The sequence below is a fragment of the Bacteroides sp. RCH18 genome, from assembly GCF_058231005.1.
Genome location: NZ_JBIPTC010000001.1, coordinates 115,343 through 230,685 on the forward strand (window position 1 = coordinate 115,343; position 115,343 = coordinate 230,685).

Genomic DNA, 115,343 nt, shown 5'->3' on the forward strand with positions numbered 1-115,343 from the left:
GCGAAACTCGATTTGTTCTTTCACTATGTTTCTGCGGAACTCGTAATATTCGTTCATGAATCTGATGACTTTGAAGATCTTCGGTTCCTGGGACTCCTCTTCTGCCTGATCCGTCTTCGAGGTGTATTGGTAGGCATTGCGCAGGGGCGCTTCGAAGTCGAAGTCGGGAAGGTTGCCGAAATAGCTGTGTGTCAGGCTGACGGCTTCCGCTTCCATGATGTGGCGGCGGTAGCACTGGTTGCCGAGGCAGTAGAAGAAGTTGTCGCGGTTGCCGGTTTCGAGGCGCTCTTTCCGCTTGGTGTATTCCACTGCTTTGCGGAAGTCGAGCTGTACTTGCAGGTCGAGGGGGGCCGTATTCTCCTGTGTGGGGAGGAGCGGAGGGAGTGAAAGAGGTTTCTTGCGTTTCTTCTTTTTGCATTCTTCTTCGGTCGGCAGTGTCACGGTTATGGTCAGCGGTTTCACATTCTCCAGTCGTTCGAGGGAGAGAAAGGCATCCGGATCGTGCGAAACGAAGACTCCGCGACTCAGGTCGCTTCCGCTTGTATCGACCTTCGTGTTGAGCAGTTTCTGGTACTTGTCGGCTGCCAGGGTGAACATGCGGTGGTGATATCGCTCTAAGGTGGGAAGGTCGATGGTTCCCAGTGCGTTCAGTTCGGCGCGTAGTGCTTCCGGCTCTTCGCCGGTGAGGTAGACGAAGATTTTGAGTCCGTGCTCGCGGGGGCTGATGAAATTTCCCAGCGTATCGGGGCAGTCGTTCGCCAACTGGCGGTATTCCGGGATCTTTTCTACCTCCATATCATCAAAGTCGAGGGTGATGATATCCTGATATGCCTTGAGACTGTAAGCGAGTCTTTCCTTGGTGTAGGTGGCTGTGGCGGTGTGGTAAGGCAGTTGCTTCTTCATCCGGTCTGCTTTTCCGGTGTCCCCCGATTTTAGTGTTTCCCGGATTCTCCGGACTCTGTCCCGGTAAATATCTCCCCGAATATATTCGAATAACTCCAGGATACTTATACTTCCTGACACGAGCGATAATCCCCTGTATGTGGTTATTGCAATCTTTTCCATTTTTCTTGATGATTTTTAATTGTTTCCGTTATTAATATTTTGCAAAGGAATAGCTTTTGGATGTAATAAAAAAACTGTTTTTAGGAGCCTAAAAACAGTTTTTTAACGTAATCTGTGAAGTGTTAATCGTTGGACAGGAGTCTTTTCATCTTTTGTATCTCATAATCAATCTCTTCTATACTCAAAGACTCATTAGGGTGGTCGTGCTTCCAGAAGTTTACTGTCAGAAACAGCAACTGTGCAAAGAATTTAGGCCCTTTAATGTTAAAAGGAGAGGAGGGATCGTAACAGAGGTGGACGATGGGGCTAAGAAACCTCTTTCTGTCAGAAGGCTTTACCTCTATCCGATTGATGTACATGCTGTTGACATTGTCCAGCAGTTGAGTGATAAACGGCGAGATGGCGGGGAATTCTCCCTTTTCGAGTGTTATAGCCTGCTTGTTTTGATAGACAAAGCCTTCGGAGAAAATGTCTTTTTACTCATAAAATTAATGGTTGATGTTGGTTGTTAAAAAATGTTGTGTTTAAAAATGACGCAAAGGTACAACTTATTTTTTGTGTCTTCCTAATCTCTGTTGTTTATTCTCTATATATAATATATTTGATAAAAAAAGCGTGTCACCGAGGGTAAGGTCCTTACCCTCGGTGACACGCTTTTTTCCGTATAAAATAGAATATTCTATCGCGCCTGCGCGTATATAATAATGTAGAAATCTCCGGAAAGGGAGAAGGCGGTGCCTATGGAGCTTCCAGATACCTCACTATAATAGCCACTTGTCTTTTGCTGTATGCCTGTTCGTTTTTCCCTTCCGTGCCTGCATACAGTTCGCGGTAGAGGTCGGGGTTCCGGTGAATCCATTTTCGCATCTTTCTCAATGCGGCTTCGGGGTCTAAGTGGGGTGCGTACAGTTGTGCCAGTTCTGTCTTCAGGTATACCCGGATTTGAAATTCTTCTTGTGCAGTTTCCATCATTGGTATTCTTTATATCGGCTATCCGCCTGATTGATTATACGGTAAAGATATGTATTTATTCTGACAAATCAAAGTCGTTTGGCAGAATAATGTTCCTTTGATGGAAAGATAATGATACGGGTATGGATAAGTAGGTAACAGTAGCATTCATTTCGTCAAACTACGTCTCGATACTTACTTGTAGAGACCGGTATGTACATATACGTACCCCCGTGGATAGCCTGTTCACTACCTTTGTCGTGTTCCTGAGAGGAGAGTCCGGAAGACGTCACCGCAACCTTCATCCGGGGAACGAAGAGAAAATAACAAGAAATTCATTCATTAAAAAGAGAAGAAGAAACAATGTCTGTAACATTTAAAAAGATTTTACGAAAGTCTCCATTTGACAAAGAGGGTACAGGCAAGTATTATCCGCAGCTGATCACCTGGGGAAAACCTGCCACACTGAATACCATTGCCAAGCAGATGAAGGAGAAGAGTTCGCTCACCCTGGGCGACATCAAGAGTGTACTGACCAACTTCGTGGAAGTGACACGAAGCGAGTTGTACAACGGTCATGCCGTGAATATTGAGAATTTCGGGGTATTCAGCCTGTCTGCCACCACGGTGGGTACTGATACGAAGAAGGCTTGTCTGCCGGAGAACATCCGCTGGGTTCGCATCAATTTCCGTGCATCCGCCAGTGTACGTCCCAATCTTGCCGCCACCCGTGCGGAAGACCGTCTGGATTTTGTAGACTTGGAACAGCAACTGAAGGCGCTGAACGGTGGTGAAGGCGGTTCCGGCGACGGTGGCGAAGTTCCTGATCCGAATCCGGGCGGTGGAGACGGAGGCGATGAGGAAGCTCCGGACCCGACTGTGTAAGAAGTAGAGAGTTGGTAATCAATGTACAAGGGTTTGATAGTTAGAATTAATGACTTTATGAGGAAGATTCATTTAATCGTGATTCATTGTTCCGCTACGCGGGCAGACAAGGAGTTGACGGCTTTTGATCTGGATACGATGCATCGCCGACGGGGTTTCAACGGGACAGGTTATCATTATTATATCCGCAAGGATGGAACAACGCTTATTACCCGTCCGGTGGAACGGATCGGGGCACATGCGAAAGGTTTTAATGCGGAGAGTATCGGAATTTGCTACGAAGGCGGTCTGGACTGCCGGGGACGCCCGGCGGACACACGGACACCGGAACAGCGGGCAGCGCTCCGGCTGCTGGTGCATCAGTTGCAAGAGAGATTTCCCGGTTGCCGGGTGTGCGGTCATCGCGACTTGTCGCCGGATCGCAACGGGAACGGGGAGATTGAGCCGGAGGAGTGGATCAAGGCGTGCCCGTGCTTTGAGGTAAAGGAGGAAAGTTATGCCTTGTAATCATTCATTCGGTAATGATTCACTTAGTAATCAATCATGTAAAGAGTCGGAAAGGAGGTGTGTAAAGTTATGGCAGTCAAGAGATCCCTTTGGGATACCATTTTGAAAGTAGTCATCGCAGTGGCTTCGGCAGTGCTGGGAGCGTTGGGCGGTAATGCGATGAATCTGTAAGACAGAGAAATGAAGAGGCAGAGGTGAATAGCTTCTGCCTCATTTTTTATAACTATAAAAAACGAAAACATGAATAATGTATTTTTTAAATATAAAAGGTGTTTATTGCTAGTCATCTTAGTCGCTTGTTATGGCGACATCTTTGCGCAGTCGATACTCAGCTATGATTCCAGTTCACCGGAAGTCGGCTCACTATTAAGAGTACAGGATGCCTCTGTTAATATGTATACAGGGCGTCCGGATATATCTATTCCCTTATATTCTATAGCTCTCAAAGATTTTACTTATGACATAGAGTTACTTTACAATGCGGAAGGAAATAAGCCGGATATGCCCGTAGGCAATGTTGGGTTAGGATGGTCTGTCACGAATGGGCAGATATATAGGATTGCAAATGGATATCCGGACGAGATTTATACTTTTTCTCAATATATGGACAGAACCGGGATGCAGGACTGGGATCAAGAATCGAATCTGTATAAGTATTATGACCAGTCAGGTTCAAATGAAGACTTACTTAAAGAACCGGACTTGGATGAGTTTATTATCAATATCGGCAAGATTAATGCTTCATTTTACATGTATAAAGATAGAGAAGGGAAGATTATAACGAAAATTTCTTCTCAGAATAGCCCCTATTTTGAAGTGAAAAGTGTAGAAATTGGAACATTTCCGGAAGTTCCTTTTGCGGAAGCGGATATTTATAATCCTTATTTGAATCGGACTTTTTATCCTAAAGTTTCAATTGAACCCAGACCCGTATTAATTAAGGAAATTACCATCGTTGATGCGAATGGAGTCATTTATGTGTTTGGAGGTGATATAAGTTCTGTTGATCTTTCATGTCAACATAATGAAGATCCCAATTATTCTGATGATTTTGACCAATATGGGAGAAGAAAGATTAAAGGAACAGACTCATGGGGATTTCCAATATATTCAGATAAAAATTGGGAGGATTTTCATTCTACTTTGTTTGGGACTCCTTCTACATGGCATATCAAACAAATCATATTGCCGAATGGAGAATACATGAAATTTGATTATTTAAAAAGTAGTGTGAATATTATAGAAAGACTTGATTTGCATAGTAGTACATCATCAAACTATTTTTTTCAGAAAGTCAATTCTTCTACTGTTCCCACAGCAATGATTCCTGATGACGTGAATCCCCAATATTATTTATTGGAAGATAAGACATACGATATTGTCTATCCTTCATTACTCAATAGTATTCATGCTAGCAATGGAGATTTTGTAAATTTCACTTCATCAAAAAGGAATGATATGGTAACGTATGGGTACTATGGAGAGTGGGAACTATTTTTAAAGGATAATTATGGGGGAACTATCGGAGTCATTGTAGATGATAAATGTTACTCGTTTAAGTTGGATGAGATGAAAACTAAAAGAAGTACGGTGAATTTCTTTTATACGGATCAATCAGATCGGAGACTTAAACTGGATTCATTAAAAATCAACTGTGATGAGATATACAAATTCCAATACAATCCGCTTCTTCTTCCAGCCTATGGACAGACACTTACGGATAACTGGGGATATTATAATGGAAAACAATATTATCCTAAAAGCAATATTTTGAATTTTGAAGGACTCTACGATGTCAGACAGCCAGACTCTACTTATGTTAAAGCAGAGATTCTTGAGAAGATAATACATCCTACCGGAGGAGAAACTTGTTTTCAATATGAACTGCATTCTTATTCTAAAGTAGCAACACAATACCCTTTTGAAATGAAAGCGGAAAATGGATTTGCAGGTGGAGTACGAATAAAAAAAATAACCTATTTTGATAAGGAAAGCCCGCTTATGAACAAAACGAAGGAGTATCTATATTTGAATGATGATGGAACTTCCAGTGGAATTTTGTCCGTTGTCCCCCAGTATGTTGCCAGTGGAGAAGGTAGAATTGATTACGATCGTAATAATATGAATATGCATGGGACTTATTCATATATTGTGAGATCTGATACCCACATAAATTGGATAGATCAATTTCATATGGGATATTCCCAGGTTACAGAACTGCTCTCCGACGGTTCAAAAACCGTTTATTCTTTTATCAATTATGATCAAGTCAAAGACGAACCATCAGCCGGAGACATGGCTTTTGGAATGACCGATGCCTTGTATCATAAATATACGTCTAGGAAACTCGGCAGGGGCTTATTGGAGTCTGTCAAGTATTACGATGCGTTTAATAAGTCGCTAAAGCAAGAACGTTTTGAGTATCATATTGATTTGTCGGATAATCTAAAATCAATAAATCGTTTCGCTGTTATGGGACTACAACCTATACGAGTCAGTGCAAACAAGATATACACCTATTTCCCTTTCCTGCAAAAGAAAGAAACGATTCTCTATACCGATTATGGCAATATAAACGAGACGGAAGAATATGAATACAATAAATATCGCTTGCTGACGGCTACGAAAAAGTATACTAACAATCCGAATGATAACAGCATACTGGAAACAAGATCCAAATATCTTTCTGATTTGATGGAAGAGTATGATAGTAGCAATTCCGGTTCTATCTCCTCTGGTTCTCCATTAAAAATTTATGATACAATGAGAACGCAAGGATTGTTGTCTTATCCTGTAGAAACGGTTGTTAAGCGGAATGGGAAAGTCACTTCGGCAGAAGTGATGACATACAAACAGTCTGATAAGTTCGCTGTTCAGGATAAGCAGTATAAGTTGGAGAGCGATGTGCCGTTAAGTAATTACTCTTCCTTTAAACTGTTGAACTCAACTCAATATTCTATGGACAACCGATGTGCGCTTGAGATGGAATATCTTGATTATGACTCGTATGGTAATCCGACTAATGTAGTGGATAAGACTGGCATAAATACAGCCTATATCTGGGGATACAATGGACAATATCCAGTAGCTAAAGTTGTAAATGCCCGGAATACTTTCAAGTCTGTTCCTCAATATAGAGATGAGAGAACAACTAAGTATGTAAAGCTGAAATACAACTCATTGTCGTCTAATGTAGAATCATATAATTTTTATACATCAAAAGCAGGGGATGTTGAAATAGTCCTTTCCGGAGCATTGGGATTTAACTGGTATGTGTCAGGACATCTTGACAATAAGGCTTTCAATCTGGTCCAGGTGAGAAGCTCTGATCAGATGGGCAGGCCCTGGACTGACTATCAAAATGCCTATACGTACAGTGCTACATTTTATGTCTCGGCCGGTTATCATACATTTAGTATTCTCAGCACTGATGCGTGTAAAGAATCTTCGACAAGTGTATATGATGGGGATATTCATTTCTCCTATTGGACAAGAAAAAGTATTGCCCCCGAAACAAGTGGTGCAGATGATGTATTCTATGAAAACTTTGAAACCACTCATTTACGTCCTGCTTCTTTCGGATATCATAGTAGTAATAGTTGTATCGGTCCTTATACGGTTTCTTTAGCAACTAATCCGGAAAGGGAATATGTGATAGATTATCAGGTTTTTAAGAATGGAAAGTGGGAATATATGAAGCATGATTTTGTTAACGGTCGGGATTCAATAAATGAAGGAGTATATCCTATAGATGATGTCCGTGTATATCCTAAGGATGCTTCGATAACTACATATGGCTATTATCCCCTTGTAGGATTAAGAAGTATGACAAATGAAAGGGGCGTAACGGAGTCTTATAGGTATGATGACTTTAGCAGGCTGGTATCTGTGATGGATAATGATATGAATGTCATTAAAAAATATGATTATTTTTATCAGAATCAATCCGTAGAACCTGAAGTGACTTATTATAATAAGGAAATCAGAGAAACTTTTACCCGGAATACTTGTGACGCATCTTTAGGAGAAAGAGGAGAATCTATTGATTATGTAGTGCCTGCAAAGAAATATAGCTCAACTTTATCACAGGAAGACGCTAATCAGAAAGCCTATATCGATATGCAAAATAATGGGCAACAATATGCTAACGAACATGCGGAATGTAATTCTAACATAATCATATCTGTTTATAATCCATTTGAAAAAGATTATTTCCTGACCTTTGATTGGGGAGTTCAAGGAAGTATTGTTACTGATTATTATGAAATACCACCCAGTCGCAAGATTGCGGATACAGGAGATGTCCTTAACGATTATGAACCGGTTAAAGTTTATATTCCTAGAAGATATTATCGAAACGCTCGTGTTGCACCTCAAGATAATCACTGGGCCAACGAAGTACCTTCTATAAAATCCACTCCTTATGATTTTGATATAAATTATAACATGGGAGATTATATGGGTTATGAGGATACTTATGTTATAGGTGGATATCCGTTTACTTATTAATTTTAAAATACAATTAGATATGAAGAAGATTTTATATTGTATGTTTATTGGCGCATTACTCTCCGGCGAAAGTAATGCCCAGACAAATAATTCATGGATGGAATTATTATCTGCTGACAAGAACCATATAGCTACACGTACATACACTCAAGAGACGGGAGCTGCATGGCAGGATAAGATAGACTATTATGATGGTTTGGGACGTTTGGAGCAATCTGTCTTGAGATACTCTCATCATAATAATAACATGGTGATGTATCAGGAATATGATCCCCAAGGGCGTATCTCCAGAGAATGGTTGCCTGTTACATTTCCAAATAACGGAGGAAAGTTCATTCTTCCTGATGTGGTAAAAAGTAAGGCGACAGCCACGTATGCTGATAATGCACCTTATTCCCGTCCGGTATATGAAGCCTCTCCGCTGGATCGTACTCTGGAACAATACGGTCCCGGGCAAGACTGGCAGGATAATCATCATAGTGTGAAAAGTGACTACCTGACCAATATAGCAGGTACGGATACATTAAACTGCATTCATTTCACTGCAACGAATGCAAGTGATACTGTTATACAAATCAGTCGCATCGGTAATTATGCAACGGGACAACTTTATGTTACCCGTATGGCAGACGAAGATGGGAATCCGTCTTTCGAGTTCAAAGACAAACTGGGACAGATTGTCTTGACTCGTCAGATCATGCGGACCGGAGGGAACAAGGAACTGTATGATACTTATTATATATATGATGATTTTGGCAATCGGGTAGCTGTGCTTCCTCCGGCTGCTGCTACCATATTCGGTAGTGGCAGCACTACAAGCTGGAAAAGTAATACGGATGCAACGCTTCTGCAATATGCCTTTTTGTACAAATATGATAGCCGTAAACTTCAGATAGCCAAGAAACTTCCGGGCTGCAACTGGTCTTTTTATATCTATGACAAGGGAAGGCGGCTGATTTTTTCTCAGGACGGCAATCAGCATGGCCGTGGTGAATGGTCGTTCAGCATTCCGGATATGTTTGGACGTGAGTGTTTCTCAGGCGTTTGCAGGAATGTACTGGATCCTTTTTCCGATCCGTTATTTTCTTCCGTCGTCAATGCCTCCTGGTATTCCGGTTCTACTGCTGCCATTGGCAGTGGTCCGTATAAAGGTTATAGCCTGTCGGGGCTTACTTTGACTTCTCCCGGCTTGCTTTCAGTCAAGTATTATGATGATTACTCTTTCTTGGGTAGAAACGGTTTTCCGATTTCCACAGATGCCGGCGTTTGTTATGATGCCGGTGCAGAGACGGAAGGCTTTGGCAAGCGTTATTCGGCAAGTTCTCAAGATATACTTACGGGGAGTCTGACAGCGTGTCTTGATGAGAAAGGGCAGTCTTATCTTTATACCGTGATGTATTATGATGATCACGACAGGGTAATACAAAGCAAGTCAGTCAGTCACCTGAATGGTGGAGTCGAAAAAGACTATATGGCTTATAACTTTATCGGTCAGCCGACAAGGCATAAACATATCCATTCGGCTACCGGCAAAACGACCCAGACCGAACTCTACTCATATACCTATGATTATGCGGATCGGCTGCAAACCACTACGCACCGTTTGAATAATGGACCGGTAATGACTCTTGTCAATAATGAATATGATGAACTGGGGCGTCTGCAACGTAACAGGCGTAATGGTCAAGCCAATCTTCATACGAGTTATACTTATAATCTCCGTTCATGGACTGAATCGATCAGCTGTCCTCTGTTCTGTGAGACATTATATTATAATGACGCGCGTCCCAACCAAACAAATACTCATTATTATAATGGTAATATCTCCGGTATGGATTGGAATGTAAATGGCGATAAAAAGCGTGGTTATGATTTTTCTTATGACAATCTTTCCCGTTTGCTCCATGCGGACTATCTTGAGAATAATATTCGCAATCATAACTTCAACACTTCTTATAGTTATGACAAGCAGGGTAATATAGTCTCTCTGATGCGTTCCGGGAATCAGAATGCTGCCTATGGAGTAATTGATAACTTAACTCTAAATTACCGTGGTAATCAGTTAATAAAGGTTGAAGATACTGCGTCAGATTCAAATCTTCCGGCATCATCTATGGATTTCAGGAATGGCACAAATCAGGATGTGGAATACCTCTATGATGAAAATGGTAATCTGATTAAAGATTTAAATAAAAGTATAGCTGATATTCAATACAATTTATTAAATTTGCCAAAACGGATTACTTTCAATGACACAAACAAATCTACTCATGAGTATGTTTATTCTGCCGATGGAAAGAAGCTATCCGTCATTCATAAATCTTCCGCAGAGAATCGTACTGATTATGTCGGTAATATGATTTATGAGAATGGTTCTTTAAAGCGTATATTGGTGGATGGTGGTTACATTGAGAATGGTACTTACTATTTCTATTTGCAGGACCATTTGGGCAATAATCGTGTGGTGGCTAAGTCGGACGGGACGGTAATTCAAACAAATCATTATTATCCTTTCGGCATGTCGTTTACAGAGAGTACTCACGGAGATAAACAACCTTATAAATATAATAATAAGGAATTGGATATGAATAATGGTTTGAACTGGTATGATTATGATGCCCGACAGATGGAAGCTGTCTCCGGACGCTTTACAAGTATTGATCCGATGGCAGAGAAGTATTATAGCTGGTCGCCTTATAGTTATTGTTTGGGAAATCCGATAAAGTTTGTAGACCCAACAGGTACTTTGACTTCTCCTTACTATACAGAAGACGGTACTTTCCTGGGCGTAGACGAGAAAGGATTTACCGGTGCGATTTACATTACTAACAAAGCTACTTTTGATAAATACTCAAATAAGGGAGTTGCTGACTCAAAGAAGATACAGGGAGATAAGAATACTGTTCCGTTGAAAACAAGCGTTATAGAACTTGCTTCTCAGGCTCATATATATACAGATGTATTGAAGAAAAGTACAGATGCTAAGCTTGATATGTCTGGGCTTTATAAAGGTGAAGTGTCAATTGTGGATGATGTGGTCAGAGTAGGTCTTAATGAATATATGGGAAAAGGTTATAATGACCCATATGGACATAAAGAGAAGCCTAAATATTCTACGACATATGTAAAAGGGAAAATTCGGGTGACAGTAGAATCTGGCTATAATCAACATGATTTATATACAGTGGAGAGTATTCAGAATTATTTAGGTGTTCATGAGTATTATGGGCATGGAATAATGAACTGGAGTAAAACAAGTACTCACTGGAAATGCTATAATGCTCAATTGAATCATCCCACTTTTAAAAAATTACCTAAATATCAACAAGATGAAATTAAAGAAAGGTATAATCTTTATTACAGCAAACGTGGTAAATAAAAGAATATTATGTGTGTTTAGTATTATATTATTTATAATGAGTTCACATGCTCAAGTAAAAGAACTTTCAATGGAACTTGAATTGTTAAATGTATCGAGAAGTAATATCCATCCAAGTCCTCAAGGAGGAATTATAGGGGACACTGTTCCTGTGAGTCTGACTTTTGAGTTTTTGATGTATAACCATACCCATAAACCGGTTTTGTTTGGTTCTAATACCAAACATTATTATCGCCCTGCTTGGGATAGTTCAGACTATGGAGAAATAGGTCGTTTTTTAATGATAAACAAATCCGATACTATTGCATTATTTACCTATTATGGTTCTTTGATTCCTAATAATAGAAAAGATACTATTGCATATTGGGCAACAATTGAAGGTGTGGAAGATTCCGAGGATCATCCTGTATTTAGACCTTTCTTACATCATTGGAGTAGTGTAGGAAAAGACTGGGTCAGACAACTTTATAATTATTTAAAGGAATGCCGTTTTGTGTATGTCCCGATACAAGCGGATTATCAACGTAGACTTGATGAGTTTGAAGATAAGTCAATGATTGATAGTATTGTTTATCCTCGTGATATTATTGAGATAAAAAAGAAAGATCCTTTTGATATAATTATTAGTGATTCGGAAGAGGAGTATTATATTTATCCTCCGATATCCATAAAACAGGAAGAATAAATCCATCTGATACCGTATTTCTTAATTATGCCCTGAGATAATTAACTCGTGGTGGTTATTTTATCTTGGGGCATATAAAAAAATAAACATACTGTTTATGATATGGAGATGAAGAGGGCTACTGAAATAAATCGTAATCCAAATGCGTTTAAAAAGATGAATGATGGTATAGATGGAATTTTGTATATTAATAAAAAGAGAAAAGACGATGAGAGGTATTGATTATTTTGGCACTCTGATTATGTGGTTGGTAGTACTGATTGGTTGGTTGATAAAAGGGTGCAAAACCAATCTTTTTGAAGAGATTGCGAAAATAAATAATTCCGTAAAAAGGAATGTGGAAATAATTTTTGTAATTTTCTTTTTGGGGCCCATATTCTTAGGCGAATGTAGGGGCAATTAGGTTCTCTTTTTCTCTAACTTCGATATGAACGGGAATTTAATTCGTTGATCATGTCGAAGTTAGTATGATTTTAATAGGAATTTATTGATAATAATATATGAAATAAATTATGAAGGTAATAATTTTAGTTTTAGGCTTTCTTTTTGGAGCTTGCTCATCTCAGGTACATCCTGATAAAAGGCAGATACGATATTATCAAGAAATAATAGGCTTGTATCCTCCCGACCTTGTTTTAGAATTTCCGAATAAGATAGATAAACGAGCAGATGTAATAACACATTTTCAATTCCCACGAGGAAAATATCTGAATTACATTCATTTAGGATTGTCTTTGGATGATAATGAAACGCAATCATTAAAAACAGAATTAGTAGCAAAAGCCAAAGCTGTTTATCATTTAACTGATTCTTGTTTAATGACTATACCGTATGATTATAATAATTTTACAGTTGTGTTTTCTGATTCACTACATAATTGTAATGCTGCTCACATACTACCTATCCCCCATTTTAAACGTTGGGGCATAGATTTTTCACCTGATTTTTATAAAGATGCAACTAGTTATGTTCTTGATGCTAAGCAAGGGCGCTTTTTAGCAGATGATAATCTTTCTAGATCCGGTGTAGGTCTTCCTAAAGAGTGGTTACATGGCTATACGAAAGGCGTTACCCTCTTTAAGAATTATGCTATATATTGGCTAGAAGTTTGGTAGTTTGTCTATTTTATTATGCCTTGGGATAATTAACTCATGATAGCTGTTTTATCTCAGGGCATATTGTATTTGCAGGACCATTTGGGTAATAATCGTGTGGTGGCTAAATCGGACGGGACAGTAATTCAAACAAATCATTATTATCCTTTCGGCATATCGTTTACAGAGAGTACTCACGGAGATAAACAACCTTATAAATATAATAATAAGGAGTTGGATATGAATAATGGCTTGAACTGGTATGATTATGATGCCCGACAGATGGAAGCTGTCTCCGGACGCTTTACAAGCATTGATCCGATGGCGGAGAACTATTGTGTAATAAGTCCGTATATTTATTGTAATAACAATCCTGTAAAATATCATTGATCAGACAGGTATGTTTTTTACAGGTTATACAGTTAATCAAAATGGATATATATCAAAGGTGAACGATGAAGGAGGCCAAGACTTTTATGTATTCCAAACCGGGTTTTCGAGTAATCAGAGCAGATCATATTCACCCAATAGTTGGACATAATACTCCATCAACAGATGGGGGGATATAGATAAAGCAAAAGGAATACTAAAAAAATCTCCGAATGCTACTTTTAGAATTTTAAACAATGGAATATATTATGACTATACAAATAAGGTTAGAAAGTAATAAACTGAGAAATTATGAAGAAATTCGTTTATTTGTTGCTAATACTATTATCAACAGTTATGTTTGCCAGATGTATGTCTAGTGAAAAAAGTGTAAAGTTTAAACCTTATAAGACGAGGGACTATATTAGAAAAGAAATAAGGGTATATGAGGTAAAGGAATGGCTACATCCTACTCTTGATTCAATTCTCGTAGAAACAGAAGAGTGTCTTGAAGGTAAAGGGTACAAAGATAAAGTTGTATTCACTTTCAATATAGTAGGAGAACTCACTTCTTCAGGGAAATTTGCTGATTTTGCAGTCGAAGGTTTTTATTCTTCTGAAAGTATAAATCATGTGATAGAGACGGAAGCTGTATTCTACTATAAAGGATATACATTCTATTGTGGAGGTACTTTCCTTGATCTTTTCTTTAGAGAAACTGGTAAAACCATAACTCTCACCTGTATAGATCCTGAAAAATTTAGACATATAGTTGACTTTGAGAATACTACGCTAATGGAATGGCTCTATATGCAACATATAGAGTAATTAAAAATGAAATAACTACCTTGACTGCAAATTCTACTGTTTTTACGTTAGGGTAGTTTTTTTATATACACCTTTTCTCGTCGCCACTGTTAATTATGGCGAAAATGATATTTTAAATAATAGAGCTGAAGTTAGTAATGGATGATCCTCAATTTGCAATGTTGCAACTTGAATATGAGTCTCAGGCCATAGAAATAGACAAAGGCCTAGGAGAAATAGATATTAAAGAATAAATCCGATCATATTATATATGATATAGCATCTACACTTTTAACGGGAGGAAAAGAAACCCATTATATTGAAAGGAACTATATCACCTATAAAGAATCTAAATTTGATGATAAGTTTTATAATGCAGTTGGAGCTCTTTATGAAGTGGCAAATACAGTTACAGTAGGTAAACATGATTATCGAAATGTTCACATTTATAATAATTGGAACGATTACTCCCAATCAACTAAAGGACAAGGAGGTCTTCTGAAATATAAAAAATAGTTATGAGAATAATAGTTGTGGTTTTTAGTTTTTTGTTTTCTATGCAGTCGACATGTTTGTCGCAGATGCGTCCTGAAAAAAGAGAGATACAAGATTATCAAAAAATCATAAGTTTGTACCCATCAGATTTAGTTGCAGGATTTCCAAAAACAATAAAAAATAGAATGTATCTATTTATGGATCTCATTTTTCCGCGCGGGAAGTATATGAGTTATATTCATCTTGGTTTGTCTTTAGATGACAAAGAGATTAGGTCGCTAGAGATGAGACTGATGACAGAAGCAAAGGGTATCTATGCTATAACAGACTCTTGTTTGATGGTTATACCATATAATTATGAAAATTTTAAAATTATTGAATCTGACACTTTAAAGAACTGTATAGCTCCTCGTACACTGCCAGTCTCTAATTTCAAGAATTGGGATGTCTATTTCCCACCTGAGTTCTTGAAAGATGCTAAAATTTATCTTCTTGATGCAAAACAAGGGCGCTTTTTAGAAGATGACAACCTTCCCATATCCGGTGTAGGCTTACCTAAAGAATGGCTGCATGGTTATACAAAAGGCGTTGCTATCTTAAAAAATGATGCTATGTATTGGCTGGAAGTTTGGTAAATTGTCTTTGTTATTATGCCCTGAGATAATTAACTCATAACAGTTATTTTATCTTAGGGCATATTCTATTTCAATTCATTTTTATTTCTTATAAATCAACTTGCTCGGCACCCCGTTTCCGAAGAGTTCATCGCCCAGCGTTGTAATCTTATCACCTGTAGCAAGCACATAGCGAAGATTATCGCATCCCATGAACGCTCCGAACTCGATAGCCGTCACGCTGGCAGGCAGCTCAAGTGTTCCGGCAAGCCGTCCGCAGTTGCTGAATACCCGTTGGCCGATGGTCTTGAGGTTATGTGGCAGCTTGATCTTCAGGAGATACTTCTTTTGTGCGAAAGTGAAGTCGGGGATAGTCGTCGCATTTGTTTTAGAAATATCCAGAGATACGAGATTCGGCATATAGTCGCGGATCAGTTTGAAGTCGGCGTTATCCAGTTTCCCTTCGATGGTCAGGAAGTTGATGTCCCTGGGTTGCAGACCTGCTTTCATAATCTCGTCTTCCAGTTTGCCCATTGCGCCTACCTGTATGGTTGTTTCCAGCGGTTCACCTTCTATAAATGCAAAGTGCTCCCATCTGTTCTTAAAACGATAGGCATCACTGCTGCCCAGCGGGATGAAGATGGCGGTCACACTGTCCGCCAGCGCTTCCGGCAGCAGGTTAGGAGCTGTCTTCTTGCGTATCTGACAGATTTTCAAGTTGTCACATCCTTTGAAGGCGGCATCCTCGATATTCTTTATCTTTTCGGAAAGGATCACTTTCTCCAGCGTCTGTTTACCTTTGGTTACTCCGTTCACCACATTCGAGAAAGCGTAGGCAGGGACAAAATTGGCCATATAGATGTAGAACTTTCCGTTAGGATACGTGCCGGCTTTTCCGCTGTACATCTTAATTTCGGCGTTGGAGATATCGAGCACTTTCAGGCTGGGAAACTCGTCGCGGAGATGTCTGAAGTCTTCTGCGTTCAGTTTTCCTGTCAGTGTCAGGTGAGTGATGCTGTTAGCTTCTTCTTCCGTCATCATCGAGATCAGTGTGCCGGGCTTGCTGACATAATACGTTTTGCTTACTTGTGCGGTTGCTCCCAATGTGCTGGCAGCCAATAAAAAACTTATCAGTAGTTGTCTTATTTTCATAATTATACAGATTTGTTCAGACAAATATAGGAAAAATAGGTAAGACACGATGTTTTTTTATGTTTTATATCTAATTTTGTAGCGTGATTAACAAAAAGTAAAAATGGAGACAGAAGAAATCAGAGAAAAGAAAGAACCGAAGAGACTTCCCGTATGGGCGTGCATCCTGTTGTTTGCACTGGGGCTTTTCGTCACCTTTGGGTTATATAGTACGATAGGCTTCGGAGTTTTATCTCTGATTCTTGGTGATGAAGCACGGCATCCCGGACTGTTGAGAGATATTGTGGCAGAAGCCGGCATGCTGCTGGCCGTGCTGACTTCGGCAGTGATTCTGCTCTTTTTTGAACGCCGCCCTTTCTCTGACCTGGGACTAACACTGAAAGGTCATGCACGGGGATTGTGGTACGGACTGCTGGCAGCCATCCTTCTCTACTTGATCGGTTTTGGACTGTCTTTGGTTTTGGGTGAGGTGGAAGTAACCGGTTTTCAGTTCGATCCTCTGAATCTGCTTGCTACCTTTGTGTTCTGCCTGTTGGTGGCTCTAGCCGAAGAAATCATGGTGCGTGGCTATATACTCGGCCGTCTGCTGCATACCCGGATGAATAAATTCCTGTCTCTTTTTGTCTCCGCACTGCTGTTCGCATTGCTGCACCTCTTCAACCCGAATCTTGCCTTCCTGCCTATGCTGAATCTGTTACTTGCAGGTATGTTTATCGGCGCTTCCTATTTATATACGCGCAATCTTTGTTTCCCTATTTCCCTTCATCTTTTCTGGAACTGGATTCAGGGCCCGATACTGGGCTATCAGGTAAGTGGAAATGACTTGGGAACCTCCCTGCTGACGCTGCATCTGCCCGAAGAGAACGTACTGAATGGCGGAGCCTTCGGGTTTGAAGGCTCGCTCATTTGTACAGTACTGATGATTATCTTTACGATTTTAATTGTCTGGTGGGGAGAAAAACGGGAGGCGATCAGTCTTGCTGTACCCCGATCATGCTAAGCTGAATCCGTTTCCGGTCGGTATCCACGTTCATCACTCTGACCATGACATGCTGGTGGATGGACACGATTTCTGTAGGATCGGAGATGTATCGTTCGGCTAGTTGGGAGAGGTGTACAAGCCCGTTCTCCTTGATGCCTATATCGACGAAAACTCCGAAATTGGTAATATTGCCTACGATGCCCGGCAGAATCATGCCTTCGCGCAAGTCTGCGATGGTGCGCACGTTCTTGTCGAATTCAAATACCTTGATCGCTTTACGCGGGTCGCGTCCCGGCTTGTCGAGTTCCTGCATGATGTCTTGCAGGGTAGGCAGGCCCACAGTCGGCGTGATGTAGTCCGATATCTTGATTTTTTGGCGGAGTTCCTTATTCGCGATCAGTTCGTCTACGCTACATTTCAAGTCCTTTGCCATTTGCTCTACGATGTGGTAGCTTTCCGGATGCACGGCTGTGTTGTCCAACGGGTTCTTTGCTCCGGGAATGCGGAGGAAGCCGGCACACTGTTCGAAGGCTTTGGCACCCATGCGGGGGACTTTCATCAGCTCCTTGCGTGAACTGAAAGCTCCGTTCTCGGCACGGAAGTTGACAATGTTTTGTGCCAGTTGCGGACCCAGACCGGAGATGTACGTCAGCAGATGGCTGCTGGCGGTATTCAGGTTCACGCCTACCAGGTTCACGCAGTTTTCCACTGTCTGGTCAAGGGCTTTCTTCAGTTTCGTCTGGTCTACATCGTGCTGGTATTGTCCTACACCGATAGATTTGGGATCGATCTTTACCAGTTCCGCCAGAGGGTCCATCAGTCGGCGACCGATGGAGACTGCTCCACGCACCGTTACGTCATAATCGGGAAACTCGTCACGGGCGATCTTGGATGCCGAATAAATGGAAGCTCCCTGCTCGCTGACCACGAAGACAGGAATCTGCCGGTCGAAGGTCTGATGATTGATAAAGTCTTCCGTTTCGCGGCTGGCTGTTCCGTTGCCGATGGAGATGGCTTCAATTTCATAGGCTTCTATCATCTTGCGGAGTTTGGAGGCCGCTTCACCGGTTTTATTGACCGGAGGATGTGGGTAGATATTCTCATTGTGCAGCAAGTTGCCTTGCGCATCGAGGCAGACGACTTTGCAGCCGGTACGGAATCCGGGGTCGATGGCGAGCACCCGTTTCTGTCCGAGAGGGGGAGAGAGAAGCAGTTGGCGGAGATTCTCCGTAAATACGCGGATGGCTTCGTCGTCGGCCTTTTCTTTGGACTGGGCGGCAAATTCTGTTTCGATGGAAGGTTTGAGCAGACGTTTGTAGGCGTCGGCGGTGGCTTCCCTTACTTGATGGCTGCATTCATTGTTGCCATGTACGAACTGGCGGTCAAGGCGTTCCAGACAGGCTTCGTCATCCGGACTGATGGATACTTTCAGCAAGCCTTCGGATTCTGCCCGGCGGATGGCAAGCAGGCGGTGGGAAGTGCAGCGTTTCAGTGATTCGGAGAAGTCGAAATAATCCCGGTACTTGGCGGCCTCTTCCTCTTTTCCTTTCACTACCTTGGCGGTGATTTCCGCCTGACGGGTGAACTGGTTACGTATGGCGTTGCGGGCACGCTCGTCCTCGTTCACTTGCTCCGCGATGATGTCACGGGCGCCTTTCAGTGCGTCTTCCGCATCCTTGACGTCGCCTTTGACGAAGGTGGCGGCTTTGGCGGTGAGGTTGGGCTCCCTTTGCAGCATCATGATCATGGCCAGCGGTTCCAATCCTTTCTGGCGGGCCGCTTCGGCACGGGTCTTCCGTTTGGGTTTGTAGGGGAGGTAGATGTCCTCCAGTTCCGTAGGATTCCAGGTGGCGTTGATGCGCTTTTCGAGCTCCGGAGTGAGTTTCCCTTGCTCGTTGATGGTACTGAGGATGGTTTCCTTCCGTCTGGCTATGTCGCACAACTTGTCATGTTGCTCCTTGATGTTCTCTATCTGTACTTCGTCCAGTCCGCCGGTAGCTTCCTTACGGTAACGGCTGATGAAAGGGATGGTGGCACCTTCGTCCAACAAGTGGAGGGTACTGCTGATTTGTCTTTCCGGTATCCCCAGTAATCCGGAAATCATTTGGTGAAATAGTTCCATAAACAATTTTTTTGCGAATGAATGAGCGACAAAAATACACATAAATCTGTTATAGCCGACAAGTTTTAGTATATTTGCAAGCTAAAATGAGATAGTAACACTTCAAAACTTACGAGTATGATGAGATATATAGGGTTCCTGTTTATCTGTTTGCTATGGCTTTTTCGGGCCACAGCGTTATTTGCTGTCTCTAACGATCAGAAACCTATCCTGATTATCTGCTCCTACAATCCCGCCGCTCATCAAACTTCGGTCACTATCTCCGACTATATGGAAGAATATAGCAAATTGGGAGGGAAACGCGATATTATCATTGAAAACATGAACTGCAAAAGTTTCTCCGAAGCCCCGCTTTGGAGCGGTATGATGACGCAGATTCTTTCTAAATATCAAGGGGAGAAGCATCCGGCGCAAATTATTCTGTTGGGACAGGAAGCATGGGCGGCGTATCTGTCGCAACGGGATTCGATACAGGTGAAGGTGCCGGTGATGTGCAGCCTCGTCAGCAGCAATATCGTCATACTGCCCGAGGATACGGTTGCCGGACTGGACACATGGATGCCGGAATCGGTCGATCTCTTTACCGACCACATGAATATACCGGAATTGAAGTCGGGATTTATCAATCAGTACAATATAGAAGATAATGTCCGGATGATCAAGGCGTTTTATCCGAAGACGGAACACATCGCTTTTATTTCGGACAATACTTACGGCGGCGTCACCATGCAGGCACTGGTGCGGAAAGAAATGAAAAAGTTTCCCGAAATCGACCTGATCCTGATGGACGGCCGGCGGCATACTATCTATACAATTGTAGAAGAGTTGCGTCATTTGCCGGAGAATACGGTGATCATGGTAGGCACGTGGCGTGTGGATATGAACGAAGGTTATTTCATGCGGAATGCTACCTATGCCATGATGGAGGTTACTCCGACCATTCCGACTTTTACTCCCTCATCGGTGAGTCTGGGGTATTGGGCGATCGGCGGAGTGCTGCCCGATTACCGGAAACTGGGGATGGACATGGCATTGGCATCCGTACAGATTGATCAATATCCGGCGGATGAGCAGCAGCACCTTTCCGTGATTGGCAGCAAGGCCGTACTGGACAGCCGGAAGGTGAAGGAGTGGGGACTGGACCCGGACATCCTTCCTTTTGATGTGCAGATTATTAATCAGACCGTATCATTCTATCAGCAATATACTTATCAGATTTGGTCGGCATGTGCGCTGGTTGTCATCCTTGTGCTGGGCTTGTGTATCTCGCTCTTCTACTATTTCCGGACCAAACGTTTGAAGGACGATCTGCTGAAGTCGGAAAAAGACCTGCGGGTGGCAAAAGACCGTGCAGAAGAATCGAACCGCCTGAAAAGTGCTTTCCTCGCCAATATGAGCCATGAGATACGTACGCCTTTAAATTCGATTGTAGGTTTCTCGGATGTGCTCGCTGTGGGTGGCAATACGGAAGAAGAACAGCAGACCTATTATCAGATTATCAAGACAAACTCGGATTTGTTGCTTCGCCTGATCAATGATATTCTCGATCTCTCACGCTTGGAAGCGAACAGGGTCACGTTGACTTGGGAAGAGTGTGACGTGGTGCAGCTATGCAGGCAGGTGGTGGCATCTGTCAGCGTTTCACGGCAGTCCGGCAATCAGTTCCTGTTTGTCAGCGATTATGAGTCGTTTCGGATGACGACAGACATACAGCGTATGCAGCAGGTGATTATCAATCTGATGTCTAATGCGGATAAGTTCACTAGGAAAGGGCAGATAATACTGGAATTTTCGGTGAATGAAGAGACGGAGATGGCTGTATTCTCCGTGACGGATACGGGGTGCGGCATCCCGAAAGAGAAACAGAAACAGGTATTCGAGCGCTTCGAGAAGCTGAACGAATATGCCCAGGGAACAGGTTTGGGATTATCTATCTGTAAATTGATTGTGCATAAATGGAAAGGGGATATATGGATCGACTCCGAATATACAGGAGGTGCACGGTTCATGTTCTCACATCCGCTTAAAATAGAAAAAGAATGAAACGATTTGCATGTGTTTACGTATGGCTTCTTTGCCTCGTGCTCTCAGTTGCGGCACAGGAAAAAGTAGTGAAGCTGAAAATTGTACAGACAAGTGATGTACATGGTAATTATTATCCTTATAATTTTATTACCCGTAAGGATTGGCAGGGCAGTCTGGCACGAATATACGCTTTTGTGGAGAAAGAACGCGAACAATATAAGGAGAATCTTATTTTACTCGACAACGGCGACATATTGCAGGGGCAACCGACTGCCTATTACTATAATTATATAGATACAGTATCACCCCACCTCTGCGCGGAAATGATGAACTACATGAAATATGATGCCGGAAATATGGGTAATCATGATGTGGAGACGGGCCGAGCCGTGTTCGACCGCTGGATCAATACCTGTGACTTTCCTGTATTAGGAGCTAATATCATCGATACATCGACCGGAGAACCTCATCTTCCTCCTTATAAGGTCATGGAACGTGACGGAGTGAAAATCGTAATCCTTGGAATGATCACTCCTGCCATCCCCGCATGGCTCTCGGAGAATCTGTGGAAGGGACTGCGTTTCGACGACATGGAGGAGACTGCACGCAAATGGATGAAGATCATCCGTGAAAAAGAAAATCCGGACTTGATGATCGGCTTGTTCCATGCAGGACAGGAGGCTTTCAAAATGTCCGGCAAGTATAACGAAAACGCTTCTCTGAGTGTGGCAAAGAATGTCCCCGGTTTTGACATTGTACTGATGGGGCACGATCATGCGCGCGAATGTAAGAAAGTGATGAATGTGGCAGGTGATTCGGTGCTGGTCATCGATCCGGCAAGCAACGGAATTGTTCTGTCCAACATCGATGTGACCTTGAAACTGAAAGATGGAAAGGTGCGCAGCAAAGATATAAAAGGAGTATTGACCGAAACGAAAGATTATGGAATCAGCGAGGACTTTATGAAGCATTTTGCTCCTCAATATGACACTGTCCGTAACTTTGTCTCTAAAAAGATCGGTACATTCACCGAGAGTATCTCAACGCGTCCTTCTTTCTTCGGACCGTCTGCTTTTATCGACTTGATCCATACCTTGCAGCTTGACATCACTGGTGCGGAGATATCCTTTGCGGCACCGCTTTCATTTGATGCGAAAATTAATAAAGGAGATGTGTTTGTCAGCGATATGTTCAATCTGTATAAGTATGAGAATATGCTATATATGATGACTTTATCCGGAAAAGAAATCAAGGATTATCTGGAAATGTCTTATTTCATGTGGACCAACCGGATGAAGTCTCCGGACGATCATCTGCTCTGGTTTAAGGAGAAACGTCGCGAAGGTGCGGAGGACAGAGCTTCTTTCCAAAATTTCAGCTTCAATTTTGATTCGGCATCGGGAATTATTTATACCGTAGACGTCACCAAGCCGCAAGGGGAGAAGATAACGATTGTCAGCATGGCAGACGGCAGTCCTTTCTTCATGGATAAGATTTATAAGGTGGCTTTGAACTCTTATCGGGGGAATGGCGGTGGAGAACTGCTGACGAAAGGATCAGGCATCCCTCAGGAGAAATTGAAAGAGCGTATCATCTTCTCTACGGATAAGGACCTTCGTTTCTATCTGATGAATTATATAGAAAAGAAAGGTACTATGGACCCGAAGGCATTGAACCAATGGAAATTCGTTCCTGAAAAGTGGACTGTTCCGGCTGCCGAACGTGATTATAAGTTTTTATTCGGAGATAGTCAATAAGTAGGCAAAAGTGTTCTTTTTGGCAGATAATCTCTCGCCTTAGGTTGAATATCTCATTATTACTGGTATCTTTGTCGCAACCAAAAGAGAGAGTGTATGGATATTCAAGTTGTTCCTAAGATAGGTATTTCTTCGGTAGTTCATTCTAAACATATAGATCCGGATAGTATTGATGTGGTTGGCAATGATATAGCGCTCTTCGACACGGAGAGCGTTATTTCCCTTTATAATGGCCCCAGTAAACTGGAAGTGGTGAGCATCGGACTTTGTCTGGAAGGCTCTACTCGTTTTAATATCAGTCTGCGTGAGTTTGAACTGATTCCGGGAAGAATGGTTATTGCGTTGCCCAATCAGATTATCGAACATCGTCAGTTCAGTTCCAATTTCAGAGGGATTTTCTTTGCTGTATCAAAAAGTCTGTTGGAATCATTGCCCAAAGTAGGTAATGTGCTTTCCTTCTTTTTCTTTCTGAAAGATTACCCTTGCTTTGATCTCAACTTGCACGAGCAGGAAATGATTAAAGAGTATCACGCTTTTATCAGAAAGAGATTGAAAAACAAAGACGATAGGTACCGTAGGGAGGTAGTAATGGGATTGATGCAGGGCTTCTTCTTTGAGCTTTGCAATATCTTCAACAGTTATGCTCCGGATGCTTCTGCCGTTGTCAAAAGTAAAAGTCGTAAAGAATATATATTTGAGCGCTTCTATGAATCTTTGGTTCAGTCTTATCAGTCGGAGCGTAGCGTGAAGTTTTATGCGGATCAGTTGTGTCTTACGCCGAAACATCTGTCCGGAGTTGTCAAGGAAGTCAGCGGGAAGACGGTAGGGGAGTGGATTGACGAATTAGTGATTCTGGAAGCGAAGGCACTCTTGAATTCTTCGAGCATGAACATACAGGAGATAGCCGACCGTTTAAACTTTGCCAACCAGTCATTCTTTGGTAAATACTTTAAGCATTATACCGGTATGTCTCCCAAAGAATACCGGAAAAGCAGATAGCTCCCAAAATTACAAAACTACAGAACGCCTGAACGTACTCGGCTCAATGTTTCCGGTGTCATCAGCAGGTAAGAAGCGATGTGTGCCAAAGGTGCCCGTTTGATGATTTCCGGATGAGTTTCGAGCAATAGATTATAACGTTCGCGGGCGGATTCGAAACGCCAGGAATCGGCTTTGGTTTGCGATACAATCAGGGAATATTCAAGTATCTTCCGATAGAACATATTGATTTCCCAGTTTTGCTTTGTCAGCTGCATCATTTTGTCATAAGGGAACAGGTATATGACAGCAGGCTCCAGTGTCTCTATGATCAATCGGGTAGGGACTTGTTTCAGCAGACTTTCGATACACATCAGGATACAGCCTTCGTATGAGAAGTGTTCGGTAACGTCTTTTCCGTTTTTATAATAATATTGCCGGAGCATCCCTTTCCCGACAAAAACTAATTCATGGGCTACTTCTCCTTCATTAAGTGCGATCACTCCTTTAGGATATTCTTCACGTATCAGGATGCTTTCTATCTGCCGGCGTCCCTCTATACTCATTTCGGGAAAGCGGGAATTTACGACGGCATTTACAGTTTCTCTTAGTAGTGTATCCATGTCATTATAGTCTTGTTATGTGCAAAAGTACTAAAAACGGTTGATATAAATCAAGTTGATTCAAAAAAGATGTATCTTTGTCTCCAAAATAAGGATGTATATGATAATGAATAAGATAGTAGGAATGGCAGCTTTACTGCTTTGTCTGACAGGGTGTGTCAGAGATAATGATGCAATATATTACCCTGTAGGCGATGTGGATATTGAAAGAGGAGGTCCGGCGTTGGAAGTCGGAGAGGGGGATGTATTGGTAGGGCGGAGTTTTAATGAAGAAGATTATGTGCTGGATACGATAGCCCAATATCCGAATGATCCGACTTTGGGTAAACTGACGTTTATGATTGACTTGAAAAATCAACAGAAAGATCAGAACGTCGCAGATTTCAACGGAGTGGGTAAATCAAAACTGACTATGAGTCTTGGTTATAAGGATGGTAATTACCCGTCGGAGAGTCAGGTTCCTATTTATACTTCTCAGGACGTCACAGCTAAATATGCAGTCAAACTTCGTCTGAAAGGAGAATTGCTTGTGTCCGGTGATGAATGGATGATCGATTATGTGTATGCGCAGCTGGCCAGCTTGTTTCAGCCTTATCCGCCTGCGAATTTCCCCGAAGTCTTTATGTGCAAGGGAGGTATGAAGTTGGGGACTTTCGATTCGTTCCGAAGAACCTGTACTTTCGATATCACTTATGATCGTTCCGACCTCTCTTTTAGTCAATTATACTTCAATTTATTTATCAATCTGGCCGGTCAGAAGCGGGAAAACAGAGTCCGACTGCGGATTGATAAAGAGTCTTACTTTGAATTGTACGAGCAGAGTGAAGAAATGTAAGTAAGCAGCGTTTTTCTTCATTTATTGACGGGTATCCATGTGAAAGACAATCGTTTTACATGGATATAACATTCTTTTACAGAAAAAACTTTGAATGCTCAAATAATTATTAAATCTTTTAACATCTTAATACAATACCAATAAGCATATTCTTCTTTTTTTAATTATGCTTATTTTACCTCTTCTACTTTATATTCATCCTTAACTTTCCTGCATTTAAAGACGCAGTAATCCGGATTATTTAAAGCATTATCAAGGCTTTGTGGCAAAACGATCTCTTTCGTCTGTTTGTTGATTGCTATCAATGCGTAATAAATACCTTCTTCTTTGCATTGTTCAATCAATACCTTTTTTAATTCTTTTACGTTATATTCCATTTCTTGAGATATGAACCCAATAAAAAAGCCTCTTACTTCAATGTAAGAGGCTAACTAAAATAAGAGTAGTGGGTACGAGAATCGAACTCGTATTACATGCGTGAGAGGCATGTGTCCTAACCGTTAGACGAACCCACCGGCTTTTGATAGATTTAAAAAGAGCCAAGTCTATAAAACTTAGCTCTTTTTATCTAGAGAATCTTGCGGAAGCTGGGGGATTCGAACCCCCGGTACGGTTACCCGTACGTCAGTTTAGCAAACTGGTGGTTTCAGCCACTCACCCAAACTTCCTTGAACCCGCATTCTCTCTCAAATGCGGTGCAAATATAGGGGGAACTTTTGGACTACGCAAATCTTTTAGCAAGATTTTTTTTACTTGTTTTTTGATGAAAGAGATAACTTGCTATGTTTCAAATGTTAAACGGATTATTTTTTTTGAGAATATTTTTTCTCACTATTCATGGGAGAAAACGATTACCTTATTAATTATTATAGAAGCCTGTGGTGTCATCAGATTTTTTACATCAGTATTTGCCATTTTACGTTTGTCTCCATGGCTTCTTGAGAAGTTTATTAAAAAAAAGAGCATAAAAAAAGGCTATCTATCCCAGACAGCCAATCTTTTTGTTAACCTTAAATCTAATACTATGAAAAACACATTGCAAATATACGGAGTTTTGTGATATCTGCAAATAAATCGGGCTAAATGGCTTGATTTATAACATTGATTAAATAATTGAATATTTGATTCAATGTTTATTAAGGTTTTAGAGGGCTGGGAGCGTGTCTTCTTGGCTATCTGGGAATCTGTAAGGTATCCAGTACGTTGGGGGGATTTACCTCTTCCATTAGGTGAATTCCCCTAAACAAGTAGGAATTTTCAATTTCATAAGGAGAATTCATTCTCTACTTTTGTGATATCGAAAGATAAATGATAGGATTAATAAAGGAACCATTAAAAATAAAGGAATATGAAAACGAACGCATTTAGATACTTAGGACTGGCTTTAATGGCTGTGTTAACGTTGAGTCTGACTTCTTGTGAAGTAGAAATCGATAGTTTTTATGATGATGATAATATTGGTGGTGGTTACTACAATCGTTCTTCTGATTTATGTAGTCGTACATGGGTAAGTTTTTATCGGGATGTGGACGGTAACCGTTGCCGTCAGGAACTCGACTTTTATTTGGACCGGACAGGTGTTGATTTTATTCGGGTGGAATATCCTAATGGACATGTGGAGACATTCGAATACCATTTCCGCTGGAACTGGGAGAATTATGCACAGACTTCCATTCGAATGGATTACGGTCGCAATGATGTATCTTATCTGGATGATGTATACATCGGAGGAAATCGGTTGAGCGGTTATCTGGATGGTCGGAATAATTTCGTAGAATATACAGGTAGGTGAGATAACAGCCGGCAGATGGAAAGTGCCGGCAAATGAAAAGAAAATGATGATTACACAAAAGATGACAGGTAGAGAGATTTCGGATAACGACAGGTAGAAAGATACCACATGGAATAGGTTGAAAAGGTAAAAAGCGATAGGTGGAGGTGACAGGTAAAAAGATTGCGGATAACAGACAGATAATTTAAAGGATAACATATAAGATTTCAGGATATTAAGAATTTAGAGAAGAGATAGGGCGCGAAATGAAAGCTTAAAAGTTTTGAATGGGACTAAATAGTTTTTATCTTTGCGCCCTATTAGTATGTTTAATTCATGGAGTGGTTATATAATCTGTTTCTCGAACATTCTGCCTTACAGGCAGTTGTGGTGCTTTCACTGATTTCTGCGATTGGGCTGGGGCTGGGAAGAGTGCATTTCTGGGGAGTATCTCTGGGAGTCACTTTTGTTTTTTTTGCAGGTATCCTTGCCGGACATTTCGGGCTTTCGGTTGACCCACAGATGCTGAATTATGCAGAAAGTTTCGGATTGGTTATTTTCGTATATTCACTGGGGCTTCAGGTAGGGCCCGGTTTCTTCAGTTCTTTCCGGAAAGGAGGGGTGACGCTGAATATGTTGGCGTTGGCCGTAGTTCTGTTGGGTACTTTGCTGACTGTTGTTGCCAGTTATGCGACAGGTGTGTCGCTTCCTGATATGGTGGGTATCCTTTGCGGAGCCACTACTAATACTCCTGCCTTGGGAGCTGCGCAGCAGACACTTAAACAAATGGGCATAGAAAGCAGTACTCCGGCTTTGGGGTGTGCGGTAGCCTATCCGATGGGAGTGATCGGTGTGATTCTTGCCGTACTGCTGATTCGTAAATTCCTGGTTCATAAAGAAGACTTGGAGATCAAAGAAAAGGACGATGCTAACAAAACCTTTATTGCAGCGTTTCAAGTGCATAATCCCGCTATTTTTAATAAAAGTATCAAGGATATAGCTCAGATGAGTTATCCGAAATTTGTGATTTCCCGTTTGTGGCGTGACGGTCATGTCAGTATTCCTACCTCCGACAAGGTATTGAAGGAAGGCGACCGCCTGTTGGTGATCACAGCGGAAAAGAATGTCCTGGCTCTGACAGTACTTTTCGGCGAACAGGAAGAAAATACGGACTGGAACAAGGAAGATATAGACTGGAATGCAATTGACAGCGAATTGATCTCGCAGCGTATCGTCGTAACCCGCCCCGAACTGAATGGAAAGAAACTTGGCTCATTGAGACTAAGAAACCATTATGGAATCAATATCAGCCGTGTGTACCGTTCGGGTGTGCAACTGCTTGCTACTCCGGAACTGATTCTCCAGCTGGGCGACCGCCTGACGGTAGTAGGTGAGGCAGCAGCCATTCAGAATGTAGAAAAAGTATTGGGAAATGCAGTGAAAAGTCTGAAAGAACCTAATCTTGTTGTCATATTTATAGGCATCGTATTAGGATTGGCATTGGGAGCGATCCCGTTCTCCATACCGGGAATCAGTACCCCCGTGAAGCTGGGGCTGGCAGGCGGACCGATTATCGTGGGTATCCTGCTGGGAACTTTCGGCCCACGGATACACATGATCACTTACACTACCCGCAGCGCCAATCTGATGCTGCGCGCCTTGGGGCTTTCCATGTATCTAGCCTGTCTTGGTCTGGATGCCGGCGCCCATTTCTTCGATACCGTCTTCCGTCCGGAAGGATTACTTTGGATAGCTTTGGGAGCCGGGCTGACAATTATCCCGACAGTTATGGTCGGCTTTGTCGCTTTCAAGATTATGAAGATAGATTTCGGCAGTGTATCCGGTATGTTGTGCGGCAGTATGGCGAATCCGATGGCACTGAATTATGCCAACGATACGATACCGGATGACAATCCTTCCGTCGCTTATGCTACGGTATATCCGTTGTGTATGTTTCTGCGTGTGATCATTGCGCAGGTGCTGTTGATGTTTTTATTGGGCTGACGATGAACATTAAAGGCTGGAATTTGTAATAAGTAGATGATAAATCGTTATATTTATAGCGATAAACGATAAGTCGATAAATAGCATATTGTAAATAGTAAAATAGTACATATAATGACTGCTCAAAGTAATATAACTCCTGAAAGCATAGTTGGCGATCTCCGCTACTTGCAGTTGCTTTCCCGGAGTTTTCCTACTATTGCCGATGCAAGTACGGAAATAATTAATCTGGAGGCTATCCTGAATCTGCCTAAAGGAACGGAGCATTTCTTGACAGACATACACGGTGAATACGAAGCCTTCCAACATGTATTAAAGAATGCTTCGGGTGCGGTAAAACGCAAAGTGAACGAGATTTTCGGCAATACCCTGCGCGAAGCGGAGAAGAAAGAACTCTGCACGTTGATCTATTATCCGGAAGAGAAAATTCAGCTGGTAAAAGCCCGCGAGAAGGATCTGGACGACTGGTATCTGATCACTCTGAACCAGTTGGTGAAGGTTTGTCAGAATGTATCTTCCAAATACACCCGTTCCAAAGTTCGAAAATCCCTGCCTGCAGAGTTCTCTTACATCATTCAGGAATTACTGCACGAAACGTCTGTCGAGCCGAATAAGCACGCATATATCAATGTCATCATCAGCACCATAATTTCTACCAAGCGGGCGGATGACTTTATTATAGCTATGTGTAATCTGATTCAGCGTCTGACCATTGACTCTCTTCATATTGTGGGTGATATATATGACCGTGGTCCCGGAGCACACATCATCATGGATACTTTGTGCAATTACCACAACTTCGACATTCAATGGGGCAACCACGATATCCTGTGGATGGGAGCCGCTTCCGGCAATGACAGTTGCATAGCCAACGTAATCCGTATGTCCATGCGCTACGGCAATCTGGGTACTCTTGAAGACGGTTATGGAATCAATCTGCTTCCTTTGGCAACTTTCGCCATGGATACTTATGCCGATGATCCGTGTACCATCTTTATGCCGAAGATGAATTTTGCCGATGGCAATTACAATGAGAAGACTTTGCGTCTGATCACTCAGATGCATAAGGCGATTACGATTATCCAGTTTAAGCTGGAAGCTGAAATAATAGACCGTCGTCCGGAGTTCGGGATGAGTAACCGGAAGCTGTTGGAGAAGATCGATTTTGAGCGTGGAGTCTTTGTGTACGAAGGCAAAGAATATGCCCTGCGTGACACAAACTTCCCGACCGTAGACCCTGCCGATCCTTATCGACTGACCGACGAAGAACGGGAACTTGTGGAAAAGATTCACTATTCGTTTATGAATAGTGAGAAGTTGAAGAAGCATATGCGTTGCCTGTTTACGTATGGCGGAATGTATTTGGTTTCCAATTCCAATCTTCTTTATCATGCTTCGGTACCTTTGAATGAGGATGGCAGTTTCAAGCATGTTAAGATACGTGGCAAGGAGTATTGGGGACGTAAGTTGCTCGATAAGGCCGATCAGCTGATTCGTACCGCATACTTTGACGAAGAAGGAGAGGATGATAAAGAATTTGCGATGGACTATATCTGGTATATGTGGTGTGGTCCGGAAGCTCCTCTGTTTGATAAAGATAAGATGGCGACTTTCGAACGCTATTTTCTGGAAGACAAGGAGATACAAAAGGAAAAGAAGGGATATTACTACACGCTTCGCAATCGTGAAGATATCTGCGATCAGATATTAGATGAGTTCGGGGCATTGGGACCTCATTCTCATATCATCAATGGTCATGTGCCTGTAAAGACAATTCAAGGTGAACAGCCGATGAAGGCAAATGGCAAACTGTTCGTTATTGACGGAGGATTCTCCAAAGCCTATCAGCCGGAGACGGGAATTGCGGGCTATACGCTTGTCTACCATTCTCACGGGATGCAGTTGGTGCAGCATGAGCCGTTCCAGTCTAGGCAGAAAGCTATTGAAGAAGGATTGGATATCAAGTCAACCAACTTTGTGCTGGAGTTCAATTCGCAACGGATGATGGTGAAAGACACCGATAAAGGGAAGGAACTTGTGACGCAGATTCAGGATTTGAAGAAGTTGCTTGTGGCTTATCGCATCGGGTTGATTAAAGAGAAAGTATAAATAAGTAATAATAGGTAGGGGCTGACTAAAAAGTCGGTACTATCTTCATTGGGGATGACCCAAAAGTCGGTAGTATCTCCATTCTCCTCCTTCTGGAAGGAGGAGTGGTCGAAGACCGAGGTGGTAGGAAAAATGATGTGTATTTCTATTCTGATGTAAATGATAGAGTTATGTATTTATCTACCACCTCCCCCTACGGGTACTCCTCCTTCCTGAAGGAGGAGATTAGAGATACTACTGACTTTTTAGTCCCCCCTAATTAGTTTTAGAAGAGGACAATGCCCGCTTCTATGATCGCTCCTTTATCGAAATTACCGGATTTGTTGTAATACCGTGTCAGTCCGTAACCACCGGTGGCAAAGATGCCGAATTTCTTGCTGATCTGATATTCCAGATTCGCTCGTGCCTGCAATCCATAAAGCCGTCGGGGAATCACTTCATCCTTGTTGGAACACGTTTCTATATGCTGGAATCCGAGATCACCGCTAATGGACAAACCTTTGTAAACAGGCACCGCCAGTCCGGCACGGTAAGACGTGCTGATAGAAAACTTATCGTTCAGATTCTGATCGAATGCACCCACTCCCAAGATCGTATAAAACAGTTGGTTCTTGAAGCGCACTCCTATGTTGGCGGGCGTGACGTTACCGCCATATACCATCATTTGTATCCTTGTATCGGGATTCGCGTTCACGAGGCCGAGCTGCAATCCCTTCATATCTTCCCTGTAGTAATTGACCAGACCGATCTGAAAGCCATGAGCCTTCGTCGCATAGTTGCATAACCCGATCTGTGCGCCATTCAGGTCTTTAGCGGTGATGTTGGCGATACCGGCAATCTGCAGACCGTTCATGTTTTCGCCTACCACATTCAAGAGTCCGGAAGTCATCATACCGTTGAAACTCTGTCCCGTGATATTTGACACGCCGGAAAACTGAAATCCCGAAGCCATGTTTCCCGTCACATTCATCAGACCACTTATCATTACTCCCGAGTTGTTGTCCCCACCGATGCCGGTAAGTCCCGAAATAATGACGCCCTTTGAGCCGTCACCCGTGATATTCACCAGTCCGGCGGCGGAAAGCCCTACGGTGTTGTCTCCGCTGATATTGCTGACACCCGCTATCTGAACACCCCGCATCGTACCACCGGCAAGATTGGCTAATCCTGTGATCTGTACTCCGTTCATATCTCCATGAATGACGCTTCCCAGCGCATTGATGCCAACGCCGTTGAGACGGTTCAGCGTAGACAGCAGACCGAGGTTTACATAAGTCGTCTGAGTGCTGTCATACGGCTGTGTGCAGATATCTTTCCAGAAGGAAAGGTTGATGCCCGCACTCTTGTTCTGTGCCGGCAAACAAACGGCAGCCATCAGAACAGCTGCCGTGAATATTGTTTTTATTATCTTCATCTTTATTATAACTCTTTTTTTCAGTTTAGGTTCACAGAGTATTCCTTTAATCCTAGACTTCCTTTATCCTTTCGCTTCTTGATACAGATAGCGTTTGATACTCTTCTTCGGAGTCTTTTCAAACTCTTCGGGGTATATCTTCATTTTTAGTATTTGGCTGTATGCCGGTAACATGGCGTTCAGTGCTACGCGGTTTTCTTCCATTACCCGTTCGATATCCTCATTCTTCAAGCCGTGGGCAAATGCTTCGTCAAAGTCCGGATAAACCAGTCCGACGAGTTTCTCGTTCTGCTGTACGATGATGCTTTCCGATACGTATGGCAGGTTGTTCAGCTTGTCTTCGATTTCTTCCGGATAGATGTTCTGTCCGCTGGCGCTGAGCAACATATTCTTGCTGCGTCCCTTGATGGTGATATTGCCTTCGGCGTCCATCAAGGCGAGGTCGCCCGTGTGCAGCCAGCCGTCTTTGTCGATCACTGCTTCTGTCGCTTCGCTGTTCTTGTAATATCCCAACATTACGTTAGGGCCTTTGCAGACGATTTCGCCAACGATATTCTCCGGATCGGAAGACAGCACCCGTACGTCCATACGCGGCGCGGCTTTTCCGCACGAACCCGGCTTGAATCTTGTCCAGTCTTCGTAGCAGATGATCGGACCGCATTCTGTCATGCCGTAGCCTACCGTATAAGGGAAGTCTATCATTTTAAGGAATTGTTCCACCTCCTGGTTGAAGGCTGCTCCACCTACGATGATTTCTCTGAAGTTTCCACCGAACGCTTTGATCATTTCTTCGCGTATGGTTGCTTTTATCTTGTCGTTGATGATAGGTACTTTGAGTAAGATTTTCATGGTCGGCGTTTCCAGTTTCGGGAGTACGCTCTTCTTGATAATCTTTTCGATGATGAGCGGAACGGCGACGATGAGATTCGGTTTTACTTCTTCGAATGCCTGGAAGATAATCTTCGGACTCGGCATACGGGTGAGGAAGTAGATGTGGCAGCCGACGGAGAACTCATAGAGGAACTCGAAGGCCAGTCCGTACATATGTGCCATAGGAAGCATGGAGACGATCTTGTCTCCGGCTTTCAGTTCGAGCACTTCATACGCGAACTTGGTGTTCGACCAGAGGCTGCGGTAGGGGAGCATGACTCCTTTTGAGTAGCTCGTTGTACCGGACGTGTAGTTGATTACTGCCAGTTCTTCGGGTTCATCCTTGTGGTATTCGATGTGTTCTTTGCGGAAGTTCTTCGGATATTTCTTGCCGAACATTTCATTCAGATGTTCGCGTGCGTGCGTCAGTCGTTCGCTGCGTGATACCAGTAAGGTGAAGTCATTCATCATCAGGATACCTTCCAGCAGGGGCATTGCCGATTCGTTGAGGTTTTCCCACACCATGTCTCCCACGAATAGTAATTTGGCTTCGGAGTGGTTGACGATGTTGTGCACATTGTCTGCCTTGAACTCGTGAAGGATGGGGACGATGACTGCTCCATACGTCAGCGTGGCGAGGAAAGTGACTCCCCAATGGGAACTGTTTCGGCCGCAAACGGCGATTTTGTCTCCCTTGCGGATTCCGCTTTCTTCGAAGATGATATGGAGTTTTTCGATTTTTCGAGCAACGTCTTTATACTGAAGGGTGGCTCCCTTGTAATCTGTCAGGGCGTCTAAGTCCCAATTGTTCTTGATACTATTTTCAATGTAAGCTATAAAACTCTTTTCCATTGTTTTTGCACATTTGGTATTAAATTGTGCAAATATAGTAATTAAATTAAGAATGAAGAATTAAGAATGAAGATTTTTTGGAAATGAGGAGTCTTGGGGTAATAAGGGACTAAGATGTGGAAGTAAGGGGAAGGTGTGGGGAAGTTATCAATGCTTGTTAGGGTCGATAAGAATGCATGGTAATGTCATTAACAATGCTTGTTAAGACAGTTCACAATGCATGTCGCAGTCATTAACATGGATTAATCCGAAAAAACGGTTTGTTTCTTTTTGATTTTGGAAATGAGCTGAATTAGAGCTGATAATATTTTTATTGGGGTGATTAACAAGTCGATTCTATCTCTATTCTCCTCCTTCGGGAAGGAGGAGTGGTCGCAGACCGAGGTGGTAGGAGAAATAATGTTTGTTCCTATTTCTTTGTAAATGATAGGGTTATGTATTCACCTACCACCTCCCCCTACGGGTACTCCTCCTTCCCGAAGGAGGAGATTTAAGATACTATTGACTTTTTAGTCAGCCCCTCGATGTGGATAGAATCGACTTTTAGTTACCCTAATCCGTGCGGATAGTTATTTCAAGTACCATTCGTACATTCTCCGTACTCCTTCCTCGATTTCTATTTTGTGATGCCATCCCAAAGAGTGTAGTTTGGACGGATCGGTCAGTTTGCGCATAGTGCCGTCCGGTTTGCTGCTGTCGAAGGTTAGTTTGCCTTGATAGCCTACCGTTTCTACAATTCGTTCGGCGAGTTGGCGGATGGTGATTTCCTTTCCCGTTCCGATGTTGATATGGCAGTTGCGTATATCCTTGTCACCTTCTTTGTAGGTATTTTTGAAGTCCACGTGTTCCATTACGAATACACTGGCGTCGGCCATTTCTTCACTCCAGAGAAACTCGCGCAGGGGAGTTCCCGTGCCCCACAGAGTCACTTCCGTTTCGCTGATACCGTATTTGCGGAGGATATTCAGAATGTCCGCCTTGGGGCTGTCGCCATTGACACCTTCTACGGGACGTTGATTCAGGTCCTTGCGGACAGCTTCCCACTCTCCTTCCTTCAGACAGTGCGCAAGATGAATCTTACGAATCATGGCAGGCAGGACATGGCTGCGTTCCAAGTCAAAATTATCATTCGGACCGTATAAGTTGGTCGGCATCACGGCGATGTAATTCGTGCCGTATTGCAGGTTGAAGCTTTCGCACATTTTCAGTCCGGCGATCTTGGCGATGGCGTATGGCTCATTCGTGTATTCCAACGGTGAAGTCAGCAGGACTTCCTCTTTCATCGGCTGTTCGGCGTCACGCGGATAGATGCAGGTGCTGCCCAGAAACAGCAGTTTCCGGACGTTATGTCGAAAACTTTCACCGATGACGTTCTGCTGTATTTGCAGGTTCTTATAAATGAAGTCGGCACGATAAATACTGTTTGCCATGATGCCGCCTACGAATGCAGCAGCCAGAAACACATACTCCGGTTGCTCTTCGTCGAAAAAACGGCGGACAGCTACACCGTCGAGCAAATCCAGTTCTTGATGCGTACGCCCGATCAGATTGGTATATCCCTTATCCTGTAAATTCTTCCAAATAGCAGAACCCACCAAACCGTGATGCCCTGCTACATAGATTTTAGCATTCTTTTCCATGATTAAGTATCATATATGAACACGGATTACTCCGGTTATGCGCATCTTCTGTAAAAAAAAGAAGAACGTTCAATCGGCGTAATCCGCGTTCGGTTTGAGGTCTGTTAGTGCTTGGTGGCAATCATTCTTCTTACTTTCTCCATGTCATGGCGCACCATGATGCTTACCAGTTCTCCGAACGATGTCTTCCTTGGGTTCCATCCCAACAATGTCCGGGCTTTGGTAGGATCTCCTAACAGTTGTTCCACTTCTGCCGGACGGAAATATTTGGGATCAACCTCTACCAATACTTTTCCGGTAGCCACGTCGATACCCTTTTCGTCCACGCCTTCGCCTTCCCAACGAAGTTCGATGCCTGCCTCCTTGAATGCCAGTGCGGCAAATTCGCGTACGGTGTGCATCTCTCCGGTGGCGATTACGAAATCTTCCGGAACGTCATGCTGAAGAATCAGCCACATACATTCCACGTAATCTTTCGCATATCCCCAGTCACGGCGGGCATCCAGATTACCTAAATACAGCTTGTCCTGCTCGCCTTGCGCGATACGTGCGGCAGCGAGAGAAATCTTGCGGGTAACGAATGTTTCGCCACGACGTTCACTTTCGTGATTGAACAAGATGCCGTTAACGGCAAACATGCCATAGCTTTCGCGGTAGTTCTTGGTGATCCAGAAACCGTACTGCTTTGCCACTCCGTAGGGAGAACGGGGATAGAACGGAGTCGTCTCCTTCTGCGGAACTTCCTGCACCTTACCGAAAAGCTCGGAGGTGGAAGCCTGATATATCCTTGTTTTCGTTTCCAGTCCCAGGATACGTACGGCTTCGAGCATACGCAGTGTGCCGATAGCGTCCGCTTCGGCAGTATATTCGGGCACGTCGAACGATACCTTCACATGACTCTGTGCTGCCAGATTGTAGATTTCATCCGGTTGCACCTGCTGTATGATGCGGATCAGTGAGCTGGAGTCCGTCATATCGCCGTAGTGCAGGTTGATGGTACGTTTTTGTTTCATGTCGCGTACCCATTCGTCAAAGTACAAATGTTCGATACGTCCGGTATTGAATGAGGAAGAACGACGGAGGATACCGTGTACTTTGTAACCTTTTTGCAAGAGAAATTCGGCAAGATAAGAACCATCCTGTCCGGTGATGCCTGATATAAGGGCTGTTTTCATATTCCTTTATTTTTTATTTGAAAATATGGGGGACAAATTTCGTTATTTTATGCTGTATATGCAAACCAAGTCAGTTTTATTTTCCCGTTCCTTTTCCCATCACTTTGTCTATGATCAGTGCGATGGCTCCGTCGCCCGTCACGTTGCAGGCAGTCCCGAAACTGTCCATGGCGATGTAGAGTGCGATCATCAGCGCCTGTGCCGACTCGTCGAAGCCAAGCATCGATTGCAGGATACCGAGTGCTGCCATGATGGCTCCTCCCGGAACGCCCGGTGCGGCTACCATCGTGATGCCCAGCATAAAGATGAATCCGGCAAACAGCGGGAAGTCGAACGGCATTCCCTGCATCATCATCAGTGCCAGTGCGCAGGCCACGATTTTCAGCGTGCTGCCGGACAGGTGAATGGTGGCGCAGAGCGGAATCACGAATCCTGCAATGTCAGCGGATACTCCGTTCTTCTTCGTCTGCTCCAGCGTCACCGGAATGGTGGCGGCGGACGATTGCGTGCCCAATGCGGTGAAATAGGCCGGCATCATCCTGCCCAACAACCGGAACGGATTCTTACGGACAAAGAGTGCCGCAATGGAATACTGAAAGACGAGCAGGAAGATATGCAACAGAAAGATAACTCCGATGATTTTGATAAAGACCATCAGAATGGCATATACTTGTCCGGAATGAGTCATATTCAGGAAAATGCCGAAGATGTAAAGCGGCAGTAAAGGCAGGATGATCGCACTGATCATGCGTACGATGATTTCCTGAAAATCCCGTGCTACACTCTTTAGAGCATCGCTGTGCAGTGCCGCCAGTCCCAATCCCAGTGTGAAGGCAAGGATCAATGCCGTCATGACATTCATCAGCGGAGGGATGGATACGGAGAAGTAGGGGAGAATGCCGTGCGCTTCGCTGACTTCTTCGAGCGGCGCGCCCACTTCGATGAGCGAGGGGAACACGGTGACACCGGTGAAGTAGGACAGGAAGCCGGAGAAGAGCGTCGCACCGTAAGCGATGAGGGCGGTGACAAGCAGCATCTTTCCCGCACCTTTGCCGATGTCGGCAATGGCTACAGTGACCAGTCCGACGATAATGAGCGGAATGGAGAAGTTAAGAAATTCACTGAAAATTCCGTTGAACGTAACGAATATTCGCACCAGCGGAGCCGGAAAAATAGTACCAATGGCAATACCCAAGATGATAGCAATAATGATGCGTGGCAGCAGGTCGATCTTGATTTTCTTCATTCTGATAGTTATTTGTTGACTACAAAAATAGTATTTTAATCTAAAACTAGCGAACAAATGTGCTTTTCAAGTGTTTCTTACATAAACAATATTTTAAAATATATAAGATATGGCAAATCAGAATAAAACAGATATCGGGTTGATCGGTCTGGCAGTGATGGGTGAGAACCTTGCTTTGAATATGGAAAGCAAGGGCTGGCACGTCTCTGTTTATAATCGTACCGTCCCCGGAGTGGAAGAAGGAGTAGTAGACCGCTTTATGAATGGTCGTGCTAAAGGTAAAAACATTGAAGGTTTTACAGATATAAAGGCTTTTGTGGAATCAATTGCCACCCCTCGCAAGATTATGATGATGGTACGTGCCGGCAGTCCGGTAGACGAACTGATGGATCAGCTTTTCCCTTTACTTTCTCCCGGAGATATTCTGATTGACGGTGGTAATTCTAATTACGAAGATACTAATCGCCGTGTAAAATTAGCTGAATCGAAAGGTTTCTTGTTTGTAGGAAGCGGAGTGTCGGGCGGTGAGGAAGGTGCGTTGAACGGTGCTTCCATCATGCCCGGAGGATCGGAGAAAGCGTGGCCGGAAGTGAAGCCTGTCTTGCAGAGCATCGCGGCGAAAGCGCCGGACGGAACTCCTTGTTGCCAGTGGGTAGGCCCTGCCGGATCGGGACATTTTGTGAAGATGATTCACAACGGTATCGAATACGGTGATATGCAGTTGATTGCCGAGGCTTACTGGGTGATGAAGAATCTCATTGATCTGACGAATGAGGAGATGGCGGACGTTTTTGCCCGTTGGAATGAAGGGAAGTTGCGCAGTTATCTGATTGAGATTACTTCTAATATTTTGCGTCACAAGGATAAATCCGGTGGGTATCTGATCGATAAGATTCTCGATGCTGCCGGACAGAAGGGGACGGGAAAATGGTCTGTCATCAATGCGATGGAGTTGGGCATGCCGTTGGGCCTGATTGCCACGGCGGTGTTCGAACGCAGTCTGTCGGCTCAGAAGGAGTTGCGTCATCTGGCTTCCAAGCAGTTCTTGTGCAAGCATACATTACCTATATATAATAAGGCGGAATTGGTGAAGGAGATATTTTCTGCGCTTTACGCTTCCAAGCTGGTGTCGTATGCGCAGGGTTTTGCTGTGTTGCAGCAGGCTTCTGATTCTTTCGGATGGAATCTGGATTTGGCTTCCATTGCCCGTATGTGGCGTGGGGGATGTATCATCCGCAGTATTTTCCTGAATGATATAGCTGCTGCTTTTGAGGCGGCGGATAAGCCGAAGCATTTGTTGCTGGCTCCTTACTTCCGTGAGGAAATCAAGTCTTTGCTCCCCGGATGGAAGAATCTGGTGGCGGAGGCGATGAAGGAGGAATTGCCTGTTCCGGCTTTCTCTTCGGCTTTGAATTATTTTTATTCGCTGACTTCTGACAATTTACCTGCCAATCTGGTGCAGGCGCAACGTGATTATTTCGGTGCGCATACGTTTGAGAGGAAGGATGAGCTGCGCGGACAGTTCTTTCATGAGAATTGGACGGGGCACGGAGGGGAGACGAAGTCGGGGACTTATAATGTGTGAGTACTTTTCTTTTGCCTTGATGCAAAAGAAAGGTACCAAAAGAAAAAATCAAGGCTGCACCTACGGAGCTACTCCGGCCGCATCTCCGGCTAAAGGGCAGGAACTCGCTCCGCTCAAACAGCCTGCCCTTCTTCACGCCGGAGATACAGCCTCCGCTTGACGCTCCTTCGGTGAGGCCGGGAGACCGTTCGGATGGAAAGTTGTAGGTGGGTTTTAGTAGTGGGTGGGTGATTATGCGTTAGGGCGGTTGGTTTAGGTGCGGTGATGGATGGATAAAAGGTAGAAAGTTAAAAATACGACGATGGATAAATTTGCAATGATTATTTTTGGTGCTTCGGGCGACTTGACTAAACGTAAGTTGATGCCCGCATTGTACTCTCTGTATCGGGATAAACGGCTGACGGGGAGTTTTACTGTTCTGGGAATTGGGCGTACTGTCTATTCTGATGAAGATTACCGTTCATATATACTTGGGGAGTTGCAGCAGTTTGTAAAGGCTGAAGAGCAGAATTTGGAGCTGATGTCTTCTTTTGTTTCTCATTTGTATTATTTGCCGATGGACCCTGCGAAAGTGGAGGGATATTCGCAGTTGCGGGAGCGTTTGGTAGAGCTTACGAAGGAGGTCGATCCGGATAATTTGTTGTTCTATCTGGCTACTCCGCCTTCGCTGTATGGGGTGGTGCCTTTGCATTTGAAGGCGGCCGGGCTGAATACTCCTCATTCTCGTATTATTGTTGAGAAGCCGTTCGGGTATGATCTGGAGTCGGCGCTTGAGTTGAATAAGATTTACTCTTCTGTGTTTGATGAGCATCAGATTTATCGTATCGATCATTTTCTAGGTAAGGAGACGGCGCAGAATGTGCTTGCTTTCCGTTTCGCCAATGGTATTTTTGAGCCGTTATGGAATCGTAATTATATAGATTATGTGGAGATTACTGCTGTAGAGAATCTGGGCATTGAGCAGCGTGGAGGTTTTTACGAGACGGCGGGGGCTTTGCGGGATATGGTGCAGAATCACCTGATTCAGCTCGTAGCTCTTACGGCTATGGAGCCGCCGGCGGTATTCAATGCGGATAATTTCCGGAATGAGGTAGTGAAGGTTTATGAGTCACTGACTCCGCTTACGGAGACGGACTTGAATGAACATATCGTTCGCGGACAATATACGGCTTCGGGCAATAAGAAGGGGTATCGTGAGGAAAAGGGAGTGGCTCCCGACTCGCGTACGGAGACTTATATTGCGATGAAGTTGGGCATCAGTAACTGGCGTTGGAGCGGGGTACCGTTCTACATCCGTACCGGTAAGCAGATGCCGACGAAGGTGACGGAGATTGTCGTTCATTTCCGCGAGACGCCCCATCAGATGTTCCGTTGTTCCGGCGGTAACTGTCCGAGGGCTAATAAGTTGATCCTTCGTTTGCAACCAAACGAGGGTATTGTGCTGAAGATCGGAATGAAGGTTCCGGGTGCAGGTTTCGAAGTCCGTCAGGTGACGATGGATTTCAGTTACGCACAGTTGGGCGGCGTGCCGAGTGGTGACGCTTATGCCCGTCTGATTGACGACTGCATTCAGGGAGATCCGACCTTATTTACTCGAAGTGATGCTGTAGAGGCTTCCTGGAACTTCTTTGATCCGGTCTTACGTTATTGGAAAGATAATCCGGACGCACCTTTGTACGGCTATCCGGCAGGTACGTGGGGACCTCTCGAAAGTGAAGCTATGATGCACGAGCATGGGGCAGACTGGACCAACCCGTGTAAGAACTTAACAAATACAGACCAATATTGCGAACTATGAAACTATCTGTTTTCCCGTCGTCTATGGAGACAGCCCGTTCGTTGATATTCCACCTGGTGGATATCATGAATGCTGAACCGGACAAAACGTTCAACATAGCAGTGAGTGGTGGCAGCACTCCCGCCTTGATGTTTGATTTATGGGCAAATGAATACGCTGATATTACTCCTTGGAAGCGTATGAAACTTTATTGGGTAGACGAACGTTGCGTTCCTCCCGAAGATTCTGATAGTAATTATGGAATGATGCGTTCCCTGCTTTTGGGGATAGTGCCCATTCCTTACGAAAATGTATACCGCATCCGCGGAGAAGTAAAACCGGCAAAAGAAGCAGCCCGCTATTCCGAACTTGTCAGCCGGCAGGTACCCAAGAAAAATGGCTGGCCCGAATTTGACATTGTGCTGTTGGGAGCGGGAGATGACGGACATACTTCCTCTATCTTCCCTGGACAGGAGGCTTTGCTCTCTTCCGACCAGATTTATGTGACCAGCACTCATCCCCGCAACGGACAGAAACGTATTGCGATGACCGGATTCCCGATTCTGACCGCCCGCCTTGTTATTTTTCTGATTACCGGAAAAGCGAAGGCGGAAGTGGTGGAAGAAATCTGCCACTCGGGAGATACGGGACCGGCGGCTTATATAGCGCATCATGCGGAGAATGTCGAACTCTTTATGGATGCCGGAGCCGCGATGTATGTGCGGAATGACTGAAGAGAGAAGTTACAGGAGAGAGAGACAATATAAAGACAAAGTATATTATATATAAGAAGAGAGAGTAACATCACCGGATATATCTTATGGGCGAAACTAAAAAACTAAAATTAAAGGAATATGAATCTATTTCAAAATTCGTTTGGCGGTCATATCCCACAGGATGTGGCCGGAAAACAGGGAGAGAATGTAATATTTATAGTTTATAACCTGACAGATTCCCCCGATACCGTTGATAAAGTAAAGGATGTATGTGCCAATTTCTCGGCAATGATCCGTAGTATGCGCAATCGTTTTCCTGATATGCAATTCAGTTGCACGATGGGATTCGGGGCTGATGCGTGGACGCGGCTTTTCCCCGATAAGGGTAAACCGAAAGAACTGAGTACTTTCTCCGAGATAAAAGGGGAGAAGTATACGGCTGTTTCTACTCTCGGTGATTTGTTGTTCCATATTCGGGCGAAGCAGATGGGGCTGTGTTTCGAGTTTGCTTCTATTCTTGATGAGAAACTCAAAGGGGCTGTGGTGTCTGTTGATGAGACGCATGGATTCCGCTATATGGATGGTAAGGCGATTATCGGCTTTGTGGACGGTACGGAGAATCCTGCTGTCGATGAGAATCCCTATCATTTTGCGGTGATAGGCGAGGAGGATGCGGATTTTGCAGGAGGCAGTTATGTATTTGTGCAGAAGTACATTCATGATATGGTTGCGTGGAATGCGCTTCCGGTGGAACAGCAGGAGAAGGTGATCGGACGTCATAAGTTCAATGATGTGGAGCTGTCGGACGAAGAGAAGCCGGAGAATGCACATAATGCTGTGACCAATATCGGTGATGATCTGAAGATTGTACGTGCCAATATGCCGTTTGCCAATACTTCGAAAGGGGAGTATGGTACGTATTTTATTGGGTATGCTAGTACGTTCAGCACGACTCGCCGGATGTTGGAGAATATGTTTATCGGCAGTCCGGTGGGCAATACCGACCGCTTGCTCGATTTCAGTACGGCAATAACGGGGACGCTTTTCTTTGCGCCGTCGTATGATTTGCTGGGCGAGTTGGGTGAGTAAATCACCGGACGGTGCGAACTAGATAAAACGTGGTGGGAAGTTCGGAAAAGATGGTTATGTTTTCCGGATTTCCCACCACGTTTTGTTCTTTGAACTCTGTTTCTTTTGGCACTTTCTTCCAAATTTCATGAAATAAAGGGGAAAAAGTGAGAGGAGTGAGAGAGGATTTCTAACATTCGTATTTTTTTTAGTTGAAAATTAGATAGTAGAAACAGTGAAATAAAAATATAAAAGTTGCAATTCCTCTCTCACTTCCCTCACTTTTGCAGAATAAAAGACTTATTTTCCGATAACATACTTCGATGAAGTGTACACAGAAAACGTTCACTAAAGTGTAAATAGGAAACGTTCTTTCAGCAATTCAATTATTTGTGACTGCAGTTTTTTCGGCTGAATAGGTTTGGTGGTATAGGCATCAAACCCGTTTTCGATTATGCGTTGCTCATCTTCTGCATAAGCAAAGGCAGTTACTGCAATAATGGGAGTTTGCGGAGCTATCTCATGAATAAGCCTGGCGGCTTCATAACCGTCCATTTTCGGCATATTGATATCCATCAAAATGAGATGTGGATTCTTTTCTTTGAACAGTTGTACAGCTTCCTCGCCATTCCATGCGTGAATTAGCGTATAGTGCTTTTTGAGCATGGACTCAAACAGTTTATAATTGCTTTCATTATCTTCCGCCACCATGATTACAAATTTTTCCTTTTTGCTGATAAGTCTTGCGTTTTCGATATCTTTAGTTGCATGCACAGTTTTGCAGGTTGGGGCATAGGGGAGTGTAAACCAAAAAGTTGTTCCTTCGTCCAGTTTAGAACTGACTCCGATTTCTCCTCCCATTGTTTTGACGATGGTTTCACAGATGGATAGCCCTAATCCGGTTCCTTGGGCAAAGTTGTTGAGCTTCACGAAACGGCCGAACACATTGTGTAGTTTATCTTCGGGGATACCGCATCCTGTATCTGTTACATAAAAATAAAGAAAATCGTTATTTTTCGGATAATACCCGAATTCAATGCTGCCCTCTTGGGTGAATTTCATTGCATTGTTGATCATGTTAGTAACGACCTGTGTCAGACGGTTTTTATCGGTATTGATACAGCATTCGGGCATCTGCTGATTATAGAATATACGAACATTCTCATTGGTGTTTTTCAACTTGCTCGAATCTTCGATACTAAAGAACAGTTCGTTAACATCCACACTACTGTAAATAAAGTCCAATGTCCCTGCTTCTATTTTTGAAATGTCTAGGATATCATTGATAAGCTGTAGAAGCAAGTTGTTGTTATTTTCTATAATCTGTACATATTCTTTTCTTTCTTGTTCTTCCTCTTCGCTGGTTGAAGCCAGAATGCCGGAAAATCCTACGATTGCATTTAATGGAGTACGAATCTCATGGCTCATATTGGCAAGGAAGGCCGATTTAAGTTTGTTCGATTCTTCTGCTTTTTCTTTGGCTTGCACCAATGCCTCTTCCATTGCTTTTCGTTGGGTGATGACTAGTGAAGAGCCTACAAGATTTTTGGCTTTGCCATCTTTATCTTTCTCGTCTACTGTGGCTTGTACTTCCACCCATTCGTAATGTGAGGAATCATTTTTTTTAATGATCCGGAACTCTTCTTTGATTTTTGAAACTTCTCCATTGATCAGCTTGGTATAGGCCGCTTCTATGCGCTCTCTGTCCTGCTTGCAAATCTTGGAGAAGTAAGCCGAATCGGGAACAGATAATTGTTGTTCACTGACGTTTCCAATGCTTTCGAGTAGTTCTACCGGTCGATTGACATCGCAGAGTATGACTTTCTTTTCCAAATCCCACTTCCAAGGGGTTATATCCGCTACTTCTAGTGCTGCTGAAAGTTTATGATTGGCGGAGTGCAGCATTTGTTGAGTGATGGATAACTCAGTATTGTCCACACAGAAAACGTCCAGATGGTTTTTCTGACTGGAATGCACAACAATTACCGTATAGTACTTTTGAGTCTTTTCGTAGTAGTACTGAAAAGTGAATTCTTTTTTATGGATTAATGTATTGTATAGTTTAAAGAGTTCTACGCTGGCATTCTTTTTAAGATCAGTTTGTCTTTTCCCTAAGGTCTGTTCTTTGGTAGCGATATGTTTTTCAAATGTCGGATTTACTTCTCTGTAGATGAAGTCTATAATCTGTCCGTTTTCATCATAAATCAATTCTTCCTTGGCGTATAGAATAGGCATATTTTGTATCAGACTGCTATAGCCTGTCAGGGCATTAATCTTTTTCCCCCGTTCATCGGCAATTTTTCTGTTCCACCATGCATACAGGCAACCCAGAAAGAAAAGGAAGACGAGAATAATCTGATAGTTTTGTTCTAAGAAAGTCGGCGGCTTTGCGTAAAAGATAGTATTGGACGGGCATTTGTTGATATTCAGTCCAAGATTCGTGAAGTCTACATAGTTTATTACAGGGGCCGGTGTTCCCATCTGCACGAATCTGTACTTTGGGGATGTCGAGTTGGCAAGTATTTCTTTTACTGTTTGTAAGAATTTGCTTTTTATGACGTTTTCTTCCCAAAAACATCCTCCTACTAAGCCGTTTGTAGCTATGGCGTCTCTGTTTAACGTGAATACGGGAGATTTTGAGTAGCTGCCTAATAGTCTGGATAGACTGGATGTTAAGATTGCATTCCCTTGCTGGTATTTCGTCTTAAACCAAGAGAGATATAATACGAGTGTATTGGAATCGAGAGTTTTCAGATAACTGATCAGTTTGTCATTAGCAATGTCGCCTGCTATCAAGTGTTCTACCTGAATATTCGGATGGCTGTTTGCTATTATACTGTCGACCTCATCCCGACATTGCGCACTGATACATCTTTTGTCTGACAAAAAGATAAGTTTACTCATCTGAGGGGTAATGGTTGTCATCAGTTCTATTGTCTCTTTTATATAGAAGTGTGCGTCAAAGACGGTCAAGTGGATATTACCTTGGTAGTCTTTCAATGTTTTGCGGTCACTCACGGGGATGAGTTCTTTAGTTAAATAAGTGCTTGGATTACCTATATAATCTTTCTCCGAACACAAGAGTACCGGTACACCTTTCCAGTCCTTTTCAATTTCTTTGTTCATCAATGCCCAAGCGGAGTTGCCTAATAGAATAATCAGTTTGGGAGTTATATTACCGTATCTTTGATGCAAGTTCTTTTTATATTCTTCCAAAACTTCTTCAGTGTCGATGGTGAGCATGTTCATGTGCTCAATATATATATCTGTCTGATTATTTATGCCATATTGATCGTATATCGGATTGATAAATTCATTACTCCATTGCGAAGACTCTGTATAGGAGTTGATGATTAATATACTGTTATCTGATAAGTTCTGTTGTGCTTCTTGGGCATAGCAATAGGATAGGAAAATACTTTGTGTGAGAATAATGAATAGTAATAGATGTGATGTTTTGCTGATAAAAATGTGCATAATTAGTTGTTCTGTTTGATTTATAATTAGTCTTTCAAAATTAGTATAAATTACCAATAATGGCTGGATTTGAATTAAAATAATAAGTTTTTTTAATATAGAATGGTGTTTTATTTCGTTTTAAGTAATAATCCCCATTCCAGTCACGAAAAGGGGATTATTACCGTTTTTTTAAGATATATGTGAAGTCGTCTTTTTCCTATGCCCTTTGTACTATTGTCGGATCATTGGGAGATTTCTTTAAGAAATCGTTTCTGATAACGTATGCATCCATCTTCTCTGTATCGAAGGGGTTCAGTAAAGAAGCTATTTCGGCTTTGCTCAATGAGGGATTGAGCCATTTTACTTCTTCCTCTTGGGTGAGTATGGCGGGCATCCGGTGCTTGGTGTTATCGATGTAATCGGTCAGCGAATTGGTGTCAGTGGTGATGATGGAGAAAGTTTCGTGTTCCTCTCCCGTATCCTTGTCCAGCCAACGGTCGTAGATGCCGGCCATCGAGAAGATAGGTTCATCTTTCACATATATATAATAAGGTATCTTGTTTGCTCCTTCATGCCTCCATTCAAAGTAGCCGGTACTGGGCACTATACACCGTTTCTTCATGATCGGTTCGCGGAAAGACGGTTTCTCGAAAATGGTATCCACACGAGCGTTGAGTGTCATCTTTCTTATTTCTGTCGCATCCTCTTCGCTTCTTACCCAAAAAGGGATGAGCCCCCAGTTGAAAACCTGTACTTCGTCCGATGAAGTAATGATGGGATATTTGGGGAAAGTGAACGCATTCACATGATACTGTTCGTCAAGAATGCTTTGGTATATCTCGACTACATCCGATTGGCGTCCGTAGCGGGCGGCAACTTTGATGGCTTTGGCTGACATGGAGTTATGGAAACACATATTATCTGCAATTAATGTTTATAATTTGGTTGATATCAGTAGTATAACGTCCGGAGAGCTGTTCTTGTTTGAGCATCCATTCTCTTCCGTTTCCTTGCACGGCCAGTTTGATGCGTTGACCGTGTTCACCGTTGATCTTGTCTACGATTTGCATGAGTTTATTATGCTTCTCACGGTCGACGGAATCAAAAAGTCCGAGTTGCGCATCTTCTGTTATTTCGGTGATGATGACGCCTGCCTTCTTGTATTGATAGCCTTGCATGAAGATGTTTTTCAGTCCGATAAGTGCGTAATGGATAATCTCTTGCGTGTCATTGCTCGGTACGGGAAGATGGATGACGGTGTTCTTCCAGTATTGCGGAAGGTCTTCCCGGAAGTTATTGGTGTGGATAAATACCATGAGAGAATGGGCATACGCTTTCTGCTTCCGGAGCTTTCGGGCACAGGTCGATGCGTGTGTGGCGATAGCTTCTATCAAGGTATCGATGTCGGAGATCATCTTTCCGAAAGACCTGGATGTACAAATCTGTTTCTTTGCCGGAGGAATGGATTCCATGCGGATGCAGGAAATGCCACGAAGTTCCTTCCAGGTGCGTTCGCCTGTCACGGTCATTTCTTTGCGTACCCATGCTTCGGGAAGTTGGATGAAGTCATAGGCCGTCTTTATCCCTTGCTTTCCAAGTTTAATGGCTTGCTTGTGTCCGATTCCCCATACCTCTCTTATCTCTGTCTGTTGCAGGGCTTTGAGATGCTTTTCTTCTGTATCGATGATACACACCCGATTGTATGCAGGATACTTTTTCGCAAATTTATTCGCTATTTTGGCGAGCGTCTTTGTGGAGGCTATTCCCAGACTCATGGGGATGCCGGTACCACGGGTCACTCTGTTTACGATGTTTGTCCCCAGCGATTGCAGTTCCTTTATGCCGTCCAGATTCAGAAACGCTTCGTCTATCGAGTAGACTTCGATTTCCGGAGCCAGCTCGGTAAGTATCGACATTACTCGTCCGGACATATCGCCATATAGGGTATAGTTTGACGAAAAGACAGCGATTCCGTGACTGTCTATCAGACTTTTAATCTGATAGGCAGGGACGCCCATCTTAATTCCCAGTTCCTTGGCTTCGTTGCTGCGTGCTATCACGCAACCGTCATTGTTGGAAAGCACAACGACCGGCCTTCCGTTGAGAGCCGGATTGAATACCCGTTCGCAGGAAGCATAAAAGTTATTGCAATCTATTAGTCCGAACATTATCTTTTCCTCCGATTCTTTTTGATTGTAAATGTAACGATTCCCCAGATCATAAAGTCATTCTCCTTGGTTACTTTTATCAGTGGATAATCCGGATTGGAAGGGACCAGCCAGATAGCTTCCGGCTCCAGTCTTACTCTTTTGACGGTAAACTCACCATCGATAAAGCATACCGCCAAATCATCATCCATCAGCTCCAATGACTTGTCGATGACCAGTATGTCACCTTCTTCTATTCCTTCGTCTCTCATCGAGTCTCCCGTCACACGTCCGTAGAACGTTGACGCCGGATGACGGATCAGTTCTTTGTTCAAGTCAATCGCCTGTTCCATATAGTCCTGAGCAGGAGAGGGGAAGCCAGCCTTTATTCCTTCATCGGCAAATTGCAACGGAAGGCTGCTGGATATATCTATCTTATGTATCTCTATTTGTTTGTTCATAACTTGTTTGTTTAGTACCGATGTGTATTCCCTAATAAACAAACGGAGTCAAGTCTTTGCTCGCTCAAAGAAATGCATTAAGATTTAATAGAATATAAAAGAGCTTTATGTATAATCAAACTTTATGTTATTTTTCTTTGATTTAGTGCTATCGTTCAGCTTGTTCTATAAATAGATAAATAAAAAGTGCTTCCTAGATCGTCCGCCGACGAGGAAGCACTCAACACAAAAACTAAACTAGACTTAACTAAACTATTCTATTCTTGGAATTTCACAATCCCTTTCTGTTCGTTGCAAAGTTACATATAAAACCGATTTCTGACAAACTATAATCGACAAAATTCACTTTTTTGCCGATAAATTCGACAATCATCAGCTTCTTTCATCCAAAAATGCCTGAAAAACCTGCTTGTAACTATCACTAATGGGGATATACGTTTTGTCAAAGACGATACGTCCACGGTCGATCACCCGTATTTTGTCCTTTTGGACGATGAATGAACGGTGTACACGTATGAACCGGCTGGAAGGCAAAAGCTCTTCCATGGCTTTCATGCTCATGAGTGACAAGATGGGTTTGGCATCATCTTCCGTATAGATTTTGATGTAATCTTTCAGTCCTTCGATGTACATGATCTTTTTCAGTTCTACCTGTACCAGCTTATAGTCGCTCTTGACAAAGATGCTGTCTATCTCTTCCGGCTTCTGCACCAGCTCGAACCATTGCAGGGCTTTATTGGCCGCTTGCAGGAAATCGACATACGAGATCGGTTTCAGCAGATAATCGAGTGCATTGACACGATAACCGTCGATAGCGTATTGACCGAATGCGGTGGTAAATACGATACGCGTACGGGAATCTACCATTTGTGAGAACTCCAGTCCGTTAAGTTCCGGCATCTGAATGTCAAGGAAAAGAAGATCGACTTCTTCGCCCGGCAACTCCTTCATTGCCTGAACTGCACTGGAATACTTTCCTGTAAGTTGCAGAAACGGAGTCTTATTCACATAACTTTCCAGTAGGCCCAGAGCCAATGGCTCATCATCTACAATGGCACAACGTAATATCATAATTCTCTATATTTTATTTAATTACCTAAACCGAATATACTCTCAATTATTGCCTATTACTTAATACTTATTACTTATTAATACTCTCCCTCACACGGATGCTCAACCTAGATCTGTACTCTTTGCCATCTTCTGAGATTCCTTTCTGCCAGGTATACTGGCCGGGATAAAGAATCTCCAGTCGTCGGTTCACCTGTTCCAGTCCTATCCCCGAACCACTCTTGTCCATTATGTTCTTCGGGTGGTTGCTGTTGCTTATTTCGCAGATCACTTCCGTCTCATTTTCCGCAAGATGGATATGGATAAAACTCCGTTCCGTAGGCGATATACCGTGCTTGAAGGCATTCTCGATCAGCGAGATAAAGATAAGCGGTGCGATAAGAGTCTGGCTGTCCGGCAGGATATCAATCTGCGTAGTCATTTGTACATTGGAGGACAGGCGGATGCGCATCAGTTCGATATAGTTGCGGATAAAGTCAGTCTCTTTGCCCAGCGGGACATAGGTCTGCTGATTATCATACAACACATAGCGTAGGAGCTTGCTTAGTTCCTGCACAGCTTGTTGCGCCTTGTCCGTATCAAAAGCAATTAAGGCATAGATATTGTTCAGCGTATTGAGCAGAAAATGCGGGTTCAGTTGATTGCGCAGATTCTTCAGTTCCGCTTCCGAACGGTTCCGTTCCGCTTCCTTACGGGCAGCTTCCGCTTGTGTCCATCGGGCACTCATACGTATGGCGGCACTCAGTCCGATGGTGAAGACGAGACTCAGCATATCTCTGACAAAGAACAACCATCCCGGAGGAGCTCCCGACCGGTGAGGTTTGGGAACAAAGGAAGGATCGAATGTCAGACTCCGCCAAAGGTGCAGCATCAGACCGATGACACACAACAGGAGAATATTGTAAGTAATATACCTCTTGGTCTGGCTCTGGAAAAGATATCGGGGAACCAGCAAGAAGTAGTTGACGTAGAACGCGATCATGAAAGACAACGGTACGGCAGAATGGCGTACGTATGCCATCCAATTGATGTTTCCGTTTTCACGCTCTACAAAGAAGAACGGAAAACCGAACATAATCCCCCAGCCGATAATATGTATCAGTGCTTCCAGGGGACGACGTGCGGATGTTAGGCTTTGTTTCATAAAGACAAAGATAGTTTTTTATTCGTATCTGATAGCCTCTATCGGGTCTAAATCTGCTGCTTTCTTTGCAGGATACCATCCGAAGAAGACTCCGGTGACGGTGCAGACAGCGAAAGAAAGGAAGACACTCCAAGGTTGGATGAAGATAGGCCAGTGTGCCACGCTCTTCACGATCCAGCTGGCTCCGCAGCCTATGATGACTCCGATAAGACCTCCCGTAATACTGATCATGATAGCCTCGATGAGGAACTGGCTCAGAATATCAACGCCACGTGCGCCGACGGACATACGCAGACCGATTTCACGGGTACGTTCGGTGACGGATACGTACATGATATTCATGATACCGATACCGCCCACTACCAGAGATATTCCGGCAATACAGGCGAGCAGGGTGGTCATCAGATCGGTGGTAGAGTTTAGCATCGTACTCAATTCTTGTTGGGTACGGATGGTGAAATCGTCTTCGTCCGAAGCTTTCAACTTATGGTTGCGCCGCAGGATTTCCGTGATTTCATCGGTAGCATACTCGGTCATGTCTTCCGATAGGGCAGAAGCAAAGACACCCTGAAGATAGGTGACGGCAAGCAATCGTTTCATGACGGTGGTGTAAGGAGCCAGTACAATATTGTCCTGATCCTGTCCCATAGAGTTGTACCCTTTGGCTTTGAGCACACCGACCACCCGGAACGGTATCTTGTTGAAGCGGATGATTTTCCCTATCGGATCGCTTCCGTCCGGAAAGAGGTTATCCACAATCGTCTTACCGATCACGCAGACCTTAGCCGAACTCTGTATGTCGGCTTCCGTAAACATATCTCCGCTTTCTACACTCAACTGACGGATGTCGAGATACTCCAGCCCGACACCGCTGACGGATGACGGGTAGTTGTTGTTACCCGCGATAAGCTGTCCCGACGAAGACACATTGGGGCTGATGGCGGATAGGAAATTGGTCTCATCGCGCAAGGCCTCATAGTCGGTCAGCTTCAACGTCTGCATGGCCGAAGGGTCTTGCCGGACACCACCCCGTCTGTCGGCTCCCGGATGGATCATGATCATGTTCGATCCCATCTCCGATATCTGTTGCTGGATGCTTCGCTTCGATCCCTGACCGATAGCGAGCATCGTGATGACGGAAGCGACACCGATGATGATACCAAGCATGGTGAGGAAAGCACGCAGCTTGTTGTTCGCCAATGCCCGGAGAGCTATCTTAAATAAGTTAGTTCCATTCATAAACTACTGTTACTTATTACTTAATACTTGATATCTGATACTTAATACCTGATACCTAATACTTATTACCTATTACTTATCTTCAATCCTCGTCGCTTTTTGGCAATGCGGCCAGTGCTTCGGCGGCGGACAGGACATGAGAGTTGACTGTATCTTCAATGACATGACCGTCGCGCAGGCGGATGTTCCGGCTGCTGTATTGCGCGATTTCGGGATTGTGCGTTACGAATATAATGGTACGTCCTTCCGCATGAAGTTTCTGGAACAGGACAAGTATATCAAAAGACGTACGTGTGTCGAGGTTTCCGGTTGCTTCGTCGGCAAGGATGACCGCAGGGTTGTTTACCAGTGCACGGGCGATGGCTACGCGCTGCATCTGTCCTCCGGACATCTGGTTGGACTTATGCTCCAACCGGTCGCCCAAACCTACAGCCTGTAACGCTTCGACGGCACGCCGGCGACGTTCGGAAGCGCTCACTGATGAGTTGTACATCAGCGGTAACTCTACGTTTTCCACAGCCGTCGTCTTGGGCAGCAAGTTGTAGCTTTGGAAGACGAAGCCGATTTTCCGGTTTCTCAGTACGGCACGCTGAGGCTTGCTCATGGTGCGCACGGAGATGTCATCGAGCAGATACTCCCCGCTGGTAGGAGTGTCCAGACAGCCCAACGTGTTGAGCAGTGTGGACTTTCCCGAACCGGAAGTACCCATGATGGTCACAAACTCACCTTCGTTGATGGTGAATGAAACGCCCCGTAACGCATGGACGGTTTCTTCTCCCACCTGAAAGTCTCGTTTGATATTTTGAAGTTCAATTACTTTTTTCATACTTGGCTACTTGTTGCTTTTCTTTTTGTTGTTTCCCGGAGGGCCTGGCATGAACGGGCTTCTTTCTCCGTTTCCCTGACCCGGTTCTCCATCCATACTCTCGCCCGGCATAGCACCGATAGTGGCTTCCGTGACGACTTTGGTTCCTTCGGCAACACCACTGATGATCTCTGTGGAAATACCGTTACTGATTCCGATTTCTACCGGATGGGCCGTAAAGGTGGTTCCTTCGCGCGTCCATACCTTATGTTCGCCTTCGCAATCTTTCACGATATCATTCTTACCGATCAACGGTGCTTCGGGGGTGAAACGCAAAGCTCTGTTGGGGACAGACAATACATCTTTCTTATCAAGGATAAAGATAGTCACATTGGCTGTCAGACGCGGTTTCAGCTTCAAGTCCGGATTCGGAGCAGAGATCACCACTTCATAAGTGACTACCGTGCTGGTACTTGAACTGGCGCTGCTGCTACTGCTTGCATCTCCCAGACGAATCTGTGTCACGACTCCGTCAAACACATCATTCGGATAAGCATCGACAGTAAAGCTGGCACGCTGGCCTTCTTCGATACCGCCTATATCAGCTTCATCCACGTCTGCCACTACCTGCATCTGTGTCAGGTCGGCTGCAATGGTGAAGAGGGTAGGAGTTTCGAATCCGGAAGCTACGGTCTGTCCGGCTTCTACATCGCGGCTGATGACTACTCCGTCTATCGGAGAAGTAATCGTAGCGTATGACAGATTACGTTCTGCCTTTGCCAGAGATGCCTTGCTGCTGTCGAAAGCGCTCTTGGCCTTCTGATAATTATAGAGAGCCTGTTCGTAGTCGGTATCGCTGATCAATGACTTATCGTGCAATCCTTTGCTACGTTCGTAGTTCTTCTTCTGATATTCAAATTCGGCTTTGGCACCATCGTAAGTTGCCTGCTGGGATGCCAGTTCACTCTGTAAAGTGACACGGTCCATTTCGGCAATCAGCTGTCCTTTGGTTACTACCGAGTTGTAATCTGCATAAATCTTGTCGATGATACCGGATACCTGCGTACCGACTTCTACTTCTATCACCGGTTCGATTGTTCCGGTGGCAGTCACCGAATTGGAGATATCGCCTTTACTGACAGTCGCACTGGCATACGTCACCTTGTGCTTTGCCGGAGAACCTGTAAAGAACCAGATTCCTCCGCCCACTACTACGGCAACTGCCACAGCGATCAGGATAATCTTTTTCGTTTTCATTCTATATTCTGTTTTACTTATTTATATTCCGCTTTTAGTAAGGAAGAAGGCTTATAATGCCAGTTTGTCTCCTTGGTAGAACTTCAGCAACTGAGTGTTCAGTATCGCCATGTATTTGGCTTGAAGCTGCTCCTGCTGTGCTTGTAGCAAGTTGTTCTTTTCCGTCAGCAACTCTACTGTATTCTTCATGCCCAGATTGAACTGTTCGCTGATCAGGTCGTAGCTGATCTGTGTACTTCTCAGCTTCTCGTTCGCTGCCGCATAACGTTGCTGTGCACTGTTCGCATCCAGCCAAAGTCCTTCGATGGTCTTATACAGCGTTTTCTGTTCGTCGAGCAGCGACAGCAGACTCGTTTCGCGCTGTAACTTCGCTTTCTGCACGGCACTCTTGGTCTGACGGTTGTTGAAGATAGGAACGCTGACGGAAACACCGATGGAGTTGTTCCATCCGTTCTTTACCTGTTCTCCGAAGGTGAAGTCACTGCCACTGGTGTGGTTCGTTCCGATACCTGCACTCAGACTGATGGTGGGGAGATATCCCGCTTTGGCGATATCGATACCCAGTTCCGAAGCCTCTACGCTCAGTTTGCTCGCCTCGATCTCCGGACGGAGGGTAAGCGCGCTCATATACACATCCTTCTTGGTGGGCAATGGTAAAAGTACATTTTCGTCGGACAGGGCGGGGAGATAGACGTTCATTTCATTTTCTCCATCCAATTCGAGCAGTTGTTTCAGTTGTAATTTGTAGTCCTGCAGAGTGGCTTGCGCTGTTACTAATTGATAACGGTCGGTGCTGACCTGAGCTTCCAGCTGTGCCAGATCACTTTTGGCTATGCTTCCGGCATTCAGAAGTTCCTGTCCGCGGTCGCGTTGCGCAATGGAAACTTGCAGCGTATTTTCATTGACTTTGACGGACTCCGCTGCATAGAGAATCTGAATGTAAATCTGAGCAATAGATTCCTGAATACTATTCTCGGACGTTTCTACATCCAGATTGGCTGCCTGATTGTTCAGCTTCTCCTGTTTGATGGTGTTCAGTCGCTTGCTACCATTATAAATGGTCCACGAAGCATTCAGACCGTAATTGCCATTGTAACTGGTCTTGCTGGTTGTCTCGATCACCTCGCTTCCGCTGATCGTCTTGCTTGATTCCTGATACGGACGGTTCACCATGTTCTGGCTCGTAGAGAACGACAGACTGGGGAACAGGGCAGCTTTGGCTGTCTTCACGTCGATCTGTGTACTTTCCGCATTCACCCGGTTTTTGCGAATCGTAATGTTCTGTTGCAACGCATAGTCGATGCACGACTGTAAATCCCATTGGGCGGGGAGATTCATCTCACTCTGGGCGACTGTCTGCACAGAAGATTCTTGGGCGGATATACCGGGCAGCAGACCCGCTCCAAGAAATGCTATCACTGTCAATCTTCTTACATTTATCATATTTTTATATGTCTATTGATTTACTGGAACGAAGGTACGTACATATTATATTAGCTGCAAAAGCGATAGACAGATGGCACTTTTTCGCCGTTAAATGTTTTTTTTCTGTCGATAGGCAGGTTTTTTGAGAAAAACCATACAAATCATGCAACATTTTGCCTTACTTGTTTGTTTTAATTATAAAAATTGTATATTTGTACTCATTACAAATTCTAAGGTCAGCTTATGAAGAATACACTGCTTGCAATATGGAACTTTTATTTGGAGGGTTTCCGTAGTATGACGTTAGGTCGTACTTTGTGGCTTATTATCTTAGTGAAATTATTCATTATGTTCTTCATCCTCAAAATATTCTTCTTTCCCGACTTTCTTGGCGATCATCCTACAGATGCCGACAAGGGTACGTATGTGGGAAATGAGCTGATACAGCGTGCACTTCCGGAGAAAACCACTGATTTTTAACTCTTAAACTACATAAGATTATGATTGAAAGTATTGACACCTCGCTGATCGATTGGTCGAGAGCCCAATTTGCGATGACAGCCATGTACCACTGGATTTTCGTTCCGCTCACCCTCGGACTGGCTGTGGTGATGGGAATAATGGAGACGTTGTATTATAAAACAGGCAATGAATTTTGGAAGCGGACAGCCAAGTTCTGGATGAAACTTTTCGGTATTAACTTCGCCATCGGTGTGGCGACAGGCTTGATTCTGGAGTTTGAGTTTGGTACGAACTGGAGTAATTATTCTTGGTTTGTAGGTGATATTTTCGGTGCGCCGCTTGCCATCGAAGGTATTCTGGCGTTCTTTATGGAAGCCACGTTTATCGCTGTCATGTTCTTCGGATGGGATAAGGTGAGCAAACGCTTCCACCTTGCTTCTACCTGGCTGACTGGTCTGGGGGCTACGATCTCCGCTTGGTGGATTCTCGTAGCAAACGCATGGATGCAGCATCCGGTAGGTATGGAGTTCAATCCCGATACAGTGCGTAATGAGATGGTGGATTTCTGGGCGGTGGCAACTTCGCCTGTGGCGGTCAACAAGTTCTTTCATACAGTATTGTCCGGATGGGTACTTGGTGGCGTGTTCGTTGTAGGAATCAGTTGTTGGTTTCTCTTGAAGAAGCGTAATCGTGAGTTTGCGCTTGCAAGTATAAAGATCGGTGCCATCTTCGGACTGGTTGCTTCGCTTCTGGCTGTATGGACGGGCGATGGTTCCGGCTATCAGATTGCACAGACCCAACCGATGAAACTGGCGGCTGTAGAAGGACTTTATGAAGGAGGAACCAACGTAGGTCTGGTGGGAATCGGAATGCTGAACCCCGAAAAGAAGACTTATAATGATGGGAGAGACCCTTTCCTGTTCCGGATTGAGATACCCAGTATGCTTTCGTTCCTTGCCGAGCGGGATGTGGACGGATATGTCCCCGGAATTACCAATATTATCGAAGGCGGTTATCAGCTGAAAGACGGTACGACTGCTTTGTCGGCAGCCGAAAAGATAGAGCGGGGTAAGACCGCTATCGGAGCGCTGGCTGCTTATCGTGCAGCGAAGAGCGCCGGACATGAGGAAGATGCCGCTGTTGCCTATCAGGTTTTGCAGGAGAATATGCCATACTTCGGATACGGATATATTAAAGATGTGAATCAGCTGGTTCCGAATGTTCCTCTGAACTTCTACGCTTTCCGTATAATGGTCATTCTGGGCGGATATTTTATCCTTTTCTTCATCGTTGTGCTCTTCTTTATATATAAGAAAGATTTGAGTAAGATGCGCTGGATGCATTGGATCGCTCTGTTGACTATTCCTTTGGCTTACATTGCCGGACAGGCAGGCTGGGTGGTTGCCGAATGCGGTCGCCAGCCTTGGGCTATCCGCGATATGCTTCCTACATCGGCGGCTATCTCTAAATTGGATGTAGGCTCCGTTCAGGCTACTTTCTTTATCTTCCTGATCTTGTTTACCGTAATGCTGATTGCAGAGATAGGGATTATGGTGAAGGCAATTAAGAAAGGACCGGAAGAAGAGATAAGTAATAGGTAATAGGTATTAAGTAATAAGTATTAAGTATTAATCGTAGCTGCTGCCTGATTTGTCATTATGGTTGACGTTATTACTTATTATCTATTACTTATTACTTGATACTATATATTGCTTATTACTTGAGCTAATACTTAATACTTAAAACTTAATACTTACATATTATGTATATATTTCTACAACAATATTGGTGGCTGGTCGTTTCCTTGCTGGGGGCCATACTTGTATTTTTATTATTTGTGCAGGGAGGAAATTCTTTGTTGTTCTGTTTGGGTAAGACAGAGGAACATCGTAAGATGATGGTGAACTCTACCGGACGTAAGTGGGAGTTTACGTTTACTACGCTGGTGACGTTCGGAGGTGCTTTCTTTGCTTCGTTCCCGTTGTTTTACAGTACCAGTTTCGGTGGGGCTTATTGGCTTTGGATGATTATTCTTTTCAGTTTTGTGTTGCAGGCTGTGAGTTACGAGTTCCAGAGCAAGGCAGGGAATTTGCTGGGGAAAAAGACCTATCAGACTTTCTTGGTAATTAATGGGGTAGTAGGACCTCTGTTGCTGGGTGGAGCAGTTGCTACTTTCTTCACCGGTTCTGATTTCTATATCAATAAGGCGAATATGACGGATACGATTATGCCGGTTATCAGTCATTGGGGAAATGGATGGCACGGGCTGGACGCGTTGACTAATATATGGAATGTTATTCTCGGATTGGCTGTTTTCTTTTTGGCGCGTGTATTGGGTTCGCTATATTTCATTAATAATATAGCGGATAAGGAACTGACTGATAAGTGTCGCCGTGCAGTATTGAATAATACTATTTTCTTCCTTGTATTCTTTTTGGCATTTGTAATCCGTACATTGGTTTCTGACGGATTTGCTGTCAATCCGGATACATTGGAGGTTTATATGCAGCCTTATAAGTACTTTATCAACTTTATAGAAATGCCGGTAGTTCTGATCATCTTCCTGATAGGTGTAGTATTGGTACTTTTTGGAATCGGCAAGACGGTTCTGAAAAAGACTTTCGACAAAGGAATCTGGTTTGCAGGGATAGGTACGGTGCTGACAGTTCTGGCTTTGTTACTCGTAGCCGGATATAATAACACTGCTTATTATCCTTCATATACGGACTTGCAAAGTTCGCTGACATTGGCTAACAGCTGTTCGAGTGAATTTACGCTGAAGACTATGGCATATGTTTCTATTCTTGTTCCGTTTGTGATAGCTTACATATTCTATGCATGGCGTAGTATCGACCGCCATAAGATTACGGAGAAGGAGATGGATGAAGGAGGACATTCCTATTAAATATAGCTTTTCCCGAATAGAATAACAGATTGAATCTTTTATTGGGATTTACTGGAAAGAGACTGTCTCAAAATGCGATTGGCATATTATTAACTTTGTTCTAAATGACAGAGTTAAATGATAGCAGAATCTATTTTGAGGCAGTCTCTTCTTTTGATTATAATATCCTCTATAATAGCTTTTTTTTTATGTAATTAAGAAGTCTTGTTTCAGGCAGAAATGTTTTCTTGGGTATTATCAGTACTCTTGACAAATGATAGGTATGCCAATAAGAAGATATTTGCTATTGGAACGATTAATACCAATAGCCATAGACTGGATAACGAAATATCGCGCAATCTCTTTATGCATTGTGCCAGGAAATACCATAATGTTATGAGAATCATAACCGTGGTTGTAAATAGTATAATTCCTCCCCAAAAACTTAATGAAGGTGTTGTTCCCGGTTTATAGTCAACTCCAAAGTGTATAAATAGATCAATTATAGATATTGCCAAACATACAATGAAGTTTATAATTGATAGGATCATGGATAGCAGAAACTCTTTTCTATTGATTGTGCCTTTCAGATTGAAGAACTTTGATTCGAACATATTCGTGAGATTTGATGATTAGTATAAGATTTAATTTCCTTTTAAGGAATGGAAGGATCGGTTAGAAAATAAAGGCTGTTTCATTTTTGTTTTGAAACAGCCCTTTCTGTATAATTCAAATATATATTTACTTATTCACTACATTTTCCGGTGTTCCGGAGATATAAGCCTGTAGATTGCTAATGGCAATATTCATCAGACGTTCACGAGCTTCTGTGCTTGCCCATGCGATATGCGGAGTAATGTAGCAGTTCCTTGCAGTCAGCAACGGATTGTCTGCACGAGGAGGTTCCGAAGAAAGTACATCTACTCCGGCAGCATAAATCTTACCACTATTCAAAGCATCCGCAAGGTCTTGTTCGTTGATCAATGGGCCACGACCCGTGTTAATCAAGATAGCATTCGGCTTCATCATGGCAAGACGGCGTGCGTTCACCAATTCGTGAGTTTCCGGAGTGAGCGGGCAGTGCAGACTGATAATATCACACTCGCTGAACAACTGATCCAAATCCATCTTCTTGATTTCCGGTGGCAACTGGAAGTGAGACTTTGAAGTCAAAGCATATACCTGCATACCGAAACCGATGGCAACGCGAGCAGTAGTATATCCTGTATTTCCCAATCCGACAAGACCGATTTTCTTATCCCGCAGCTCTATCAACGGAGTATCCCAAAAACAGAAATCCTTGTTATTGGTCCAACGACCTTTGTGGACTTCTTCCGAATGATGCTGTACCTGCTGACAGATATTAAGAATGTGCGCAAATACCATTTGTGCAACGGAAGCTGTGCTATATGCAGGGATATTAGTTACAATAATACCACGTTCTTTGGCTGCTGCCGTATCCACTACGTTGTATCCCGTAGCAAGCACACCGATATACTTCAGTTCGGGCAAGGCAGCCATGTGATCGGTGTTGATGATTACTTTATTCGTCAGAATCACTTCAGCTCCGGCTGCGCGTTCCAATACTTCTTCGGGGGCAGTACGGTCATAGATGGTACATTCTCCGAGAGCTTTCAAACCTTCCCATGATAAATCACCGGGATTGGCGGCAAAGCCGTCTAAAACTACTATTTTCATAATAAGTAATAAGTAATAAGTAATAAATATTATGGGGCGTTCCCATTGTTTTTTAGTCTTACAATTGTGGCTGTCAGTAATTTAAGTATTTCCAGACAGTCTGTATTAATTGATTCATATTCTTCATCGCTTATATATTCTGTTTGTTGAAGTAAATATAGCCAATATTCTGTTTCAGAACATTCTTTTAGAGAAATGGAATATTTGTGTATAAAGTCAAGATGAGACTCAGCATAGACAGCCTCTCTTATATTAGCTCCTATCGAAGTCCCGCTACGTAATAATTGTTTTGAAAGAATCGTTTCCTTTTTGCAATCCCTTAAATATTTATATAGATTAATTATTCGAATTGCAAACCTTGTTGATTTCTCTTTCATCAAGTTTTCTTTCACAGCTACGATTATTACTTATTACCTATAACTTATTACTTATTTGAACCTTTCTCCCCATAACTGCTGCATCCGTTCTGCATGTTTCTGTTCGGCGGCATTGTTCTGAGGTTGCCATATTCGTTTTTCTTTCAGCTCGTCCGGCAAGAATTGTTGCTTCACGAAGTTGCCTTCGTAGCTGTGGGCGTACTTGTATTCCTGTCCATATCCGAGTTGTTTCATCAGCTTGGTGGGAGCATTGCGCAAATGCAGAGGCACAGGCAAGTTTCCGGTGGAACGCACCAACTCCAATGCATCGTTAATGGCACTGTATGCCGAATTGCTTTTAGGACTCGTTGCCAGATAGATCGTTGTTTCCGCCAAAGGGATGCGCCCTTCGGGCCAACCTATTTTCATCAGAGTTTCAAAGCAGGCATTCGCCAGCAGCAATGCATTCGGATTGGCCAAACCTATATCTTCGGCGGCAGAGATAACGAGTCTTCGCGCAATGAAAGCAGGGTCTTCACCACCTTCTACCATGCGGGCGAGCCAGTAAATAGCCCCATCCGGATCACTGCCACGGATAGACTTGATAAAAGCGGAAATGATGTCATAATGCATTTCCCCGTCCTTGTCGTAAGCCAACGGATTCTGTTGCAGACGTTCGGTCACCATATCATCGGTGATGACAACCGTTTCCTCTGTGTCCGATTCCACTACAAGTTCAAGTATATTGAGCAGTTTACGGGCGTCTCCGCCGGAGAAGCGCAGCATGGCTGTCGTTTCTTTGAGTTCGATTTTCCGTTCTTTCAGTATGGTGTCGGTAGTGATGGCACGTTGCAGAAGTTCGAGCAAATCTTCCTTTTCCAAAGATTTGAGCACATAAAGCTGGCAACGGGAGAGGAGAGGGCGGATCACTTCGAATGACGGATTCTCGGTCGTTGCGCCTATCAGCGTCACCGTACCGTTTTCCACAGCTCCCAACAAAGAATCCTGTTGCGACTTGCTGAAACGATGGATTTCATCAATAAACAAGATCGGACTGGATTGCGAGAAAAAGCGGTTGCTCTTGGCGCGCTCTATCACTTCGCGCACATCCTTGACGCCCGAAGTCACGGCACTCAGCGTATAAAACGGAGTTTCCAGTTTATTGGCGATAATCTGTGCCAATGTGGTTTTTCCCACTCCGGGAGGTCCCCAGAGGATAAACGAAGAAATGCGTCCCGCATCAATCATCTTGCGCAGGATAGCCCCCGGTCCAACTAAATGTTTCTGACCGATATAATCATCCAATGTCTTTGGTCGTAACCGTTCTGCTAAAGGTTGCATAGTTTTAGAATACCATTAATACCATGAAACGAATACCGTTCTTGTTGATACCCGGATTGTCACGGTAGGTGAAACGATGTACATATTCAACGTGCAGCAACTTGAAAATGTTGTAGATACCTATACTTCCCTCGATATACGGCACCTTCGGGTCCATCACGAAACTGGTGAACTTGCCGTCGCGTGTCGGGAAACGGAAGAGGTCGGGGTTGCTGCTCTTGAATGGATTGTTCTTGTCGGTCAATGTCCCCCACAATGCGCGGATACGGAACATTTCTCTCCATTTCAGATTCTTGATCAGCGGGATGCGGTTGAACAACTTTCCGTTCATGTCGTAAGAGAGGGACATGGACGCATAACGGTCGTTCAGGAATTCCATATTGTTGATCAGGGAGAATGTCTCACGTTGAGTGATATATGACAAGTTGGCTTCCGGCAGAATCAATAGCGGGAAAGGTACGACATTCCATTCTGCTCCTGCTTTTACGCTACAGTCTATCTTTCCCCACGAAGCAGGAAGCCAGAAACGTTTCCAGATGCTTGCTTCCGTGCGGTTGAAGTTGTATTCTCCTCCCAGCACGCCTTTGAAGCCCATGGCATGAGTCAGCGTGAAGATAGGAGCGTCCAGCGACACCGGAACACGGCGTTGCTTGGAGTTGACGAAAGATTCTCCCGGAGCATAACGCAGGGTCACACTCGCTTCGGAAGTCGTGACGTCATGTACACGGGTTTGTGCGGCGTCATTCCGCAGATATTCCAGTTTTCCGGTAGGCTCGTCATTTCGATGGCGGAGCATGGCTTTCACTCCGAATCCCGTCAGCGTTTCGAGTTCGTAGTTGATGGTAGCGTCACGCATGTATGACATCTGGTCTACCGTTGTCGTCTTCATTGAAAGGAAGATGTTGTCTTTGTCCGTAAACAGGAACTTGTCCATCGGCGACATTACATCATAACTGTACGTTGCAGATATAAAATGTTTGGGAAACTCCCATACTACATAATCCCGTTTGTTGAAAGAATAAGTCAGCGTTCCGCTATATTTCCACTTTTCGTCTTTCAGACCATAAGCTCCGTATCCGCTCAGGAACCAATGCTTGTCAAAGTGAGCAGTAGTCATACCGCTCAGGCGGAAACGGGTTCCGTCGATGTAGTTGCTTGAAATCATGGTGTTGATAGGACCAATATCCACTTTGCTCTTATGCTCTTTGCTGCCTGTTTCCACAAAGTTCTCGATCAATGCTTTCGCACCGAAGATGATATATTTGAATCCCGGAATCTGTTCCAGACGGTTGACGAATACATCCATATTGCTTTCCTTTCTGGTCAACGGTACCTGGCGTACACTTGCCCAGTATTCGTCACTCTTCGAAAGCATGTCGGCCTCCTTGATCACAGGACCTTTCAAACGGAACAACCGCTGTTCTATCGGATCAAACTTATAATTGCTGTATTTAGTCGTTCGTTCCACCTGTAGCCCTCCCGAGGTTTTGTTGGAACTCCATGAAAGGTCTACCGTCATGTCGTCATCCGCCAATACCCAGTTCCCGTTGGGAAGCTGCTCGTACTGCTGCACGATGTCCATGCGGTTGACAAAGTTGACACCACTCTTTTTAGGCAGGTTCATCGTACACTTCTGAACGGCATAGGTCGAATCTTTCAGCACATAAAGATGGCCTGTAAATCCGAAATCCTGTGAGTTCTGCGGTACGAACGTCAGATGTACGCATTCGCGCTTGTTCACCATCAGCGTATCCATCAGGTAGTATTTATAGAATGAGATGGCATTGTTGCCGATAGGGCTTACGAATCGCTGTTGGAGCAGCCGGATGTCATCATCATAGATGTTGATATCGGCAAAAACATCCTTCAGAACAGTCCCCAGCATGTCTCCTGTGGAGAAAAACTCTTCGATACCGTTGGAGTTCTTTCCTTTGATAATGGTCTTTTTGCTTTCGGGGTCTTTCCGGAAAATGGTCTGTGAGGCCGTTTCCTGTACGGAGATAGGGAGAATCAGTTTGTTGGTCGTCTCCGACACTTCCACCTGATCTTTGAGGAATGAGTATTTCTTGTAGATACCCTTTTCCAGTTTCTCCGGAGTCAGGTCGTTGATAGACATTTTCATTTTCTCGTACTTGTCGTACTGGTAGTAATCGTTCACTTCGAGCACTTGTGCTTTTTTGTGTTCGATCACTTTCTTCATGAATTCGACTGCCGGATTATTCTTGCGGGAGTATTTTTCTTTCTGTGGTTTTACGACTACTTCGGTGAGCATTACATCGTCCGGAGAGAGTTTGACATTGACGGTCTGATTTCCGGAGCCTACTTTGACGGTTTTGGTGACATATCCGATAGAAGAGAAAACGAGCGTTCCTCCGTTTCTCCGTGCGTCGAGCTTATATTCTCCGTCAATATTGGTGACAGTACCCATTTCTCTCTTGTCTTGATAATAGACAGAGATATACATTAGTGGTTCATGAGTGACTGAATCAGTTACAACCCCCTTTATTTGCTGCGCAAAAGCATTTGAAACTGCAAATACGACTAAGAGCAGTATTATTATTTTGTTATATCGTTGTATCATAACGTTCGTAGTAGGGCTGCAAAGTTAACAAATAAGTCTGAGTAAAATAGAGTATATAACTTTTTTTACCCATCGTTTTTTGTTATTTACAAGCTTATATTATTCAACAATGGAAGGAGGCAGATTGTTTTGGTCCTTTTTGTCCTTCCCTTTTCAACGTATGTCACATCATGCGAACCGACTTGCTCCGATTGTCCTCCGTAGTTCCAAAATCAGTTTCAACCGTTGAAACCAAAAGTTTCACGCCTTGAAACAATGTGTTTCAAGCAATGAAACAAAGTGTTTCCCGGCATGAAACTAAAAGTTTCAAGCGCTTGAAACTTTTTGAAACACTTAATGAATCTGACAATGACCGGCTTCTTCTGTCTGGCTATCGAGCCGGACTCGTTGATTATCAAGCCCGGTCAACCACTCCGGTCATTTACTTGTTAAAATTTGTACGATTCGTTCGGCTGTTCGTCCGTCCCAGCGTTCGGGGAGCTCGCCTTTCTTCCATTCACCTTTCATCAGCGTATCCATAGCCTGAGCGAGTGCCGCCGGATCTTCGCCGACCAGTTCATTCGTTCCCACGCGCCACGTTTCCGGATGTTCGGCATATGTGTTGAGCGTGATACAGGGGATGCCGAGGAACGTAGCTTCTTCGGCTACATTGCCGGAGTCCGTGATGATTCCTTTGGCTTTATTGATCAGATATCCGAAGAAAAGATAATTCTGCGGGGGCATGATATGAAGATTCGGGGCTTCTATGCCGAGGTCTTTGATTGCATTGCGCACATATGTGTGCATGGGCGCTACGATAGGCATACCAGCAGCTTTTTCGATCATCGTTTGCATCAACTTCCGCAGGTTCTCTTTGTTGTTGAGCAGTACACGTCGGTTGAGGGTGAGCAGGAGATAGTTGCCCTCCTGAAGTCCCAGTACGGAGAACCATACCGGTTTGAGCAGCCGGTTCCGGTTGAAACGAACGGTATCTACCAAAATGTTGCCGACATAATATACGTTTTCGCTTTCCGTGCCTGTCTGATTCAGATTTCGGTTGGCCACCATGCCGGCGGTAAACAGATAATCGGATACTCCGTCGGTAATCATCCGGTTTACTTCCTTCGGCATCTTCATGTCGAACGAGCGTGTGCCGGCTACCAGATGGGCTACCTTGATTCCTTGTTTCTTGGCTACGATGGCGCAACTCATGGTTGCTGTCAGATCGTCCACTACCAGGACGACGTGTGCCGGATTCTCCGTCAGCTCCTGTTCGAAGGCGATCATGATTCCGGCTGCCAGACTGGTGGGGTTACTGCTTTCCACTCCAAGGTAGACATCGGGAGCTTTCATGTCGAGATCCGAAAACAGGGAAGCATCCAGACTTGTATCGTCCCGTCTGCCTGTGTACACCAAACGGTAGGAGATGCTTTTACCCAGCCCTCTTGCGGCTTCGATGGCGCGTGCGATAGGGGCTATTTTCATGAAATTGGGGCGTGCCCCGGCAACAATTGTTATTTTCATATTGTTTCTATCTAATTCGTGTAGCAAAAGTACATTTTCTTACGGAATTTATTCGTTACTTTGCATACAAAATAACAAATATATGCCGACATTCGTTCAAATTCTTGATTTTATAGGCACATTTGCCTTTGCTATTAGTGGTATCCGGCTGGCTTCGGCAAAGCGTTTCGACTGGTTCGGAGCCTATGTCGTAGGTCTTGCTACCGCTATCGGTGGCGGTACCATCCGTGATGTACTGCTGGATGTGACACCCGGATGGATGACGAACCCTATCTATTTGATCTGTACGGGACTTGCCTTGATCTGGGTGATCTGCTTCGGTCGCTGGCTGATCCGTCTGAATAATACCTTTTTTATATTCGATACCATCGGACTGGCTTTGTTTACGGTGGTCGGTGTGGGGAAAAGTATCGCTTTAGGCTATCCTTTTTGGGTAGCCATCATCATGGGTAGTATCACAGGTGCCGCAGGAGGTGTGATTCGTGATGTCTTTATCAATGAGATCCCCTTGATTTTCCGAAAAGAAATCTATGCGATGGCGTGTGTAGTAGGCGGCATCGCTTACTGGCTGTGCGATGCCGCAGGGATGGAATCTTATGTCTGTCAGCTCGTTGGCGGATCGGCGGTATTTGTTACACGCATCCTTGCCGTGAAATATCACATTTGCCTTCCTATATTAAAAGGTAGTGAAGAGACTGACGGTGATTCTTGAAGATTTTATTTCTTGTCCAGATCCACTTCTCCCCGGTAGCTGATTGCCTGACGGTTCTGCATCGTGACATCGATGCTGGTGGTGCCGTCGGGGAACACTTTCGCCCTGAACTCAAAGAAGTCTTCCGGACTTCGTGCGGAGAATTTGATAACGGCGTTTCCCTTCTTATCCATATCCATTGTGTATTCTTTGAGGGGAGCGTTGAATATCAGCCCGCTTCCTCCGCCATAAGGAACGCTGTAAGCACGTCCGTAATAGGGGAGATAAGAGAATACCGAATCATTTCTGATTTGCAGTGAGTATTGTGAAGTCAGAGGTATAGAACGTCCGCGCATGGGCATAGCAGTGTTGACGTCTATCTTGTAGTCTTCTGATACGATCAGCTGTTTGACAGCTTCTTTCTTCTGTTCCTTCTTCTCCTTCTTGGTCTGTGCCGAAAGAGTCGGGATTCCTACTAGCATAGCCAGCAGTAGCATAAGGATTTGTTTTCTTGTTTTCATATCAGTTACAGTTTAGTGTATATATGTATAACACTCAAATATACTAAAAATAAGGAGTCCTCCTGCTTTCTTTAATGAAAATTAAACAGAAATCCCTAGAACTGTTCCAGAATGGAGATTCGTTTCTCGATAGGGGGATGCGTGGCAAAGAGTCCGCTAAGTCCGCTGAGGGCACTTTTCGACTGGTCGCCCGGATTCTGAATGAATAATTGCGCTACATCGCCACGTTTTACTGCTTCTATATCCGGATCATCGGAAATTTTGCGCAGGGCACTTGCCAATGCCAACGGATTCTTTGTCATCTCCGCCGAACCGGCATCCGCCATATATTCACGCTTCCGTGAAATGGCGAAGCGCATCAGACTGGCAAAGAAGTAACCGACAGCCGCTATTACTAAGGCAATCAGTATGATGAGGATAGCTCCTCCACCGTTTTTTCCGTTGCTACGTATGCGCGTGTGCGTAATAGTATAGAAAGTGATTTGCGTCAGCATCGAGAAGATTCCGACAAATACAATCGAGACGATCAGGAGGCGCACATCCCTGTTGCGGATGTGAGTCAGTTCGTGGGCGATGACTGCTTCCAGTTCTTCGTCGTTCAACTTCTGAATAATCCCTTTCGAGAGAGTGACCGTATAAGTGCGGTCGTTGATACCGCTGGCAAAAGCGTTCAATGAATCGTCGTCGATGATATTGATTTTCGGAGCCTTCATTCCGTTTGCCATGCAGAGGTTCTCGACCAGATTGTAGACACGTTTGTTTTCTCTGCGATCGAGAGGTTTGGCACCTGTGGCGGCTTTGATGATACTCGTATTCGCCCAGAAAGCAATCAGGAACCAAATCAATACGATCCCCATCGTATAGGGGAGGGCATTGATGAAAAGAGGATTAGCCAATTCCAGGATACTTACTTCCATGCTTTCACCGTGCCCAAAGGCGACCAACAGATAACAGGCCAGATAAAGCAATGCTGCTACCAGGCAGGGAAATAGAAATAACAGAAGAACAGAGCGCCGGTTGTTCCGGCTCTGCTGTGTTTGGATTCCGACGTACTGCATACGTGCTCGTTTTTAGAAACTGATCTTCGGTGCCTGTTCCAGATTCGCACGTTCGTTGGTACCCAGGTCGAACATGATTTCTCTGCGGAAACCTGCCATGCCTGCTATGATATTGGACGGGAATGTCTGAACCGCATTATTATATTCCTTCGTGGCCGAGTTAAAGTAACGGCGTACAGCAGCCAATTTATTCTCTACATCGGATACTTCTTCTTGCAGTTGCAGGAAATTCTGGTTTGCTTTCAGGTCCGGATAAGCCTCCAACGTGATTTTCAATCCCGATAAAGCGGAAGATAATTGATTCTCTGCTGCTATCTTTTCGTCGATTGTCTTGGCGCTGACTGCACCGTTACGTGCCTGAATCACCCGTTCGAGGGTATCTTTTTCGTGTGCGGCATATCCTTTCACGGTATCCACCAGTTGCGGGATAAGGTCGTGGCGCTGTTTCAGCTGCACGTCGATGTCTGCAAAAGCATTTTCACGGTTATTTCTCAGTCTCACCAATGAGTTGTACATAGAAGCAAAAATGATTCCCAACAGTACGATTATTCCTACGATAATAAGTATAGTCATGTCTTTTACTTTAAGTTAATAATACTACCCAAAAGTAAGTTATTTTGTATTGCCAAGCAAGAAGAAGAGAATAAAAAACGTCCTAAACCACCTAAAAACTATCAAAAAGCACCTAAAATCTATCATTTGACAGTTTCACCCCCTAAGAAATGACGAATTTCCCCCTGTTCGACTCATAAAATACCTTTAAACTTGCAAACGTCAAGAAAGAAACGAAATATTAACCGTAAAACCCTTAAAGTATGAAAAGTTTAAGTTTCAGAAAAGATTTAATTGGAGTTCAGGAAGAGTTGCTTCGTTTTGCTTATAAATTAACTGCCAATCGTGAAGAAGCAAATGATTTATTGCAAGAAACATCATTAAAGGCCTTGGATAACGAGGAAAAATATGTTCCCGATACAAATTTTAAAGGATGGATGTACACGATTATGCGTAACATCTTTATTAATAACTACCGTAAAATAGTACGTGACCAGACATTCGTAGATCAGACTGACAATCTGTATCATTTGAATCTCCCCCAAGATTCAGGATTTGAAAGTACGGAAGGCGCTTATGACTTGAAAGAGATGCACCGCATCGTCAACGCGCTGCCGAAGGAATATAAAGTACCATTTTCAATGCACGTATCCGGTTTTAAATACCGTGAGATCGCTGAGAAGCTGGACCTGCCCCTCGGAACGGTGAAGAGCCGCATATTCTTCACACGCCAACGTTTGCAACAAGAGTTGAAAGATTTTGTATAAATAGGGATAACACATTAGTCAAACAATTAATTCAGGTAAGGAGCAACGAGTAAAAACTCGCTTGCTCCTTTGATTTTGTGACAATATGATATTAAACATATCTTTATACCCCAACTTATTCTCTCTATATTTGTTATTATGTCAGGAAACTCAATATATTTGTATCAACTAGTTAACCTAAGTAATATAAATCTCATCTATTTACGGCAATGAAAAAGGAAATCAAATTCAGTCTCGTTTATCGGGATATGTGGCAGTCGTCCGGCAAGTATCAACCGCGTGCCGATCAGTTAGTAAGAATTGCTCCGTTAATTATCGAAATGGGTTGTTTCTCCCGTGTAGAAACCAACGGAGGCGCGTTCGAACAAGTCAACCTACTGTATGGCGAGAACCCGAACAAAGCCGTCCGGGCTTTCACGAAACCTTTCCACGAAGCCGGCATACAAACTCATATGCTCGACCGTGGTCTGAATGGTCTTCGAATGTATCCCGTTCCGGCAGATGTGCGCCGGTTAATGTATAAAGTGAAACATGCGCAGGGAGTGGACATTACCCGTATCTTTTGCGGCTTGAATGAAGTCAGAAATATTATTCCTTCCATTCATTATGCCCTTGAAGCGGGGATGATTCCGCAGGCAACGTTATGCATTACGTTCTCGCCCGTGCATACCGTAGAATATTATACTGCCATCGCCGAGCGTCTGATAGAGGCCGGTGCACCGGAAATCTGTCTGAAAGATATGGCAGGTGTCGGTCGCCCCGAAATGCTGGGACGTCTGACGAAAGCAATCAAGGAACGGCATCCCGAAATCATCATCCAGTATCACGGACATAGCGGACCGGGGCTTTCGATGGCTTCTATCCTCGAAGTTTGTGAGAATGGCGCGGATATTATTGATGTCGCAATGGAACCGATTTCGTGGGGGAAAGTTCATCCGGACGTTATCTCCGTGCAGGCTATGCTGAAAGACGCGGGATTTCAGGTGCCGGAGATTAATATGAAAGCCTACATGAAAGCCCGTGCCATGACACAGGAGTTCATTGATGATTTTCTGGGTTATTTTATGGACCCTACCAACAAGCATATGTCTTCTTTGCTCTTGAAATGCGGACTTCCCGGAGGCATGATGGGGTCTATGATGGCCGATCTGAAAGGAGTACATTCCGGCATCAATCTGATATTGAGAGGTAAGAACGAACCGGAACTGAGTATCGACGATTTGCTCGTGATGCTGTTTGACGAAGTGGAATATGTGTGGCCGAAACTCGGCTATCCTCCATTGGTGACTCCGTTCAGCCAATATGTGAAGAATGTGGCATTGATGAATGTGATGTCTCTGATCAAGGGAGAGGAGCGTTGGACGATGATCGACAACCATACCTGGGATATGATTCTGGGTAAGAGTGGTCGTTTGCCCGGTGCACTTGCTCCGGAGATTATCGCATTGGCAAAAGAAAAAGGATACGAATTTACGGACGAAGACCCGCAGAAGAACTATCCGGATCAACTGGACGAGTATCGTAAGGAAATGACAGAAAACAGCTGGGATTTCGGACAGGATGATGAAGAACTTTTCGAACTGGCAATGCACGACCGCCAATATCGGGATTATAAATCGGGTATTGCCAAGAAACGTTTCGAAGATGATTTGCAGCGTGCCAAAGATGCCGCATTGGCAAAACAGGGATTCTCCGAAGAAGAAGTGAAACGGATGAAACGTGCCAAAGCCGAACCGGTGACGGCAATGGAGAAAGGGCAGATCATTTGGGAGATCGATGTGGAATCGCCTTCTATGCCGCCCGAAGTGGGACATAAATATGATCCGGACGATGTGTTTTGCTATATTGCTACTCCTTGGCATACATATGATAAGGTGTTGGCGAATTTTAGCGGTCGTGTGATCGAGGTATGTGCCAAGCAGGGAGCATTGGTAGATAAAGGCGAACCATTGGCGTATATCGAGAGGTGTGAGGAACCGGCATAGTCTGTATCTCAAATAATAACAGAAAAAAGTAATCCCTTTATCCTTGTCTTGTTTCTTGATGAAATAGACTGTGATAAAGGGATTGCTTTATTTCTTTTTCTTCTTCCTGGTGTCTTTCTTATCGACCGCCTTTTTCTCTACAGGCGGAAACTTAGGAACCAGATTCATTAATCGCAATATCTGTTTTTGTCGTTTCAATAGGTAAGCCGAAGGCTTCGCTGAGTTAAACCGTATTGGGTTAGGGAGCGTAGCGGCAATCAGTGCGCACTGTCCTGAGTTCAACTTGGCAGCTGTTGTGTTGAATTTATACTTTGCGGCAGCCTGTGCGCCATAAATCCCTTTTCCCATTTCGATGGAGTTAAGATATACCTCCATAATCCGTTCTTTCGACCAGAACAACTCTATCAGAAAGGTGAAATAAACTTCGAAACCTTTGCGTACCCAAGACGATTGCGGCCATAGGAACACATTCTTGGCTGTCTGCTGACTGATGGTACTTGCTCCGCGCTTCCGTTTCCGTTTCTCGTTTTCCTTCATCGCTTTCTCTATCTCGATGAAGTCAAATCCATTGTGTTCGGCAAAGCGGTTGTCTTCGGAGGCGATGACCGCCATCGGCAGGTGAGGAGATATCTTATCAAAAGAAACCCACGTGTGTTTCCACGTGGGTTTATCTCCTGACGCAAGCTGCTGTACACTTCGGATGACCATCAGCGGAGTGACATACACCGGCATAAAGCGGTAGACGATCACAGCCAGAATGGTAGATGCAAAGAAGAAAATCAGCAGGTTGCGCGCATAACGCAATATTTTTTTAATTGGAAGCGGCCTGTGCATCTTTAATCATCTGCTCACTTGCGTACATGTAAACTTCTACACGACGATTCTGTTCTCTTCCGGCAGCTGTGTCGTTGCTGGCGATAGGATCGCTTTCGCCCATTCCCTGCACACCTTTAATCTGGTTGGAAGAAACGCCGCAGTTTAACAGGTAGCTGGCTACACTCTGTGCGCGTTCCTGTGACAAGTTCAGATTCTTCTGACGGCTTTGTTCGGCAGTACTGTTTCTCCAGCCCTGATTGTCGGTATATCCGTAGATGGATACGTCCATGTCTCTGTTCTGGTTGAGTACGTTGTTGGCGAACTTGCTCAATGCAGACTTGGCAGCAGCACTCAGAGTTGCATTACCGGTAGTGAAAAGAATACCTGAATCGAATGTAACTTTTACTGCCTGCAATCCGTTGTTGTCAGTTATCTGCTCTACTTGTGCGCCTTCAATTTGTTTTGCTTCTGCTGCCGCTTTATCCATCTTCTTTCCGATAAGGGCACCTGTTCCTGCACCTACTGCAGTACCGATAGCCGCACCGATGGCAGCACCCTTGCCTTTACCGATAACACCGCCGAGGATAGCACCCAATGCAGCACCCGAACCACCGCCGATTGCGGCACCTTTGCCCGTATTGTTCATGCTTGCGCAGCCACTGAATATCATGGTTATACTCATGAAGAGAACCATCCATTTCATTTTGTTCATAATGCAATGTTTTTTAAATAGGTTTATAAAATAATACTTTAATAAATTAACAACGCAAAGATACATATTATTTGCCAAGGTCATACTTTTTAAGTTAAAATAACTCCGGATGATCTTTGTATATGTAAAATAACAAACGACACGACTACCTTGTTGACACGGAAGGCAGATTTAAGCATTTTTTCTTGATCATGGTGAACCATCCCAGGAGAATCAGCCCTTTGGCAATCGTTGTGACGCATACTGCCCACCAGATACCTTCTACTCCCATGCCCATCCGTACAAACAGGATGGCAAGCGGAATACGCATATAGTTGCATACGATGCTGACAATGGCGGGAGGCACGGTACGCCCGATGCCGTAGAACACTCCCTGCATCGTGATTTCGAGCATCATAAACAGCTGAGAATATCCGTCGATACGCAGAAATACACCTCCGGCTTCGTAAGCCGCCTGTTCGGGGACAAAGATCGAAAAGACCTCATTGCCGTAAAAGACAAACAGCAGCGTGCAGAAAGTTCCGAAGATTCCTGTCATCCATAGGGTGGTGTGCCAGGCTTTCAGTACCCGTTCTATTCGTCCGGCAGCGAAGTTTTGGGCAATAAAGGCGCTGAGTGCGGTGGAGAAACCTTGGGAGGTATTCCAGGTGATGGCTTCTATCTGTCCGCCGGTGGTGAAAGTCATCAGTCCGATGTGTCCGCCCTGTTCGGATGCGGTACGGCAGAGGAACATATTGACGAAGGCGAACAGTGTGTTTAGGGTAGCTACGGGCAGGCCTAGTTTCAGAATACGCCGCGTGTACTTTTTCTTCAGTCGGGAGAAGAAGGGGAAACCGCCGAGCAGGGCGTCTTTGCGGAAACGCAGCTGATAGATGAAGATGGCGAAAACCGTTGCCTGCGAGAGCCATGTAGCGTAGGCGGCACCGTTTGTTCCCAGTCCGAAGCCGAAGATAAACAGAGGGTCGAGAATGATATTCATAATCAGTCCCGTCCCACTGATATAGAATGGAATTTTGCTTCGTCCCGCTGCATTATAGATACCTGTGAAGGCAGCGGACAGGAATATGAACGGCAATGCGGTGGAAATAATCCGCAGGTATTCGATGGCATTGGCTGTGATGTGTTCTTCTAGTTCATAGATGCGGATAATGGGGCTTGCGAACATGAACAGCAGTCCGCCCCAGCAGATCGAAATGATCAGAGCAATCGTGATATTGTGTGAAGCGAACTGGCGTGCATCTTCCTGATTCTGCGCGCCGATGGATTGGCCTACGCTGACTTCGGACCCTACCTTATTTAATAAGGAGATAGAACCGGACATCCACGTCAGGATTCCTACCGAACCGATGGCGGCGACTGCCTCACTGCCCAGTCGTCCTACCCATGCCATGTCTGTAAGGCTGTATGCCATCTGTATAAACGACGTTGCCATGATAGGCATCGCCAGATTGAAAAGTTGGCGGTTGATAGGGCCGTGTGTCAGATTCTTAATTCCTTGCATATCACTTTTTCTATTTAAAAGGAGGCGCAAAGATACATAAAATTACTATCTTCGCACATCAAATATTCATTAATCAAAGTATACAGATACTATGAAACAGAAATTCTCTTCTCTTTTTGTATTGCTGGTCCTGCTATTGACAGGACTGCAAGTCTCGGCACAAAGTACGCCAAAACCATTTGATATTGAACAGCCTTCTCTTCGTGTTTTCCTGCCGGCACCGGAACTGGCGACAGGTCGTGCTGTGGTAGCCTGTCCGGGTGGGGGATACTCCGGTTTGGCGGTCAATCACGAAGGGTATGACTGGGCGCCGTATTTCAACAAACAAGGAATTGCATTGATTGTTCTCAAATACCGGATGCCGAAAGGCGACCGCACCCTCCCGATCTCCGACGCCGAAGCAGCCATGAAAATGGTACGTGACAGTGCTGACGTATGGAATCTGAATCCGAATGATATTGGTATCATGGGGTCTTCTGCCGGAGGCCATCTGGCTTCGACCATCGCTACACATGCGCCTGAAGCACTTCGTCCCAACTTCCAGATTCTCTTCTATCCGGTGATCACGATGGACAAATCTTTCACTCACATGGGGTCTCATGACAATCTGTTGGGTAAGGATGCTTCTGCCGAACTGGAAAAAGAATTTTCTAACGAGAAGCAGGTGACCAAAGAGACTCCCCGTGCTTTCATTGTTTATAGCGATGATGACAAGGTAGTTCCTCCTGCCAACGGAGTCAACTATTATCTGGCTTTAAATAAGAAAGGTGTTCCTTCCGTTCTCCATATTTATCCTACAGGCGGACACGGTTGGGGAATCCGTGAAGATTTCCTCTACAAGAGTGAAATGCAGAACGAACTGACTTCTTGGTTGCGTAGTTTCAAGGCTCCTCGCAAAGATGCCGTCCGTGTGGCTTGCATCGGCAACAGTATTACGTTCGGAGCAGGAATAAGAAATCGCAGCCGCGACAGCTATCCTTCCGTACTGGCCCGTATGCTGGGCGACAGCTACTGGGTGAAAAACTTCGGAGTGAGCGCCCGTACCATGCTGAACAAAGGAGATCATCCTTATATGAACGAACCTGCTTATAAGAATGCGTTAGCTTTTAATCCTAACATCGTCGTTATCAAACTTGGTACAAACGACAGCAAATCATTCAACTGGAAATACAAAGCAGACTTCATGAAAGATGCGCAGACCATGATCGACGCTTTCAAAGATCTTCCTTCACAGCCGAAGATTTATCTCTGCTATCCTTCCAAAGCTTATCTGACAGGTGACGGCATCAACGATGATATTATCTCTAAAGAAATCATTCCGATGATCAAGAAGCTCGCCAAGAAAAACGACCTGTCTGTTATAGACCTCCATACTGCTATGGACGGAATGCCCGAACTCTTTCCGGACCGTATTCATCCGAACGAAAAGGGAGCGCAGGTAATGGCAAAAGCTGTCTATCAATCTATCTCTGCTTTAAAATAAAAAAGATGTTACCGATCATTGAGCTTTTAACCGGATAATTGTATTAATAATATAGCCCCTGATAAAAGAAAGGAGAATATTATGATTAGAACAGTTACTGTCTTTGTTTTTGTGTCTTTTGCTTGTGTTGCTACTGCCTTTTCTCAAACTATAGAAAAGGAGAATAAAATAGATGTGCAAAAGAAAAATAGCTCCGCGGAAGTGAGCGGACGGCAGTTGCCCGAAGCAAAAAACATAGAACCGAAGTTACCGGATATAGAGGCTAAAAAGCTCGCAACAGATGATAAGTCCATGCAGACATACGGTCTGACACCTTCAAGTCCTGCATCGGGCTTATCTCCCTATTCTTACGATTTTCCGGCATTGCTGGAAAGTAATCCGACATTGACGGATTTTTATAATTTTCGTCAGCATTCTATGAATGGACAACTTTCCTTTATTGGGAGTGCAGAACAAAAGACTTATCTGGGATTGGGGCAATATGTAGCGGTAAATGCCGGAATACGCTGGATTCCTTCTCAAAGATTTTTCGTTGAAGCGGGAGGAACCTTAAGCCGGCAATTCTATTTGGCTTTGCCTATAGCGAGGCAAGATATAGCGGGAATATATACGAGAATGCATTATTCTTTAGCCAGAAATGTCCGGTTAAATGTCTGGGGACAATATTTTATGGGGGGAAATACACCTCCTCCGGCTTATAATCCGTTATTTCCACATACAGGGGTAGGAGCCTCTATCTCGGTCGATGTGAAAAAGAATACGGAAGTAAGTGTCGGTGCGGAATACCAGTACGACAAAAAATCAAGAGAATGGAAAATGGAAACGTCAGGCCGCGTATCCATTGGCTTTTGACACATATTTCATCATTCATTTGGCTCTGTTATTTATTTCTCATATCTTTGACGCATTAAAATTATAATGTTTCATTAAAACTAGTGGATGTTTAACTCATCATTTATTACATCGGATTTGGTCTGATAAGAATCTGTTCACTTTAACAGATTCGAACTTCCATACTTTCGGATAATCTTTCCGGAAGTGATTCTCCTATATTATATAACTTTAGTTTTTATACCCGCATACAATAGCGAAAGCATTGTTGTGCTTTCACGTGTATGCTATATATATTAAGATAATGAGTAACGAAAATAATAATCTGTCATTATATGGTTGGAGTGATAATCTATTCCGGCAAAAACAAATCTCACAATATAAAGATATGTCTCATGGACGAATCATCGTGACACATAAAACCTGTTATGAAGTAGTTGCAGAGGATGGTGTATATTTGTGCGAGTTAACAGGAAATATGATTTATGGCAGAATGCCTGATGAATATCCTTGTACGGGCGATTGGGTGATTTTTCAGCCATTCGATGCAAACAAAGGGATTATAGTTGATATATTGCCCCGTGAACGGGCGTTGTATCGAAAGAAGAACGGAAGGGTAGCCGACCGGCAGGCCATTGCTTCTTACGTCGATAAGGCATTTATTGTGCAAAGCCTTGATGATAATTTCAATGTTCGCAGGGCGGAACGTTTCATAGCCCAGGTAATGGAAGAAAATATCAAACCGGTATTAGTGCTCAATAAAGCCGATTTAGGTTGTGACAGACAGAAAATAGATGAAGCGATCAAACACATTGCCCGTCAGTTTCCTGTATTTATCACAAGTATTCGTCAACCTCAAACGATTCTTCGGTTGCGGGAATCCATAACAAAAGGCGAAACAGTTGTGTTTGTCGGCTCTTCGGGTGTCGGCAAGAGTTCTTTGGTGAATGCCCTTTGCGGGAAATCGGTATTGAATACTTCTGATATAAGCCTGTCTACAGGGAAGGGGCGGCATACTTCGACTCGTCGGGAAATGGTATTGATGGATGGCTCAGGTGTTTTAATCGACACTCCGGGTGTTCGGGAATTTGGTTTGGCGATTGACAATCCCGATTCGCTCACCGAAATGTTTGAAATATCCGACTATGCGGAATCATGCCGTTTCAGCGATTGTAAACATATCGACGAGCCGGGTTGTGCTGTTTTAGAGGCGGTACATAATGGTACGTTAGATTATAAGGTATATGAGAGTTATCTGAAACTCAGACGAGAAGCATGGCATTTCTCCGCTTCCGAACATGAAAAACGTAAAAAGGAGAAATCCTTTACGAAACTCGTAGAAGAAGTGAAGAAACGCAAGGCTAATTTCTAAAGAACTATTGAAGCAGGGGATGCCGGTACTTTATCAGACAAGGTGATACTGTATGACGGCTTCTCTGCTTCTTATTGTTTGGTAAGAGTTTACGGCAACTATTCTCTTGCTTTTAGAGTAAAGGCATTTCAACTCTTGTGACATGTTCCTCTTCGGGTACATCCGGATTGCTGTAATAATACTCTATTGATGTTCCCGAAGCCTTATATCCATTTGTTTTTATCCATTCGGTCATCTCATTGTACAACTGTGCCAGTTCATTGTAATTTCCTCTGTGCAGACATACGACTATTCTTCTGGCGGGGAGGATGACAGATTGTATTTTTTCGTCACCTTGTAAAGGTTTCGAAGATTTCAGTCCGATAATCATTTTTATACGATCTTCGGTCAGACTTTCGAAGTCGGGGTACTCTACGAAGGGGATATCCGTGGTTACTTCTCCCTGTTGCTTGAATAAAGAGTCTATTCTTACAAAATTCTCTCCGATAGCCTGTGACATACCTTTCATGTCGGTTTGTACTTCAATAGCCAAAGCGGACTGTTCCGGCTGCTGTAAAAGCATGATTTCTGATATTTTTGCCATAGATTCTGTTTTAATGGTGATTATTTCCGTATGACCGGTATATATATTTCTGTTAGTAATTCTGACGTTTCCGTGGTAGACGGATGATTCATATACATCTCAAAGCTGAATGTGCTTTGGGGATGGTATTTACTTTTCGGAAACCATTCCTCATAAATGCTCCTGTACACCTTGTGTAAGGAAGAATAGCTCCCCGTATGCCTGAACACGGCATATCGCCCTCCGGGAATCTGCATGATTCCTGGTGCCGGTCTCGCTTTAGTATTATCGTGAAGGGTGATGCCCAGATAGAACCGGCACTTCTCCGTAGGCGTAATTGACGGATCGTCCATACTAAGGCTGATAAACTTGTCATATCGTGGGTCTGCTTCATACTGTTCGGCATGATGCAGTAGTTTATTCCAAAGTAATCTGTATTTTAGTTTGTTTTTATACGCTTCACCCACTTCGATGCAGAATATCTTTATCGGGCTGATCACTTTTATCTCCGGTTTTATGTCTGTTGCCGGATTTTCACCGTTCGGTCTGTGCTTCTCTCTGTATTGAGAAGTTGATATACCAAAATGTTTCTTAAAAGCTTTGGCGATACTGTATTTAGTCTGATAACTCGTTTGTTCTATGATTTGCTTTAGCGTATAGTCCGTAGAGATCAGCAGATGTGCAACGTGTTCTATGCGTAAACGCTGTATGTAACTGCCGATATTCTCTCCGGTAGCGGTGCGGAACACTCTTCTGAAATGAAATTTGGACAGTCCGCTCATCGAGCTCAGCGTGTCGGTATCCAGTGCTTCCATCAGATGGCCGTTGATGTACACTATTATGTTCTGAATCATCTTATGATGAAGGCTGCTTGTCTCTTGCTTTTGCCGCCACCTGTTCAGCGTGGGAAGACGTTTGTCCAGTATCTCCCTCAGCTCTTTCGGAGAATAGTCTGTGTCTGCGTATTCATTATATTTATCTGTATATTTTATCCAGATGTCGATCATTTCCCACATGGATATATCGACAATGTATTTCCCATCCTTCAGGCAGTAATAACAAAACTCATCACTCCTCGAACCGTCGGAGTTGGTGCCTAAATATTCCTCCACGTCGAAGCGGAGCGGCATTCCGCAGCTTTGGCAATATCTTTTATTTATTTCTGATTCAACCATTTGACTAATCTTGCATTCTTTGCAAAAATAAGCTATTTTTTCAGTAAACAGTTGTCCGGAATAGCCATCTTTTTATTAACAAATGTTCATTTTCGCTATTTCTTAAAGTTGTATCTTTGCCGCGTTTTTATAATATATAAGGTAAAGATGGAAACAATAACTGGAAAAAGAAGTTTATCATTATATGAGCTGATTGTTTGGTGTAGGTCTGTTTGTCATCGATTCGATATCGGATCTGTTTTTGGCTTTATGTAGAGGCTTATATCTATGTTCTGTGTATATTAGTAAAAAAAATCTCTGATAATCATTGATTATCAGAGATTTTTTACTCCGTGATCCAGCTGGGGCTCGAACCCAGGACCCCAACATTAAAAGTGTTGTGCTCTACCTGCTGAGCTACTGAATCAATCCATCTTGCTTTCTTTCGAATTGCGGGTGCAAAGGTAGAACATTTTTTTAGAACTCCAAAGCATTTCAAACATTTTTCTTATCTTTGTGCCATTATCAACAATATACAATCATTAATATATGGCTGACGATAAAAAAATCATCTTCTCAATGGTGGGAGTGAGCAAAGCTTTCCAACCAAATAAAAATGTACTGAAAGACATTTACCTGTCGTTCTTCTATGGAGCGAAGATTGGTATTATCGGTCTGAACGGTTCCGGTAAATCTACCTTATTGAAGATTATCGCGGGTCTGGAGAAATCCTATCAGGGAGAAGTGGTCTTCTCTCCGGGATATTCTGTAGGCTATCTGGCACAGGAACCTTATCTGGACGACACAAAGACAGTAAAAGAAGTAGTAATGGAAGGTGTGCAACCGATCGTTGACGCACTGGCAGAATACGAAGAAATCAATCAGAAATTCGGTTTGCCCGAGTATTATGAAGATCAGGACAAGATGGATATACTTTTCGCCCGTCAGGGAGAATTGCAGGATATCATCGACGCAACCGATGCATGGAATCTGGACAGCAAACTGGAACGTGCGATGGACGCACTCCGTTGTCCGCCCGAAGATCAGCCGGTGGTGAATCTCTCCGGAGGTGAACGCCGTCGTGTCGCTCTTTGCCGTTTGTTGTTGCAGAAACCGGACATCCTGTTGCTCGATGAGCCTACCAACCACTTGGATGCTGAATCTATCGACTGGCTGGAACAACATTTGCAACAGTACGAAGGTACGGTTATCGCCGTAACTCACGACCGTTACTTCCTCGACCACGTTGCCGGATGGATTCTCGAACTCGACCGTGGCGAAGGTATCCCTTGGAAGGGAAACTACTCATCCTGGCTGGAACAGAAGACCAAACGGATGGAAATGGAAGAAAAGACCGCCAGCAAGCGTCGTAAAACACTGGAGCGTGAGTTGGAATGGGTACGCATGGCTCCGAAAGCTCGTCAGGCGAAAGGAAAGGCCCGTCTTAATTCATACGACAAGTTGCTGAATGAAGACTTGAAGGAGAAAGAAGAGAAGCTGGAAATCTTTATCCCGAACGGTCCCCGTCTGGGTAATAAGGTAATCGAGGCAAAACACGTAGCGAAGGCATACGGCGACAAACTGCTGTTCGATGATCTGAACTTTATGCTTCCTCCTAACGGCATTGTCGGTGTCATCGGTCCTAACGGTGCAGGAAAAACGACTCTTTTCCGTCTGATTATGGGGTTGGAAACGGTGGATAAAGGTGAGTTTGAAGTAGGAGAGACCGTAAAGGTATCCTATGTAGATCAGCAGCATAAAGACATTGACCCGAACAAGAGCGTCTATCAGGTAATCTCCGGTGGTAATGATCTGATCCGTATGGGCGGACGTGATATCAATGCACGTGCGTACCTGTCCCGTTTCAACTTTGCCGGTGCCGATCAGGAAAAACTTTGCGGTGTTCTTTCCGGTGGTGAAAGAAACCGTCTGCATCTGGCGATCGCTTTGAAAGAAGAAGGTAACGTTCTGCTGCTCGATGAGCCGACCAATGACATTGACGTGAACACCCTTCGTGCTTTGGAGGAAGGTTTGGAAGACTTTGCAGGGTGTGCGGTAGTCATCTCTCACGACCGTTGGTTCCTCGACCGTATCTGTACGCATATCCTTGCTTTTGAAGGAGACTCTAATGTATTCTACTTTGAAGGTTCCTATTCAGAATATGAGGAAAATAAATTGAAGCGTCTGGGCAATGAAGAGCCGAAGCGTGTTCGTTATAGAAACCTAATGACTGACTAGTATTTACTGACAGATTACAAGTTAAATCTCGCTTAATATACGAAAGTGAAAGGCTCTGCAAACATTGCAGGGCCTTTATTGTTTTCGAAAGCAATAAAATGTTTATCTCTCTTAAAAGAATGTAGCATAATTGTCATCTAAGTCTAAATAATATTAATTATCTTTGTGCACAGTTTCAATGAAACAAACAATTAGTATTAACTAATAAATTACATTATGTTGAAGAGAATGCGGTCTTTTTTAGTGGTCGTAATGTTACTGATTACTGCTACGATGAGTGCGCAGGTTACCACAGCAAGTATGAGTGGTAAAGTAACAGCACAAGATGAACCTATTATTGGAGCAACAATCGTTGCTATTCACGAGCCCTCCGGTACCCGTTATGGTACAGTGACCAATGTCAGTGGGCAATTCAATCTGCAAGGTATGCGTACGGGCGGCCCTTACAAAGTCGAAATCACCTATGTTGGCTATCAGTCAGCCATTTACAAGGGTATCCAATTGTCATTAGGAGAAAACTACGTATTGAATGTTTCTTTGAAAGAAAGTTCAGAGTTGTTGGATGAAGTAGTAGTAACAGCACCAAAAACTATCGAAAAAATAGGTACTGTTACTAATGTAAGTGAACGTCAGATGAACACTTTACCTACTATTAACAGAAGTATAACAGATTTCACAAAGCTCTCTCCTTATGCAGGTGGAAGCAGTTCTTTTGCGGGACGTGATGGACGTTATAACAATATAACGATTGATGGTGCTTCGTTTAATAATAGTTTTGGACTAAGTTCTAATAATTTACCTGGAGGAGATTCTCAACCCATATCTTTAGATGCAATCGATGAGATTACTGTAAATGTCTCTCCTTACGATGTTAAATATTCCAACTTCACAGGTGCTTCTATTAATGCTGTAACAAAAAGTGGAACAAACTCATTTTCGGGTACTGCATATACTTATCATAAACCAAGAGGATTTGCAGGGAGTTCTATTGACGGTGAGGATATTCTTAAAGCAAAAGAATACAACTCTCATTCATATGGTGTAACTTTTGGAGGTCCAATCATTAAGAACAAGCTTTTCTTCTTCTTGAATGCTGAAATTGAAAATAAGGAAACTCCGGGGGTAACTTGGCTTCCTAATCAAGATCAAAATGGAACAGGGGATAGTGGAAAACGTATCTCACGTACTTGGGTGGGTGATATGCGTACTATCAGTGACTTTGTTAAAACTAAATATGATTATGACCCTGGACAGTATGAGAACTTCAATAATTTCCAAAGTGATAATTGGAAGTTAATGGCTCGTATTGATTGGAATATACATCAGAATCATAAATTGACAGTACGTTTTAATTCTGTTTCCTCAGAAGATGACAGAGAAGTAAGCGCTAAGTCCACTATTATAACTAGTACTAATTCTAATCGTTATGGTTTGGATGCCTTTTCTTTTGGTAATTCAAACTATAAGATGAAAAACGTAGTAACATCGATAACAGGTGAGTTAAATAGTCGTTTCTCGAATAATGTTCAGAATAAACTGTTAGCCACATATACTCATATTAGTGATACACGTGAGCAGAAAGGCTCTGATTTTCCTTTTGTCGATATCTATAAGGATGGAAAGCAATATATAACTTTAGGTACAGAAGTGTTTACTCCTAATAATCAGGTTATCAATAATGTATTTAGTCTTGTTGATAATGTGAGTATATCATTAGGAAAACATGAATTGCTTGCTGGTGTTTCTTTTGAACGCCAATATTTTAAAAATTCTTATTTGAGAGGCCCTTACGGATATTATCGTTATGATTCAATGGATGATTTTATGCAGGGAAAAGTACCTACCATTTATGGTATCACATATGGTTATAATGGTAATGATGCTCCAGGTTCTGAGTTGACATTCGGAATGGCTGGTGTGTATGTCCAAGACGTATGGTCTCTTACTCCTAATTTTCGTTTGACTTATGGCTTACGTCTGGATATGCCAATATATATGAATTCATTGGATTCTAACAAGTCAATAGAGGAATTAGCTTTTGTAAATAATACTCATGTCGATATTTCTAAGTGGCCGAAGACGCAAGTCTTGTTTTCGCCAAGAGTCGGTTTTAATTGGGATGTAAAAGGTGATCGCTCCGTAATTGTATCAGGAGGCACAGGAATCTTTACTGGATTGTTACCTTTTGTATGGTTTACTAATCAACCAAGTAATTCAGGTTTATACCAAAATATGGTAGAGTATAATACACAAAAAAATCCGGGCTCTTTACCTGCTGACTTTGGTTTTAATCCTAATTATAGAGAAACTCTGCAGAAATATCCCAGTTTATTTCCTTCTACACCTTCAGAACAAGCACCTGATGTTATAGCGTATGTAGATCCTAAGTTTAAGATGCCGCAAGTTTGGCGTAGTAATTTGAATGTGGATATTCAACTGCCGTATGATTTTATGTTATCTGTTGGAGCAATGTATACAAGAGATATTTATAATGTTGCGCAGATCAATATGAATGAGGCTGAGCCTACGGGTGTGTATAATGAACAACCGGATCGTATTTATTGGGCTTCAAAAAAATACGAGTATAATGATTATACTAATGGTAAGAATGTAGTAGTAAAACTTTCTAATGGAGAAGATAAAGGATATCAATATTCTTTTAATGCTATTTTGACAAAGAAATACGATTTTGGTTTTACAGGGTCTATCGGCTATACTTATACAATGGCTAAAGATCTGACTGCAAATCCTGGGTCAGCACCTAATTCAGCATGGCAAAATAATGTGGCAGTAAATTCATTGAATGATCCTGGAGTATCTTATTCTTTATTTTCTACGCCCCATCGTATTATTGCTAATGCCTCTTACGAAATTAATTATGCTAAATGCTTAAAGACAACGTTCTCGTTATTTTATTCAGGATATCATACTGGACGTTATTCCTATACATATTATAATGATATGAATGGTGATGGCAATTATTCGGATTTAATATACGTGCCTAACTCTCAGGATGAAATGACCTTTGTTGATATTACAGATAAAAGTGGTGCTATTACTTATTCTGCTGTAGATCAAGCTAAAGATTTTTGGGATTTTGTGAACAATGATTCTTATCTTAAAGATCGTAAGGGAAAATATGTGGAACGTAATGGATCTTTGACACCTTGGATTAATCGCTTTGATTTTAAAATTGCTCAGGATTTTTATGCAACTTTAGGTGGGCGTAAATATGGAATACAGGTTAGCCTTGATATGCTGAATGTAGGAAATATGATTAATTCAAAATGGGGAGCATATCAATCTTGTGGTCTCAAGAGTTATGACAATGTACAGTTATTAAAAACTGCTAGCAAAGTTGGTGAACCCTTGACTTACCAGATAAATGCTAATTCACGTGAAGCTTTTAAAGAAAGATCATCATGGCAATATACCAATACCATTGGTAGTGCATGGTCTATGCAATTAGGAGTAAAAGTTACTTTCTAATACAAGTTTTAAAGTTAAAAAGAAGGATTTTATTTTAATGGGAAGCCAGTTAATTCATAATGAGTTAACTGGCTTTTTTGTAGCCTTACTATATAGTGATATACAGCGTAAAGCTTATAACCTCATCCTCATCACCACCGGATTATGATCACTATACTCCAAATCCGGAGAGAAGTAATCCACCCCTTGAAACTCAGACGAATGGAGGATATAGTCGATTCTCAGCAGATGCTTGAAATATCGGAAGGTGTACATATACCCATGTCCGCAGGTCTGAAAACCATCATTCATCTTTTCTCCTTTTACCGTTTGGTATACATATGAAGAAGGAAGAGAGTTGAAGTCACCGCATACCAGGGTGGGATAGGGAGAATCGGAAATCAATTGATTGATATGTTCAGCTTGTGCGGCACGTTTCTTGAAGTTCTCATGCAAACCACCGGCAAGGGTGAGAGCGGCACGTTCCGCACGGTTGGTATCGTCTGCACGAAGTTCTTTTTCCAGTTTACGCTTGTTGCGGCTGACTTCCGTAGTCTGCAGATGATTGTTGAACAGACGGATTGTTTGGCCGTTGATGTCGATATCACACCACAGGCTGCAGTTGTTGGAATTTGAGTAGGTGACGAGCTGCTTCTCCTTGATAGGATAACGGCTGAACACAGCCAGTTGCAAAAGACTCTCCCCGGCAGGAGAAGAAGGTACATAATAATACGGCCATTCGGAAAGAACGGTGCGAAGACTGTCAATACCAAATTCATGATTGATCCCAAACTCTTGAAAACAGAAGATATCTACACCGAGCTCCTTCATATAAGCAGCGATTTCCTTGCATGAGAAACCTGTGTGCTCGTGATTAAAGCTGTTAACGTTATAGGTGGCAATAGTCAGTGCTGATTCGGTGCCCCTTTCGTTTTTCTTCAGAGACGAAGATTCATTCGGTTGGGAAGCCGAATCGAAAAGCGGGGACTGGAGGACACGGGTCAGATACCCCCAATTTCCCAGTATGGCGATTAAAGGAATGAAAACCCAGCATCGCCAGCGAACCGTCCAATAGATGGCAGAGGCGACATTAGCCAGCAAAAGCATCGGCAGAACCAATCCGATAAAGGGCATCAGCTTAAAGCCGCCCGGCGAAGCATCTCCGGCGAAGGCTCCGGCTAATGTGAAACCTGCCAGAATGCTCGTCAGCAGGATAGACAGGTAGTAAAGTAATCTATATAAGGCTTTCATTTTATGGTAACCATTTATTAATCATATCCTTGAGCTTCGCTTGAGAGATCGGCTTGGCGATGAAGTCGCTGCATCCGGCATCCATTGCAGCTATCTGATCCTGTTGATAAGCATAAGCACTTTGTGCGATAATGGGCAAAGTAGGAGAAAGCTCACGAATGATCTTCGTAGCCTCCAGACCGTCGAGATTAGGCATTTTGATATCCATCAGAATAAGGTCCGGCTTCGCTTCATCGTATGAGGTAACGGCCTCCATACCGTCTCGTGCACGTATAAGCCTGTACTTTCTTCCAAGAATAGCTTTTAGCAAGTCGAAGTTACTGTCCTCATCTTCCGCTATCAGAATAGTCCGCTGGCTTGGAGAGGCATTGGCGGAAATACTACCGGAACTATCATCGTCCGTACTTCTGGAAGTCTTTTCAGAATCCTCCTTGACAGACGTTTCTGCTGGCGTCTCCGTAGAAGCCATGTCAATCATCATCGAACCCGTGCCGGTCGGATTTCCATTTGCATTCCCTTCCTGCCGTTTTTCCTCCTTCGTATTTCCGGTTGATTGATCCGACTCGTAAGGTAGGGTGAATGTAAAAGTCGTCCCTTGACCTACCACCGAAGAAACGGAGATTTCACCTCCCAGCCGTTCGACAATTGTTTTACAGATAGACAGTCCGAGCCCCGTTCCCTGTGCATAGTTGTTCAACTTGGCAAAACGTTCGAACACACGTCCTATCTTCTCCGGTTCGATGCCCGTACCGGTATCAGTCACGTGGAAAACGATCTGATTCCCCACCAGTTTATATCCGTAACTGATGCTGCCCGCCTTCGTGAATTTGAATGCGTTACCTATCAGATTCGAGAACACCTGGAACACCCGGTTCTTGTCAGTCTCTATCACCAGTCCGTTTTCGGATGGCTCGTAGATCAGTTGTACCCCTTGCGGTGTGCGAAATACGTGAGCGTCATGTACTTCTTTACACAGACTGTTGATATTTACCGGTGCGCTGGTGAACTCGATAATGCCCGATTCGATCTTCGAAAGATCAAGAATCTCGTTGATCAGTTGCAGCAGACGTTCGTTGTTGGCTTCGACGATCTCATAAAATGTTTTACGTTCTTCCTTATTTTCACTTTTGGCTATCAGATGCGAGAAGCCGACGATGGCATTCAGCGGTGTGCGTATCTCATGACTCATATTGGCGAGGAAAGCAGACTTCAGTTTGTCCGACATTTCGGCCTTCTCTTTGGATGTCTGAAGTTCCCGTTTGATCTTTTCCAGCTCCGTGATGTCCCATTCGATGCTGACGATGATGGGGGAGGAAAGTTCGTCTCCGTCCACCCGTATTTTCCGTTTGTCGAGGATGATCTCGTTTCCGTTTTTGTCTTTCCCTTCGGTTGTCCAGTGCAGTCCCTGTCCGGTGGTGGCAACTAGTGTATCTTCCTCCCTTTTCTTTTCTGCCACTTCGGGGGGATAGTAGTCGAAGTCATTCTTGCCGATAGACTCGCCGATGCACAGATTCCGGTTGTACGATTCCCGGTTGCGGTAGATATATCGGAAATCGTTGTTGATCTCCTTGACGACAATTCCGGCGGGGAGGTTGTCGATGGTAGTATCCATGATCAGGTTGAGCCGTTTGATTTGCGCTTCGTAGTGCAGTCGCTCGGATATGTCGTGGGAGAATGACCAGTAACTTTCTTCACCGGAGTCGTTGGTGACGTTATACATGATTCCCTCGTAAGCCAGTATATTCTTGCTGACTTTCGAAGGATGATGGGCGACGAAACTTCTGCTTCCTCCGTGCAGGATATCCTTGCAGCGTTCATGCCAGTCTTTCTGCGTGTTCATATCGCCGGCGATTTCATAGATTTTCAGTTTGCCGATCTCCTCACTTTCCGGGATGCCGTGGTTGTGGAGGAACTGGCGGTTGGCGAAGATCAGCGTACCGTCCTCTTTGGCGGCGAAGATGCTCTCCTTTGCGTTGTTGATGGCGTGCGTCAGCGTGTTGATGTCGTTTCTGCGACGCTGTATGTCGGTGATGTTCTGTATGTAGCCTTCGATGTTGCAGCTGCCGTTCGGTAGTTCGTCGCGCAGATAAGCCTGAAGGCGCATATAGTAAATCTCTCCGGCGACACGGACCCGATAGCTGATGCTATCTTCGTTGAGTCCTTCCTCATTTTTCCGGCACCAGTTGGTGAAGCTCAGGCGGTCTTCTTCGACGATAAATTCCTGATATTTCTCCAGAGAGATGCTTCTGGAAGATTCCTCGCACAATACTCCGGTGTAGCCCATGTAATAGAAGACATTGTCGCGGGTGTTGTACATCCACTGTCCGATCTGAGCCACTTTCTGTATCTCCCTCAGATTTCGGTTCACCTGTTCCAGCTGGCGTTTCACGTTGCTTCGCTGTGTGATGTCTCGATATTGGCAGAGCACCATGTCATCGTAAGGATACATGATACACTTGAAATAATAGGTATTATCCTCCAGTTCCAGCTTGTAGTTCTTGCTGATGCTTCGCTGTTCCCGAAGCACGGTCTGGAAGGTGCTGTAAACCTTCTCACGGGTGTGCTCGGGCATCCGTTCGAATATATTTTTTCCTAAGAGCCTCTCTTCTTGTAAAAACCATAAATTGCTATGAATATCAATATCAATGCAAATGCCATTTCTATCGACTAATAGCATGGTGTCGGCGGTCAACTTCAGTATTCTCTGCGCATTATCTGCCTCATGTAATGTTCTGTTCATGCTTGTCCGATTAGATTTATAAGATTCTGTTTCATGCAAAGATAGCAAAATATTTGATTCTCTGTTCTTATTTTTCGGCACGTTTTGCTTTTTCCCAGGCACCGCTTCCTTTTTTTCTTTTCAGATAGCCGATTCCTTTGAGCACATTTACGTTCATGAATAAGAAATAATAGGGAATAAACAGTACTTTATTCTTTATTTGTCTGGTAGAGAGGTAGTATCCCCAGTATCCCATTCCGTAGAAAAGAATCTGCAACCCCAGCAGGATGCCGTAAAACAGGGGAGATCCGCCCAGTAGCAAAACGACTATATTCAGCGGCAACAGCGCAAACAGCAGGAAGGGAGTGACGGACCAGCGCAATACCCGGTGTGACGTGTACTGAAAACTCAGGATTCCGTAACGGAAAGGATTCAGCAACGGGCGCAGACGCCAGATCGACTGTAACCCTCCGGCAGCGATGCGCACTTTTCGTTTTTCCTCTTCACCCATATCTGCCGATCCGCTTTCGATGGCGTAGGCATTGGTGCAGTAGGCGATGGTGTATCCTTTCATGGCGATGCGGAGAGAGAGGATGAAGTCGTCGAGCAGCGTATCCGGTTCCATCGGTTCGAAGAGTTCGCGGCGGACGGCAAACAGTTCTCCGGCAGCGCCTACAGCCGAGTAGAGGCGGGAGTCGAGCGCTTTCAGTGTCGATTCGTATTTCCAGTAGATGCCTTCGCCTCCGGCGGCTGCTCCGTCTTTCGTCTGTACGGCTATGCGTTTTTCTCCTGCCACGCAGCCCACTTTCGGGTTTTGAAAAGCTAGTACGATTTCACGGATTGCCTCGCTGTTGACCATCGTGTTGGCGTCCGTAAAGACGACAAGCGGGGTCCGGACGAGTGTCATTCCTCGTGTCATGGCGGCTGTCTTTCCCTGCCGTTTCGGCTGGAAGTAGACGGTTGCTTTTCCGTTCCAGCGGGTTTGGAGACGGTCGTTTGTGCCGTCATCGCTTCCGTCCGTCACCCAGACAATGCGGAGTTTGTCCGCAGGGTAGTCCAGGGCGAGGCTGTTCTCCATCTTTTCGTCCACCACGTCTTCTTCGTTGAAGGCGGTGATGAAGAGGGTTACTTCCGGCAGGTCACTGTCCGGTGGCAGCACCCGTTTCACGGGTTTCACGAAAAGCTCTTTCAGCTTGACAAGGGCGTAGAGAACGATGCCGTAGCCCAGATAGGTGTAGAACACCATGAACAGGGCGAACCAGAAGATGATTTCGAGGATGAGGGTTGTGTTCATGACAGTATCTTTAATTTAGTTATTTTTATATATGGCAGAATGTATTTCTTTATTTGAATGCCTATTATGAGAGAACCTATGATTCCCCCAATGGTAATACAAATTCCATCGAGAACAGTAGCTTCATCTGCTGGTGGAAATTTGAATAAACATCTGGCAAGTTCCAAACATAATAGATGCATTGAAAATATAAGAAGTGTATTTTGCCCAAGATAGTTTAAAACCGTGTTGATCAATGAAATTTTGTTATGTTCTTTTAAAAGGTAACTAAGATAAATTATTATGTAAGAACCTCCCAAAGCTGCTGGAAAAACCAAAGGTAAATTTCCTTCCATTTTATTTTCTTTAATATCGATATCAATTCCCGAAACTATACCTCCTGTATAACATAGAATTGAAATTACCAATAGTATTAATCTATATTTTGAAGAATCAAGGATACGATATTTATGCATCATATACCCTATATGGAAGAAGAGCATCATTGATAATGATGATCCAATATATAGAGGAATATTGATTCCCAATCTGAAAGCTGTTTGACTAACAATGAGACATATCAGGCAAATGATAAACTTGATCCATTCTTTTTGAATATACTTTGCTATCAAATAATATCCCATATGTACTTCAAAGAGTGCTAGTAAAAACCATAATGCACCAACAACTCCATATGGATAAACGATTATTCCAGGAGATAAATAAATTCTGTCACTATATCCAATGGATACGTATAATAAGATAAAACATAAAAGTATAATCGTAAAGAATACAATGTAGGGAATAAGATAAGATTGTATTCTTTTTTTTAGCACATTTATAAATGTGAGTTCTTTATCTTTAAAGAAATACCCCGACAGTAAGAAGAATAAAGGCATATGAAATAGAAAAATTTCACTTTTGCATGGGCAAGATTGTCCTACATGTCCCCAAACAACTGTAGTTATGCCTATACCTTTAGCAATATCGATTGTCTTATCTCTATTGTTCATAATTATTTAATTAAAGCTCATCAATAATGTTCTCTAAATATACGAGTCTACCTTGATAGATGTATATCATACGTTCAATAGCTTGTTGATAAGTGAGTGTTTCATCTTTATTACGAGATTTTTCGTTAATATATGAAAGATCTATTGGCCATATTTCCCAGTTCGATTCTACAGATGGAGTCAAAATTGCAGCTTGTTTTTCAATATATTGTGGAATTGTGGTAAATATCGGTTTCAACTCCGAAAATCGCATCTTTACATTTTCTTTGAAAATAGGGTCTTGAAAGAGATATTTATACCAAACAGCATTTTTATTATTGTATTCTGAATCAACAGTAAAAGTCGAATAATCAAAATCCCATAACGGTCCTGCATGTAGTTTATTTCCACGGTCCTTATAGCAATATACACTGTGTATGGTATTTAATTCCCTATTTCCAACCAAGGTTTGTATCATCCAATAATCTATAAAGGACTTGATATCTAGATATTCGTCATAAAGTAATACAAACTCATTTTCGCTCATGAGATGTTCTATTTTATTGGTGTATTTTTTGATGTAATCCAGTTGTAGAGTGTTTAAGACCTCTTCGTCAGGTGATTTTATGTTGACAGGCCAATTGTTAATGGTTGATCTGAATCGGTTTATTTCATCATAATATGAATCATATTCTAAAAGGTATCCCCCTGTAATATTATCCTCTTCTATATCTTCATTTGTCATCTCCTTTATGTTAACCCTATTCTTATCAACTCTAATTTGCTCGCAAACTTGAAAATTACCTTGATATTCTCCATTAAAAATTACTTCTACAAATTGATTTTTGGGAGTCCATTCTAGATTATCTGCTATATTTCCTAGATGAAAAGTAACATGGTTTCTTAATAATGTCCTATCACTGTAATTGGCCAAAAAACTCCATCTTTTATGTTTAGGCATATCTAAGACTTTTTCTTTTTTGTTGAGTTTGATATTAAATGGTTTTTTGGGATATTTCCAAGTAGCATTTCCTCGTCCTTTGACTTTAATAGAGTCTCTGAAGTTTTCAGTCTTTCCCATACCATCTATTTCCAAAATGCCGGAAAGCCAATTTTCTCTGTCTTTTAATGATGAAAAATGATCCGTTTGTATAATTGCTATTGGAAGTCCTGTATATGGAACTAATGTTACAGTATATTCAGTAAACTTATTATTGTCACCTTCTAATTTATAGTGTATGGGATTACCAAAGTTATTAGGAGTCTTTTGACTAATTTGTATGATATCATTGACGTATAACTTTCCTCTTTCTACATTGAATGTAGCAACTAAATTGCTAATATCCACCTTCTCATCAAGGTATCCGGCTATTTTATTATTTCCATATACACGCAATTCTATATCATGAGAAAGTTGTGGATTCTTATCTTTCTCAAATTTGAAAGAGATGATATTTCCCTTATCGATAAATAGATTATTTTGTTTAATGCATCCTGTCAATAGTACTCCTGCAATGAACAAAATGAATACTGTTTTTTTCATGTCTTTATTGTTTACTTATTAACTGCTTATTTCAATCTCTTATTTGGAAAATAAGATCTTATTTAATGAGATTTGAATCCTCATCTTTATACTCTTTTTTCTCTGTGAAGATATTTGTAATATCTTTCATTCCTTTAATTACTCTCACTTTGAAACTGTTAAATAGGCTGCCATCAGCACTAACTGTGCCATAACCTGTTACAGCACGTGCCTTTCGGGTATGTATAAAAACGATTTTTCCATATGATTTTAATTGTAGAGCGAGATAGCCATCTTCTCCACGCTTAATATCTGTTCGAATTCCTGCCTGTTTAGCATAGTCTGTGCGATATGCAAATACTAATCCCCGTACACTTAGTTCTGGTCGTTTATATGATTGCAGCCACAAATGAAGATCACGTGTAGCTTCATATATTTTCAGACCCAGCCATGAATGAGAACTATCTGGTATATAACTCCATAATGCACTTGCTGCTACTACTCCTGGCTTTTCGAGTGCATTAATCATTGTCTCTACATAATGGGGTGGGTACATAGTATCTGAATCAATGTTTATATGATATTTACCTTTTGCGTGGCTAAGTCCACAAAGGCGGGCAAAGCCACAACTATGTTGTAGCTCTGTATAAAAAGGGACTCCACATACTTGAAAGATTTCAGCAGTACGATCTTTTGATTCATTGTCAACTCCAATGATTTCTATAGGATATTTACATTGCATATCACTCAGTGACCATAAGCAGGATAGTAGATGTTTTTCTTCATTATATCCTATTAATGATACAGTGACAAGTGGTTTATCGCTTTGTAACTTTCGCAACTTTTCGCGTACTTCGTTGATAACGCTTTGTGGAGCTGTCGCAAAAGGTTTTTCGTAAACCTGTAGATACTTTGAATACCACTTCATACTCTTTCTTTTTTAGTTGTCGAATAGTTTATATAATTGTTTAGCAAACTTCTTTATATCGTTTTTTTGCCCGAATTCATATGCATTTTTTCCATATTCAGCAATATATTGGGGATTATCAACGAAGAAAGCCATAGCTCTTTTCAGATCGTTTTCATCTCCTGCTTTATAAACAAGTCCCATTTTATGGGAAATAATGATATCTGTGAATACTGTGTTATCTGCTGTTATAATGGGCATTCCTAAAGCTATTGCATCTAAGAAAGAAGTCAATCCGATAGGACCTAGTTTATGCGATGTTGGTGGAGTCGGAACTATTAATACAGAACATTTATTTAGTAACTTCACCATTTTTGTATCATTAGGTTTATTCTGAAAAAATATTTCTGTATGTATACAAGTATCTTTGTGATAATTCAAAGGCAGACTATGTTCATCACTCACAATAATAGTATGTGCATTTATATTTTCCGTAGCGTCAACCAACAATTCATGATCTCGTTTGGTTTTCCCATTACTGATAAAGATGATCTCCTCTTGTCCTTTCAGATGATTGGGGATGGGAGCTAGTTTCTGATAAAAAGGGAGATCCGGTCCCCATTGTATAAATGTCATGCGCACAGCTTTCTGGGGAAATAATTTTGTCATTTCCTTGTGAGCAAAAGTACTTAAAAAAATGACATGATCATACTTCCCATACTTTAATCGGAAAGGGAAGGGAGGATGATGGAAGATTGCTACCAGTTTAGGGCGGAATAATCTTAATTTCTTCATAAATCCCAAGAAGTCAACTGTAAAATCGGCTCCACCATATACGACATCATATTTTCTTGCTTTCCAATAGATATGAAACCATACGGGGAATAAAGAGAGTAGCTTTAGAATTCTGCTATTATAATTCTTGGGTGCTGCAAGTATATAGTCTACTATATATTCTCCAGTTTCAATCAATTCACTTGTTCCGAACTGATGATGACTTGGAGAATACCCATTTAAGTAGGATTCCCTTGATTTGGCCATATCATAATTATTGATAAATAACAGATGTTTCATGTTTTATAATGATTGTGAGTTGATACTGGTTCTTTTCATCTCTTGCTTTCATTTTAATAAATGATTAAATAGTGCTTCCCATTCTTTGCTAATGTTTTCTATCTTGAATCGTTTTGAGTTGATTTTAGCCATTCTACCCATTTCTTTTCTTATTGTATCATTTTCTATAAGATAGCATATTTTTTCAGCAAGTTGTTCAATATCGCCATTTTCTACTAAGAGTCCATCTTCATTATTATGGATAATATCGCGTGGTCCGCATGGGCACGTGAATGAAACCGGTGGAACACCACACGACATTGCTTCCGTGATCACCATACCAAAACCTTCATAGCGAGAAGAAAGTACAAAAATGGAACTTTCACAATATTTTTGAATAATATTTTGTGTTTGCTCTTCCAAATAGAGTGTCTTTAAATGATATTTATCTTTTAATGCTAGGAATTCGGTCCTGTCTCCTCCTCCATATATTCTCAAGTTCCAGTCAGGATGTTTTTCAGCTACTATTCGCCACGCTTCTATTAATAAGTCAAATCCCTTTTGCTGAGTATACCTGCCCACTGCTATCACTTCTTGAGCTGTGCAATCAGAAGTTTGCTCCGGGTAAAAAGGGAGTGGGTTGTAAATCACCGTAGTATTGTCTAAATAATATGAAAAATTCTTTCTGTCTTCTTCAGTTAAAATGATAAATTTTGATAGTTTCTTGAGTTGTCGATCCAATTGCTTCATCCAAAGTCTAGATAGCAGATTTTTAATAAAGCTGGCGCCTTTTTCTTCAGACAAATTCCGAAAATTCGATTTGTTTATATGAATTTCTCCAATTTTTACGCTACCATCATGGATTGAATTAATAAAATTAATTTCCCTTCTGAGCATTGAAACTGTAATTTCTGGACATATTTCAAGCAGACATCGGGTTAGGCGTTTTTTATATAAACGCTGTTTACGCATATAAATTAAAGTTTTTTTGTATAGAGGCTTATCCCACAATTCGTTGAAATTTATATCTAGATGTATCATATGTACTTTGGGAGATAGAGGGTAAAAAGGTGTAAGTTTTTTGCCATCAGTGAGAATAATATATATATCGTATCCCAATTCTTCAGCAAAGTAATTAGCTTTGATGGTCAGTACTCGTTCCATTCCTCCGGGTATATAAAGAGATGGAAGGCAATAGGCTATTTTTCTTTTCATTCTTGTACTCCCTTCATTTCATTGATAACTTTACTCATTTGTTCTTTCCATGACAAATGTTTGATGGAATCTCTTATTGTTTTTGGAGACCACGGATGATTTTGGTAGAAATCAACAAGATTGGATATATTTATAGGACTCTCATCCGGTTGAACTTTATAGACATAGGGCATATTGTCAAAGTCTTCATCTGTTTCAGAATAAGTAAAAGGAATGCCTCTCGCTGCATATTCTCTGTTCTTTAAAGTCTTTATGTTAGTGATACCGGAGCGATGTCTGCCTAGACTTCCAATGCCCATATCAGCTATCTTGAACAGCGTATTCAATTCTTCACCATGCTTTCTGCCGTGAAATGTAACGTACTTTTCAATATGTCCGTTGTGGATAATCTCTTTCATTTCCTCACCATCTTTTTCATTAGCTTGACCTACTACATGGAAAAAAACAGTTATTCTAGGAGATTTCTCGTAATATAGCACTAATCCTTTTAATACTCTGTCTAAACCATGCCAGCGATGGATTTCTGCTACGGCAATTAAATGTATTTCATTTTCTCTAGAGTTATGATGCTGTTTCATAGGAGTTTGTTCGAAATCTATTCCATTAGAAATTTGTATAGTTCTTTTGCCCCAAATTTCTTTTTCGGTAGAGAAAGTGACAATACGATCCACGTGATGTGCCATTCTTTTCCGGAAACATTTGTCGATAAACAAATTAAGTCGTTCTGTAAGCGGGAAACCTAAGTATTCCTGATCGTACGGGTATGTAGGTATTTCTAAAGCGATTTTACAACCTGCCTTTTGTAGTTTCTTGTAAAGGGAAATCGTGAAAGGATTTGCATTATGATCATGCCGTACGTAGACAAGAGAAATTTCTTCTTGCTTTACGTACTTAACAATGCAATTAAAATCAGTTCGTTTCCAAATTTTAGCTTGTAATGTATTCCCATAATCTCTGATTATCTGATTGTCAATCCACCTGCGTTTATACATTTGTTGATCAGTCAGATAGCAGATATGTGTAGTAATTCCACACTCCCGAAATGCTTGCATCTGGTAGTTTATTTTTTTGCTGATACCGTTGTATTCTTCGAATCCGTGGTATATGAGGAATAACATTTTCATGGTCTCTTTTTTGATTTTTCGAATAAGTCACACCATTTTTGAATAACATTTTGGCATGTATGTTACTTTTTCAGTTATACTCCAGTCTTTATGACTAGGAGCATCTAATATGGGGTAAAAATAAATGGTTCTCATACTATTGTTTGTTTAAAGTCAGTTAATAAGAAATTTCCTGCTATTTTTTCTTATGAATCACATCTTTTATTTTCTTTATAATATTGTATTCACGTGTGACTTGTATATATATAACGAAGATACCAAAACTCAGCATACCCTTTACAATAAGTGTAAGGAAAATATTCATGTTTTCAGTTGCGTATTGTACAGGGAGAAGTGCTGAGCCTATTATTAAGCTGATGATGACAGGTGAAAAGAACTGTTTGACAAATCCCCATGCGTTTCTTCGGAATGTTACTGCGTACATTTGCCAATAACATTGCACAAAATTAATAGAGAATGTCACGACAATGCATGTGGCTACCGCTGTCAAAGTTCCGAAATAGAAGACTCCAAGCAACATTCCTATTACATTTAATACGGATGAAAACAGGCCGCAAATGAAAAGGCTTCGTGTGTCTCCCGAGGCTTGATAGATGGATCCGGAAGAAGACGAGATGATTTGTATCCCCACAGAAAGTGCCAGTATCTGGAATACAGGTACAGACGGCAACCATTGGTTTCCAAAGATAATAAGCGTTATCTCTTTTGCTGTGAAGAATAAAAGTACGCTGAGAGGCAAACCGATGAATGCAAGGAAACGTACGACACGCTCGTAAGAAGCTGCTAGCTGTTTTTTGTCATTCTGATAATCGCTGAAGATGGGGTGCATTACAGGCGTTATCACTTGAGTGATGTTTTGCAGAGGGAGCATCATCAATCGATATGATTTCTCATAATATCCCAATTCAGACATTCCCATGTGTTTGCCAATCAGTAGCTTGTCCAGGTTCCTGCTGAAATAGCAGATGATGTTAAAGAGAAACTGATAGGCGGAATAGGAGAAAATTTTTCGGATGGATTGTATTCCTAAGGTTGCATGCAAACTTTGTGGATAGCGGTGGAATGAGATAGCGAATATCAATATGCTTGATAAAATCGGATTGATGATGAGCGCATATAGGCCTGCACCACAAAGAGCTGCGGTGACAGCTCCCACACCTCCTGCGATTTGAATGATAAAGCTTCGGATGGCAATGAACTTGAACTCCTTGTTTTTGTAGAACAAGGCCCCTGGTACAATGTTTGCTGATGCAAAGAATAGGTTGATGGATAGCAGCTGGCAAAGTGTACGGAGTATGGGACTATTGTAATAAATAGAAATAGGCCAGGAGGCCGCGAAAAAAAGAAGAGCGATTATTATTCCTGTCCAAAATGTAAAGGAATAAATGTTAGCCAAATCGTCTTCAGTAAGTGTTTTGTTTTGTACAACGGCAGGAGATACCCCCATGTCGGTGAAGATACCAAAAAAAGTAATAATAACTGTGGCAATAGCCACTATCCCGAAATCATCAGGAGAAAGTAAGCGTGCCAAAACTCCGGCTACGACTAATGAAACGATAATACCGCTGTATTTAGCTAATGCGGTATAGAATACTCCTGAAAAGAGTTGTTGTTTAATATTGTTTGTCACTTTGTTTATTCTTGAGTCTTTCTGCTACAAATATATTTATATTTTAATAACAATGCAAAGGATATCCCTTTTATTTAATGGTTTCTAGATACTCTTCCCACTTCTTGATAATCGTTGGTAATTTCAGAGATTCTGCAATCTCCAAAGATGTTTCACCCATCTGATTTAATTGTTCAGGCGATAGTTCGGCTATTTTTTTCATAAGTTTTGCCAACTCTTCTGTATTTCCATTTTGAAAAGTGAGGTAGTTGTTTTGTTCCTTGAGAAGTTCTTTTGTAATGGGGAGATTGGAACTGATAATGGGAAGACGATGGCTCATGGCTTCTGCCAATACCAGTGGAAATCCTTCCCATCGTGAACTCAATATATATACACTGGATGAAGCATAATATTTCTGTATCTGTTTAGTGAAAGGAGATATTGTAATTCTGTTTTCCAGTTTATGTTTGCTGATTAGTTCTTTGAGTACGGGCTCTTCAGGACCTTCTCCGACAATATTTAAAGTCCATTCTTTGTTATCGCGTGCAAAGAGGGCAAATGCTTCAATAAGTATGTCGAAGCCTTTTGTCAGGTATGACATTCGCCCTACAGAAAGAAATTGTTTATATGATGGGCTTCCTTCTCCTTCTGGTACTAAAGAGAGGGGATTGTGTATTGTTTTAGGAAAAAGGTTTAATTCTTGTTCGTAACGTTCACGATCACAGTTGGTCAGAACGATTAATCCATCTAGTTTTAGCATTTCGTGCCGGAATTGACTTTTCTGTTCGTACAGGTAGAAACCTTGTGTGTTGAAGAAAGCGTCAAAAGAGGTATGCATCCATCCTATCACCCGCTTAGCTTCCAATTGATGACGGATACTGGCAAGCTGGAGTGACAGGAATGCATGTACTCCAATAATTAGGTCGTAATTTTCGCTATTCAATTCATGAATAAGCACTTTCCGCTGGGAGCGGGGAAATGAACTATGACCATACCATTGTGAGGTGATGGGGGTCTGTGGCAGAATTTTCTTTTTATATAAGAAGCTATATGTTTTACACGGTAAATATTCCCACCGACTAATATTAGGCAGACTGATATAGCGGAATCGGATATTTGTTTGTCCTAGTTCATACAGACTCCGGTCTTCCTGTTCCGGTTTGTCATGTGTCAATATTGTTATTTCATAATTGACTGATAATGCCTTAGCAATCACTGCCAGAACACGTTGTACTCCTCCAAAACTAAAAATGGAGTCGCAATAAAAGCAGATCTTTGTCATTTTGAATGTATTTAATTGTTTGATGTTTGTAAAATGCTTCCGATTATTACGTTGCTAATATAGTTGATTATCTGCTAACTTTCTATAAAGCTCCGCATATTCTTTTCCTATTTTTCCGCTGTTCATGTTTTCAATGGCATATGCATAATTGTCTTCCCCCTTCCTTCGGGCGGACAGTTGGCGGGCTGCCTCCAGTGCTCGTATGATATCAAATTTGTTGTCGGGGTGGAAGACGGGATTGCCCGTGTCATGGAGGATTTCTCCGATGTTTCCGATATTAGGGCCTATGACCACTTTGTGAAAAAGGAAGGCGAGAGGTATATTGGCAGAGTTCAGAATATCTTTTCGTTGGATGAATATTACATCCGAAGCGGCCATGTAGTAAGGCAGGTCGCAGTTGTCTATAGGTTCGTCGCTGGCTCTGGCGTGCATTCTGCGCAGACGGTTGAGCAAGGGTATAAGCAGGTAATATCCTGCCCGGGATGTCCAGCGCTTGAAAAAGTTGCTGCCATACCTGTTGAATCTCGAAAAGGGGTAGAGTCGTGGAGCAAGCAGGAACTTCTTTGCTTCATCCCATTTTCGGAACGCTCCGGTCACCATCCGCCTCTCTTCACGATTCCGGAACTTGCCGAACGACGTGACGATAAACGCCTCCTGCGGCAGATTGAGATACTGGCGCGCACGTTCCACGCTGATATCCTCCTTGTACGTGTACTGATAAATATGGTGAGGAATGATGACATTCCGGCTGTCCGCGTGTTTGGCTGCAAATTCGTCGAGACTGTAACGTCCCATGTGCACCACCACGTCACTTTGCTCTTCGATAATGTCATAAGCACGGCCGATCACCTCGTTCGCATCATGCGGACGGACATTGTGGCGCGTATACACGAACCGGGCCCCACGGGACCGGAAAAAAGTGATACGTTCCTCCAGGCGGCGAATCCTGTCCGGATCGTCACAATTCCATCCCATTACCTCTTCGGGCCATTGGAAGTGGATGATGTCATAAGGTGTATCCGAGTCCCAAAACTCATTCGTGGAACATCGTACGTCAATCCCCGTCGTCCTGATAGCATCGCATAAAATGGGAACATAAAGATTATCCGTATCCCCATTATCTCTGAAAACGATTAATGCTTTTATCGGTGGATTGCCTATTTCATTGTCGTTCATGCTTATTTCTTTGTTTTTTGGTGGGCTTTTGCCATATACAAAGGTAATAAAAGATATGATAGTTTTCATCTTTTTTGCTTTTTTTCAGTGTTGTACCGTCATTCTTTGCGTGTGTCCGTTTTATTTCTCTGTTGTCGAAGGGGATATGCTGCTCGTAGAGGTATTTCTGATAGTGGTAACATATTGTTATGCATGAGATAAAGCCTCGTCAGTAAATCATGTTTTTATCTATTATTTTGTTACTCAGTTTGTTATAATGCACCTTCTTATTCTTTTAATACAAACAGGCATATAGTCTGCTGATTTGGATCTGTCATTCTGTAAAAATGATTTGTATAGATATTGACTCACATTATGTGCAACAGCTGATTCACATTATGTGTGACAACTATCGCACATAATGTGAGTCAGCTATTGCAGCATTTGTGTGGCAATCAATATCATACATAAAAAGAATAGTGGTAACATCCAAATATGAAGGGAGAAGGTATGTTATCAGTAAAAGAAGATGCATTTTATGTGTTTGTATAATAGCGGGTTATGGGAAAATGTGATTATGATAAGGTTTTGCATGCAATTACTATTTAGACTTTGAATCCATTCTTTTCCATACGGTTTAGTCACCCGATTGAACAGATAGGAGCTCATGCGAAAAGATTTAATCCGACAAGCATCGACATTTGCATGAGGGAGGACTTGATTGTTACATCCGTGCCTTTTCTTATTTTTAATGGAGGAGATTTTATTCTTCTCCGTGCTCGGTATGAATAAACTTTTTGTTCGCTCCTTTCAATCGGAATATATTGGCTATCATTGCCAGTGCCAGTGCCGGAATTTGCAGGATGGCTTTTCCTAATTTCCGGTTCAGCAACTTTTCTGGCACAGGTATGATCATGGCGGCAACTTGAGTGGCTGACAGTATCCACCATTTGATGGCCGTATACCATTCGTTTCCTCCGCTTTGCAGACTCATTAGTAAGCCGATTGCGGTAAAGAGTAAGGTGAAACCGAAAACTCCCGCCAGTTGTATCAGACGGGGAGGCAGCATCCATTGAAGTATCTTGTCGCAGTAGTCGATATTTCCCTGAATCAGTGCTTTTGGGAAATCGGGCAAAGAAGCCCGCAATGCACCGTATTGTGCTGCAATCCATCGTTTACGCTGATTTTTGATACCTTCTTTTTTCTGCGTTTTTTCATCGTACACGGGCAGTTGTTCCAGATACTCGATGTGAACGCGTTGTTTTAGCAACAGGGCTTCCAGCTCCTTGTCTTCGCCTGATGTTTGCAGATGTCCTACATTTCGGCGGAACCAATGAACGTCGAATGCCATTCCGGAACCAGCTAATCCGGCTGACAATCCTATCGCGTTGTGCCCGCTACGGAAGAATCCATTGTTTATTTCTTCGCTGATCGCATCTAGAACAGCGATGTCTGTATTCATGTTTTTTCCTGTGCGGTGGGTTTGTACGGCATGCAGGCCGGACTCAAAAACGCGGTTGATTTCTGCGAGGAAATTGGGTGTCGTTACATTGTCAGCATCCATGATCACTACTACGTCATAAGATTCGTTGGCAGTGACGTTCATTGCCAACGTAAGGGCTTTGGCTTTGGAACTGTTGGTATAGTCGGCTATTTGCAAACAGATGGGGAGTGCTTGTAGAGCAGCATTCGTGTCCGGCTGCATCTGATCGGAGATGACAAGAATGTCGTACATTTCTTTGGGGTATTCCTGATTGAGGAAGCTACGGACGGTGGAGACGATCACCCTGTCTTCCTTGTATGCTGGGAAAAGTACAAGAAAACGACGCTGAATACGTGCTTCGGAAAGTTTTCGCGGACGATAGAACTTGGAGGCGATGGCGTAGAACAGCAGATAACTGACACAAAGTGCCAGGAGAATAAAGAGAATCCAGTCAATAAAGGTGTACATGGTCTTTCATTTTTAAGGGTTATCGGATAGGGGAGGTGACAGAAAAGCTTCTGACAACTCCTTTCCATACTGCGGCAAATAAATCGAAACGACCTTTCACGGCAAACTGAAGGCTGTTTTTTCCGGCAGCTATGGTAGATTGATAAAGAATGGAGAGCAGCCGCTGAGCACCTTTCCGGTGGCGGCGGGTGTAGAGCAAACGGTTGCGCGTCATGTAGAAGGTACGTAGTTTGCTGAGCTGTCCGGTGCTCTGGCTTTCCTTGTGGAAGACGGTGCAACGGGGCTCATACCATAGTTCGTAACCGGCATTTGTCATCTGTGTACACCAGTCCACTTCTTCATAATACAGGAAGAATATTTCCGGCATTTCTCCTACTTTTTCTATGACTTCACGTTTTACCATGAGTGCCGCCCCATGCAGGTAGGGGGTCATGTGCGGGGTGTCGAACGTGCCGTCGTCCGGACAGCCGAAACCTGTCACTTCGTTGCGTATAGTGATTGCCGACAGGGGGGTGAATCCGGCAAACTGTATGTTTTGCGGAGGAAAGGCAAAGCGTATCTTCGGAGAGACGGCTCCGATGTTTTTCTGACTTTCCAGTCGCTCTGTCAGGTAGTGGAATCCGTCTGATTCAACATAAGTGTCATTGTTTATCAGAAAGATATAGGCTCCTTTGGCTACTCTGAACCCCAAATTGTTTCCGCCGGAGAAGCCTAGGTTCGACTCGCTCCGCAGGGTGATAATATCGGAATATAGCTCCTTGATTTTAGCCGCCTCATCTTCGCGCGAGGCGTTGTCTACGACGATGATTTCATAGCTCACGGAATGTACATGTGTTTGCAGCGATTCTATTAATTCGCAAGTGTCTTTATAGCCGTTGTAGCAAACTGTGATAAAGGAGACTTGAGGTTCGTTCATCATAATCTATTGTTCGTTTTTCGATTCTGTTTCTTTACTTTGCTGCATCCGCTTGTCAATGTACGGTCCTGCGAAGCAGAGGGCAAAGGCTGTGTATATGGGGATGGAGTTTGGATATTGCATCACGTCGTTAACGTATGCTGCCAAATAGAATCCGGCTGCTGTACCGAGCCAGGCAATAAGTAGTCCGCGTAGTCGTTTATTCACTATCTTGAACATCAAAATCCAAGAACACCATACAAAAAGAGCGCCATGTATGGCAAGATAAAGAATTAGTCCTATAATTCCGGTTTCCACCCACACAGATACCAACCAGGAATCTGGTGGATAGGGCATACGTTCTTTGGGATAAAAACGTTCGCCTTTAGATAGACCTAGTCCATATCCGAATGGTTTGTTTATCATAAGCTCTTTCATCTTATCTCGATTGTATACACGTACTTGATAGGATGCATCTTTACTAGGACGGAATGCAGATCGTATTTTATGAATATACTGATTATTGTCACCAATACTAGTGAATGTAAAAAACAGGAAGAGGATCACTAAAGCGGATATTCCCGCAATGCGTGCTTTTAGATTATGTGAGAGAAAAATATATGTACCTAAAGCACCAAATGGGATAGCTACTGCAGAACGGGTTCCGGAAATAGCCATACCATATGCTGCTGCAATAATGACAATTCCGAAATAGAGTTTTAGGTACCAACTTTTCACATAAAATATGGAAATTCCAAAAAGAGCTATCCCCATGGCCATATGAACACCAAAGTTTGCAGCATCACTAAATAAAGAAAAATATCGAATACCAGACCAAATAATATGAGTTTTTGCTCCTCCTAAGTCATATAAAAAGTGTAATTCTTGTGCATTAAAACCGTGATTTTTCTGCCAATAGCCTTTGAATGATGCAATGAGAATGAAAATTGACCAAATAATCAATAGCCACTGAATGCCCTTGATATTGCGAATAGCTAATGGTACGATTACTGCACACACAATGGGATATATAAGATAGTGGGTGATAGAAATATTCCAGGCAGCTTGGACATTATTGGGATTGGCTATTTCTAATATGCAGTAGACTCCCCAAATGAGAAAGAGTGAAAGCATTCCATTACGGCTTTCTTTCCAATTAACCTTTTCGAACATCGTGTATGACAGAAGTAAGACTACCACAAATAAAGTACATCCCAATGTGGCTATCCCTAATGGGATCTCAGTTATCATACCTATTACAATTATAAGAAATTGCAGAATAAAAAGAGTATAGAAGCTTTTTAGGGAATATTTTATCATTAAGATGAAAGCAAATATTCCTAATGGCATCAAGCTGAGCGCCAAAAACACAGGCAGAGATGTTCGAAAAATCGCTTTATATAGGATATACAAACAACTCATCAGTAACAAATATGCCCATCCTTTGCTCGCAAAATAGTTACTAACTAACGTCAAATATTTGTTATATTTTTTTCTGTCAATCGTCATCTTCGTCATTTACTTCCGTTGACTGTTTTTTTCTCTTTAATAAGATATGAATGCTCTCAGTCAGAGCTAATTGAGATAGACGATAAAACACTTTTCTCCGAAGCGTGTATGGCGGAAGCATACCTGTATAGTCTTCTACCACATTGCGCGAAGCACGCGTTAAATACACATATAGTGGTGTTTTGGCAACTTGCTGTTGTAACTTTTCTACTAATAATTTATCAGTCTCTTTCCAACCACGATCGGCTCTTGCAATTAATATATTTAAATTACTTTCTTGTAATAATTCCGGGGAGATATTGGCTTCTCGTAAGCTAGGGTATTCGATGATAAGTATATCTTCTCCATTGAGAACACAAAGATCTGTAATGCTTCTGGCAAGGATGTATTCACGCGACGATGAGTCAAAATCACTGTTAGATCTCACTGAACGTGTTTTGAGTCCAATACTGTCCCAATATTCTTTTAACTCACGAATGACATCGCTCTTGCCTTCGCCCGCCTCTGTGCTAATAAAATTAATAATAAAGGGTAAACCGTCTTTTCGCTTGTTACAGAATCGGAGGATACTACTACTTAGCTGTTTTATAGCTATTTTTTCACTTTCTTTAATGGAACCATGATATTCTAAGATCGAATTTTTCGGAAAAGCTCCTAATATGGGAAGACCAATCAAGCGACGTGCACGAATAGAATCGCGTAGAGTACGGTCTAATAGTTCTAATATCAGGAAGAATCCTAAGATGAATAAAAAAGTACCTGCAAAAGCTCCCATTACTACCTTTTTAAGAGAGGTTGGCATCGGATTGATAGGATATGCTGGCGCGTTTAGTACTTTTAATGCAGCAGAAGTCATTTCTAGATTTTTCCTTCTCATAAGGGCGTCGTTGTAACTTCTTAGTACAGATAAATAGTTCTGTTCTATGAAATTGATTTTACGTTCCTTTTGTTTGATAGTAGATCCTACAGGAGCAAAAAAACTATATTTCTTATCGAGTTCTCTGCGGCTATCTTGTATAATTAGTAAATCTGATTTTGCTTTTTCTAATTGCATAGTCAGATCCAACCACTGTTCTATGATATTATTTTTAGATACCCCCTCTTTGGAATATTGATGTTCTACATATTTGTTGGATAACTCTGATAGCTCTTTACGAGTAGTCTCTAGGCGACTCTTGTAATCTTGAAGTGAGTTTCCTTGAGTTGGTTTGTTATCAGTAATGGTTTCCATTTCTGATATTTTTCCTGTAAGCGAAGAAGCTTCCTTTAATTTGTCCAAGAATTGATAGTTGTTGATCACTTGTTTGGCGTTACTGTCCATATGTTTCTCCAACTCGCTTAGCATTGCTTTCGCACTGTTGTAATCGATAAGTGCGTTTTGTTCACGTAACTCAAATTCTTTATTTATAGAAGCAATCTCTTTAGTTTCATCGTAATAGTTGATGACGCGATTATCTATATTATATTTAGTAAGAGAATCTTCTTTTATACTGAGGTCTTTTCCGATACGATCTAATTCTCCTTTAAAATATTTGATAACATTATCTGTTTCAGCATAACGGATGGAACGGTATTCATTAACAAATTCTTTCGTAAGAATTTCAATAGTATTGTACGCAATACCTGGATCGTCTGTCATGTAATTCACTTGTATCAGGTCGCTGACCCCTTTACGGTTGGCCTGAATATTTTTGAGATCGCTAAAACTGTAATGATGTAAATAATAATAAAATACTCCATAAAGATAGTTATCTTTAGTTGGCTTCATATAGCGGAAAAAATTAGCAACTGTTTTATCTTCACTACTTTTGTCTACCAAAGCTAATATTTCTTTTCCATTAGGACTGTTTTTTAGATGATTATATATTCTATTATAGTTATTGGCTTTAATATATTCATTATCTTCATTCGGATTTCCTTTTATTAAACTGCGAGCGTATAGTCGCATAGACACTCGCTGTAATGTGCTCTCTGCTTTGATGATACTTATTAAATTATCCATTGCGTTTTGGGCCGTTGCCCAATCCACTTTATTGCCTCCTTTTTCGATATCATATCCCGAAGCTACCCCAGTATAAAGTGTAGCTTCTACATAGTACGTTTCACCTAGCATACGTTTGCCTAAATAATAGACTGTGAACGTGATTACACCTGTGCCGATAAGCAACCACCAACGGATACGATATAGGAATCTGCTGATATAAAGGATATATTCCATAAGAAAAGAGTTTTATTTGTTGTTGAGAATTGAGGTACGAGTGATGGCTTCAAGTATCATCAAACTTTTGGTTAGTTCGAATTTACTCATTTCAAACTTTTCCTGTGTTATTGATTGTCGTGATTTCTCGGTCGTTAATTCTCCAGAATCAATGATACCGTTAGAAAAATTCTTTTCAGCTATACTATATTGCACATTAGCTAATGTAAGAGCTTCAGCGCTTAACTTAAGTATAGGTGAGTTCTATCAATTCAATTTATCCTCTTGTATCAGACAGCAGAACTCTTTAACTGCCCAATTTGTGAGCTTTAGTCTTTCAAATTTAGCGAATATTTTCTACCCCCCCCAATTTTTACAATAATTAACTTGTGTCTGTTGTAAAAATTGGATGTGCAGGCATAATTCACCCCAACAACTCAGGTTTCAGCCTGATTATTTGCGTGTAACGACTGATGTTATACACAAGACTGGTGAGTGCTACATTGGCTTTAGCACGAATAAGCCCTACTGTACGCACCACAAGTCCACGCATGGTTTGTTCCTCAAACCCGAATACATGCTCGACAAGGCAACGTGTCTTGGATTTTTTCCTATTGTCTGATTTCTGCTCCTTGGTAAGCGGACGGTTACGGTAGCCCTTTTCGCAAATTATCGGATTCATCTTATGCTGTTTTACAATCTCCTCTTGTCCGACATAACCGGCGTCCAAATACAAGTCCTTGCCTTCGTCTTTTTCATCCAGCAGTCCTTCAAAGCCTTTGGAATCATGCACTTCTGCCGACGTGGTATCATAAGAAAGTATGATCTTATTGCGTTTCTCAACTTTAGTATGCTGCTTGTAGCCGTAAAAAGTCTCATCACGCTTCTTTGTCCAGCGGGCATCTACATCCTTGTGGCACTTCTTGTGGGGATTGTCATTCCACAACTTATCACCCGCTCCCTGTTTTATCTGCTCATTTTCATCACGGGTGTTACGTTGGCGAGGGGCAATAACAAAACTGGCATCAATGATGCGACCCTCATTGAATTGCAGACCCTTACTTTCCATGAAACTATGAAATTCCGAAAAAAGCTTGTCATAAACGCCTGTATTTGTCAGGAGTTCGCGATACTTCCACACCGTCTTCTCGTCAGGAACATCGTCAACACATTCAATACCAAGAAACTTGCGGAAACTCGTACGGTCAACTATCTGATACTCTATCTGATGGTCACTCAAACCATAATAACGCTGAAGAAACAAGACCTTGAACATCAGCACACAGTCTATCGGCGGACGACCGGCATTACTTTTGCGCTCTCCGGTAAAAAGGGCTGATTCAAGAGTAGGACGAAAGATCTCAAAATCAACATACTGAGACAACACTTCAAGAGGATTGCCCATTTCATTCAAACGCAATTCACGATTCTCTGACTCAAATAGTTGATTATAACGAAGCTTACGGTATCGGGATAACTTGTTCATTATAAAATTCTTATTTTCTGCAAATTTACGCTCTTGGAACCATATAAACAACTGTACTACAATATTTTAATTTATAGAACTCCTCTATACTTAATTGGGCCGTAGCTGTGGCATATAATTGGATGATTTCTTTTTTCATCTCCTCGAATTTGACATCTCTTTCAAGTTGTGCAGCACGTATGTTTAATTTTTGTCGTTTTACCCGTGCTGTCAGGTCAAAGAGCCCGTCTAAAGGAATATTGACTCCTGCACCTACCGTATATCCGTTCTGTGCCTGTGTTGCATAGGTCAGGTAAGGTGCAATCGCTACATCGGTATAAGTAGACTCGTTACCGAACATACCATACTGGTAGCTGCCCCGTAAACTGAAAAAGCCTAAGAAGGCACGCTTCTCTTTTGCCAGAAGTTTCCGTTCAATTTGTTCTTTTACTGAAGCTAATTCGTAAGTTGGAGCGCTTTTTGCGTTCTCGAAAAGAAGATCCAGCGGTGGAAGTGTAATGCTGGAATAATCACTTGGCTGTAGTTTTGAGTAATCGCTTACCTCTTGCGCAGTTACGCTTCCCATGGAGGCAAACAAAAATAATAATCCTCCGAAGAGGTATTTGATTTGTTTCATAAATTAACCCTATTATCTGCTTTTGCTGTGTTATAGCAACGCAAATATAAGGATTAATTTTATTTAATGATGTTCTTATGGAATCATTTTATCATCTTTCTTGTTAATTATCGGCAAATATCTGTTTAGAATGCCTCCGTCATATTGAAATAGAACAAATTCTGCTTGTTCACCATGTCTCTGCCGAAGTCGAGGCGGACATTCATACGGGGCTGAACTTCAATACGTAAACCGAGTCCCAGATTAGGAAGTACACCTTCGATTTTGCCCGGAGTAGGGCCCATGAAACCGCATCCTCCCCACGCTACATAGCCTACATGATTCAGCATCTTCTTCACCCAATTGCTTTTGTCCGTATTTATCATCTGACGGTATTCTGCCATCATCACGTGGGATGACTTGTCGCGAAACTGTCCCATGTAGTAACCGCGAAGGTCGAAAGGAGTGCCGCTGAGCGCGTATTTAGTCAATGGAACATTGCCGAATACATTCTTTGTCTGCACCGTCCAAGCCAATACTTTACGTTTGCCGAGGGTCTTGTATTGGCGGTAGTCTATTTCCAAACGGTAGAAATTATTATCGCTTCCGAAGGCTTTGTTGTACATCATCCCACGAAAGTCCAGATACGTTCCCCGGTAAGCATTGGCGGGAACGTCACGGGTGTCGTATGTTAGCAGGAAGCCGAGTCCGGAACTGAGGTTAGAGTAGCCGTGATCCGTACCGCCAGCGGCAATGTACGATGGTTGCTCTATCATTCCTGCGGCAGGTTTAGTGATCTTGTCATAATTGAAGTCGATCTGCGGACCGGCAAAGAAGTTGCTTTTCCCCAGACGGAATAAAAACCACGGATTCACCTGCACACCGCTATAACGGTATTCGCTGGTGTCTTCGCCACGCGGATAGTCCTTGTTGGTGCTGTATCCGATGCCGTAGAAGTTTTCCAGTGTATTCTTATATGCGAAGACTCCGAAAATGCGGAAGCGGTCGCCCTTGAAGAAAAGCTGCGGTTTGGTGAACAGGTTCAGTCCTCCTTCGAACATCAGGGCGATGGCCATCGGCACCACCGAACGTTGCTGGGTCGTATCACTCGGATTCATCCGGAACGTCATCAATGCACTACCGCCGATCAGTAATCCGAAGTCCGGAGTATAGCTGGGGCCACCTAATATATTATAATGTAGATTACGTTTGGCTACACGCTGACGTCGCAATTCTTTTTTGGAAAGGGTGGGGGTGGAATCTGTCGGGGCTACCCCGACTTCGTCAACAGAAGTTGTAGTCGTTTGCAGTTCATCGCTTTTTACTGCCGTGTCAGCCGTTTGAGCTAACGAAATATTGATGAATAGAAACATCATCAATATACCTATTATATATCTTTTCATATTCTTTCTTGAAATCCGCTGCAAAGGAAACTATTTTATTTCGATTAGTTTTCATTCTCATAGATAATAAATCTAAAAAAGAATCGTATTTTTGCCAATTAATAATATGTAAAACGAAATTGCCAACGGATTACTATTAGCATACAGGCAAAGTTAATTTATAAACGATCTATAATGAATAAACGAATTTTATCAGTTTTTGTTTGCTGTGCCCTTTACTATTCTGCACTGGCACAGGACGCGAAAGGCGGCATCAGCGCTGACATGATGCAGCAAATCAAACAGAGTTATCAAGGCACTTCTACCGACAAGGCTATCCGGAACGCCATCAGCAACAACGACATCCGCAAGCTTGCCCTGAACCAGGACAATATGAAGGGGATGGATACGCATTTTTCTGTCAAAGTGAACTCCAAGGGGATCACCGACCAGAAATCATCCGGACGCTGCTGGCTCTTCACCGGCCTGAACGTAATGCGTGCCAAAGCCATCGACAAATACAATCTGGGTTCTTTCGAATTCTCGCAAACCTATCCTTTCTTTTTCGACCAGCTGGAAAAGGCCAACCTTTTCCTCCAAGGAGTCATCGACACCAGTGACAAGCCTATGAACGATAAAATGGTGGAATGGCTGTTCCGCAATCCGTTGAGTGACGGCGGCACATTCACCGGAGTAGCGGACATCGTAAGCAAATACGGTCTCGTCCCCAAAGACGTGATGCCCGAAACGAACAGCAGCGAAAACACCGCCCGCATGGCGAGTCTGATCGCTCTGAAACTTCGCGAACAGGGTTTGCAACTCCGTGACATGGCCTCGAAAAAAGCCAAACCTGCCGCTATAGAGAACGCTAAAGTGGAAATGCTGAGTACCATCTACCGTATGCTTGTCCTGAATCTGGGCGTACCTCCCACAGAATTTACCTGGACGCAATATAACACCAAAGGCGAGCCGGTAGAAACTGCTGCCTACACCCCGCTTTCTTTCCTGAAGAAATACGGTGACGAAAAGCTGATCGACAACTACGTCATGCTCATGAACGATCCCAGCCGCGAATACTACAAATGTTATGAAATAGACTACGACCGCCACCGCTACGACGGCAAGAACTGGACATACGTCAACCTCCCGATCGAGGACATCAAGGAGATGGCCATCGCCTCTCTGAAAGACAGCACCATGATGTATTACTCCTGCGACGTCGGCAAGTTCCTGAACTCTGACCGTGGTCTGCTCGACGTCAAAAACTATGATTACGACTCATTGATGGGCACCACCTTCGGCATGGACAAGAAGCAGCGTATCCAAAGCTTTGCCAGCAGCTCCAGTCACGCCATGACCCTCATGGCAGTCGATCTGGACAAAAACGGAAAACCGACCAAATGGATGGTTGAAAATAGTTGGGGTGCCGGAGCCGGCTATCAGGGACATCTCATCATGACCGACGAATGGTTCGACGAATATACCTTCCGTCTTGTTGTGGAAACGAAATACGTGACCCCGAAAGCACTCGAAGTCTTGAAACAAAAACCGATCCGCCTGCCGGCGTGGGATCCAATGTTTGCCGGCGAAGAATAACCAACCGACAATCACGCTGCATAGA

At 43.0% G+C, this 115,343-nt stretch carries 89 protein-coding genes, 3 tRNA genes and 2 pseudogenes (1 of these 94 cut by a window edge); 35 read left to right on the top strand and 59 right to left on the bottom strand.

Going from position 1 to position 115,343, the window contains the following annotated elements; translation table 11 throughout:
• The 3 genes from ACHLI0_RS00395 to ACHLI0_RS00405 all read right to left on the bottom strand — a co-directional run.
• On the bottom strand, positions 1-1,065 hold the start of the coding sequence (locus ACHLI0_RS00395) for a BT4734/BF3469 family protein (protein ID WP_490748196.1). Its footprint begins 1,128 nt before the window's first position; 1,065 of the gene's 2,193 nt are visible here — the first part of the coding sequence; it begins with the start codon at positions 1,063-1,065; its stop codon lies off the left edge, out of view.
• Positions 1,066-1,187: 122 nt separating this feature from the next.
• Positions 1,188-1,424: a hypothetical protein gene (locus ACHLI0_RS00400; protein ID WP_490748197.1), complete on the bottom strand. Its 237-nt coding sequence runs from the start codon at positions 1,422-1,424 to the stop codon at positions 1,188-1,190.
• Positions 1,425-1,803: 379 nt separating this feature from the next.
• A complete protein-coding gene (locus ACHLI0_RS00405; protein ID WP_371737219.1) occupies positions 1,804-2,037 on the bottom strand; it encodes a DUF4248 domain-containing protein in 234 nt (77 codons plus the stop codon).
• 342 nt (positions 2,038-2,379) lie between these two features.
• Between ACHLI0_RS00405 and ACHLI0_RS00410 the strand changes: the two genes are divergently transcribed.
• From ACHLI0_RS00410 to ACHLI0_RS00455, 10 genes are all read left to right on the top strand, one after another.
• Positions 2,380-2,901 (top strand): HU family DNA-binding protein, encoded by a 522-nt coding sequence (locus ACHLI0_RS00410; protein ID WP_016267799.1) that lies wholly within the window; start codon positions 2,380-2,382, stop codon positions 2,899-2,901.
• Positions 2,902-2,958: 57 nt separating this feature from the next.
• Complete coding sequence (locus ACHLI0_RS00415) at positions 2,959-3,408, top strand: N-acetylmuramoyl-L-alanine amidase (protein WP_054959356.1); 450 nt, start codon at positions 2,959-2,961, stop codon at positions 3,406-3,408.
• Between the two features lie 69 nt (positions 3,409-3,477).
• Positions 3,478-3,579 (top strand): smalltalk protein, encoded by a 102-nt coding sequence (locus tag ACHLI0_RS00420; protein WP_010537749.1) that lies wholly within the window; start codon positions 3,478-3,480, stop codon positions 3,577-3,579.
• Between the two features lie 69 nt (positions 3,580-3,648).
• A complete protein-coding gene (locus ACHLI0_RS00425) occupies positions 3,649-7,917 on the top strand; it encodes a DUF5977 domain-containing protein (protein WP_490748198.1) in 4,269 nt (1,422 codons plus the stop codon).
• A 19-nt stretch (positions 7,918-7,936) separates the two neighbouring features.
• On the top strand, positions 7,937-11,296 hold the full coding sequence (locus tag ACHLI0_RS00430) for an RHS repeat domain-containing protein (protein WP_490748199.1): 3,360 nt from the start codon (positions 7,937-7,939) through the stop codon (positions 11,294-11,296).
• Entirely contained in the window at positions 11,247-11,981 is a 735-nt protein-coding gene (locus tag ACHLI0_RS00435) for a hypothetical protein (protein WP_048695446.1), read from the top strand. Before ACHLI0_RS00430 ends, ACHLI0_RS00435 begins: the two co-directional genes overlap by 50 nt.
• A gap of 512 nt (positions 11,982-12,493) precedes the next feature.
• Positions 12,494-13,096 (top strand): hypothetical protein, encoded by a 603-nt coding sequence (locus ACHLI0_RS00440; RefSeq protein ID WP_195740623.1) that lies wholly within the window; start codon positions 12,494-12,496, stop codon positions 13,094-13,096.
• A 36-nt stretch (positions 13,097-13,132) separates the two neighbouring features.
• Positions 13,133-13,465 (top strand): RHS repeat domain-containing protein, encoded by a 333-nt coding sequence (locus tag ACHLI0_RS00445; protein WP_490748200.1) that lies wholly within the window; start codon positions 13,133-13,135, stop codon positions 13,463-13,465.
• A 291-nt stretch (positions 13,466-13,756) separates the two neighbouring features.
• Positions 13,757-14,272, top strand: a complete 516-nt coding sequence (locus tag ACHLI0_RS00450) for a hypothetical protein (RefSeq protein ID WP_490748201.1) — start codon at positions 13,757-13,759, stop codon at positions 14,270-14,272.
• A 497-nt stretch (positions 14,273-14,769) separates the two neighbouring features.
• Positions 14,770-15,381: a hypothetical protein gene (locus tag ACHLI0_RS00455; RefSeq protein ID WP_055217563.1), complete on the top strand. Its 612-nt coding sequence runs from the start codon at positions 14,770-14,772 to the stop codon at positions 15,379-15,381.
• An 81-nt stretch (positions 15,382-15,462) separates the two neighbouring features.
• On the opposite strand, the gene ACHLI0_RS00460 is transcribed toward ACHLI0_RS00455, so the two are convergent.
• Positions 15,463-16,512 (bottom strand): leucine-rich repeat domain-containing protein, encoded by a 1,050-nt coding sequence (locus ACHLI0_RS00460; RefSeq protein ID WP_008763402.1) that lies wholly within the window; start codon positions 16,510-16,512, stop codon positions 15,463-15,465.
• Positions 16,513-16,615: 103 nt separating this feature from the next.
• Here ACHLI0_RS00460 and ACHLI0_RS00465 point away from each other — a divergent pair, with 103 nt between their 5' ends.
• A complete protein-coding gene (locus tag ACHLI0_RS00465; protein WP_490748202.1) occupies positions 16,616-17,512 on the top strand; it encodes a CPBP family intramembrane glutamic endopeptidase in 897 nt (298 codons plus the stop codon).
• Here ACHLI0_RS00465 and ACHLI0_RS00470 read toward each other — a convergent pair.
• Positions 17,484-19,616 (bottom strand): Tex family protein, encoded by a 2,133-nt coding sequence (locus ACHLI0_RS00470; RefSeq protein WP_490748203.1) that lies wholly within the window; start codon positions 19,614-19,616, stop codon positions 17,484-17,486. The two genes, ACHLI0_RS00465 and ACHLI0_RS00470, sit on opposite strands and share 29 nt — an antisense overlap.
• A 117-nt stretch (positions 19,617-19,733) precedes the next feature.
• Between ACHLI0_RS00470 and ACHLI0_RS00475 the strand changes: the two genes are divergently transcribed.
• The 3 genes from ACHLI0_RS00475 to ACHLI0_RS00485 all read left to right on the top strand — a co-directional run bounded on the left by ACHLI0_RS00475 (position 19,734) and on the right by ACHLI0_RS00485 (position 24,397).
• Positions 19,734-21,659, top strand: a complete 1,926-nt coding sequence (locus ACHLI0_RS00475) for a sensor histidine kinase (protein WP_490748204.1) — start codon at positions 19,734-19,736, stop codon at positions 21,657-21,659.
• Positions 21,656-23,398 (top strand): bifunctional metallophosphatase/5'-nucleotidase, encoded by a 1,743-nt coding sequence (locus ACHLI0_RS00480; RefSeq protein ID WP_490748205.1) that lies wholly within the window; start codon positions 21,656-21,658, stop codon positions 23,396-23,398. The genes ACHLI0_RS00475 and ACHLI0_RS00480 overlap by 4 nt, the downstream gene beginning before the upstream one ends.
• A 96-nt stretch (positions 23,399-23,494) precedes the next feature.
• Positions 23,495-24,397 carry a helix-turn-helix domain-containing protein gene (locus ACHLI0_RS00485; RefSeq protein WP_055217569.1) on the top strand — a complete coding sequence of 301 codons (903 nt, stop codon included), beginning with the start codon at positions 23,495-23,497 and terminating at the stop codon, positions 24,395-24,397.
• A gap of 17 nt (positions 24,398-24,414) precedes the next feature.
• On the opposite strand, the gene ACHLI0_RS00490 is transcribed toward ACHLI0_RS00485, so the two are convergent.
• Entirely contained in the window at positions 24,415-24,999 is a 585-nt protein-coding gene (locus ACHLI0_RS00490; RefSeq protein ID WP_016267785.1) for a Crp/Fnr family transcriptional regulator, read from the bottom strand.
• A gap of 100 nt (positions 25,000-25,099) precedes the next feature.
• Here ACHLI0_RS00490 and ACHLI0_RS00495 point away from each other — a divergent pair, with 100 nt between their 5' ends.
• The gene (locus tag ACHLI0_RS00495; protein WP_490748206.1) at positions 25,100-25,834 is read left to right on the top strand and encodes a DUF3845 domain-containing protein; all 735 of its coding nucleotides are present in this window, start codon (positions 25,100-25,102) and stop codon (positions 25,832-25,834) included.
• Positions 25,835-26,004: 170 nt separating this feature from the next.
• Here ACHLI0_RS00495 and ACHLI0_RS00500 read toward each other — a convergent pair whose 3' ends face one another.
• The 3 genes from ACHLI0_RS00500 to ACHLI0_RS00510 all read right to left on the bottom strand — a co-directional run bounded on the left by ACHLI0_RS00500 (position 26,005) and on the right by ACHLI0_RS00510 (position 26,502).
• Entirely contained in the window at positions 26,005-26,211 is a 207-nt protein-coding gene (locus tag ACHLI0_RS00500; protein WP_008763408.1) for a hypothetical protein, read from the bottom strand.
• Positions 26,212-26,277: 66 nt separating this feature from the next.
• Positions 26,278-26,349: transfer RNA gene (locus tag ACHLI0_RS00505), tRNA-Glu, on the bottom strand.
• 66 nt (positions 26,350-26,415) lie between these two features.
• Positions 26,416-26,502 (bottom strand) — tRNA-Ser (locus tag ACHLI0_RS00510).
• A 680-nt stretch (positions 26,503-27,182) separates the two neighbouring features.
• Between ACHLI0_RS00510 and ACHLI0_RS00515 the strand changes: the two genes are divergently transcribed.
• The 3 genes from ACHLI0_RS00515 (at position 27,183) to ACHLI0_RS00525 (ending at position 31,718) form a co-directional block, all read left to right on the top strand.
• Positions 27,183-27,626: a hypothetical protein gene (locus ACHLI0_RS00515; RefSeq protein ID WP_055217571.1), complete on the top strand. Its 444-nt coding sequence runs from the start codon at positions 27,183-27,185 to the stop codon at positions 27,624-27,626.
• 315 nt (positions 27,627-27,941) lie between these two features.
• The gene (locus tag ACHLI0_RS00520) at positions 27,942-29,609 is read left to right on the top strand and encodes a putative transporter (RefSeq protein WP_490748207.1); all 1,668 of its coding nucleotides are present in this window, start codon (positions 27,942-27,944) and stop codon (positions 29,607-29,609) included.
• Positions 29,610-29,723: 114 nt separating this feature from the next.
• Complete coding sequence (locus tag ACHLI0_RS00525; RefSeq protein WP_215643379.1) at positions 29,724-31,718, top strand: fructose-1,6-bisphosphatase; 1,995 nt, start codon at positions 29,724-29,726, stop codon at positions 31,716-31,718.
• Positions 31,719-31,983: 265 nt separating this feature from the next.
• Here ACHLI0_RS00525 and ACHLI0_RS00530 read toward each other — a convergent pair whose 3' ends face one another.
• From ACHLI0_RS00530 to ACHLI0_RS00550, 5 genes are all read right to left on the bottom strand, one after another.
• Complete coding sequence (locus ACHLI0_RS00530; protein ID WP_117977530.1) at positions 31,984-33,132, bottom strand: LA_2272 family surface repeat-containing protein; 1,149 nt, start codon at positions 33,130-33,132, stop codon at positions 31,984-31,986.
• A 63-nt stretch (positions 33,133-33,195) separates the two neighbouring features.
• A complete protein-coding gene (locus ACHLI0_RS00535) occupies positions 33,196-34,854 on the bottom strand; it encodes an AMP-binding protein (RefSeq protein WP_117977529.1) in 1,659 nt (552 codons plus the stop codon).
• Between the two features lie 569 nt (positions 34,855-35,423).
• Entirely contained in the window at positions 35,424-36,494 is a 1,071-nt protein-coding gene (locus ACHLI0_RS00540) for a GDP-L-fucose synthase family protein (protein WP_490748208.1), read from the bottom strand.
• A gap of 104 nt (positions 36,495-36,598) precedes the next feature.
• Positions 36,599-37,669, bottom strand: coding sequence for a GDP-mannose 4,6-dehydratase (gmd, locus tag ACHLI0_RS00545; protein WP_490748209.1), 1,071 nt, complete (start codon positions 37,667-37,669; stop codon positions 36,599-36,601).
• A 76-nt stretch (positions 37,670-37,745) separates the two neighbouring features.
• Positions 37,746-38,915, bottom strand: a complete 1,170-nt coding sequence (locus ACHLI0_RS00550; RefSeq protein WP_490749541.1) for a dicarboxylate/amino acid:cation symporter — start codon at positions 38,913-38,915, stop codon at positions 37,746-37,748.
• A 109-nt stretch (positions 38,916-39,024) separates the two neighbouring features.
• Between ACHLI0_RS00550 and gnd the strand changes: the two genes are divergently transcribed.
• The 5 genes from gnd to ACHLI0_RS00575 all read left to right on the top strand — a co-directional run bounded on the left by gnd (position 39,025) and on the right by ACHLI0_RS00575 (position 44,082).
• The gene (gene gnd / locus ACHLI0_RS00555) at positions 39,025-40,500 is read left to right on the top strand and encodes a decarboxylating NADP(+)-dependent phosphogluconate dehydrogenase (protein WP_418204678.1); all 1,476 of its coding nucleotides are present in this window, start codon (positions 39,025-39,027) and stop codon (positions 40,498-40,500) included.
• Complete coding sequence (locus tag ACHLI0_RS00560) at positions 40,493-40,660, top strand: hypothetical protein (protein WP_165360425.1); 168 nt, start codon at positions 40,493-40,495, stop codon at positions 40,658-40,660. Before gnd ends, ACHLI0_RS00560 begins: the two co-directional genes overlap by 8 nt.
• A gap of 141 nt (positions 40,661-40,801) precedes the next feature.
• Positions 40,802-42,298: a glucose-6-phosphate dehydrogenase gene (zwf, locus tag ACHLI0_RS00565; protein WP_008763420.1), complete on the top strand. Its 1,497-nt coding sequence runs from the start codon at positions 40,802-40,804 to the stop codon at positions 42,296-42,298.
• A complete protein-coding gene (gene pgl / locus ACHLI0_RS00570) occupies positions 42,295-43,011 on the top strand; it encodes a 6-phosphogluconolactonase (RefSeq protein ID WP_055217577.1) in 717 nt (238 codons plus the stop codon). Before zwf ends, pgl begins: the two co-directional genes overlap by 4 nt.
• Positions 43,012-43,131: 120 nt before the next feature.
• Entirely contained in the window at positions 43,132-44,082 is a 951-nt protein-coding gene (locus tag ACHLI0_RS00575; protein ID WP_490748210.1) for a Dyp-type peroxidase, read from the top strand.
• A 327-nt stretch (positions 44,083-44,409) separates the two neighbouring features.
• On the opposite strand, the gene ACHLI0_RS00580 is transcribed toward ACHLI0_RS00575, so the two are convergent.
• The 10 genes from ACHLI0_RS00580 to ACHLI0_RS00625 all read right to left on the bottom strand — a co-directional run bounded on the left by ACHLI0_RS00580 (position 44,410) and on the right by ACHLI0_RS00625 (position 57,087).
• Positions 44,410-47,538: an ATP-binding protein gene (locus ACHLI0_RS00580; RefSeq protein ID WP_490748211.1), complete on the bottom strand. Its 3,129-nt coding sequence runs from the start codon at positions 47,536-47,538 to the stop codon at positions 44,410-44,412.
• Positions 47,539-47,737: 199 nt separating this feature from the next.
• The gene (locus ACHLI0_RS00585; protein WP_490748212.1) at positions 47,738-48,436 is read right to left on the bottom strand and encodes an SOS response-associated peptidase; all 699 of its coding nucleotides are present in this window, start codon (positions 48,434-48,436) and stop codon (positions 47,738-47,740) included.
• 1 nt (position 48,437) lies between these two features.
• Positions 48,438-49,688 carry a Y-family DNA polymerase gene (locus tag ACHLI0_RS00590; protein WP_490748214.1) on the bottom strand — a complete coding sequence of 417 codons (1,251 nt, stop codon included), beginning with the start codon at positions 49,686-49,688 and terminating at the stop codon, positions 48,438-48,440.
• Positions 49,688-50,128 carry a LexA family protein gene (locus ACHLI0_RS00595; protein WP_055217582.1) on the bottom strand — a complete coding sequence of 147 codons (441 nt, stop codon included), beginning with the start codon at positions 50,126-50,128 and terminating at the stop codon, positions 49,688-49,690. The genes ACHLI0_RS00590 and ACHLI0_RS00595 overlap by 1 nt, the downstream gene beginning before the upstream one ends.
• 372 nt (positions 50,129-50,500) lie before the next feature.
• On the bottom strand, positions 50,501-51,199 hold the full coding sequence (locus tag ACHLI0_RS00600; protein WP_008763423.1) for a LytR/AlgR family response regulator transcription factor: 699 nt from the start codon (positions 51,197-51,199) through the stop codon (positions 50,501-50,503).
• A gap of 70 nt (positions 51,200-51,269) precedes the next feature.
• Positions 51,270-52,343 carry a sensor histidine kinase gene (locus ACHLI0_RS00605; protein WP_234141467.1) on the bottom strand — a complete coding sequence of 358 codons (1,074 nt, stop codon included), beginning with the start codon at positions 52,341-52,343 and terminating at the stop codon, positions 51,270-51,272.
• An 18-nt stretch (positions 52,344-52,361) separates the two neighbouring features.
• Complete coding sequence (locus ACHLI0_RS00610) at positions 52,362-53,582, bottom strand: ABC transporter permease (RefSeq protein WP_008765923.1); 1,221 nt, start codon at positions 53,580-53,582, stop codon at positions 52,362-52,364.
• Positions 53,583-53,664: 82 nt separating this feature from the next.
• Positions 53,665-54,408 (bottom strand): ABC transporter ATP-binding protein, encoded by a 744-nt coding sequence (locus ACHLI0_RS00615; RefSeq protein WP_016267774.1) that lies wholly within the window; start codon positions 54,406-54,408, stop codon positions 53,665-53,667.
• A gap of 6 nt (positions 54,409-54,414) precedes the next feature.
• Positions 54,415-55,644, bottom strand: coding sequence for an efflux RND transporter periplasmic adaptor subunit (locus ACHLI0_RS00620; protein ID WP_490748215.1), 1,230 nt, complete (start codon positions 55,642-55,644; stop codon positions 54,415-54,417).
• Between the two features lie 51 nt (positions 55,645-55,695).
• Positions 55,696-57,087 (bottom strand): TolC family protein, encoded by a 1,392-nt coding sequence (locus ACHLI0_RS00625; protein ID WP_054958884.1) that lies wholly within the window; start codon positions 57,085-57,087, stop codon positions 55,696-55,698.
• Positions 57,088-57,312: 225 nt separating this feature from the next.
• On the opposite strand from ACHLI0_RS00625, the gene ACHLI0_RS00630 reads away from it, so the two are divergent.
• The 3 genes from ACHLI0_RS00630 (at position 57,313) to ACHLI0_RS00640 (ending at position 60,436) form a co-directional block, all read left to right on the top strand.
• Positions 57,313-57,549, top strand: coding sequence for a DUF4492 domain-containing protein (locus ACHLI0_RS00630; RefSeq protein WP_008763429.1), 237 nt, complete (start codon positions 57,313-57,315; stop codon positions 57,547-57,549).
• 20 nt (positions 57,550-57,569) lie between these two features.
• On the top strand, positions 57,570-59,132 hold the full coding sequence (locus ACHLI0_RS00635; protein ID WP_490748216.1) for a cytochrome ubiquinol oxidase subunit I: 1,563 nt from the start codon (positions 57,570-57,572) through the stop codon (positions 59,130-59,132).
• A 161-nt stretch (positions 59,133-59,293) separates the two neighbouring features.
• The gene (locus ACHLI0_RS00640; RefSeq protein WP_217718625.1) at positions 59,294-60,436 is read left to right on the top strand and encodes a cytochrome d ubiquinol oxidase subunit II; all 1,143 of its coding nucleotides are present in this window, start codon (positions 59,294-59,296) and stop codon (positions 60,434-60,436) included.
• 209 nt (positions 60,437-60,645) lie between these two features.
• On the opposite strand, the gene ACHLI0_RS00645 is transcribed toward ACHLI0_RS00640, so the two are convergent.
• The 6 genes from ACHLI0_RS00645 to wecB all read right to left on the bottom strand — a co-directional run bounded on the left by ACHLI0_RS00645 (position 60,646) and on the right by wecB (position 67,894).
• Positions 60,646-61,029: a DUF805 domain-containing protein gene (locus ACHLI0_RS00645; RefSeq protein ID WP_490748217.1), complete on the bottom strand. Its 384-nt coding sequence runs from the start codon at positions 61,027-61,029 to the stop codon at positions 60,646-60,648.
• A 127-nt stretch (positions 61,030-61,156) separates the two neighbouring features.
• Positions 61,157-62,113, bottom strand: a complete 957-nt coding sequence (locus ACHLI0_RS00650) for a D-2-hydroxyacid dehydrogenase (RefSeq protein ID WP_490748218.1) — start codon at positions 62,111-62,113, stop codon at positions 61,157-61,159.
• A gap of 29 nt (positions 62,114-62,142) precedes the next feature.
• Complete coding sequence (locus ACHLI0_RS00655; protein ID WP_055217587.1) at positions 62,143-62,490, bottom strand: four helix bundle protein; 348 nt, start codon at positions 62,488-62,490, stop codon at positions 62,143-62,145.
• A gap of 51 nt (positions 62,491-62,541) precedes the next feature.
• On the bottom strand, positions 62,542-63,810 hold the full coding sequence (locus ACHLI0_RS00660) for a replication-associated recombination protein A (RefSeq protein WP_008765915.1): 1,269 nt from the start codon (positions 63,808-63,810) through the stop codon (positions 62,542-62,544).
• A 4-nt stretch (positions 63,811-63,814) separates the two neighbouring features.
• Positions 63,815-66,391, bottom strand: coding sequence for a DUF5686 and carboxypeptidase-like regulatory domain-containing protein (locus tag ACHLI0_RS00665; RefSeq protein WP_490748219.1), 2,577 nt, complete (start codon positions 66,389-66,391; stop codon positions 63,815-63,817).
• A gap of 417 nt (positions 66,392-66,808) precedes the next feature.
• Positions 66,809-67,894, bottom strand: coding sequence for a non-hydrolyzing UDP-N-acetylglucosamine 2-epimerase (gene wecB, locus ACHLI0_RS00670; RefSeq protein WP_130041728.1), 1,086 nt, complete (start codon positions 67,892-67,894; stop codon positions 66,809-66,811).
• Positions 67,895-67,976: 82 nt separating this feature from the next.
• Here wecB and ACHLI0_RS00675 point away from each other — a divergent pair, with 82 nt between their 5' ends.
• A complete protein-coding gene (locus tag ACHLI0_RS00675) occupies positions 67,977-68,606 on the top strand; it encodes a trimeric intracellular cation channel family protein (RefSeq protein WP_008765911.1) in 630 nt (209 codons plus the stop codon).
• Positions 68,607-68,611: 5 nt separating this feature from the next.
• Here the strand turns inward: ACHLI0_RS00675 and ACHLI0_RS00680 are convergent, their stop codons facing one another.
• The 3 genes from ACHLI0_RS00680 to ACHLI0_RS00690 all read right to left on the bottom strand — a co-directional run bounded on the left by ACHLI0_RS00680 (position 68,612) and on the right by ACHLI0_RS00690 (position 70,737).
• Positions 68,612-69,106, bottom strand: a complete 495-nt coding sequence (locus tag ACHLI0_RS00680) for a DUF4251 domain-containing protein (RefSeq protein ID WP_072067047.1) — start codon at positions 69,104-69,106, stop codon at positions 68,612-68,614.
• A 95-nt stretch (positions 69,107-69,201) separates the two neighbouring features.
• Positions 69,202-70,164: a M48 family metallopeptidase gene (locus ACHLI0_RS00685; protein WP_490748220.1), complete on the bottom strand. Its 963-nt coding sequence runs from the start codon at positions 70,162-70,164 to the stop codon at positions 69,202-69,204.
• A 12-nt stretch (positions 70,165-70,176) separates the two neighbouring features.
• Entirely contained in the window at positions 70,177-70,737 is a 561-nt protein-coding gene (locus ACHLI0_RS00690) for a LemA family protein (RefSeq protein ID WP_008763440.1), read from the bottom strand.
• A gap of 242 nt (positions 70,738-70,979) precedes the next feature.
• Between ACHLI0_RS00690 and ACHLI0_RS00695 the strand changes: the two genes are divergently transcribed.
• Positions 70,980-71,483: an RNA polymerase sigma factor gene (locus ACHLI0_RS00695; RefSeq protein ID WP_008763441.1), complete on the top strand. Its 504-nt coding sequence runs from the start codon at positions 70,980-70,982 to the stop codon at positions 71,481-71,483.
• A 209-nt stretch (positions 71,484-71,692) separates the two neighbouring features.
• Complete coding sequence (locus ACHLI0_RS00700) at positions 71,693-73,468, top strand: hydroxymethylglutaryl-CoA lyase-like TIM-barrel protein (protein WP_016267767.1); 1,776 nt, start codon at positions 71,693-71,695, stop codon at positions 73,466-73,468.
• 87 nt (positions 73,469-73,555) lie between these two features.
• On the opposite strand, the gene mtgA is transcribed toward ACHLI0_RS00700, so the two are convergent.
• From mtgA to ACHLI0_RS00715, 3 genes are all read right to left on the bottom strand, one after another.
• Positions 73,556-74,302, bottom strand: a complete 747-nt coding sequence (mtgA, locus tag ACHLI0_RS00705) for a monofunctional biosynthetic peptidoglycan transglycosylase (RefSeq protein ID WP_490748221.1) — start codon at positions 74,300-74,302, stop codon at positions 73,556-73,558.
• Entirely contained in the window at positions 74,280-74,996 is a 717-nt protein-coding gene (locus ACHLI0_RS00710) for a YiaD family glycine zipper/OmpA-like lipoprotein (protein ID WP_008765906.1), read from the bottom strand. The genes mtgA and ACHLI0_RS00710 overlap by 23 nt, the downstream gene beginning before the upstream one ends.
• A 145-nt stretch (positions 74,997-75,141) precedes the next feature.
• Complete coding sequence (locus tag ACHLI0_RS00715; RefSeq protein WP_055217592.1) at positions 75,142-76,497, bottom strand: MATE family efflux transporter; 1,356 nt, start codon at positions 76,495-76,497, stop codon at positions 75,142-75,144.
• A 91-nt stretch (positions 76,498-76,588) separates the two neighbouring features.
• On the opposite strand from ACHLI0_RS00715, the gene ACHLI0_RS00720 reads away from it, so the two are divergent.
• From ACHLI0_RS00720 to rsgA, 3 genes are all read left to right on the top strand, one after another.
• On the top strand, positions 76,589-77,980 hold the full coding sequence (locus ACHLI0_RS00720) for a GDSL-type esterase/lipase family protein (RefSeq protein ID WP_490748222.1): 1,392 nt from the start codon (positions 76,589-76,591) through the stop codon (positions 77,978-77,980).
• Between the two features lie 81 nt (positions 77,981-78,061).
• Positions 78,062-78,832, top strand: a complete 771-nt coding sequence (locus tag ACHLI0_RS00725) for a hypothetical protein (protein ID WP_490748223.1) — start codon at positions 78,062-78,064, stop codon at positions 78,830-78,832.
• A 283-nt stretch (positions 78,833-79,115) separates the two neighbouring features.
• Positions 79,116-80,183 carry a ribosome small subunit-dependent GTPase A gene (rsgA, locus tag ACHLI0_RS00730; RefSeq protein ID WP_490748224.1) on the top strand — a complete coding sequence of 356 codons (1,068 nt, stop codon included), beginning with the start codon at positions 79,116-79,118 and terminating at the stop codon, positions 80,181-80,183.
• 112 nt (positions 80,184-80,295) lie between these two features.
• Here the strand turns inward: rsgA and ACHLI0_RS00735 are convergent, their stop codons facing one another.
• The 3 genes from ACHLI0_RS00735 to ACHLI0_RS00745 all read right to left on the bottom strand — a co-directional run bounded on the left by ACHLI0_RS00735 (position 80,296) and on the right by ACHLI0_RS00745 (position 82,326).
• Positions 80,296-80,766, bottom strand: coding sequence for a GyrI-like domain-containing protein (locus ACHLI0_RS00735; RefSeq protein ID WP_490748225.1), 471 nt, complete (start codon positions 80,764-80,766; stop codon positions 80,296-80,298).
• Positions 80,767-80,786: 20 nt separating this feature from the next.
• Entirely contained in the window at positions 80,787-81,920 is a 1,134-nt protein-coding gene (locus ACHLI0_RS00740) for a GyrI-like domain-containing protein (RefSeq protein ID WP_490748226.1), read from the bottom strand.
• 333 nt (positions 81,921-82,253) lie between these two features.
• A tRNA-Lys gene (locus tag ACHLI0_RS00745) sits at positions 82,254-82,326 on the bottom strand.
• A 122-nt stretch (positions 82,327-82,448) separates the two neighbouring features.
• Here ACHLI0_RS00745 and ettA point away from each other — a divergent pair.
• Positions 82,449-84,137 (top strand): energy-dependent translational throttle protein EttA, encoded by a 1,689-nt coding sequence (ettA, locus tag ACHLI0_RS00750; RefSeq protein WP_008763451.1) that lies wholly within the window; start codon positions 82,449-82,451, stop codon positions 84,135-84,137.
• A gap of 216 nt (positions 84,138-84,353) precedes the next feature.
• A complete protein-coding gene (locus ACHLI0_RS00755) occupies positions 84,354-87,626 on the top strand; it encodes a TonB-dependent receptor (RefSeq protein WP_490748227.1) in 3,273 nt (1,090 codons plus the stop codon).
• A gap of 114 nt (positions 87,627-87,740) precedes the next feature.
• On the opposite strand, the gene ACHLI0_RS00760 is transcribed toward ACHLI0_RS00755, so the two are convergent.
• The 20 genes and pseudogenes from ACHLI0_RS00760 to ACHLI0_RS00855 form a co-directional block, all read right to left on the bottom strand.
• Positions 87,741-88,856: an endonuclease/exonuclease/phosphatase family protein gene (locus ACHLI0_RS00760; protein WP_490748228.1), complete on the bottom strand. Its 1,116-nt coding sequence runs from the start codon at positions 88,854-88,856 to the stop codon at positions 87,741-87,743.
• Position 88,857: 1 nt separating this feature from the next.
• Positions 88,858-91,596 carry a hybrid sensor histidine kinase/response regulator gene (locus ACHLI0_RS00765; RefSeq protein ID WP_490748229.1) on the bottom strand — a complete coding sequence of 913 codons (2,739 nt, stop codon included), beginning with the start codon at positions 91,594-91,596 and terminating at the stop codon, positions 88,858-88,860.
• A gap of 67 nt (positions 91,597-91,663) precedes the next feature.
• The gene (locus ACHLI0_RS00770; protein ID WP_490748230.1) at positions 91,664-92,869 is read right to left on the bottom strand and encodes a glycosyltransferase family 2 protein; all 1,206 of its coding nucleotides are present in this window, start codon (positions 92,867-92,869) and stop codon (positions 91,664-91,666) included.
• Entirely contained in the window at positions 92,866-93,861 is a 996-nt protein-coding gene (locus tag ACHLI0_RS00775) for an acyltransferase family protein (RefSeq protein WP_490748231.1), read from the bottom strand. The genes ACHLI0_RS00770 and ACHLI0_RS00775 overlap by 4 nt, the downstream gene beginning before the upstream one ends.
• A gap of 10 nt (positions 93,862-93,871) precedes the next feature.
• Complete coding sequence (locus ACHLI0_RS00780; protein ID WP_490748232.1) at positions 93,872-95,383, bottom strand: CotH kinase family protein; 1,512 nt, start codon at positions 95,381-95,383, stop codon at positions 93,872-93,874.
• A 58-nt stretch (positions 95,384-95,441) separates the two neighbouring features.
• Positions 95,442-96,290 carry a glycosyltransferase family 2 protein gene (locus ACHLI0_RS00785; protein WP_490748233.1) on the bottom strand — a complete coding sequence of 283 codons (849 nt, stop codon included), beginning with the start codon at positions 96,288-96,290 and terminating at the stop codon, positions 95,442-95,444.
• 12 nt (positions 96,291-96,302) lie between these two features.
• The gene (locus ACHLI0_RS00790) at positions 96,303-97,343 is read right to left on the bottom strand and encodes a glycosyltransferase family 4 protein (RefSeq protein ID WP_490748234.1); all 1,041 of its coding nucleotides are present in this window, start codon (positions 97,341-97,343) and stop codon (positions 96,303-96,305) included.
• A 48-nt stretch (positions 97,344-97,391) separates the two neighbouring features.
• Positions 97,392-98,537 carry a glycosyltransferase family 4 protein gene (locus ACHLI0_RS00795; RefSeq protein ID WP_490748235.1) on the bottom strand — a complete coding sequence of 382 codons (1,146 nt, stop codon included), beginning with the start codon at positions 98,535-98,537 and terminating at the stop codon, positions 97,392-97,394.
• Complete coding sequence (locus ACHLI0_RS00800) at positions 98,534-99,661, bottom strand: glycosyltransferase family protein (protein ID WP_490748236.1); 1,128 nt, start codon at positions 99,659-99,661, stop codon at positions 98,534-98,536. The genes ACHLI0_RS00795 and ACHLI0_RS00800 overlap by 4 nt, the downstream gene beginning before the upstream one ends.
• A gap of 175 nt (positions 99,662-99,836) precedes the next feature.
• Positions 99,837-101,291, bottom strand: a complete 1,455-nt coding sequence (locus ACHLI0_RS00805) for a lipopolysaccharide biosynthesis protein (protein ID WP_490748237.1) — start codon at positions 101,289-101,291, stop codon at positions 99,837-99,839.
• Positions 101,292-101,361: 70 nt separating this feature from the next.
• The gene (locus ACHLI0_RS00810) at positions 101,362-102,552 is read right to left on the bottom strand and encodes a glycosyltransferase (protein ID WP_490748238.1); all 1,191 of its coding nucleotides are present in this window, start codon (positions 102,550-102,552) and stop codon (positions 101,362-101,364) included.
• A 54-nt stretch (positions 102,553-102,606) separates the two neighbouring features.
• Positions 102,607-103,728: a glycosyltransferase family protein gene (locus ACHLI0_RS00815; protein WP_490749542.1), complete on the bottom strand. Its 1,122-nt coding sequence runs from the start codon at positions 103,726-103,728 to the stop codon at positions 102,607-102,609.
• A 742-nt stretch (positions 103,729-104,470) separates the two neighbouring features.
• Positions 104,471-105,658 carry a glycosyltransferase family 2 protein gene (locus ACHLI0_RS00820; protein ID WP_490748239.1) on the bottom strand — a complete coding sequence of 396 codons (1,188 nt, stop codon included), beginning with the start codon at positions 105,656-105,658 and terminating at the stop codon, positions 104,471-104,473.
• A 19-nt stretch (positions 105,659-105,677) separates the two neighbouring features.
• Entirely contained in the window at positions 105,678-106,577 is a 900-nt protein-coding gene (locus tag ACHLI0_RS00825) for a glycosyltransferase family 2 protein (RefSeq protein WP_490748240.1), read from the bottom strand.
• Between the two features lie 3 nt (positions 106,578-106,580).
• Positions 106,581-108,062: an O-antigen ligase family protein gene (locus ACHLI0_RS00830; RefSeq protein WP_490748241.1), complete on the bottom strand. Its 1,482-nt coding sequence runs from the start codon at positions 108,060-108,062 to the stop codon at positions 106,581-106,583.
• Positions 108,052-110,280, bottom strand: coding sequence for a GumC family protein (locus ACHLI0_RS00835; RefSeq protein ID WP_490748242.1), 2,229 nt, complete (start codon positions 110,278-110,280; stop codon positions 108,052-108,054). The genes ACHLI0_RS00830 and ACHLI0_RS00835 overlap by 11 nt, the downstream gene beginning before the upstream one ends.
• 12 nt (positions 110,281-110,292) lie before the next feature.
• Positions 110,293-110,514: pseudogene (locus tag ACHLI0_RS00840) on the bottom strand (TolC family protein); the annotation flags it as partial.
• A 169-nt stretch (positions 110,515-110,683) separates the two neighbouring features.
• Positions 110,684-111,745 (bottom strand): IS5-like element IS1169 family transposase, encoded by a 1,062-nt coding sequence (locus ACHLI0_RS00845; RefSeq protein WP_005794453.1) that lies wholly within the window; start codon positions 111,743-111,745, stop codon positions 110,684-110,686.
• Positions 111,746-111,830: 85 nt separating this feature from the next.
• Positions 111,831-112,361, bottom strand: a pseudogene (locus tag ACHLI0_RS00850) (TolC family protein); the annotation flags it as partial.
• Positions 112,362-112,486: 125 nt separating this feature from the next.
• Complete coding sequence (locus ACHLI0_RS00855; protein WP_074855808.1) at positions 112,487-113,716, bottom strand: BamA/TamA family outer membrane protein; 1,230 nt, start codon at positions 113,714-113,716, stop codon at positions 112,487-112,489.
• Positions 113,717-113,917: 201 nt separating this feature from the next.
• Between ACHLI0_RS00855 and ACHLI0_RS00860 the strand changes: the two genes are divergently transcribed.
• Positions 113,918-115,318, top strand: coding sequence for a C1 family peptidase (locus ACHLI0_RS00860; RefSeq protein ID WP_490748243.1), 1,401 nt, complete (start codon positions 113,918-113,920; stop codon positions 115,316-115,318).
• The last annotated feature ends 25 nt before the right edge of the window (positions 115,319-115,343 follow it).

Excerpts from the sequence above, each read along its gene's own strand:
- ACHLI0_RS00400 (WP_490748197.1), bottom strand. The coding sequence starts at position 1,424 with ATGTACATCAATCGGATAGAGGTAAAGCCTTCTGACAGAAAGAGGTTT.
- ACHLI0_RS00405 (WP_371737219.1), bottom strand. The coding sequence starts at position 2,037 with ATGATGGAAACTGCACAAGAAGAATTTCAAATCCGGGTATACCTGAAG.
- ACHLI0_RS00410 (WP_016267799.1), top strand. The coding sequence starts at position 2,380 with ATGTCTGTAACATTTAAAAAGATTTTACGAAAGTCTCCATTTGACAAA.
- ACHLI0_RS00415 (WP_054959356.1), top strand. The coding sequence starts at position 2,959 with ATGAGGAAGATTCATTTAATCGTGATTCATTGTTCCGCTACGCGGGCA.
- ACHLI0_RS00420 (WP_010537749.1), top strand. The coding sequence starts at position 3,478 with ATGGCAGTCAAGAGATCCCTTTGGGATACCATTTTGAAAGTAGTCATC.
- ACHLI0_RS00425 (WP_490748198.1), top strand. The coding sequence starts at position 3,649 with ATGAATAATGTATTTTTTAAATATAAAAGGTGTTTATTGCTAGTCATC.
- ACHLI0_RS00430 (WP_490748199.1), top strand. The coding sequence starts at position 7,937 with ATGAAGAAGATTTTATATTGTATGTTTATTGGCGCATTACTCTCCGGC.
- ACHLI0_RS00435 (WP_048695446.1), top strand. The coding sequence starts at position 11,247 with ATGAAATTAAAGAAAGGTATAATCTTTATTACAGCAAACGTGGTAAAT.
- ACHLI0_RS00440 (WP_195740623.1), top strand. The coding sequence starts at position 12,494 with ATGAAGGTAATAATTTTAGTTTTAGGCTTTCTTTTTGGAGCTTGCTCA.
- ACHLI0_RS00445 (WP_490748200.1), top strand. The coding sequence starts at position 13,133 with ATGATAGCTGTTTTATCTCAGGGCATATTGTATTTGCAGGACCATTTG.
- ACHLI0_RS00450 (WP_490748201.1), top strand. The coding sequence starts at position 13,757 with ATGAAGAAATTCGTTTATTTGTTGCTAATACTATTATCAACAGTTATG.
- ACHLI0_RS00455 (WP_055217563.1), top strand. The coding sequence starts at position 14,770 with ATGAGAATAATAGTTGTGGTTTTTAGTTTTTTGTTTTCTATGCAGTCG.
- ACHLI0_RS00460 (WP_008763402.1), bottom strand. The coding sequence starts at position 16,512 with ATGAAAATAAGACAACTACTGATAAGTTTTTTATTGGCTGCCAGCACA.
- ACHLI0_RS00465 (WP_490748202.1), top strand. The coding sequence starts at position 16,616 with ATGGAGACAGAAGAAATCAGAGAAAAGAAAGAACCGAAGAGACTTCCC.
- ACHLI0_RS00470 (WP_490748203.1), bottom strand. The coding sequence starts at position 19,616 with ATGGAACTATTTCACCAAATGATTTCCGGATTACTGGGGATACCGGAA.
- ACHLI0_RS00475 (WP_490748204.1), top strand. The coding sequence starts at position 19,734 with ATGATGAGATATATAGGGTTCCTGTTTATCTGTTTGCTATGGCTTTTT.
- ACHLI0_RS00480 (WP_490748205.1), top strand. The coding sequence starts at position 21,656 with ATGAAACGATTTGCATGTGTTTACGTATGGCTTCTTTGCCTCGTGCTC.
- ACHLI0_RS00485 (WP_055217569.1), top strand. The coding sequence starts at position 23,495 with ATGGATATTCAAGTTGTTCCTAAGATAGGTATTTCTTCGGTAGTTCAT.
- ACHLI0_RS00490 (WP_016267785.1), bottom strand. The coding sequence starts at position 24,999 with ATGGATACACTACTAAGAGAAACTGTAAATGCCGTCGTAAATTCCCGC.
- ACHLI0_RS00495 (WP_490748206.1), top strand. The coding sequence starts at position 25,100 with ATGATAATGAATAAGATAGTAGGAATGGCAGCTTTACTGCTTTGTCTG.
- ACHLI0_RS00500 (WP_008763408.1), bottom strand. The coding sequence starts at position 26,211 with ATGGAATATAACGTAAAAGAATTAAAAAAGGTATTGATTGAACAATGC.
- ACHLI0_RS00515 (WP_055217571.1), top strand. The coding sequence starts at position 27,183 with ATGAAAACGAACGCATTTAGATACTTAGGACTGGCTTTAATGGCTGTG.
- ACHLI0_RS00520 (WP_490748207.1), top strand. The coding sequence starts at position 27,942 with ATGGAGTGGTTATATAATCTGTTTCTCGAACATTCTGCCTTACAGGCA.
- ACHLI0_RS00525 (WP_215643379.1), top strand. The coding sequence starts at position 29,724 with ATGACTGCTCAAAGTAATATAACTCCTGAAAGCATAGTTGGCGATCTC.
- ACHLI0_RS00530 (WP_117977530.1), bottom strand. The coding sequence starts at position 33,132 with ATGAAGATAATAAAAACAATATTCACGGCAGCTGTTCTGATGGCTGCC.
- ACHLI0_RS00535 (WP_117977529.1), bottom strand. The coding sequence starts at position 34,854 with ATGGAAAAGAGTTTTATAGCTTACATTGAAAATAGTATCAAGAACAAT.
- ACHLI0_RS00540 (WP_490748208.1), bottom strand. The coding sequence starts at position 36,494 with ATGGAAAAGAATGCTAAAATCTATGTAGCAGGGCATCACGGTTTGGTG.
- gmd (WP_490748209.1), bottom strand. The coding sequence starts at position 37,669 with ATGAAAACAGCCCTTATATCAGGCATCACCGGACAGGATGGTTCTTAT.
- ACHLI0_RS00550 (WP_490749541.1), bottom strand. The coding sequence starts at position 38,915 with ATGAAGAAAATCAAGATCGACCTGCTGCCACGCATCATTATTGCTATC.
- gnd (WP_418204678.1), top strand. The coding sequence starts at position 39,025 with ATGGCAAATCAGAATAAAACAGATATCGGGTTGATCGGTCTGGCAGTG.
- ACHLI0_RS00560 (WP_165360425.1), top strand. The coding sequence starts at position 40,493 with ATGTGTGAGTACTTTTCTTTTGCCTTGATGCAAAAGAAAGGTACCAAA.
- zwf (WP_008763420.1), top strand. The coding sequence starts at position 40,802 with ATGGATAAATTTGCAATGATTATTTTTGGTGCTTCGGGCGACTTGACT.
- pgl (WP_055217577.1), top strand. The coding sequence starts at position 42,295 with ATGAAACTATCTGTTTTCCCGTCGTCTATGGAGACAGCCCGTTCGTTG.
- ACHLI0_RS00575 (WP_490748210.1), top strand. The coding sequence starts at position 43,132 with ATGAATCTATTTCAAAATTCGTTTGGCGGTCATATCCCACAGGATGTG.
- ACHLI0_RS00580 (WP_490748211.1), bottom strand. The coding sequence starts at position 47,538 with ATGCACATTTTTATCAGCAAAACATCACATCTATTACTATTCATTATT.
- ACHLI0_RS00585 (WP_490748212.1), bottom strand. The coding sequence starts at position 48,436 with ATGTGTTTCCATAACTCCATGTCAGCCAAAGCCATCAAAGTTGCCGCC.
- ACHLI0_RS00590 (WP_490748214.1), bottom strand. The coding sequence starts at position 49,688 with ATGTTCGGACTAATAGATTGCAATAACTTTTATGCTTCCTGCGAACGG.
- ACHLI0_RS00595 (WP_055217582.1), bottom strand. The coding sequence starts at position 50,128 with ATGAACAAACAAATAGAGATACATAAGATAGATATATCCAGCAGCCTT.
- ACHLI0_RS00600 (WP_008763423.1), bottom strand. The coding sequence starts at position 51,199 with ATGATATTACGTTGTGCCATTGTAGATGATGAGCCATTGGCTCTGGGC.
- ACHLI0_RS00605 (WP_234141467.1), bottom strand. The coding sequence starts at position 52,343 with ATGAAACAAAGCCTAACATCCGCACGTCGTCCCCTGGAAGCACTGATA.
- ACHLI0_RS00610 (WP_008765923.1), bottom strand. The coding sequence starts at position 53,582 with ATGAATGGAACTAACTTATTTAAGATAGCTCTCCGGGCATTGGCGAAC.
- ACHLI0_RS00615 (WP_016267774.1), bottom strand. The coding sequence starts at position 54,408 with ATGAAAAAAGTAATTGAACTTCAAAATATCAAACGAGACTTTCAGGTG.
- ACHLI0_RS00620 (WP_490748215.1), bottom strand. The coding sequence starts at position 55,644 with ATGAAAACGAAAAAGATTATCCTGATCGCTGTGGCAGTTGCCGTAGTA.
- ACHLI0_RS00625 (WP_054958884.1), bottom strand. The coding sequence starts at position 57,087 with ATGATAAATGTAAGAAGATTGACAGTGATAGCATTTCTTGGAGCGGGT.
- ACHLI0_RS00630 (WP_008763429.1), top strand. The coding sequence starts at position 57,313 with ATGAAGAATACACTGCTTGCAATATGGAACTTTTATTTGGAGGGTTTC.
- ACHLI0_RS00635 (WP_490748216.1), top strand. The coding sequence starts at position 57,570 with ATGATTGAAAGTATTGACACCTCGCTGATCGATTGGTCGAGAGCCCAA.
- ACHLI0_RS00640 (WP_217718625.1), top strand. The coding sequence starts at position 59,294 with ATGTATATATTTCTACAACAATATTGGTGGCTGGTCGTTTCCTTGCTG.
- ACHLI0_RS00645 (WP_490748217.1), bottom strand. The coding sequence starts at position 61,029 with ATGTTCGAATCAAAGTTCTTCAATCTGAAAGGCACAATCAATAGAAAA.
- ACHLI0_RS00650 (WP_490748218.1), bottom strand. The coding sequence starts at position 62,113 with ATGAAAATAGTAGTTTTAGACGGCTTTGCCGCCAATCCCGGTGATTTA.
- ACHLI0_RS00655 (WP_055217587.1), bottom strand. The coding sequence starts at position 62,490 with ATGAAAGAGAAATCAACAAGGTTTGCAATTCGAATAATTAATCTATAT.
- ACHLI0_RS00660 (WP_008765915.1), bottom strand. The coding sequence starts at position 63,810 with ATGCAACCTTTAGCAGAACGGTTACGACCAAAGACATTGGATGATTAT.
- ACHLI0_RS00665 (WP_490748219.1), bottom strand. The coding sequence starts at position 66,391 with ATGATACAACGATATAACAAAATAATAATACTGCTCTTAGTCGTATTT.
- wecB (WP_130041728.1), bottom strand. The coding sequence starts at position 67,894 with ATGAAAATAACAATTGTTGCCGGGGCACGCCCCAATTTCATGAAAATA.
- ACHLI0_RS00675 (WP_008765911.1), top strand. The coding sequence starts at position 67,977 with ATGCCGACATTCGTTCAAATTCTTGATTTTATAGGCACATTTGCCTTT.
- ACHLI0_RS00680 (WP_072067047.1), bottom strand. The coding sequence starts at position 69,106 with ATGAAAACAAGAAAACAAATCCTTATGCTACTGCTGGCTATGCTAGTA.
- ACHLI0_RS00685 (WP_490748220.1), bottom strand. The coding sequence starts at position 70,164 with ATGCAGTACGTCGGAATCCAAACACAGCAGAGCCGGAACAACCGGCGC.
- ACHLI0_RS00690 (WP_008763440.1), bottom strand. The coding sequence starts at position 70,737 with ATGACTATACTTATTATCGTAGGAATAATCGTACTGTTGGGAATCATT.
- ACHLI0_RS00695 (WP_008763441.1), top strand. The coding sequence starts at position 70,980 with ATGAAAAGTTTAAGTTTCAGAAAAGATTTAATTGGAGTTCAGGAAGAG.
- ACHLI0_RS00700 (WP_016267767.1), top strand. The coding sequence starts at position 71,693 with ATGAAAAAGGAAATCAAATTCAGTCTCGTTTATCGGGATATGTGGCAG.
- mtgA (WP_490748221.1), bottom strand. The coding sequence starts at position 74,302 with ATGCACAGGCCGCTTCCAATTAAAAAAATATTGCGTTATGCGCGCAAC.
- ACHLI0_RS00710 (WP_008765906.1), bottom strand. The coding sequence starts at position 74,996 with ATGAACAAAATGAAATGGATGGTTCTCTTCATGAGTATAACCATGATA.
- ACHLI0_RS00715 (WP_055217592.1), bottom strand. The coding sequence starts at position 76,497 with ATGCAAGGAATTAAGAATCTGACACACGGCCCTATCAACCGCCAACTT.
- ACHLI0_RS00720 (WP_490748222.1), top strand. The coding sequence starts at position 76,589 with ATGAAACAGAAATTCTCTTCTCTTTTTGTATTGCTGGTCCTGCTATTG.
- ACHLI0_RS00725 (WP_490748223.1), top strand. The coding sequence starts at position 78,062 with ATGATTAGAACAGTTACTGTCTTTGTTTTTGTGTCTTTTGCTTGTGTT.
- rsgA (WP_490748224.1), top strand. The coding sequence starts at position 79,116 with ATGAGTAACGAAAATAATAATCTGTCATTATATGGTTGGAGTGATAAT.
- ACHLI0_RS00735 (WP_490748225.1), bottom strand. The coding sequence starts at position 80,766 with ATGGCAAAAATATCAGAAATCATGCTTTTACAGCAGCCGGAACAGTCC.
- ACHLI0_RS00740 (WP_490748226.1), bottom strand. The coding sequence starts at position 81,920 with ATGGTTGAATCAGAAATAAATAAAAGATATTGCCAAAGCTGCGGAATG.
- ettA (WP_008763451.1), top strand. The coding sequence starts at position 82,449 with ATGGCTGACGATAAAAAAATCATCTTCTCAATGGTGGGAGTGAGCAAA.
- ACHLI0_RS00755 (WP_490748227.1), top strand. The coding sequence starts at position 84,354 with ATGTTGAAGAGAATGCGGTCTTTTTTAGTGGTCGTAATGTTACTGATT.
- ACHLI0_RS00760 (WP_490748228.1), bottom strand. The coding sequence starts at position 88,856 with ATGAAAGCCTTATATAGATTACTTTACTACCTGTCTATCCTGCTGACG.
- ACHLI0_RS00765 (WP_490748229.1), bottom strand. The coding sequence starts at position 91,596 with ATGAACAGAACATTACATGAGGCAGATAATGCGCAGAGAATACTGAAG.
- ACHLI0_RS00770 (WP_490748230.1), bottom strand. The coding sequence starts at position 92,869 with ATGAACACAACCCTCATCCTCGAAATCATCTTCTGGTTCGCCCTGTTC.
- ACHLI0_RS00775 (WP_490748231.1), bottom strand. The coding sequence starts at position 93,861 with ATGAACAATAGAGATAAGACAATCGATATTGCTAAAGGTATAGGCATA.
- ACHLI0_RS00780 (WP_490748232.1), bottom strand. The coding sequence starts at position 95,383 with ATGAAAAAAACAGTATTCATTTTGTTCATTGCAGGAGTACTATTGACA.
- ACHLI0_RS00785 (WP_490748233.1), bottom strand. The coding sequence starts at position 96,290 with ATGAAGTGGTATTCAAAGTATCTACAGGTTTACGAAAAACCTTTTGCG.
- ACHLI0_RS00790 (WP_490748234.1), bottom strand. The coding sequence starts at position 97,343 with ATGAAACATCTGTTATTTATCAATAATTATGATATGGCCAAATCAAGG.
- ACHLI0_RS00795 (WP_490748235.1), bottom strand. The coding sequence starts at position 98,537 with ATGAAAAGAAAAATAGCCTATTGCCTTCCATCTCTTTATATACCCGGA.
- ACHLI0_RS00800 (WP_490748236.1), bottom strand. The coding sequence starts at position 99,661 with ATGAAAATGTTATTCCTCATATACCACGGATTCGAAGAATACAACGGT.
- ACHLI0_RS00810 (WP_490748238.1), bottom strand. The coding sequence starts at position 102,552 with ATGACAAAGATCTGCTTTTATTGCGACTCCATTTTTAGTTTTGGAGGA.
- ACHLI0_RS00815 (WP_490749542.1), bottom strand. The coding sequence starts at position 103,728 with ATGAACGACAATGAAATAGGCAATCCACCGATAAAAGCATTAATCGTT.
- ACHLI0_RS00820 (WP_490748239.1), bottom strand. The coding sequence starts at position 105,658 with ATGTACACCTTTATTGACTGGATTCTCTTTATTCTCCTGGCACTTTGT.
- ACHLI0_RS00825 (WP_490748240.1), bottom strand. The coding sequence starts at position 106,577 with ATGATGAACGAACCTCAAGTCTCCTTTATCACAGTTTGCTACAACGGC.
- ACHLI0_RS00830 (WP_490748241.1), bottom strand. The coding sequence starts at position 108,062 with ATGACGATTGACAGAAAAAAATATAACAAATATTTGACGTTAGTTAGT.
- ACHLI0_RS00835 (WP_490748242.1), bottom strand. The coding sequence starts at position 110,280 with ATGGAATATATCCTTTATATCAGCAGATTCCTATATCGTATCCGTTGG.
- ACHLI0_RS00845 (WP_005794453.1), bottom strand. The coding sequence starts at position 111,745 with ATGAACAAGTTATCCCGATACCGTAAGCTTCGTTATAATCAACTATTT.
- ACHLI0_RS00855 (WP_074855808.1), bottom strand. The coding sequence starts at position 113,716 with ATGATGTTTCTATTCATCAATATTTCGTTAGCTCAAACGGCTGACACG.
- ACHLI0_RS00860 (WP_490748243.1), top strand. The coding sequence starts at position 113,918 with ATGAATAAACGAATTTTATCAGTTTTTGTTTGCTGTGCCCTTTACTAT.